This window comes from Mycobacterium sp. DBP42 (genome assembly GCF_005924235.1).
Classification (GTDB): Bacteria; Actinomycetota; Actinomycetes; order Mycobacteriales; family Mycobacteriaceae; genus Mycobacterium; species Mycobacterium syngnathidarum.
Genome location: NZ_VCMY01000024.1, coordinates 1 through 93942, shown reverse-complemented (window position 1 = coordinate 93942; position 93942 = coordinate 1). Strand labels below are relative to the sequence as shown.

Sequence of the window (93942 nt, the reverse complement as noted above, 5' to 3'; positions counted from 1 at the left end):
GCGGCTGATCCGCATCGCCGCCGAAATCTCGGCCCCCACCGCTTCAAACGGATCGGTGGTCCAGAAAATCGACTCGGCCAACTCCTGTTCGCGTAGCGTGTCCAGCGCCCCGATCGCGGCCAACCGGGCCGCGATCGCCACCGACTCGGCCCGCGCCGCAGCGCTGACCGCATCGATCAGGTCGGCAGCGGAACGTTCGAACATATGATCGAGTATGCCACCCCGGTACGACACGCATGGAGGAATCTGAGCGAGAAACCGGCCGCGGATCAGTGGCGGAACACCCGGACCCGCGTCAGACTCACGTCTCCGCTACCGGCGAACCTGCGGCACAATGAAGCCACACTGTCACCATGGGACTCTTCCGCGACGATGGCGAATCGAGCAACGACCTGCGGCGACGCGTCGAGGAACTTGAGCGACGGGTGGCGGCCCTGGAGCGGGCGGCCTCGGTCGCGGGACACCCGGTGTCGGTCTCGTCGGCGGTGCAGCCGATGCAGGGCAACAAGATCGCCGCGATCAAGCTGTTGCGCGATGAGACTGGGCTGCGGCTCAAGGAAGCCAAGGACATCGTCGACCGGCTGGCCTAACCGTCCAGTGCCGCCCGCCAGGCCGCCAGCTTGTCCTCGTAGCGCATCGTCTGTGCGGGGCTGGTCGACGGGGCCCGCACCCAGGGCACGGGAGGAGGGCCGACCAGCCGGCGATAGTTGGTTTCGGCGGCGGCGCCGTTGAAGACCAGCCGCTCCAGCGTGGGATGTCCGGTGAAGAACACCTCAAAGTCGTTGGGCACCATGCTGTCGCGCTCGACAGCCGAGTCGAGGCTGCCCACCCGTCGGCAGGACCGCAGCACGTCCCACACCGCGACGCGGTGGGTGCACAGCGCGGCCACCCGCTCCGGGTACGGCGCATCCGCTCCGAATCCGAAGAGCGAGCCGGTGATCCGCCAGAACGCGTTGCGTGGATTGCCGTAGTACTGGCCGGAATTCAGCGACATCACGCTCGGCATGTTTCCCAGGATCAGCACGCGTGGCGACGCTCCGACGATGGGGTCCAGCCCGTGCAATAGCTCGGTCATGGTGTGGCCAGTAGTTCGGACACGGTGACGAATCGGTAACCAGCCGAGCGTAATTCGCCGATGATCCGGGGCACGGCGGCACGCGAAGCGGTGCGACTGTCGTACATGGCATGCAACAGGATGATCGAGCCCGGTCGCACCTGCGCGCCTGTCTCGGCAACGATTGCGTCGGCATTCGTCTCGGTGGCGGAATCGGGTTCGACGTCCCAGGTGACCATCGTCCGGTCGTGGGTGGCCAGGTATCGCGGCAGGGTCCAGAGCTTCTTTCCGTAGGGCGGACGGAAGGTGATCGGGCCCTGGTAACCGGTGGCCCGGATCATGGCATCGGTGCGTTCGATCTCGTCGGCGACGGTGCCCGGCGACATCAGCACCATCCGCCGATGCGTGTAGCTGTGATTGCCGATCTCGTGGCCGGCGGCGGCGATCGCCGCCCCGTACTGGGGCGCGGCGCTCAATTCGGCGCCGGTGAGGTAGAAGGTTGCTTTGATTCCGGCGTCACCGAGCATCCGCAGCACCTCCGGGGTGTACCCGGTCGGGCCGTCGTCAAAGGTCAGTGCGACCACTTTGGCCGGGGTGTCGACTCGGTCGACCAGTTGTCCGGCAAGGGCGAAGCTGCGTGACTTCGACACCCAGTATCCGGCGGCGAGCACGGTCAGCAGGACGGTCAGCAGGACCGCGAGACTCCACCACCATCGACGCACCCTCGCATGTATACCGCGCACACGCGGGCGCCCCGAACGGCAGTGGGGGATTCACGTTCGGGGCGCCATGTGGTGGGTCTTCAGCTCAGGTGATGGACCTCCTGCAGTCCGTACACCGGCGTTGCCAGGCCCTCGAAGCGCGCCTTGAGCTGCAACGCCAGATACAACGAATAGTGCCGGGATTGATGCAGATTGCCGCCGTGCAGCCACAGGTTTGGTTGCTGGGTCGGCTTCCACATGTTGCGTTGCTCGCCTTCCCATGGCCCGGGATCTTTGGTGGTGCCCGAGCCCAGGCCCCACACCTTGCCGATCCGGTCGGCGACTTCCTGGCTGATCAGATCGGCCGCCCAGCCGTTCATGGACCCGAATCCGGTGGCGTACACGACTACGTCTGCGGGCAATTCGGTGCCGTCTGCCAGGACCACCGAGTCCTCGGTCAGCCGGTCCACCTCGCCGTGGGCGAGTTTGATGCTGCCGTCGGCGATCAGCTCACAGGCGCCGACGTCGATGTAGTAGCCCGAGCCGCGACGGAGGTACTTCATGAACAGGCCGGAGTCGTCGTCTCCGAAGTCCAGATCGAATCCGGCGGCTTCCAAACGCGCATAGAAGTCCTTGTCGCGCTGCCGGATTGCGTCGTAGACGGGTCGCTGGAAGTCGGCCATGATGCGGTACGGCAGGGATGCGAAGGTCAGATCGGCCTTCTCGGTGGTCATCCCCGCCGCGACGGCCCGCTCCGAGTACAGGTCCCCGAGGCCCAGCTCCATGAGCGATTCCGATCTCACGACGTGTGTCGAGGAGCGCTGCACCATGGTGACGTCGACGTAGTTCTCGTACAACGCTTTACAGATGTCGTGGGCCGAGTTGTTGGATCCGATCACCACCACACGTTTGCCTACATACTGATCGGGTCCGGGGTGGTGGCTGGAATGGTGCTGCTCGCCGCGGAAGATCTCCTGGCCCGGCAGCGTGGGGATGTTGGGCTTGCCCGACATCCCCGTCGCGAGGACCAGCTGAACTGGGCGCAGCGTCACCGGCTCGCCGTTGCGGTTCACCTGGACGGTCCATCGCTGTTCGTCTTCGTCGTAAGCCGCCGACAGGCAGGCCGTCGAACTCCAATACGGCACTTCCATGACCCGGGTGTAGAACTCCAGCCAGTCGCCGATCTTGTCTTTGGGCGCGAACACCGGCCAGTTGGCCGGGAACGGCAGATACGGCAGGTGGTCGTACCACACCGGGTCGTGCAGGCACAGCGACTTATAGCGGTTGCGCCACTGGTCGCCGGGGCGCTCGTGTTGGTCGACGACGATCGCGGGAACGCCGAGCTGGCGCAACCGGGCACCCAGTGCGATACCCCCCTGGCCACCGCCGATCACCACGATGTAGGGCTGCTCGGTGTAGCCGAGCGTGAGGTCCTCGTCGAGGCGCTTCTCGGCCCAGGACCGCCGGTCCGGATCGGAGCCGTGCACCGCGCCCAGTGGCCGGCTCGCGCCCTTGGGCTCTTCGTGGCCCTTGAGTTCCTGCAAGGTCGTCAGGAGGGTCCAGCCGAGCTCGTCGCGTAGCCGCAGGTGGCCCTTGCCTCGGCCCACCGCGGTCTCGAACTCGATGAATGCCGAGGTGACGACGTGTTCTCCGTCGAACTCCTCGGTGGGGGTCTCCGCCATGCGGAACCTGCAGGGGTCGGTGTCGTGCAACCGTGCGGTCAGCATGTCGGCGATGCCTTCGCGGCCCTCGACGGTCTTGAGGTTCCAGGTGAAGGCGACCAGGTCACGCCAGAAGCTGTCGATCGCGAACTTTCCGACGACGCGTGCGACGTCCCGGTCGGCAAGTGCGGATTCGAAATCGGCCAGCCAGGCGTCCACCCGTTCTTGTGGTGACAGTGTGGCCAGCGGTGCGGCGGTGGTCTGCGTCATGTGGCCCAGCCCACACCGTGTCAAACGCCGCAACAAGGGTTGCACGGGGTTGCAATCCACCCGACGTTTGCCTGTGCAAATTGCGGCCGCAACGTGTTGCAACCCTTACCGCGCACACCTTCGGGCGCCTAGAACATCCCTATGAAAGCTGCCGTGTACTACGGACCGAACAAGGTCGAGATCGCCGATGTCCCTGAGCCTGACCCCGCCCCGGGGACCGTCAAGATCAAGGTGGGATTCAATGGCATCTGCGGCACTGACCTGCATGAATACTATGCGGGTCCAATCTTCGTGCCGACCGGGCCGCACCCTTTGACCGGCCGGCAGCTGCCGCTGACCATGGGCCACGAATTCTCCGGAACCATCACCGAGACCGGCGCGGGCGTCACCGACTATGCCCCGGGCGACCGGGTCGCGATCGAGCCGATTTACCGGTGCGGAAAATGCGCACCCTGCCGCGCCGGCGCTTACAACATCTGTCAGCAGATCGGCTTCCACGGCCTGATGTCGGATGGAGGCATGGCCGAATACACCGTGGTGCCGGTGAATATGCTGCACCGCCTTCCAGACAACGTCTCCCTGGAGCTCGGTGCGCTGGTCGAGCCGATGTCGGTGGCCTACCACGCCGCAACGCTCGGTGAGGTAGGGCCGCTGCACACCGCCGTGATCTTCGGGGCCGGGCCGATCGGAATCGGGCTGTGGTTCGCGCTGCGAGGCAAGGGCCTCGATGACGTGTTTGTTGCCGAGCCCTCGCCCACCCGCAGGGCAGCGATCGAGTCACTTGGTGCCCGGACCCTGGATCCGACCACCATCGACGTCCCGGCCTTCATCGCAGATCACACCGCCGGACGCGGGGCCGACGCGGCGTTCGACGCCGCCGGGGTGGCCCCGGCGATCGCGGCGGCCACTGCGTGTGTCGGTGCGCGCAAACCGACGGTCAGCGTCGCGATATATGAAAAGCCGCTGGCGACACCGTTGCTCAATCTGGTGATGAACGAATCCAGGATCCAGGGTTCCCTGTGCTACACCTCGGCGGACTTCGAGGCGGTTATCGAACTCATGGCGGTGGGCAGGTACGAAACGAGGGGATGGGTCACCCCGATCGCGCTCGACGACGTGATCGAGGAGGGATTCGAGGCCCTGCACGCGGGCGAGAAGATGAAAGTGCTGGTCGACCCGAACGGGGTGCCGATTGGCGCCCAGATGTGATGTGGAGCACAATCGGCGGTGATGGCAGGTTCCTCAGTACCTGAGCCCGCGGTGTCACCTGGTGAGGACCCGCGGCAGTACGCCATGCTCTTGTCGGCGGTTTACGACGCCACGATGTCGGGTGATCGTGCGCCGGCCCGCCCCCGGGCAGTGATCGAAGATTCCTGGAACAGGCTGCGGGCCAAGGGGATTAACCCGGATCACCACATTTCGCCACAGGTCGAGACCACTGGGCTGGACTTGCTGCGGCAACAGTCCGGTCTGATCGCGGTGCTCGAGGACGTGTCGCAACTGCTGGATTCGGTGATCGAAGAGGGCGACAACATCCTGGTGGTGGCCGATGCTCGGGGCCGGGTGCTGTGGCGCTCGGGTTCGCCGCGTGTGCTCAGCCTCGCCGATCGCCTCGGGTTCGTCGAGGGCGCCACCTGGAGCGAGAACGCGGTGGGAACCAACGGGATCGGTACCGCGCTGGCGTCTCATCGTGCGGTGCAGATCTTCTCGGCCGAGCATTTCCTGCGCAGCCATCATCCGTGGACGTGTGCCGGGGCGCCGATCAAGGATCCCCGCACGGGTCAGGTCATCGGCATCGTGGATGTGTCCGGCCCGGCCTCCACTGTGCATCCGACGACGGTGGCGCTGGTGGATCTGGTGGCGCGTCTCGCCGAATCGCAACTGCGCGAGTCGCATGACAGAACTTTGAACCGGCTGCGCACGGTGGCGGCGCCCATCCTGGCCCGGGTGGGCAGCCCGGCGCTGGCTGTCGATGCCGAGGGATGGGTCGCTGCGGTGGACTCTTTACCGTTGCACAACCGGATCTTGTTGCCCGAGAACGGGTTACCCGGACGGGTTTGGATCCCTGCGTTGGGAATGTGTGATGTCGAGGCACTGCCGGGCGGGTGGCTGGTGCGGGTGGTCGATGACGCTGAGCCGACTGCGTCGCCGTCGCGGGTCATCCTCGATCTGCGTGACGGCGAGCCGTCGCTTCAGATGGCCGGCCAGTTCGGCAGCTGGCGTCGCAGCATCTCCAGCCGCCACGCCGAGATCCTGTTGGTCCTGGCCACCAACCAGCAGGGCCGGACCGCCCCGGAGCTGGCGGAGGATCTCTATGGGGATCGGTCCAGAGTGGTGACGGTGCGAGCCGAGATGTCGCGGCTGCGTAAGCAGTTCGGTGGCCTGGTGGTCGGCAAGCCGTACCGCTTCGGAGATTCGGTGATCGTGGACGTGCGTTATCCCCGGGACATGTCGGCGTTGTTGGCCGCCTCGACCGCTCCGGCCGTCCATGCGGCTCGTGGGTATACCTTGACCTGATGGTCGCGGACCCCACGCTCCTTGACGGGCTCGACGGCGAGGCCGCTGCCCAGCGTGCCGAGCTGGTCGAATGGCTTCTGTCCCGCGGCATCACGGCCGACCAGATCCGCCAGGCAGTCACCCCGATGTTGCTGGCCTCCCGCCGTGTGGCCGGGGACGACGGCACGTACGTTTCGACCCGCGACATCAGCGATGAGACCGGCCTGGACGTCGCGTTGGTGCAGAGGCTGCAACGCGCGATGGGGCTGGCGACCGTCGACGACCCCGACGCGGCGGTGCTGTTGCGGGCTGACGCGGAGGCGGTGGGCTTCGCCGAGCGGTTCCTGGAACTCGGTATCGCGCCTGACCAGATCGTGTTGATCACGCGAGTGCTCTCCGAAGGGCTGGGGCGTGCCGCGGAGGTGATGCGTTACGCGGCACTGGCGGCGGTGTTGACGCCCAGTGCCACGGAATTGGAGACCGCCCAGGCCAGTGAGGCGCTGGTGGCCGAGGCGGCGCCGCTGATCGGGCCGATGATTCGGGACATGCTGTTCGTGCAACTGCGCCACACGATGGAGACCGAGGCGGTCAACGCGTCCGAGCGGGCCGAGGGGGTTCTGCTGCCAGGTGCGCGATTGGTCACCATCGCGTTCGCCGACATTGTCGGGTTCACCCGGTTGGGCGAGGTGGTGCCGCCCGAAGACCTTGAGCGGCTGGCGAATCGGCTGGCCGACGCGGCCCGCGAGGTGGCTGTCGGCCCGGTCAGGCTGATAAAGACCATCGGCGACGCGGTGATGTTCGTCAGCGCTGATCCGGCGGCCCTGCTCGAGGCGGCCCTGCGGTTGGTTGCCGCCACCGAAACCGACGAGGACTTCCCGCGGTTGCGGGTCGGCTTGGCGACCGGGCCTGCGGTAAGCCGGGCCGGTGACTGGTTCGGAAGCTCGGTGAATCTGGCCAGCCGGGTTACCGGGGCGGCCCGGCCGGGCAGTGTGCTGGTGGCCGAGTCCACCCGGACGGCGATCGTCGAGGGGCAACGGGGCGGGGATCGCTTCGGCTGGTCGTTCGCCGGGGCCCGGCACCTCAAGGGCGTCAAGAGCGATGTGAAGCTCTTCCGCGCCCGGCCGGCATAGAGCTTTATCGAATCTTCATCGAACGACTAGGACAGCCACATCGAGTCCCGGGACGCTAGAGGCATGTCCAAACTGATGATGCTGAGTGCCGGCGCGGTCGTCGCGGCGGCCCTGGTGGCCGGCTGTAGCAGCCAATCCACCGATGCGGCGACGACGAACACCTCGACCACCTCGGCCGCAGCCAGTTCTCCGGCAGCCACCGAGGCCCACAACGATGCGGACGTGATGTTCGCCCAGCACATGATTCCGCACCACCAGCAGGCCGTGGAGATGAGTGACGTGCTGCTGCCCAAGCAGGGCATCGATGCGCGGGTGATCGATCTGGCCACCCAGATAAAGGGTGCCCAGGCCCCCGAGATCGAGCAGATGCAAGGCTGGCTGAAGCAGTGGGGCAACCCGCCGATGCCGCCGATGCCGCAGCAGGGTCACGGCGACATGGGCCACGGCATGCAGGGCATGCAAGGAATGGTGTCGGCGACCGACATGACCGCGCTGCGCAACGCCCAGGGCGCCGAGGCGGCCAAGCTGTACCTGACGCACATGATCGCTCACCATGAGGGCGCGATCACCATGGCTCAGGATGAGATCAACGACGGTCAGTATCCGGCTGCGGTCGAGATGGCCCATGCCATCGTGAAGACGCAACAGCAGGAGATCGACACCATGCGCCAGATCCTGGGTTCGCTCTAACCGGTCGGCAGGATGATCGTGAAGGTGGCGTCGGCGCCCGAGCTGCTGACGGTGATGCGGCCGCCGTGTGCCTCGACCAACGCCTTCACGATCGCCAGCCCGATGCCGGACCCGCCGTGGTCACGGTCGCGGGCCGCGTCGGCCCGGTAGAACCGTTCGAAGACGTGGGACAGATGCTCGGCAGGGATGCCTTCACCGGTATCGGTCACCGTGAGCGTGACGTTCCGGTCGGGGCCCGCGGTGGCGTCGATCGTCACTCGCCCCCCGGCCGGGGTGTGGCGCAGTGCGTTGTCGAGCAGGTTGCCCAGGATCTGAGCCAGCCGGTGCGGATCGGCCCACAGCGACGGGAGGCCCTCGTCCACTCGCCAGCTCAGTGTGACGCCCTTGTCGTCGAACCGGTCTTGAGCCGCGGCGGCTGCCGCGGCCACCACAGCTTTCGCTGCCAGCGGTGCCGGCGTGATCGTGGCCGGGCTTTCCTCGGCCTTGGCCAGGGCTGCGGCGTCCCCGGCGAACCGCACCAGCCGGTGGGTCTGTTGGCGCAGCATCGAGACGGTCTCGGGGTCAAGGGTTCTCACACCGTCCTCGATGGCTTCGAAGTAGGCCTCCAGAACCGAAACGGGAGTGCGGATCTCGTGAGCAAGGTCGCTGAACAGTCTGCGTCGGCTGGCGTCCACGTCTTCCAGACGTCCGGCCATCTGATTGAAAGAACTCGCCAGCGAGTCGAACTCGTCGCCGAGGTGGGCCGGTGGCACTCGCGAGTCGTAGTGGCCGTCGGCGATGGCCGTTGCGGCCTGCGAGACCTCGGTCAGCGATCGCTGCAGGCGTCTGCCGACATACCAGGTGACCACCAGGGCTGCCAGGATCGCGACGCACGAGGCCACCCCGATCGAGATCACCGTGGCGTAGACGTAGGCCTCCTCGGCGTGCATCTGCTCGGCCGAATCGCCGGATACCCCTGCGCGGTGCAGATGTTCACGGAACAAGGGCGGCCCCACGATGGCGGCCACGAGTCCGGTGGTGCCCGCTCCGGCGAGCAGTACCAGGGCCTGGGCGGAGAGAAGTCGGGTGCGCAGGCCGACGGTCATCGCTGGGCTTCCTGCCCGGTGCCCATCCGGTACCCGACCCCGCGCACCGTGATCACGTACAGCGGGTCGGCGGGGTCGTCGCCGAGCTTGCGGCGAAGGTGACCGATATGGACGTCGACGAGGTGTTCGTTGCCGACATAGGTGGTTTCCCAGACAGATTCGAGGATCTGTCGGCGGCTGAGCGCGACCCCGGGCCGGGCCGACAAGGCGGCGAGTACGTCGAATTCGGTGCGCGTCAGCATGATCGGCTCGTCGTGCAGGAATACCTGGCGTCCGTCGACGTCGATGCGCAGCGCGCCGAACACCCGGCCGTCGGTCGCGGTGGGGGAGGACACGCGTGGCCGGCGCAGCATGGCCCGGATCCTGGCCACCAGCTCGCGTGGGCTGAAGGGTTTGGTCATGTAGTCGTCGGCGCCCACCGACAAGCCGACGATGGTGTCCATCTCGGTGTCGCGGGCGGTCAGCATCACCACGTAGGCGTCGGAGAACGTGCGCAGCGATCGACAGACTTCCACGCCGTCGATGCCGGGAAGACCGAGGTCGAGGATCACCACGTCGGGGTCGACTTCGCGGGCCACCCGCAGGGCTTCGGGCCCGTCATGGGCCAGTGTCACCTCGAAGTGTTCGCGGGTGAGATAGCTGGCGACCACCTCGGCGAGCGGGGCTTCGTCATCGACCACCAGGGCTCGGTAGCCGCCCGGATTGTGCTCCATGAGCCCATAGTGCAGGAGTGGGCCGGGGCACATAGAGATTTAATACCCTAGGGGGGTATAGTATTGAATCGAGAACGAAGCCGATCGAGGAGGAACTTGCATGAGCACCCAGACTGTCACCGTCAGCGGCATGACCTGCGGACACTGCGCGGCGTCGGTGCGTGAAGAGGTGGGTGCCCTTCCTGGTGTGCGCACAGTCGAGGTCGATCTGGCGACCGGTCTGGTGACCATCGACAGCGACAGCCAGGTCGATGTCTCCGCCATCATTGACGCCGTCGCCGAGGCCGGCTACGCGGTCGCGAGCTGAGCGGCCTGAGTAGGAGCCGATCATGAGTGCACCGCGGAAACTCATCGGGTTCGTCTTCGGGCTCGCCTTGGTGTTCGCCGTATCCTTCGGGATCGGTGCTGCGGTCACGCCGAGCAGTGCCCCGGCCGAGGGGCACGCCTCCGGCCACGATGAGACGTACACGCTTCAACTCGACGAGACTGCGCTGCCCTCCGGCACCTCGGTGCCGCTGCGGTTCCACATCTTGGACGGCTCAGGCGCCCCGGTCGTCGACTATGTCGAGAGCCACGAAAAGCTGCTGCATCTCATCGTCGTGCGTCGCGATCTCGCCGACTATCAGCACGTGCATCCGGTGCTCGATGACTCCGGCACCTGGAGCGTGCCCCTGAACCTGGCCAAACCCGGTGAGTACCGGGTGTTCGCCGACTTTGCGCCTGCCAATGGCCACGCGGTCACCGTCGGTGCGGACCTGACGGTCGGCGGGAACTACCGGCCGCAGCCGCTGCCCGCACCGTCGGCCACAGCGATGGTCGACGGCTACACCGTCACGCTCGACGGAGTCGGGAAGGCAGGGCAACCATCCGAACTGACACTTTCGGTCAACCGGGCCGGCAAGCCCATCACGGACCTGCAGCCGTACCTGGGCGCCTATGGGCACCTGGTCGCCGTGCGCGCGTCGGATCTGGAATATCTGCACGTCCATCCGATGAGCGACGCGGCCGACCCGGACACCGCGTCGGGTCCGCAGATCGCGTTCCACACCACGCTTCCCAGTGCCGGCACCTACCGGCTGTTCCTGGATTTCAAGCACCGCGACGCGGTGCACACCGCCGAATTCACCGTTGAGGGGGCATCGTGAGTACCGCCACCGGCCACGTCGTACTCGAGATCGGTGGGATGACGTGTGCCTCGTGCGCCGGGCGCATCGAGCGCAAGCTCAACAACCTCGACGGCGTCACCGCGACGGTGAACTTCGCCACCGAGAAGGCCACCGTCGACGTCGCGGGTGAGGTGACACCCGAGGAGCTCATCGAGGCCGTCGAAACAGCCGGCTACACAGCGCAATTGCCTGCCGGCGAATCGGACGACCATCATGTCGAGGACGATCCGACCGCGGCATTGCGCACCCGGTTGCTCGTTTCGGCGGCGCTGACCGTCCCGGTGGTGGTCATGGCGATGGTCCCGGCACTGCAATTTACGTACTGGCAATGGCTCTCGCTGACCCTGGCCGCACCTGTCGTGGTGTGGGGCGCGCTTCCGTTTCACCGGGCGGCCTGGACGAATCTGCGGCATGGCGCCGCCACCATGGACACGCTCATTTCGATGGGCACCATCGCGGCGTTCGGCTGGTCGCTGTATGCACTGTTCTGGGGTACCGCCGGGACGCCGGGGATGACACACCCGTTCTCGCTGTCCATCTCGCACTCCGACGGCACCGGCAACATCTACCTGGAGGTCGCCGCGGGCGTCACCACGTTCATCCTGGCCGGCCGGTACTTCGAGGCCCGGTCCAAGCGGCGTGCCGGAGCCGCTCTGCGCGCGTTGCTCGAACTCGGCGCCAAAGACGTCGCCGTCCTGAGAAACGGTGTGGAACAACGCATTCCCATCGACTCGCTCTCGGTGGGGGATGAGTTCGTGGTCCGGCCCGGCGAGAAGATCGCCACCGACGGTGAAGTGGTCGAGGGCGCCTCAGCCGTGGACACCTCGATGCTGACCGGCGAATCGGTACCGGTCGAGATCGGCCCCGGTGATCAGGTCGTCGGCGCCACGGTCAACGTCGGCGGCCGGCTCGTGGTGCGGGCCAAGCGAATCGGTTCCGACACCCAGCTGGCCCAGATGGCCCGATTGGTCGAGGATGCCCAATCCGGCAAGGCCCAGGCGCAACGCCTGGCCGACAGGGTTTCCGCGGTTTTCGTGCCCATCGTCATCGCGCTTGCGGTCGGGACCCTCGGCTTCTGGCTGGGCACCGGGGGATCGGTGGCCGCGGCGTTCACCGCCGCAGTGGCGGTGCTGATCATCGCCTGCCCGTGTGCGCTGGGCCTGGCGACCCCGACGGCCCTGCTGGTCGGCACCGGGCGCGGGGCCCAACTCGGCATCCTGATCAAGGGGCCGGAGGTGCTGGAGTCCACCCGCCGCGTGGACACCGTGGTCCTGGACAAGACCGGGACGGTGACGACCGGTGCGATGACGCTGCTGGACGTGATCACCGCGGACGGTGAAGATGCCGCCGACGTGTTGCGATTGGCCGGCGCGGTCGAGGACGGCTCGGAGCATCCGATCGCACGGGCGATCGCCAAGGGCGCCCGTGACAAGGTCGGCAACCTGCCCGCGGTCGAGGATTTCGCCAATGTGGCCGGACTGGGGGTGCAGGGCGTCGTCGACGGCCATGCGCTGGTGGTGGGACGACGCCAGCTGCTGGCCGACTGGGGCCAGCAGTTGCCGTCCGGTCTCGATACCGCGATGCACGAGGCACAGACGCTGGGCCGCACGGCCATCGCGGTGGGGTGGGACGGACAGGCGCGCGCGGTGCTGGTCGTCGCGGACGCGGTCAAGCCGACCTCCAAGGAGGCGATCGAGCAGCTGCGCGGCCTCGGTCTGGAGCCGATCATGCTGACCGGGGACAACGAGGCGGCAGCGCATGCGATCGCCGAACAGGTTGGTGTGCAAGAGGTTTACGCCGAGGTGCTGCCGCAGGACAAGGTTGACGTGGTCAAGCGCCTACAGGACGAAGGCCGGGTGGTGGCCATGGTCGGCGACGGCGTCAACGACGCCGCTGCGCTGGCCCAGGCCGACCTGGGCCTCGCGATGGGGACCGGTACCGACGTGGCGATCGAGGCCAGTGACCTGACCTTGGTACGCGGCGATCTGCGGGCGGCCGCCGATGCCATCCGGCTGTCGCGGCGCACCCTGGCCACCATCAAGGGCAACCTGTTCTGGGCCTTCGCCTACAACGTCGCCGCGTTGCCACTGGCCGCCGCGGGGTTGCTCAACCCCATGCTGGCCGGCGCCGCCATGGCGTTTTCCTCGGTGTTCGTGGTCAGTAACAGCCTGCGCCTGAGGCGATTCCGATGAAGCGGCCGGCAGCCGTGATGGCGTTGTTCCTGTGGGCGACGGCGGTTCTCGGGCTGGTGCAGACGACGGATCGCGATCACCCGGTGCATCTGCCGCATCCGGTTGCCGCAGCGATCGGCGCTGACAGCGCTGAGCTGATGCTCGACCATCCACATGTCGGGGTTGATCCGGCAACGCATATGCCGGATGGATTCACCGCCGCCGTGTTGCCCAGGACGTCCCTGGCCCTGCCGGTTCTCTCGATGGTGGTGTTCATCGTCGGCTGCGCGGTGTTGTGCGCGTGCGCTGCGGTGCGTACACCGCGCGGTCCACCCGACCGCCGGATTCCACTCGCCGGACAGCAACTTCTGCTCCGGTTCTGTATCGCGCGCCGCTGATCTGACAGTGCCCCGACGCTGTCCAGATCAGTTGCCGTGCCCGGCGCGGCACCGAGATACAGAAACGACGATTCCATGAACCATGCACTGTCCTCCCGTTCGTTCCACGTGCTACGCCGAAACCGTGGGCCCAGCACCATGGTCGGGCACACACCCACCCTGTGGGTCACCACTCCGTTCGCCGATGCCGGCCGCGGATTCTGGGCGAAACTCGAAGGTTTCAACCCCGGCGGCATGAAGGATCGGCCTGCCATGCACATGGTGGAACAGGCCCGTGCCCGCGGTGACCTGAATCCTGGCGGGCGCATCATCGAGTCCACCAGTGGCACTTTGGGTCTGGGGCTCGCGTTCGCGGGCACGATGTACCACCACCCGGTGACCTTGGTGACCGACCCAGGCTTGGAACCCATCATCGAGCGGATGCTGACCGCTTACGGTGCCCAGGTTTCGATGGTCACCGAACCACATCCCGCCGGGGGCTGGCAGCAGGCACGGCGGGACCGCGTGTCCGAACTGCTCGCCGCTGACGAGACCGCCTGGTATCCGGACCAGTACAACAACCCCGACAATGTCGAGGCTTACCGGCCGCTGGCGCTGGAACTCAATGCTCAGATAGGCCGTGTCGATGTGCTGGTCTGCTCCGTGGGCACCGGCGGGCATTCGGCCGGAGTGGCCCGGGTACTGCGCGAGTTCAACCCGGAGATGCGGCTGATCGGGGTGGACACGATCGGCTCGACGATCTTCGGGCAACCGGCTGCGACGCGCGTCATGCGGGGTCTGGGCTCGAGCATCTATCCCCGCAACGTCGACTACGGCGCTTTCGACGAGGTGCACTGGGTTACGCCGGCCGATGCGGTGTGGGCCGCCCGGACGCTGGCGTCGACGTACTACTCGAGCGGCGGTTGGAGCGTCGGGGCGGCCGGTCTGGTCGCGGGTTGGGCGGCCCGAAACCATCCGGCCGGCACCACGATTGCCGCAGTGTTCCCCGACGGTCCGCAGCGCTATTTCGACACGGTGTACAACGACGACTATTGCCGTGAGCTCGGTCTGCTCGACCACCGACCGGCCGATGAACCGGAGACCATCGCCGATCCCGGTGACCGAGTGGTGCAATCGTGGACCCGATGTGAGACGGTCGCTGACCCGATGGGGTTGGCCGGATGATCGGGCTGATCAGACAGTTCCGCAGTTTCGACCTGCCCAGCCGGCTGTTGATGGTCAACCAGTTCGGCATCAACCTCGGCTTCTACATGCTGATGCCGTACCTGGCCGGCTATCTGGCCGGGCCGCTCGGTCTGGCGGCGTGGGCGGTGGGCCTGGTACTGGGTGTGCGCAACTTCTCTCAGCAGGGCATGTTCATCGTCGGCGGCACCCTGGCCGACCGCCTGGGTTACAAGCCGTTGATCGTCGCGGGGTGCCTGTTGCGCACTGCCGGATTCGGACTGCTCGTCGTCGCCGACTCCCTGCCTGCGATGCTGATCGCCTCGGCGGCAACCGGTTTCGCCGGAGCGCTGTTCAATCCTGCGGTGCGCGCCTATCTGGCCGCCGATGCCGGTGACCGGCGGGTCGAGGCCTTTGCCACGTTCAACGTGTTCTACCAGGCCGGCATACTGTTGGGCCCGCTGGCGGGAATGGCTTTGTTGGTCTTCGATTTCCGGGTGACCGCTGCCGCTGCGGCTGCTGTTTTCGCGGTGCTCACGGTGGCCCAGTTGCTGGCCCTCCCGCGACACCGTGCCGAGCCCGCGGCGCAGCCGAGTTCGGTGCTCGAGGACTGGCGCAGCGTCGTCGCCAACCGCGGGTTCGTGTTGTTCGCGGTGGCGATGATCGGCTCCTACGTGCTGTCGTTCCAGGTGTACCTGGCGCTACCACTTCAGGCCGCGGTGTTGCGTCCCGGGAACGAAACAGCTTTGGTAGCGGCCGTATTCGTGGTGTCCGGGCTGATCGCGGTGGGCGGTCAGCTGCGCATCACCAGGTGGTTCTCGGACCGCTGGGGGCCGCGTCGCAGTCTGGTGGTCGGCTTGCTGGTACTGGCCGCGGCCTTCGTCCCACTGGCTGTGGTTCCTGATGGGGACAGGTTCGGCACCACCGCCGCGGTGGCCGCGCTGCTCGGCTCATCGGCGCTGCTCGCTCTCGGATCGGCCGCGGTGTTCCCGTTCGAGATGGACACCGTCGTGGCGCTGTCGGGGGATCGGCTGGTCGCCACGCACTACGGCTTCTACAACACCGTCGTCGGGGTCGGGATCCTGGTGGGCAACCTGGCCACCGGCTCACTGATCGGCGCGGCGCGCGCCGCGGGCCTGCCCGAATTGGTGTGGCTGGGGCTCACGGCAATCGGGCTGGTGTCCGCGGCGGCGCTCTACCTGCTGGTGCGGGACGGTGGAAAGCTGGCGCCGAGTGCGCCGCTCACTGCATCGGAACCGTGACACCCTCCGACGGCTGCACGATCACAAAGCCGTTGCCGTGGAACGCAACCTGAAGGGCCTCTCCGGAGCCTCGCCCGATCAGCGCCCCTGCCTTGAAGCTGGTCTTCAGCTGGGTTTGCAGGTGTGCCGACCAGGCCACCACGGCGTTGGTGTCGGCGAAGGTGGGGGCCTCGGCGGCATCGAGCACCACGGGTGGGCCGTCGGTGGTCAGCGCTACCCACCCGGTGCCGCGCAGTGTGGTGTTGAACAGGCCGCCGGTGGCGATGCTGCCGCCGCGGACCCGTTCGATGTTCCAGTCCAGGCTCGATGAGAAGGCCAGCACGTTCTTGCCACTGATCGACAGACCCGAGTTGGACAGCTGGAGCAGGTGGACGTCGAAACCCTGATCTGCCAGGAACACATCGCCTGAGCCTTGGCAGCGCATCAGCGGCAGGCCTTCGCCCGTGAGGGCTTTCTTGATGAACTTCGACGCGCCGCCGCCTTCGAAGGCGAAGTCGACATTGCCCTGGTAGGCCACCATCGAGCCCTGCCGGGCCATGAACGGTTCGCCGAGGCGTACCCGCAGCATCTTCCTGTTCTGGTTGGCGATCGGGGTCGCCTCTTTCTCGCTGAACCGGCCGTCGACGAGATCTCCGCTGATGCCGTTGAAACCGTCACCGGTGGGCTGGGCCTGCGGCTGCGGCTGTTGCTGCTGCGGGGGCTGTTGCGGCTGTTGTGGCGCACCGCCGAGCGGCGCCCGGCCGGCCTGGCCCTGATGTGATACCTGATCAGTCCAGGATTGCCCGTCCCACCAGCGGTATTCGTAGCGGCCTTCGGGATCGGGCAGCCAGCCGGGTTGCCAGTTTCCGTTCACAGTCATTCCTCGGATCGTCGGGAGGGGGAAGTCGCCATCAGGCTACAAGTCGCCACTGCGCTACGAATGGGGCGAACCCCTGGCATTCTGATGCCATGGCAAAGGAAATCGACCCGCTCCGCGCCCAAGGTGCGTTGGCGGTCTTGAAGCAGCATCCCGGCATGGCGCTGTTCGCGGTGTCGCCGGCGATCATCCTGCTGGGTGCCGTGTGGTGGATCGCCGGTCCGGGGTGGGCGGGCCTGCTGCTGGTCGTGCTGGTGCTGGCCGGCGGCGCGGCGCTGCTGCTCAAGCGCAACTGACCGCGGCCGCCGAAAAGCGACGTTCGCCGGTGGTGAACGCCACCCCATCAGCGGTGTAACGGTGTAATCATGTAATCATGACTAAACATCAACACCATCGCCGGTCCGCGGACGAGGCCGCCGAATGGTTCGCGGGCAGGCTGCCCGATACGTGGTTCGCCGGCGATCCGACGGTGATCGTCGACCGCGAAGAGATCACCGTCATCGGCAGGCTGCCGGCTCTAGAAGACTCCGAGACCGCAGCCCGCGCCTCCGGTCGGGCCGCGCGATTCCGGGAGGAAACGCGTGGCGAGCGCATGCGCATCGCCGACGAGGCGCAGGGGCGATTCGATCGCAAGGTGTCCTGGGGCGTCGAGGTCAGCACGGGAGTCGACACCGACAATGACGTGGAGCGAATCCTGTTCACGCACATCGCCGTACCGGTGATGACCCGTCTCAAGCAGCCCGAGCGTCAGGTACTCGACACCTTGGTCGACGCGGGTGTGGCGCGGTCCCGCTCGGATGCGCTGGCCTGGTCGGTGCGCCTGGTGGGTCAGCACACCGACGAGTGGCTGGGCAAGCTGCGTGACGCCATGAAAGCCGTCGACGATCTGCGTGCTGAAGGGCCTGGCGTCTAGACCCGCTCGATCGCGACGTATACCGAGCCCAGCGTCGAGGTCTGTGACAGCGGATCGATGGCGGCGCGGTCAGCCAGCAGGTTGCGGTTGACCCCGTAGGACTCCGGTGTGCCACCGTGGCGCGGGTCGAACACCCGTGAGCCCCAGCCGTGGTCGAGCACCACGACCCCGCGGCGCGGTCGGTCGCTGAGGGTGGCTGTCACCTCCAACTGTCCTGTCGGGGAGAACAGTGGGACCCGGTCACCGGCCGCGATGCCCAGCGCCGCGGCGTCCTCGGGGTGCACCAGCACCTCGTTGCCCCTCCTGGCCGGGTGTAGGCCCGGCAATTCGTTGAGCCACGAATTCATCGAATGCCGACGGCGGCGGTTCCCGAGCAGGAACGGGAAACCCTCGGGCGCCGCAGGATCCGGTGCCGCGAGCAGTTCCCGGGCTCGCGTCACGAATTCGTCGGGCGCCGCACGCACCTTGTGGTCCGGCTGCGTCCAGCCAGGCATTCATGAACACCAGATTCGACGACGAGTAGCCGGCCGGATTTCCGTAGTAGGCCGCGACGGCGTCCGGTCCACCGGCGTCGATGATCCGGTTCATCCGCTCGGCGATGTCGCTGATCGCCTCGTCCCAGCTGGCCTCGACGTAGGTATCGCCGACGCGGCGCATCGGTGACAGGATCCGGCGGGGATGCTCCACCATCTGGCCGGCGGTGCGGCCCTTGGCGCAGAAATCGCCCCAGGTGTGGGGATTGAGCTTGTCGGCGGCGATCTTGCGCACCCGGTTGTCCTCGACCGTCACCTCGAGGCCACAGGAGGCCAGGCAGTACCGGCAGAAGGTGTGCACGGTCCTGGTCGTCATTACACCAACACTACAATTTGTAATGGTGTTGCGGGTACTAAACCCGGGTCATCTCCCAGTACCGGCCATGCCGCGACATGAGCTCTTCGTGCGTGCCGCGTTCGATGATCCGCCCGGCGTCCATCACCAGGATCAGGTCGGCATCGCGGATCGTCGAAAGCCGGTGCGCGATGATGAAACTCGTGCGGTCCCGACGCAACTCGGCCATCGCCTGCTGGATCAGCAGTTCGGTGCGGGTGTCCACCGCGCTGGTCGCCTCGTCGAGCACCAGCACCCGCGGCCGCGCCAGCACCGCCCGCGCGATCGTGATGAGCTGTTTCTCACCGGCACTGATGGCGCCGCCATCGTCGTCGACCCGGGTGGCATATCCGTCCGGCAGGGTGTGCACGAACCGGTCCACGTACGCCGCCCTGGCCGCCGCGAGCACCTCGTCCTCAGAGGGATCCGGGCGGCCGTAGGCGATGTTGTCGTAGATGGTGCCGCCGAACAGCCAGGTGTCCTGCAGCACCATCCCGATCGAGGACCGCAGCGATTGCCGGTTCACCGTCGAGATGTCCACGCCGTCGATCAGGATGCGCCCGGAGTCGACCTCGTAGAAGCGCATCAGCAGGTTCACACACGTGGTCTTGCCCGCACCGGTAGGGCCGACGATGGCCACGGTGCTGCCCGCCTCGGCCACCAGCGAAAGGTCTTCGATCACCGGCGTGTCCGGGAGGTAGCCGAAGTTGACCCGCTCGAACTGGACGCGGCCCGCGCCGATCGCCAGGGCGGTGTCCGGTTCAGCGGACTGCTCCTCGGCGTCGAGCAGGTCGAAAACGCGTTCGGCACTGGCGATCCCGGATTGCAGCGTGTTGTACATCCCGGCCACCTGGCCCAGCGGCTGGTTGAACTGGCGCACGTACTGGATGAACGCCTGGATGCTGCCCAGGGTGATCTGGCCGCCGGCCACCTGCAGACCGCCCACCACGGCGACGGCCACATAGCTGAGATTGCCGATGAACATCGTCGACGGGCCGACCAGGCCCGAGAAAAACTGTGCCCCGATGCTGGACTGGTAGACCTCGTCATTGAGTTCGTCGAAGCGACGCTGCGCGGCCTCGCGGTGCCCGAACGTTTTCACGATCGTGAAGCCGCTGTAGGTCTCCTCGATGTGGGCCGCCAAGCGGCCGGTGTTGCGCCATTGCGCGACGAACAACGGCTGGGAGCGACGGGTGATCCAGCGCGTCACCCACAGGGACAGTGGCACGGTGACGACCGTCAGCAGTGCCAGCAGGGGTGAGATTGTCAGCATCATCACCAGGACGGCGAATACCGTCAGCACCGAGGTCAGCAGCTGGCTGATGGTCATCGACACCGAGCCCTGGATGTTGTCGATGTCGTTGGTGACGCGGCTGAGCACCTCGCCGCGCTGACGGGAATCGAAGTAGGACAGCGGCAGCCGGTGCAGCTTGTCCTCCACCTCGGCGCGCAGCGCCACCATGGTGCGTTGCACCGTCACGTTGAGCAGCCGGGCCTGAAGCCAAACCAGCAGCGCGGCAAGCAGGTACAGTCCCAGCGCCAGGGCCAGGGTGCGGGCCACCGCCGCGAAGTCAACCCCCTGGCCGGGCACCACGTTCATCCCCGAAAGCAGGTCGGCGAACGCGTTGTCGCCGCGGGCCCGGGCTGCCTCGACGGCCTGCTCCTTGCTCAATCCCGCGGGCAGCTCCCGCCCGATCACACCGTTGAACAACAGGTCGGTCGCATGTCCGAGAATCCGCGGGCCGATTACTCCGAGCGCGATCCCGGCCACACCGAGCAGTATCACGGAGATCGCCAGGCCCCGTTGCGGTATCAGGCGTCTGAGCAGCCGCAGGGCCGAGCCACGGAAGTCCCGGGTGCGTTCGGCGGGTGCAACCGGGGTTCCACTGCGGCGCAGCGCGGGCCCGGTCATCGCGGCTCTCCGGCGGTGATGGCCTGCGAGGCGGCGAACTCGGCGTAGGTGGGACAGTCGGTGAGCAGCGACTCGTGGGTGCCGATGCCGACGATGCGGCCGTCTTCGACCACGACCACCTGATCGGCCTCGATCACCGTCGAGATCCGCTGCGACACGATCACCACGGTGGCGTCGGCCGACACTTCGCGCAGGGCGGCCCGCACCCGTGCATCGGTGTGCACGTCGAGTGCCGAGAACGCATCGTCGAACAGGTAGATGGCGGGTCTGCGGACCACGGCGCGGGCGATCGCGAGCCGTTGCCGCTGCCCGCCCGAGAAATTGATGCCGCCCTGGGCCACCGGACGGTTGAGGCCGTCGGGGTGGGCGGCCACGAAGTCGTCGGCCGCCGCGATCCGCAGCGCCTCCCACATCTGTTCGTCGGTGAGCTCCTGCCCCGGTACCGCGCCGTAGCGCAGGTTCTCGGCGATCGTCCCGGAGAACAGGTACCCGCGCTGGGGGACCAGGCCGATGGTCGCCCACAGCTGTTCGAGGTCGAGTTCGCGTACATCGATGCCGTCGACGCGCACCGCACCGGAGCTGACGTCGTAGAACCGGCAGACCATTGCGAGCAGGGTGGACTTGCCCGACCCGGTGGATCCTACGACCGCGGTGGTGGTGCCGCGCCGGGCGTGAAACGAAACCTGCTGCAGCACAGGTCGATCCGCGCCGGGGTAGCTGAACGATGCGTCTTCGAAGGTGATCTCGCCGTCCAGCGTCTGCGGTCGGACCGGATCGACCGGGGTGGTGATGCGGGGTCGAGTGGCCAGCACGCCGCTGACACGTTCGGCGCACACGGAAGCGCGCGGCAGCATGACCGCCAGAACCGCGGCCATCAGCACGGCCATCAGGATCTGCATGAAGTAGGCCAGGAACGCGATGAGAGAGCCGACCTGCATGTGGCCGGCATCGATGCGTAGCCCGCCGAACCAGATCAGCGCGACACTGGACACGTTGATCACCAGCGTGGTGGCCGGCAGCATCAGCGCCTGCCACCGCCCGGCTTCCAGTGCGGTCGCCGACAGGGCCTGGTTGGCATCGGCGAACCGGCGCCCTTCGACGGGTTCGCGGGCGAATGCCCGGATCACCCGGACGCCGGACAGCTGATCGCGCATCACGCGGTTGATCCCGTCGATCAACCGCTGCATGCGACGGTAGATCGGCATCAGGTGTCTGATGATCGCGTAGTTGGTCAGTGCCAGGACCGGCACGCTGACGACGAGCAGCCACGACAGCCCGGCATCCTGGTGCAGCGCCATCAGGATGCCGCCGACCGACATGATCGGGGCGGTGATCAGGATCGTGGCGGTCATCTGCAGCAGCTGCTGGATCTGACCGACGTCGTTGGTGGTACGGGTCAGCAGCGAGGGGGCGCCGAATCTGGCGGTCTCTTCGGCCGAGAAGGAGGTGACGTGGTGGAAGATCGCCGACCGCAGATCGCGACCGAAGCCCATGGCCGCACGTGACCCGAAGAACACCGCTCCGATGGCGCAGGCCACCTGCAGACCGGTCACGGCCAGCATCACCCCGCCGAGTTCGATGATCCGCTGGGTGTCGCCCTTGGCCACCCCGTCATCGATGATGGCCGCGTTGACCGTCGGCAAATACAGCGTGGCCAAGGTGCTGATCACCTGAAGTGTCGCGACGACCGCGAGCAGCCGCCGGTATGGCCGCGCGTACTGTCGCAGCAGCGCCCAGAGCATCTGGCTACTCTCGCACACCTGCCTGTGTGGTTCCGTGTCCCGCAGTCATCGTGTCCGTGTTGGAGAAAGGCCAGGTCAGTCAGCATGTCGGGATGGGGCGTAGGTGTTGCAGCTACAGTGCATGGCGTGACTGCCCGCACGTCCACCAAGCCACTACACCGCAATGCCAGAACCTTGGCGGTACTGGCTGCGGCGATGGTCCCGGTGTTCGCCGGGTGTTCGACCGACGAGCCCGCATCCCCCGAGGTTCCCCAGACCCAGACGCAGAGCGCAGGCGGTGCCGCCAAGCACGGCCCGCATTTTCCGCACTGCGGCGGCGTGACGGACCAGACGGTGACCGAGTTGACGCAGGTGCAGGGGCTGGTCAACACCGCGACCAATTCGTCGGGTTGCCAGTGGCTGCAAGGTGGCAGCATCTTGGGACCGCACTTCTCGTTCACCTGGTTCCGGGGCAGCCCGATCGGCCGCGAGCGCAAGACCGAGGAACTGTCGCGGACCAGCGTGGAGGACATCAACATCGAGGGCCACGGCGGTTTCATCGCGATCGGCGAGAACCCGCTCAAAGCCGGCGACGTGAATCTGTGTGAGATCGGTATCCAATTCGACGACGATTTCATCGAGTGGTCCGTGAGCTTCGACCAGAAGCCCTATCCCGATCCGTGCGAAGTCGCCAAGGAACTGACCCGCCAGTCGATTGTGAATTCCAAATGATGACGCGACGTGGGATCAGCGGACTGACGGCCGTGCTCGCCGGGCTGGCGGCTTTCGCCGGACTGACCGGTTGCACCACCACGGTCGACGGCACCGCCGCCAAGGAGGGGTCCATCAGCGGCCCCAGTAACAACAGGTCCGAGAAGACCTACCCCAACCTCCTCAAGGAGTGCGATGTCCTGACCACGGACATCCTCGCCAAGACGGTGGGTGCCGACCCGCTGGACATCCAGAGCACGTTCGTCGGCGCAGTGTGCCGCTGGCAGGCGGCCAACCCGGCCGGCCTGGTCGACATCACCCGGTTCTGGTACGAGCAGGGAAGCCTGGACAACGAACGTCAGACGGCCGAGCAGCTGCAGTACGGGATCGAGCAACGGCGGATCGCCGGTGTCGATTCGATCATCATGAGGCCCGACGGGCTCAACGGTGCGTGCGGCGTGGCCAGCGACGCGGCCGGTGTGGTGGGTTGGTGGGTCAATCCGCAGGCCCCGGGGATCGATGCCTGCCCCATGGCCATCAAGCTCATGGAACTGACGCTGGCCACCAACTCCTAACGGGGTACGTGGAAGCGCATCAGTGTCGCACCGCCGAGTGCCAGCTGGTCCCATGAGCTGTTGACGCGCACCACCGCGATCGCCGAGGTCGGGAACTTCAGCGAAATACTCTCCGCAGCAGATCGGTTCGAGCCGTCCGACAGCCCGAGAGCGACGGCGGACACGGCGGGCTCGTGCCCGATCACCAACAGCGTCGACGGATCGGTGCCGAAACGCGACGTGGCACCGTTGATCTCGTCGATGACGGTTCCCGGCCGGGCGTCGTAGATGCGCTGGGCGAACTGCACGGGCGCGTCGATGCCGGTGCGCTCCAACGTCTGCCGGGTGCGCGCTGCCGTAGAGCACAGCACCGCGTCCACGGCCGGGAGGTTGGCCCGGATCCAGTCTCCGGCCAGCGCCGCCTCCCTGATGCCGCGCGCGGCCAGGGGACGGTCGTGGTCGGCCACCCCGTCGGGATAGTCCGACTTGGCGTGGCGCATCAGCAGCAGGGTTCTGATCGGACTGTCGGGGGCGGCCATTCTCAACAGAGTAGGCAAGCCTGAGGCCATGCCGCTGCAGGTCCCGAGACTTGTCGGCCCGCGGTTTTACACTCGCCTTGCTTGGTGAGAGACACTGAAGGGACGGGGCCGATGCGTTTTCTGCACACCGCCGACTGGCAACTCGGCATGACCCGTCACTTCCTCAGCGGTGAGGCCCAGCCTCGTTACTCCGCGTCGCGCCGCGAAGCGGTGGCGGCGCTGGGCCCGGTGGCCGCGGCCTCGGGCGCGGAGTTCGTCGTGGTGTCCGGGGACGTGTTCGAGCACAACCAGTTGGCCCCGCGTGAGGTCAGCTTGTCGCTGGAGGCCATGCGCGCCATCGACGTACCGGTGTATCTGTTGCCGGGCAACCATGATCCGCTCGATGCCGCCTCGGTCTACACGAGCGCACTGTTCACCACCGAATGCCCGGACAACGTCGTGGTCCTCGACCGTGCGGGGGTGCACGAGGTGCGCCCGGGGTTGGAGATCGTGGCCGCGCCGTGGCGGTCCAAGGCGCCCACCTCGGATCTGGTCGGCGACGTGCTGGCCGGTCTGCCGGCCGACGGTGCCACCCGGGTGGTGGTCGGCCACGGTGGCGTCGACCTCCTCGATCCGGACAAGGGCAAGCCGTCGCTGATCCGGCTGGCCACTGTCGAGGATGCGTTGGCTCGCGGCGCGGTTCATTATGTGGCTTTGGGGGACAAGCACTCTCGCACCGAGGTCGGGTCGACCGGGCGGGTCTGGTACTCGGGCTCACCTGAGGTGACGAACTATGACGACATCGAATCCGACCCGGGTCACGTACTTGTGGTCGATATCGACGAGACCGATCCGCAGCGCGGCGTTCGGGTTGCGTCCGAGCGAGTGGGCCGGTGGCGGTTCATCACGCTGCGCCGTGAGGTGGACACCGATCGCGATGTGGCCGATCTGGATCTGAATCTGGATCTGTTGGAGGACAAGGAACGTACCGTCGTACGGCTGGCCTTGACTGGCTCGCTGACCGTGACGGACAAGGCCGCGCTGGACGCCTGCCTGGATCGTTATGCGCGGTTGTTCGCGGCGCTCACGCAGTGGGAGCGGCACACCGAGATCGCGGTCCTGCCTGCCGATGGCGAATTCGACGACCTGGGTATCGGTGGGTTCGCGGCGGCCGCGGTGGACGAGTTGGTGGCCACCGCTCGCACCGACGGCGCCGCGGCCGACGACGCACGCGCGGCACTGGGGCTGTTGCTGCGTCTGGTCGACCGGGGGAGTGCGGCATGAAACTGCATCGCCTGGTCCTGACCAACTACCGCGGCATCACCCACCGCGAGATCGAATTCCCGGATCACGGTGTGGTGGTCGTCAGCGGCGCCAACGAGATCGGCAAGTCCTCGATGATCGAGGCGCTGGATCTGCTGCTGGAAGCCAAGGACCGCTCGGGCAAGAAGGAAGTCAAGCAGGTCAAGCCGACCCATGCCGACGTCGGTGCCGAGGTTGCCGCCGAAATATCCACCGGCCCTTACCGTTTCATGTACCGCAAGCGTTTTCACAAGCGTGCCGAGACCCAGTTGACGGTGCTGGCGCCGGTCCGCGAGCAGCTCAGTGGCGATGAAGCGCACGAGCGGGTGCTGGCGATGCTCGCCGAGACGGTGGACACCAGCCTGTGGCAGGCCCAACGGGTGCTGCAGGCCGGCTCGACGGCTCCGGTCGACCTGTCGGGGTCGGATGCGCTGGCCCGGGCTCTGGACGTGGCCGCGGGCGAGGCGGTGGCACTCTCCGGGGACGAGCCGCTGCTGATCGAGCGGATCGATGCGGAGTACTTGCGTTACTTCACCGCCACCGGCCGGCCCACCGGCGAGTGGGCGGCAGTGACGAAGCGGCTCGCCGCCGCCGAGGAGCAGGTGGCGCAGTGTGCGGCCGCCGTGGCCGAAGTGGATGACGCGGTGCGCCGGCACGCCCAACTCAGCGTGGAGGCCGCGGATGCGGCCGCGCAACGCGAAGAGGCACGCGCAGGCCTGGCCGCCGCGCGCAAGGCCGCCGACGCGGTTGCCGCACTGGTCCAGCGGCTCAAAGAGGCCGAGGTGGTTGCCGAAGCCGCCCGGGTGGCGCAGGCCGCATCGACCGCGGCGCTCACCGAACGCCGCCGGCTGCGTGCCGAACTCGACGAGCGTGCCGCCACCATCGCCGAACTACAGTCCGCGCTTGCCGTGGCCGACAACGAAACCACCACGGCGCGTGAAGTTCACGAGGCCGCCGAGGAAGCGGCTGAACAGGCCCTGGTGGCCGTACAGGAGCACGAATCCCGGGTGGAGGCAGCGCGCACCACCCTGACCCGGATGACCGAACGTGACGAGGCTGACCGGCTGGCCACCCGGTTGAGCAAGATCGATACCGCTGTAGGCGACCTCGACCAGGTCACCCGCGAACTCGCTGAGATCGCGCTGGACGACGCCGGCATGCGGGCCGTCGAAGCGGCCGCGGTGGCGGTGGAACGTGCTGCCGGGCAGGCTGAACTGGCTTCGGCCCGAATCGAACTCGTGGCAGCCGCCGACCGTGACGTCCGGGTGGACCAGGCGCAGGTGCCCTTGGCGGCCGGGCGGCCATGGTCGGTCAACACCACCGCGGACACCGAGATCGACGTGCCCGGGGTGCTGACCGTTCGCGTGGTGCCCGGCGCTCCGGCAGCGCAGACCCGGGCGCGTCTGGACGAGGCGCAGAATGTGCTGACGGCCGCGCTGGCCGCGGCCGGGGCCGACGATGTGGACACCGCGCGCGCTCTCGACATCCGCCGCCGGGAACTGCTCGGAAGCCGGGATCGGTTGCGCGCCACCGTGGATGCTCTCACCGGGGACGATGACCTGACGGTGCTGCGGGCGCAGCTGACCCAGCTGCAAGCCGGTCAGCCCGATGAGGCGGGGCTGTTCGAGCTGTCTGGGCCCACCGATGTCACGAGTGCTCGCACCGACCTCGACACCGCGGTGGCGGCGCACCGTCAAGCGGTGGCTGACTGCGAGACCAACCGCAAGGTGGTGGTCGCGGCAGCCAAGAAGTTGTCGGAGAAGTCGACCCGCTGCAGCGTGTTGCGCGACAAGCTCACCACCGCCCAGGCCGAGCTGACGGTGGCCGGCGGTCGCCTGGAGCTCCAGCGCGCACAGACCAGTGACGACGAGCTTGCCGTGAAAGCCCAGGGCGCCGACGACGAGGCGACCGCCACCGCGGGACGGGTGACGGCGCTGCAGACCGAATTGTCGGCAACAGAACCTGATTCGGTGCGGTCTGCGCTCGACGAGGCAGCGCGCCGCGCCGAACACCTGGACAACCGGCACGAGATCGCGGTCGAGGGACTGCGCGAGGTGGCCGCCCAGCTCAAGGTGTACGGCACGCAGGGGCGCAAGGGGCTTCTCGATGCTGCCGAGACCGAACGCGAACACGCCCACGCCGAGTATCTCCGGGTGCACCGCCGGGCCCGCGCGGCCGAGACGCTGCGGTCGGTGATGGCGCGTCACCGCGACGCGACCCGGCAGCGCTATGCCGATCCGTTCCGCCTCGAGGTGCAGCGGTTGGGCCGGCTGGTGTTCGGTGAGGACTTCGAGGTCGACGTCGACAGTGATCTCAACATCCGCACCCGCACACTGTCCGGTCGGACCGTCCCGTACGAGTCGCTGTCCGGCGGCGCCAAGGAGCAGTTGGCCATCGTGGCGCGGCTGGCCGGGGCCACGATGGTGGCCAAGGAGGACAGCGTGCCCGTCATCATCGACGACGCGCTCGGTTTCACCGATCCGGACCGGTTGACCAAGATGGGCGCGGTGTTCGACGCCGTCGGCGGGGACGGGCAGGTCATCGTGTTGACCTGCAGTCCGGAGCGCTACTCGAGCGTCGGCGCGGCGCACCACATCGAATTGACCATATAGCCGCTCCGGCCGCATACACTCCGCCACGTGGAGGCTGATTACGTCGTGGTGGGGACCGGTTCGGCCGGTGCGGTACTGGCGAACCGGCTGAGCGCACACCCGAAGCTGATGGTGCTGGCGCTGGAGGCCGGACCGCGCGACCGCAACAAGTTCATCCACATCCCGGCGGCGTTCTCGAAATTGTTCCGCAGCGAGGTCGACTGGGATTATCTGACCGAGCCGCAACCCGAGCTCGACGGTCGCCAGATCTATTGGCCGCGCGGAAAGACCGTTGGCGGCTCGTCATCGATGAACGCAATGATGTGGGTGCCGGGCTTTCCCGCCGACTATGACGAATGGGGCGATCGGGCCGGGGCGGACTGGAACTACGCCGGCCTGGAGAAGTATCTGAAGCGGATCGAAGCCGGCCCGCTGGTGATCGAGGCGCAGCGCAGCCCACGCAGCTCGACGACCGCATGGCTGGCCGCGGCCGAGGAGTGCGGACACACCGGGTTCCGTGAGACCAGGGTGACCCAGCGTCGCGGCGCCCGATGGAGCACCGCCGACGCATACCTCAAACCGGCCTTGCGGCGGAACAATCTCGCCCTGATCACCGAGGCCACCGCCACGCGGGTGATCTTCGCGGGCAACCGGGCCGTCGGCGTCGAATTCGACAAGGGCGGAGTTCGGGATGTGGCCACCGCGCGCCGCGAGGTCATCCTGTGCGGAGGCGCGATCAACTCGCCCCAACTGCTGATGCTGTCCGGAGTTGGCGACGAGGGCCAATTGGCGCGCCATGGTATCGAGGTAACCCGGCACACGCCGAGCGTCGGCACCAATCTCCTTGACCACCTGGTCGTTCCGCTGGGCTTCGACGTCCGCAATGACAGCTTGTTCGCCGCCGAGAAGCCGGTCGAACTCGTCAACTATCTGGCCCGGCGGCGGGGCATGCTGACCTCGAACGTCGGAGAGGCGTACGGATTCGTCCGCAGCACACCGGATCTGGACCTGCCCGATCTCGAACTGATCTTCGCTCCGGCCCCGTTCTTCGAAGAAGGTATCGGCGATCCGTACGGCCATGCCGTCGTGATGGGCCCGATTCTGCTCAAGCCCCGCAGCCATGGCACCGTCACGCTGCGGTCCGCCGACCCGATGGACAAGCCGATCATCGACCCGCGCTACCTCAGCGATGCGGCCGACCGCACCGCGCTGATGGCCGGTCTGCGGATAACCGCCGAGATCGCCCGGTCCCCGGCCCTCGCGAACGTGGTCGGTAACGTGGCCCGGCCGCTCGACGCGTCCACGCTCGACGACGAGACGCTCACCCGTGCCCTGAATTCGTTGTCGCACACGCTGTATCACCCCGTCGGTACCTGCCGGATGGGAACTGACGAGGACAGCGTGGTCGACCCACAGCTGCGAGTCAGGGGGATCGAGGCGTTGCGGGTCGCCGACGCGTCCGTGATGCCCACGCTCATCCGTGGTCACACGCATGCGCCCAGCGTGCTGATCGGAGAGAAGGCCGCTGAGCTGATCACGGGTTGATCTTGGATCAGCTTGATCGCTTCGGTGTTCCAGCTCCACCAGGACATGCACCTTGGTGGGGAAGTGGAAGAAGAACGTGCCGTGCGCCACGTGTCTGCAGCCCCTTGCGGCTGCGTCGTCCGGCGGTACGAGACCGATGCTACGAAAATACGACTGACTGTACTCAGTACCCGAACTTTCATTTTTACTTTACTGCCGTTACGGTTCGGGTACAGGTAGTTCTGACTTGAGTCAGTTTATGGAGGTTGGCGTGCAGATCCTGGAGCAGGTGCAAGACCTGCCGAAAGCTGGGAACATCAAGGCCCAGTGGGTGAGCCTGTGGACCGGACCGGCCGTCGGCGCGGTCTTGCTGGTGGCGTTGCTGGCATTTCCGGGCTTCTGGCCGCCCATGTCGCCGACGTGGAACGCGCAACAGGTCGCCGAGTTCTACACAGACCACACCGCATGGATCCGCTTCAGTCAGGTGACGTTCAACCTGTGCGGGATCCTGATCCTGCCGTTCTTCATGGTGATCGTCGTCCAGATGAAGCGGATGAGGACCCAGAGCCAAGTGTTCGCCTACTGCTACCTCACCGCAGCGGTGAGCGGTGCCACGATCTTCGCGCTGTCCAATGTGTTCTTCCTGGTCGCCGCGTTTCGTCCGGACCGCAATCCCGAATTGGTCATGTTGCTCAACGATCTCGCGTGGATCGTATTGGTCGCGCCGGTGGGCATGGTGGTGTCGCAGTTCGCGCTGCTGGCAGTCGCGGTCTACTTCGACAACGGGCCCGCCCCGGTGTTCCCCCGGTGGGTCGGGCACTACTCGCTGGGCACCGCGGTGGCGATGATCCCGGCGGCGGGCGCGGCGGTGTTCCACACCGGACCCCTGGCCTGGGATGGCGTGCTGGCCTTCTGGGTGCGCAACGGCGCCTTCGCGGTCTTCGTCGTCGTGATGTTCTTCATGCTGCGCCGCGCAGTGCTCAACCAGGCCATCGAAGACGGCGTGGCAGCGGGCGCCATCGCATGACCGTGTTGACCGGAGCGCCTCCGGGCAAGCCCGATGTACGGTTGATGACCTGGTTCTTCCCCATTTGGTACGGCGCGTTCGGCGTGATCATCTGCATCTTGACCAGGGTGACACCGCCTCCGCGTCCCGATGTCACCGCGGCCGACAAGGTGGCGTTCTTCGCCGAGCATGGCCTGACCATCAAGGTCGGTTTCTGCCTGCTGCTGATCCTGTTGGGCGGCGCGGCGATGACCAACGGACTGGTGGCATACCAGATCAAGCGCATGTCGGTGGGCTCGGTGTTCGCCTACGGATATATCGGTGGCATGGGTGTGGGTGCGGTGCCCGGGTTCCTCTTGGTGTCGGTGTGCTTCCTGACCGCGGCGTTCCGGCCCGACCGTGACCCCGAACTGATCAGTCTGCTCTACGACCTCGGAATGCTTTCGTACAACGGTTCATTGGGCTGTTTCACAGCGGCGTACCTGGTACTGGCCATCGCCGTCCTCTACGACAAGAACGGCGTGTTCCCGGCATGGTTCGCCTACGTCACCATATGGCAGATCATCACCGAGGTGATCGCCACCCAGATGTTCGTGTTCCAGTCCGGGCCGTTCGCCTGGAACGGCTCGATCGCCTTCTGGTTGGCCGTGGTGGTGTTCTCGGTCTGGCTCTCAGCACTGATCGTGCTGTTGCGCCAGGCCCTCAATCGTCAGGAATCATCCAGTGACGCAGACTGATACACGGCCACAGCCCTCGTCGGAGCATGTGCCCGGTGACGGGCACATGTGGGTGATGGTGCTCGGTGATCTGGTCATCTTCGGTGGCTACTTCATCGTCTTCATGATCTACCGAACCATGCACCCAGACGAATTCCTGCGTGCTCAACAACATCTCGACATCACCGTCGGTGTCCTCAACACCGTGATCCTGCTGACCAGTTCCTGGTTGGTGGCCCGGGCGGTGCTGGCGGCCCGCGCCGGACGTCACGAGGCTGCGATCCGGCTCATCTGTGCCGGTGGTGTCGGCGGCCTGATGTTCATGGCCTGCAAGGGTTATGAGTGGGTGGTAAAGATCAACGCCGGCCACACCAACTCCGAGATGTTCTATTCGTTCTACTACGTCCTGACCGGCGTGCATCTGATCCACGTGCTGATCGGGCTCATCGTTCTGAGCGTGATAGTGCGGGAGCTGCGCAACCCGGCTCGCCGCCGCGCGTCGGTGGTGGAGGCAGGCGCGATCTACTGGCACATGGTCGACCTGCTCTGGGTGATCATCTTCGGCCTGCTGTACGTGATGAGGTGAGCATGACCGATAAGGCCGTAACCCAGACCTGGCTGCTGCTGATCGCCATCACCGTCGGATCCTGGTGGCTGGCGCCGGCCCAGTACTCGGAGACACTGCGGCCCAGCGTGCCGATCACCGCGCTGGTGTTGGCCCTGACGCTGGTCAAGTCCCGCTTGATCATCCGGCAGTTCATGGAGGTCCGGACCGCTCCGAGATGGCTGAAGCTCGCCACCGACGGGTGGCTGGCGGTGCTGTTTGTGTCGATCCTCACCATCTATCTGATCTGAGTGTTGCGCGGCACAATGGACCGCAATGACGATGAACGCCAAGCGCAGACGGGTGCACGACAAGCTCGCCGCGCTACCGGGGGTGCGGGCGGTGCGACGCCCGGTCATTCCCGGTTCCGACGAGCATTTCGACCTGTTCTACGTACGGGCCGGGCGTAAGTCTGCACATCCGGTGGTGATCATCCCGGGCGGTCCCGGTGTGGCTTCGATCCAGCCCTACCGGGCGCTGCGCCGGCGTGCGGCTGCCGCCGGATTCGACGTGATCATGATCGAGCACCGGGGAATCGGGATGTCGCGGCACACCGACGCGGGGGCCGATCTGCCTAGGGAGGCCATCACCGTCGAGCAGGTGGTCGACGATATCGCCGCGGTGCTCGACGACGCCGGCGTGCACGAGGCGGTGCTCTACGGCACGTCGTACGGCAGCTATGTCGCCGCCGGGTTCGGGGTGCGCCACCCCGACCGGATCGCGGCGATGGTGCTCGACTCGCCGCTGCTGTCCACCGCCGACATCGAGGCCATGCGCAGCGCCATCCGCGGTCTGCTGTGGGAAGGCACCGATCCCGAGACCGCGGACCTGGCCCCCAAGGTCCGGCGCCTGGTTGCCGACGGGGTACTGGCCCCCAGAGGGGGAGAGCTGGCCGGCCTGCTGTATGGGTTCGGCGGCCCCGCGCTGTTGGACCGTCAGCTCGATCTGCTGTTGGGCGGGCGCACCCTGGTGTGGTCGGCACTGGCGCGGCTGAGCCGGCTGTCGACGCGAAAAGCGCCGTACCACAACGAGGTCGACCTCGTCGGCCGGATCGCCTTTCGTGAGTTGAACTACGCCGGGTCCCCCGATGGGTTGCCACTGGACCCGGCTCTGGAGATGGCCGACATGATCGGCAACGCGAAGTTCTACGAGCCTTTCGAGTCCGAGCCCTTCGATCTCCCGGCGGAGTTGCCCGAGTTCCACTGGCCTACGGTCGTGGTCTCCGGCGGCCGGGATCTGACCACGCCGCCGGCCGTGGCCGAGCGGATCGCCGCACTGGTGCCCGGGGCCGTGTTGGTACGGATGCCGACCGTGGCGCACAGTGTGCTCGATACCAGGGAGCAGGCGGCGTTCGCGGTGATCCGGGCGGTGCGCGACGGTGCGGCGGAACAACTCTCGGCCACCGCCGACGAACTGGACGACCTGCCTTCGCGCGGTGTCATCCGGGTGGCGGTGTCGGCGATCGCGGTGGCGACTGCCTTGGAGGCGGCAATCAATCGTCCGTGGCGATGATGACGGTGGCCACGCCCCGGTTGCGGCAGACGGCGATGAACTCGTGGAACCCGTTGAGACCGACGACCCATCCGTCTGGATGTTCGTTGTCCTTCCGCGGCAAGCTGAGCCGGTAGATCTCGTCCGCGGTGCCCAGGATCGGCGACGTCCACGCCATGATCAACTCGCGCGACAACAGCAGGCTGCTGCTGACCCACGGGTTCAGGTTGGTCGCGGGCCATGACCACAGCGTCGCCACCGCATCGGCATGTGAACATCGCTGGAAGCCATCAACTTTGAGGGAATCCATCCGGTATGGACCATGCCTGGAGCCGGGTACGCCAGTCCACGGGGATGCGCAGTCGTGGTGGTAGCGTGGATGGGCCAGGACGCTGTTGATCAGATCGGTCCCCGACATCGCGGCCGGAAACGCGAACGTCAGCAGGGTGCACCAGCTGTACATCCCCGGAGCCATGTGCACGGTGGTGTCTTCGATCAGTTCGACGTGCACGGACGCGGCTACTTGAGGAAACCGACCTTGGTGTAGTCGGTGTCGGCCAGTCCGGGGGCTCCGAAGTTGGCCAGGCTGCTGCGCACCGCCACGTTGCCCGGTGACTGGAACAGCGGGAGGCTGAACACCTCCTCGAACAGCATCCGGTCCAGCTCGTTGGCCAGCACCAGCGCCTTGGCCGGATCCAGTTCTTCCAGCGTCTGCTCGATCTTCGCGTCGATCTCGGGGCTGCCGATCTTGCCGAAGTTACTGGCACCGTCCTGGGCGTAGATCTGGGTGAGCGAGCTCAGCGGGAAGGCGTCACCGAGGAAAGCGAACTGGGCGATGTCGAAGTCGCCCTTGATGATGTAGTTGCTGAAGAAGCCGGTCCCCGGCTTGGTGTCCAGCTGCAGGTTCACCCCGATCTGACCGAGCATGTTCTGCGCGATCTGGGCCACCTGGCGAGTGCTGCCCGCGTCGTAGAACACGTTGCGGATGACGAGTTCCTTACCGTCTTTCTCTCGGAATTGGCGTCCTTCAGGCACTTTCCATCCCAGCGCATCGAGTTCGGCCTTGGCTTTCTCAGGGTCGAAGGCCACTGACTCGGCGTTGTCCTGATAGCCCTGCTGACCCGCGACGAAGATGTGATTGTCCAGGGGCACCGGGTTGTCGGTGAGTCCCCGCTGGGTGATGTTGGCCAGTGCCTGACGGTCGATGCCCTTGGCGACCGCACGGCGCAGGGCCGGGTCGGCCAGGATCGAACCGGGTGCACCGTTGAAGGTCAGGTGGTACCAGCTGGCCGAGGGGGCGCGACGGATGCTGATACCCGGGGTCTTGCGAGCGATGGTCAGTTCGTCCAGCGAGCCGGTGCCGGTGGCGTCGATGGTGTTGTTCTGCAGCGCCGGGATGCGTGCGGAGTCATCGAGCACCAAGTAGGTGATGGTGTCCAACAGCGGCGGGGCACCCCACCATTTCGGGTTGCGGCTCAACGTGATCCGCTGCGCGCCCCGGTCGATGTTGGACACCAGGAACGGGCCCGCCGATGGCCCCGGCTGGTTCAGCTGAGCCTTGTTGAACGCCTCCGGGGTCGCGGTCATGCTCTTGGGCAGCAGCCGGCCGTTGCCGGCGAACATGCCCTTCCAGTCGGCGTACGGCTTGGCGAAGGTCATCACCGCCTGGCGGTCGTCGACCCCGCGGGTCACCGACGCCACCCGCTCACAGCCGTTGGGCGCGGCGATGACGAACGCCGGGTCTTTGCCGCTGTTGGCCTCGACCTGGGACTTGATGTCCTCCCAGGTGATCGGCGTGCCGTCGGACCACACCGCCTTGGGGTTGATCGTGTAGGTGACCACCTGGGGGTTGGTGCCCGTCAGCTCGACGTTGGTGAAGTAGTCGGTGTTCACCGTCGCCGATCCGTCGGCCGCGATCACGAAGGCGCGCGGCATGGTGGGCCTGGTGAGCGAGCCGACATCGCCGGTGTTGCCGTCGATGTGCAGCGGGTTGAAGTTCGACGGGAACTCGGTCAGGGCCAGGCGCAGGTTACCGCCGTGCCGCAGGTTCGCGACGTCCTGCGGATTGATGTCGTTGGTGGTGCCGATCTCGGCGGTACCGCCGGCCGAGGGGGTCTCCTGATCTCCGCCCGAACACCCGCTCAGGGCGAGTCCGGCAACAACGGTGGCGACAGCCAAACGGCGGATCTTCAATCCGTTCATCCCGCCGATGCTAGAGGTACCCGGGCCACTATGGGGTGAGGACTCGGACAGCGCCGGTGGGGACCGGGTTTTTCGACGCGGAGACCGCGACGTGCAGGATACTCACCTTGCCGGTCCGGGCTGTGGCACCGCAGCCAGCAACTTGCGGGTATAGGCGTGCTGTGGGTCGGCGAACACCGCATCCCCGGCCCCTTGTTCCACGACCGAGCCTTTGTACATCACCACGACGTCGTGGGCCAGGTGCTTGACCACCGACAGGTCGTGCGACACGAACAGATAGGCCAGGCCGAACCGGTCCTGCAGGTCGAGCAGCAGGTTGATGATCCCGGCCTGGATGGACACATCCAGCGCGGAGACCGGCTCGTCCAGAGCGATGATCTTCGGCTGCAACGCCAGTGCCCGGGCGATCCCGATGCGCTGCTTCTGACCGCCGGAGAACTCTGCCGGGTAGCGGCTGGCATCGGCGTGCCGCAGGCCCACCAATTCCAGTAGCTCGGCCACCCGGTCATTGACCCGTGATTTGTCGATTCCGTTGGCTGTCAACGGCTCTGCCAACACATCGAACACCGGCAGTCGCGGATCGAGTGAGGCCACCGGGTCCTGGAACACCACCTGGAGCTCGGTTCGCAAGGCGCGGCTGGTCTTCCGGTTCAACGTGGCCACGTCGGAGCCGAGCACTTCGATCGAACCCGATTGCGGCGCGGACAGATTCAGAATCTGGTGCAGGGTGGTGGACTTTCCGGAACCGGACTCGCCGACGATGCCGAGGGTTCGGCCGCTGCGCAGGTCGAAGCTGACGTTGTCGACCGCCCGGACCTCGCCGATCTGCCTGCGTAGCACCACGCCCTTGGTCAGCTTGTAGGTCTTGGTCAGCTCTCGCACCCGCAGCACCACATCGGGCTCGGCAGAAGGCCTTTCAACGTCGCCGCCGGTCCTGGGCACCTCGTATATCTCGGCAGCGCTGCGACCGGCCACATGATCTGTGCGGATGCAGGCTGCGTGGTGATCCGCCGCCAGTTCGATGAGTTCGGGTTCGGCGGCCTCACATCCATCGATGGCCAGCGGGCAGCGTGGGGCGAACGGGCAACCGGTCGGTGCCACGGTGAGCGAAGGCGGTGCACCCGGGATAGGCACCAGCCGGGTGCCCTGCGGGGCATCCAGTCGCGGCACCGAACCGAGCAGACCGACGGTGTAGGGCATCCGCGCGCGTTCGTAGAGCCCGGCCACCGGGGCGTCTTCGACGGCCCGCCCGGCGTACATCACCAGCGCCCGGTCGGCGAACTCGGCGACCACACCGAGGTCGTGGGTGATGATCAACACGCCGGCGCCGGTGACGTCGCGAGCGGTCTTGAGCACGTCGAGGATCTGAGCCTGCACCGTGACGTCCAGCGCGGTGGTGGGCTCGTCGCAGATCAGCAGATCGGGGTCGTTGGCGATGGCGATGGCGATCACCACCCGTTGGCGTTCGCCGCCGGACAACTCGTGCGGGAATGCTCGAGCGCGTTGTTCGGGTTGGGCGATACCGACCAACTCGAGCAATTCGACCGCACGGATCCGTGCCGCACGCCGACCCAGATCGCGATTGTGCACCGTGAGTGCCTCGGCGATCTGGTCGCCCACCGTATAGACAGGGGTCAGGGCGGACATCGGGTCCTGGAACACCGTCCCGATGGTGTTTCCCCGGATCCGGGACAGCTCTGCGTCGGACAATCCGAGCAGTTCCTCGCCGCGCAGCCGCACCGATCCGGAGATCTCGGCGAATTCGGGAAGCAATCCGACGACGGCCATGGCGCTGGCCGACTTTCCGGCCCCGGATTCACCGACGAGCGCGACCACCTCGCCGGAGTCGACGTGAAAGTTCACCCCCCGCACCGCATGTACGGCGCCGGTGTCGGTCGGGAAGTCCACTCTAAGACCGGACACTTCCAGCAGCCGGGTCATCGCGCCGCCCCCTTGCGGCGCCGGAGCCGGCCACTGCCAGGGTCGAAAGCATCCCGTAAGCCGTCGCCGGCGAGGTTGGCGCACAACACGATCAGAACCAGCATCCCGGCCGGGAACAGAAACACCCACGGGAACGTGGTGGTGGATTTGGTGCCGTCGGCGATCAGCGTGCCCAGCGAAACATCGGGAGCTTGGATGCCGAAACCCAGGAAGCTCAAACCTGTCTCGCCCAGAATCGCCAGACCGACGTTGAGCACGGTGTCGATGATCAACAGCGACGCCACGTTCGGCAGGATGTGACGTGCGATGATCCGCCAACTGCGCACGCCCATATACCTTGCCGCGACGACGAATTCGCGTTCCCGCAGGCTCAGCGTCATGCCTCGCACGATCCGCGAGCTGATCATCCAGCTGAACAGCGAGAACAGCACGATGAGCCAGAACACCCGGTCGGACTGGCCCAACCGCGGCGTGACGATCGCGATGAGAATGAAACTCGGCACCACCAGCAGCAGGTCCACGACCCACATCAGCGCGGTGTCGCGCCAGCCGCCGAAGTATCCGGCGACCGCGCCGACCGTGGCGGCGATAACGGTCGAGATGAACGCCACACAGACCCCGATCAGCATGGATTTCTGCATGCCCCGCAGGGTTTGGGCGAAGATGTCCTGTCCGAGTGCGTTGGTGCCGAACCAGTGGTCCGCCGAAGGTGGCTGCTGCAGCGCGTAGTAATCGAGATCGGTGTAGCTGTAGGGCAGCAGCGGCGGCAACGCATAACATCCGACGAACAGCACCACCAGCAGCACCAGTGACACCACCGCGGGTTTGTTGCGCAGGAATCGACGGAGCACCAGGACGCGCCGCGTGGCGAATTCCTCGGTGTGCACACCGGACTGGGCTGAGGTGGTCGTCGCGTCGCTCATCGCACCCGCACCCTCGGGTCGAGTGCCGCGTAGATGACATCGGACAGCAACCCGGCCAGCAGCACCACCGACCCGGAGAACACCGTGATCGCGGCGATGATGTTGGTGTCCTGGGTCGCGATGCCCTGTACCACCCACTCGCCCATACCGTGCCAGCCGAAGATCTTCTCGACGAACACCGCGCCGGTGACCAGACCGGCCACGCCATAGGCGAACAACGTGGCCATGGGGATCAGCGCGGTCCGCAGCCCGTGTTTGAACAGTGCCTGGCCGCGGGTCAGCCCCTTGGCCCGTGCCGTGCGGATGAAGTCCTGGCCCAATACATCGAGCATCGCGTTGCGCTGATAGCGGCTGTAGCCGGCGATGGCGCCGAGAGCGAGGGTGAAGGTCGGTAGTGCGAGGTGCTGAAGCCGGTCTACGAACTGGTCCCAGGCGCCGCCGACCGGCACTGGCGCGGTTTCCCCCGTGTACTCGAATATCTGCACGCCCAGGACCGAGTTCACATTGAGCGCGGCCAGGATCAGCAGATTGGCGATCACGAAGGTCGGTGCGCTGAGCACGAGCAACGAGAGCAGCGTGATGAATCGGTCAGAGAGCCGGTACTGCCGGATGGCGCCCCACGCGCCGAGCACGACACCGATCACGGTGCCCACAACCGAACCGAGGACCAGCAGTCGCAGGCTCACACCGATGCGTCGCCACAGTTCATCGGAAACTGGCTGTCCGGTGACGGTGGTACCGAAGTCGCCGCGGACCGCGCCGGTCGCCCAGTCGAGGTAACGCAGGGGAAGTGGCTTGTCGAGGCCGAGTTCTGCGGCCTTGGCGTCGATCGCGGACTGTGGTGGCCGCGGGTTGCGCTGCAGCAGGCTGTCGAGCGGCTCGAATGTCAGCGACGTCAGCGTGAAGGTGAGAAACGACGCCAGGGCCAACAACACGATGTAGTTGAGCAGCCGGCGCGCCAGAAAGCGCGTCATCCGGTCGGTCCTGGCCACGGCTGCATGCCAGACAGGGTAAAGCAGCCGGGAACGTGGGTAACTGACAGTTGGGCCACAGCCTCGACATAGAAATCGGGCGTTCACTGAGATTCATGAAGGTCAGCGGGCTCAAGAAGGTGAAAGTCATCGCCGCGGTGGCCGGCGGTGCGGCAATGGTGGGGCTGGGCGTGTTCGGCGCGGTCTCGGACCTGCACGCGGTTGCCGGGGCGGATTCTCGAGTCTTGGCGTCGGGGTCCCACATGAACCTCGGCCAGACCAGCACCGAGACCACGCCGCCCACCGCGCCCGCGGTGTCGATGGCGGTACCGGCGATGCGCGGCTACACGCCACCGTCGGGATTCGCCACCACACATTGATCGCAGGTGGTGGTTTCACCGCCGGCTGCCGGGGATATACGAGGCGGCGGGAGGTGAGACACATGGGTAGCGCGAAGGAAAACAATCGGCGAAATCTGAAATTGATCTCCGCCGGTGTCGGTGCGATCGGCGGGTTAGCCACAGCGGTGCTGGGGAAAGGCGCGGGCGGTAACCTCACCGGCGCCCCGCAGCGGGTCGAGCCGCCGGCGATCACCACTGGACAGACCGTCACCGAGACCACTGCGCCGTCGGCCCCGGACACGTCGGAGGCCACGCCCAGCGTCTCGGCAACGACGCCGTCGGGATTTGCTACGCCGCACTGATCGGGGCTGGTTCGGGCAGCGGGCCCGGAACGCGGCCGGTTTTCTCGCCGCTGGTTACGCGGTAGGCAGGTCGCTGTGACAGCAGACGAACGCAACAAGCGGACCAAGTACGTGATGGCCGGTGTCGGGGCGATCGCACTGGCAAGCATGGGAGCGCTCGGCGCGACGGTGGGGGAGGTGCCGATCAGCGGGGCGACGGTCGGCCCGATGCCGGCCGCCGGAGCGGGTGAAACCGTAACCGAGACAACGGCTCCGAGTGAGCCAGAAACCTCCTTCGCCAAACCGACGGTGAAGGCGAAACTGCCCGACGGGTACGGCAACTAGGGCAGCGGCTGCCGACTTTCACAGCTGGCACATAGACAGCGCTCAGTCCAGGCCTAGCGAGCGGGAGAATACTGAGCCGGTGGGCACGACGACCAATGGCACCGAATCCGAGTCTGGGCGTGCCGTCATGCGGCGGGCCGACGGAAACCCGATCCAGGTCCTGGTGGTCGATGATGAGCCCGTACTGGCCGAACTGGTCTCGATGGCGTTGCGTTACGAGGGCTGGGACATCACGACGGCCGGGGACGGCGCGAGTGCGATAGCCGCGGCCAGGGGTAACCCGCCGGATGTCGTGGTCCTCGACGTGATGTTGCCCGACATGAGCGGCCTGGACGTCCTGCGCAAACTGCGTGAGCAGATCCCCGGGCTGCCGTTGCTGTTGCTGACCGCGAAGGATTCGGTGGAAGACCGGATCGCCGGCCTCACGGCGGGCGGTGACGACTATGTCACCAAACCGTTCAGCCTGGAGGAAGTGGTGCTGCGGTTGCGCGCGCTGCTCCGGCGCACCGGGGTGACCAGTGAAGACGGCGGGGCCAAGATCGTCGTGGGCGATCTGGTACTCGATGAGGACAGTCACGAGGTCACCCGCGGTGGAGACCCGATCACCCTGACGGCCACCGAGTTCGAACTGCTGCGGTTCATGATGCGCAACGCCAAGCGGGTGTTGAGCAAGGCTCAGATCCTCGACCGGGTGTGGAGTTACGACTTCGGCGGCCGGTCCAACATCGTCGAGCTGTACGTCTCGTATCTGCGCAAGAAGATCGACAGCGGACGCGAACCGATGATCCACACACTGCGCGGTGCGGGTTATGTTCTCCGCCCCGCGCGCTGAGGTGACTGCGCCGACCGCAAGCGCCGGCCGGTGGTGGTCACCGCGAACCTGGTCCCTGCGCGCCCGGTTGGTGGTCACGCAAGTCGTCCTGCTGGCTGTGGTGTGTATCAGCATCGGCGTAGCCACAGAGTTTGCGCTACAACGGTTTCTGATGAATCAGCTCGACGATCAGCTGATCGAGGCCGGTCGTCGCTCGGCGGCGATCTTCGAATTGCCGCCCCCGCCCCCGGGGTCCCCGCCGCCCCCGGGTATGCGTCTACATCGTCACCGGGCACCGTTCGACCCCGAAGAGGGGCCCGGCCCCGGATTTCTCAACGCCCCGGGGCAGGCCGCGCGCACGGTCGGTGCCGTGGTGTCGCCGAACCGGCCGGTGGATGCCGGGGTGATCACCAGCGAAGGAGACCGAGTCCAGGTCAGCGCAGCTGCGGCTGAACAGCTTTCGCGGATTCCGGCGACGCGGGTACCAGAGACCGTCGACGTCGACGGGTTGGGCCGGTATCGGTTGATCGGCCTGCACCCACGCCACGGTGGGCCACAGACCATCGTCACCGGCCTGCCGACTGCCATCGTCGACGACACGCTGCTGTGGGTGCTCGGAATGTTCGGTGTGCTCGCCGCCGTCGCACTCATCGCCGCGACCGTGGCCGGAATCCTGATCATCCGGCACCAACTTGCGCCACTGTCAAGGGTTTCGGCAGCGGCACGTCGGGTCGCCGATCTCGAACTCGACCGTGGCGAGGTGCGGCTGCCCACGCCGATCGTCCCGGTCGACCCGGCAGGCGTGCACACCGAAGTCGGGCAGCTCGGCACCTCGCTGAACCGGATGCTCGACCGCATCGCCAGCGCGCTCTCGGCGCGCCACGCGAGTGAGACCCGGGTCCGCCAGTTCGTCGCCGATGCCAGCCACGAGTTGAGGACCCCGCTGGCGGCCATCCGGGGCTACACCGAACTCGCCCAGCGCAGACACGATGACCTGCCCGCCGACGTGGCCCACGCGATGAACCGGGTGGAGTCCGAGACGACGCGGATGACACAACTGGTCGAGGACATGCTGTTGCTGGCCCGCCTCGACGCCGGCCGGCCGCTGGAAAGCGACAGAGTCGACGTATCGCGGCTCGTGGTCGACTCGGTCAGTGACGCTCACGTCGCCGGCCCCGACCACCAGTGGTCACTCGATCTGCCCGAGGACCCCGTGGTCGTCGAGGGCGATGAGGCCCGCCTGCACCAAGTGCTGGCGAACCTGCTGGCCAATGCCCGCACCCACACTCCCGGGGGCACCTTGGTCACGGTGTCGCTGAAGTCCGACGACGAAGATGCGGGTGCGGTGCTGATCACCGTCGCCGACAACGGTCCCGGCATACCGCCGGCGCTGCTGCCCGACGTGTTCGAGCGGTTCGCCCGCGGCGACTCGTCGCGCTCACGACGCGAGGGCAGCACAGGGCTGGGCCTGGCGATCGTCGACGCGGTGGTCAAGGCACACGGGGGCGCCATCGAAGTGAGCAGCACGGTGGGTCGTACCGAGTTCGTGGTGCGGCTTCCCCGGCCGAGCTCACAGCGCACACACAGGACGGACCAATCGGAGACCTAGCGGCCACGACAAACATGAAGTGGTGACGCTCGCTCTCCCTGCCGAGCAGACACAGACTCGCACAAATCTCGCACCGGTAACGCGATTCTCTGTCTGCTCGCACCAGGTCGCCTTCGGTGTGCTGTTGGCCGCGACCGCCGTGCTCTACCTGTGGAACCTGTCGAGCAGTGGGTGGGCCAACGCGTTCTACTCGGCCGCAGCACAAGCCGGGGCGCAGAACGGGACCGCCATGCTGTTCGGGTCCAGCGACGCGGGCAACGCCATCACCGTCGACAAGACTCCCGCGGCGTTGTGGATCGTCGACATCACGGTGCGCTTGTTCGGGCTGAACTCCTGGAGCATTCTGGTTCCGCAGGCTCTGATGGGTGTCGCAGCGGTGGCGCTGCTCTATGCCGCGGTGCGGCGGGCCGCCGGGCCGTGGGCCGGGTTGCTGGCCGGCACGGTGCTGGCGCTGACGCCGGTGGCGGCGTTGATCTTCCGGTTCAACAATCCCGACGCGCTCTTGGTTCTGCTGCTCGTGACGGGCGCGTACTGCGTGCAGCGCGGAATCGAAAAAGACGCCAGCCGTTGGTGGTTCGTCGGCGCGGGGGCGGCAGTCGGGTTCGGTTTCCTGGCCAAGATGTTGCAGGCGTTCCTCGTCCTGCCGGCCTTCGTGGCGGCGGTGGTGGTCGCCGGAGACCGCTCGTTGGGCCGGCGGATGCTCGATGTGGTCACCGCCGGGGCAGTGATGCTTGTCAGCGGCGGCTGGTATCTGGTGCTGGTCGAGCTCTGGCCGACCTCGGCCCGGCCCTACATCGGCGGTTCGCAGAATGACAGCATCATCGAATTGGCTTTGGGCTACAACGGTTTGGGCCGGCTCACCGGAGATGAAACCGGCGGCCTGGGCAACCTCAACTTCGATGTCGGGCCGGGCCGGCTGTTCGGATGGCAGATGGGCGCCGACATTGCCTGGCTGCTGCCGGCGGCCCTGGTTTGCCTGGCGGCCGGCGTCTACCTGACTCGCCGCGCGGCCCGCACCGATCCGGCCCGTGCCGCCCTGATCCTTTGGGGTGGCTGGCTGCTGGTCACTGCGGTCGTCTTCAGCTTCATGAACGGCATCGTGCATCCCTACTACACCGTGGCGCTGGCACCGGCGATCGGCGCCGTGACCGGCATCGGCGCAACGTTGCTGTGGCGGCATCGCTCCGACATCCGTGTCGCGACGGCGATGTCGGGTGCCACGCTGGCGACTGCGATCCTGGCGGCAGTGCTACTGGGCCGCCACGACGATCCATATCCGTGGCTGCGGGTCGCGGTGTCGGTCGGCGGGGTCGGCGCGGCGGTGTTGCTGCTCTTGGTGGGGCGGTTGGACCGCCGGATGGTCCGGGCGACTGCGGTGCTGGCCGTCGTGGCCTGCCTGGCCGGCCCGGCTGCGTACTCGATCGCCACCGCGGCCAGCCCGCACCAGGGGGCCATACCGTCCGTCGGGCCGTCGCGCGGCGGCGGTTTCGGCGGGCTGTTCGCTGCCCCGGAACCCGGACCGGTGCTGACCGCGACCCTGGCGGAGGACGCCGTGCACTATCGCTGGGTTGCGGCCGTGGTGGGTTCATCGAACGCCGCGGGATACCAATTGGCCACGCGCGCACCGGTAATGGCCGTCGGTGGGTTCAACGGCACCGATCCGGCGCCGACGCTTCAGGAGTTCCGGGAACTGGTCGACGACGGGGCCATCCACTACTTCATCCGGTCTCGCATCATGGCCGGCCGATTCGGCGGACACATCCCCAGCGGCAGCCGGGCCGCCACCGAGATCGCCGAATGGGTGCAGGCCCACTACAACCCGATCAACGTCGACGACACCACCATCTACGACCTGACTCGACGTGCGACGAACACATAGCAGGCGCATAGCTTCGCCCCACTCAGATCACAAGCCGCCGGAGAACGATGAAGTCATGACAACCTTGGTCCACGATCCCGAGCAGCGGTTCCACTTCGCGTCACGGCCCAATGCCGCATTGGCTGCCCGCGAGGCCGGGGTCCCGGTGCTCGACGTCGTCGTGCCGGTGTACAACGAGCAGGCCGCGCTTGCCCATTCGATACGGCGGTTGCACCGCTACCTGGACGAGAACTTCGCCGTGCCCGTCCGCATCACCATCGCCGACAACGCCAGCACCGACCACACTCCGCGCATCGCGGCCGATCTGGCAGCCGAACTCGACGAGGTGCGGGTGGTGCGACTGGAGGAGAAGGGACGCGGACGCGCACTGCGCACCGTTTGGTCGGCCTCGGATGCACCGGTCCTGGTCTATATGGATGTGGACCTGTCCACCGATCTGGCCGCGCTCGCGCCGCTGGTGGCACCGTTGATCTCCGGTCATTCGGACCTGGCGATCGGCACCCGACTGGGCCGCGGCTCGCGGGTGGTGCGCGGGGCGAGGCGCGAGTTCATCTCACGCTGCTACAACTTGCTTCTGAAATCGACTCTGGCCGCGCGGTTCTCAGATGCCCAGTGCGGATTCAAGGCGATCCGCGCCGACGTCGCCCACCGGCTGCTGCCTCATGTTGCCGACACCGGATGGTTCTTCGACACCGAGCTGCTGGTGCTGGCCGAGCGCAGCGGTCTGCGTATACACGAGGTTCCGGTGGACTGGGTGGACGATCCGGACAGCCGGGTGGACATCGTCGCCACCGCCACCGCCGACCTCAAGGGGATCGGCCGATTGCTCCGTGGATTCGCCAACGGTTCGATCCCGGTGAACACCATCGCGGCCCAGCTCGGGTCGTCACGGAAATCGGCTGCACCCCAATCCTTGTTGCGCCAAGCGGTGCGATTCGCCGCCGTCGGCGTGGTCTCCACGCTGGCCTATCTGTTGCTCTTCACGGCACTGCGCGCCGGTGTCGGTGCCCAGGCGGCCAACCTGGTGGCCCTGTTGGTGACCGCGATCGGAAACACGGCCGCCAACCGGCGATTTACGTTCGGTATCGCGGGAGCGGGCAACATCACCCGCCATCATCTCGAGGGGCTGACGGTGTTCGCGATCGCGCTGACCATCACCAGTGGATCGTTGGGCCTCCTGCACATCGTCGCTCCGGTGCCGCACCGCGGCGTCGAACTCGCGGTATTGGTGGCGGCCAACCTGCTGGCCACCGTGGTGCGCTTCGTCCTGTTGCGGGGATGGGTCTTTCACCCTTCGCGGACGCGGCGCGCCATCGGGCCGAATCAGGAGACAGGACTATGACGACAACAATTGACCCGGCGCCGGCCTCCGCGGATCCGACCGCCGTACCCGCGAAGACCGTGACCCCGAGGTGGATCCGGCCCTCGTACTGGGCACTGCTGACCGGCACCGCGGTGCTCTACCTCTGGGCGCTCGGTTCGTCCGGGTGGGCCAACAGCTACTACGCCGCCGCGGCGCAGGCCGGTACGCAATCCTGGAAGGCCTGGCTGTTCGGCTCGCTGGACGCCGGCAACGCCATCACGGTCGACAAGCCACCGGCCGCGATGTGGGCGATGGGGCTGTCGGGCCGGCTGTTCGGCTTCGACGAGTTCACCATGCTGTTGCCGCAGGCTCTGATGGGCGTCGGCACGGTGGCACTGCTGTATGCCACCGTGAAGCGGACCAGCGGCCCGGTTGCCGGGCTGATCGCCGGAGCGGCGCTGGCTCTGACACCGGTCGCGGCCTCGATGTTCCGCTACAACAACCCCGACGCGCTTCTGGTGTTGCTGCTGGTGCTGGCGGCCTACCTCATGGTGCGGGCGGTCGGGCCGGTGTCGGCCAGAGCCAGCGCTGGTTGGGTGGCACTGGCCGGATGTGCACTGGGATTCGCCTTCCTGACCAAGATGTTGCAGGCCTTCCTGATCGTGCCGGGCCTGGCGCTGATGTTTGTGGTCGCGGCGCCTGCCGTCGGCATATGGAAACGATTGGGCACCTTGCTGATCGGCGCGGTCACGATGGCCATCTCGTCGGGCTGGTACATCGCGCTGGTCGCATTGTGGCCTGCCGATGCCCGGCCGTATATCGCCGGCTCGACCGACAACAGCCTGCTGCAACTGGCATTCGGCTACAACGGTCTGCAGCGCATCCTGGGGCAAGAGGGTCGAGGGCCCGGCCACGGCCCTGGACCTGGCCATGGTCCCGGCGGCGGTGCCAACCTGATGTTCGGCGGTGATCCGGGGATCGGCCGGATGTTCGGAATGTCCATGGGCACCGAGGCCTCGTGGTTGTTGCCTGCCGCGCTGGTCGGTCTCGTGGCGGCGCTGTGGTTGACGCGTCGCACCGCGCGGACCGCGAGCCTGCGGGCCGGCCTGCTGATGTGGGGTGGTTGGCTCCTGGTCACCGCCGTGGTGTTCAGCTTCATGGACGGGATCATCCACCCTTACTACACAGTGGCGCTGGCTCCGGCCGTGGCCGCGGTCGTGGGGATATCGGTGACCGAATTATGGTCGCTGCGAGAGCGATTTGCGGGACGGCTGATACTCGCGGTGATGCTGGCCGGCACCGGAGTGTGGGCGTTCGTACTGCTCGACCGGACCCCCGACTGGTTGCCGGCGCTGCGCTGGATCGTTCTGATCGGTTCTCTGTTGACCGCGGTGGCCCTGGTTGCGGTGGCCCACCGTCCGGGCAAGCTGCCTGCGGTGGCGGCGATGGCGGGAATCATCTTCGGACTGTCGGCAACCGCGGCCTACACCGTCGAGACGGTGGCGGCCGGACACAGCGGCGGGCCGATCGCCATGTCGGGTCCGAAGCGGGTTGCCGGCTTCGGCGGGCCAGGTGGACCTGGCGGACCACCGCCTGGCTTCGGGCGCGCCGACGATCCGGCCCTGGCCGAGCTCATCGCCGGTGCCGATGGTCGGTGGGCCGCCGCGAGCGTGGGGTCGATGATGGTCAGCGATCTCGAGCTCAAGACGGGGGAGTCGCTGATGGCGATCGGCGGGTTCACCGGTAGCGACGATTCGCCCACGCTGGCCCAGTTCCAGCAGTACGTCGCCGACGGCCAGGTCCGCTATTTCCTGGACCGGCCCGAGGGGGGTCGTGGTGGGCCGCCGCGCGAAGAGCACGGCAGTGCCGCGCAGATCACTGATTGGGTGAAGGCGACCTTCGCCAAGATCGTGGTCGGCAACACCCCGGTGTACGACCTCGCGTCGCCGCGTACCTGACCACGGGAATGACACCCCCGTGATTGACACCGCGGCGGCCCGGCGGATAGATTCCTGGTCATGCTTGCAATTCTGGCCATTCCTACCAACTTAACGGGGAAGCGATGACCACCGCACAAAAATCCGATCAGCAGGCGGTCCGCGCCGGCAATTACGAGCTGAGCCACCTGCGCGCGCTGGAGGCCGAGGCCATCCACATCATCCGCGAGGTCGCCGCGGAGTTCGAGAAGCCAGTGCTGCTGTTCTCCGGCGGCAAGGACTCGATCGTGATGCTGCACCTGGCGGTCAAGGCCTTCGCACCGGGCCGGTTGCCGTTCCCGGTCATGCACGTGGACACCGGCCACAACTTCGACGAGGTGTACGAAACCCGCGACGAGCTTGTCGAGCACTACGGCGCCCGCCTGGTCGTCGCCAAGGTGCAGGATGACATCGATGCGGGGCGGGTCGTGGAGACCATCCCGTCACGTAACCCGATCCAGACCATCACGCTGCTGCGCGGCATCCGGGAGAACAAGTTCGACGCGGCATTCGGTGGGGCACGGCGCGACGAGGAGAAGGCCCGCGCCAAGGAGCGCGTGTTCTCCTTCCGCGACGAGTTCGGCCAGTGGGACCCCAAGGCTCAGCGCCCCGAGCTGTGGAACCTGTACAACGGTCGCCACCACAAGGGTGAGCACATCCGGGCCTTTCCGATCTCCAACTGGACCGAGTTCGACATCTGGTCCTACATCGGCGCCGAGAAGATCAAGCTGCCCTCCATCTACTACGCGCACCAGCGCAAGGTGTTCGAGCGCGACGGCATGCTGCTGGCGGTGCACAAGTACATGCAGCCCCGCAAGGACGAACCGGTGATCGAGAAGACCGTGCGATTCCGCACCGTCGGTGACGTCACCTGCACCGGCTGTGTCGAGTCCACGGCCGCAACGGTTTCCGAGGTCATCGCCGAGACCGCGGTGTCCCGGCTCACCGAGCGTGGCGCCACCCGGGCCGATGACCGGATCTCCGAGGCCGGAATGGAAGATCGCAAGCGCGAGGGGTATTTCTGATGAGCACGTTGTTACGCATCGCCACCGCGGGATCCGTCGACGACGGCAAGTCCACGCTGATCGGCCGGTTGCTGTTCGACTCCAAGGCGGTGATGGAGGATCAGCTGGCCGCCGTCGAGCGGACCTCCAAGGAGCGCGGCCACGACTACACCGACCTGGCGTTGGTCACCGACGGTCTGCGGGCCGAGCGCGAGCAGGGCATCACGATCGACGTCGCCTACCGCTACTTCGCCACGGCCAAGCGCAAGTTCATCATCGCCGACACTCCGGGGCACATCCAGTACACCCGCAACATGGTGACCGGAGCCTCCACCGCACAGTTGGTCATCGTGCTGGTCGACGCGCGCCACGGACTGCTCGAGCAGTCCCGTAGACACGCGTTCCTGGCCTCACTGCTGGGCATCCAGCACATCGTGCTGGCCGTGAACAAGATGGACCTGATCGATTGGGACCAGGAGCGGTTCGAGGCGATCCGTGACGAGTTCCATGCGTTTGCCGCGCGGTTGGATGTGCACGATGTGACGACGATCCCGATGTCGGCACTCAACGGCGACAACGTGGTGACCAAATCCGATGTCACGCCTTGGTATGAGGGTCCGTCGCTGCTGAGCCACCTCGAGGACGTCTACATCGCCGGTGACCGCAACCTGGTCGACGTGCGCTTCCCGGTGCAGTACGTGATCCGCCCACAGACGCATGAGCACGCCGATCACCGTAGTTACGCCGGCACCGTGGCCAGCGGTGTGCTGCGCCCCGGGGACGATGTGATCGTGCTGCCGGCCGGAAAGCCCACTCGCATCACTCAGATCGACGGCCCCAGTGGCGTCGTCGAAGAGGCATTCCCTCCGATGGCGGTGTCGATCAGCTTGTCCGACGACATCGACATCTCCCGCGGCGACATGATCGCCCGGCCCAACAACCAGCCCCGGGTCACCCAGGAGTTCGACGCCACGGTGTGCTGGATGGCCGACGGATCGTCACTGGAGCCCGGTCGCGAATACCTGATCAAGCACACGACCCGCACCACCAGGGCCAAGATCACCGGGCTGGACTATCGCCTGGACGTCAACACCCTGCACCGGGACAAGTCCGCTACGGCGCTCAAACTCAATGAGCTGGGCCGTGTCTCGCTGCGTACCCAGTCGCCGCTGCTGCTGGACGAGTACAGCCGCAACGGCTCCACCGGATCGTTCATCCTGATCGACCCCAACACCAACGGCACCGTCGGCGCCGGCATGGTGTTGCGCGACGCCCGCAACGAGACCGCGAGCCCCAACACCGTCCGGCACGAGTCACTGTGCACCACCGAGGATCGGCTCTCGAAGGGCCGGACCGTGTGGTTCACCGGTCTGTCCGGCTCGGGGAAGTCCTCGGTGGCGATGCTCGTCGAGCAGAAACTGCTCGAAAAGGGCGTTCCGGCATACGTTCTGGACGGAGACAACCTGCGCCACGGGCTGAACGCGGACCTTGGCTTCTCGATGGCCGACCGCGCCGAGAACCAACGTCGGCTGGCCCACATCGCGGCGATTCTGGCCGACTCCGGCCAGGTTGTACTGGTGCCCGCGATCAGCCCGCTGGAGGAGCACCGGGCACTCGCGCGCAAGGTGGCCACGGACGCCGGTCTCGAATTCTTCGAGGTGTTCTGCGACACCCCGCTGGAGGACTGCGAACGCCGTGATCCCAAGGGTTTGTACGCCAAGGCGCGGGCCGGCGAGATCACCCATTTCACCGGCATCGACAGCCCGTACCAGCGGCCGAAGAACCCGGATCTGCGGCTGACACCGGAGCACAGCACCGCTGAACTGGCCGACATGGTGATCGAGCTGTTGGAACTGCCGTCGTGAACGATCACGAACTGGCGGCCCGGCTGGCCACCCGGGCCGGGGATCTGCTGCTCGACGTCCGCGCCGACTACGCCGATGCCCCGGCCGCCGAGCGGAAGGCCGCCGGGGACAAGCAGTCCCACGACTTCCTGATGGCTGAGTTGGCCAAGATGGTTCCCGCCGACTCGGTGCTGTCGGAGGAGGCCACGGCCGATGAGCGCGCCGACCCGGCCCGGTTGAGCGCCGAGCGGGTGTGGATCGTCGACCCGCTCGACGGCACCCGGGAGTTCTCCGAACTCGGCCGCGACGACTGGGCTGTGCACGTGGCGCTGTGGAGCGCAGGTGAACTCGTGGCCGGGGCGGTCGCGTTGCCCGCCCAGAACACCACGCTGTCCACCCCTGAGGTGGCTGCACCGCGTCCGTTCGACGGCCCGCCGCGAGTCGTGGTGTCGCGCACTCGGCCACCCGCGGTGGCGCTGGCGGTGCGCGAGGCGCTCGACGGAACATTGGTCGAAATGGGTTCGGCCGGAGCCAAAGTCGCAGCGGTCATCCGCGGGGTGGCCGATGTCTATGTGCATGCCGGTGGTCAGTACGAGTGGGATTCGGCTGCACCCGTCGCGGTGGCCCGCGCGGCCGGCCTGCACACCTCACGCATCGACGGTTCGCGGCTGGTCTACAACTCGGCCGACCCCACGCTGCCCGATCTGATCGTCTGCCGGCCCGAGCTGGCCGAACGGGTGCTGGCGGTCACTGCCGGATAGTCGGCACACCAACGGGGAGCTCGTCGGTTCCGACATTGGCGCAGGCGAGCTTTAGTTCGTAGAGTGCGCTGATCGAATTCTGGTACCCGCCCATGTAGTTCTTGTCGGGCCACCCGTTCGGCGGCGCACTGTGGTTGCCCTGGCCGAACTGGTGCAGCGCGTCGGCGAATGCCAGCGCTTTCCGCCTCAAGTCGGGGTCTTCGATCGAAGCCGCTTCATCGCGGGCCGCGACCGCCGCGGCGGCGGCTTCTCGGGGTGCGTTCGGATCGCCGGCACCGTCTTTTCCCGCCGAAACGCCTGGGATGACCAAGTGGTGGGCGACCTGATCGACGCGTTGGCAGTCAGCGCTGGGTTCGTCACTGTCCTCGGTGGCGTAACCGACCGCAACCATGATCAGCATCACCGGCGCCGCGACTGCCAACATGACCAGCCTGATCTTGGCCCCCGACCAATCCGGTAGTCCCATCATTGGAGCCTAAACGCGGCGACGGGTCACTACGCTCGTCAAAATGAGCCGCCCTACCTTGCGCGAATTGGCCAGTCTTCCCGCCGTGCCGGCCCGCCTCGCCGATTCCACCCTGGTCCTGATCGACTGCCAGAACACCTACACCCAGGGAATCATGGAACTCGAAGGGGTGCAGGCCGCCCTGGAGCAGGCGGCGCAACTGCTCGATCGGGCCCGCAGCGCGGGTATCCCGATCATCCACATCCAGCATTCCGACGGTCCGGGCTCGCTGTACGACGTCGAAGGGGAGAGCGGTGCAATCGTGGCATCGGTGGCGCCGCGCGCGGGAGAACCCGTGGTGGTCAAGCAGTTCCCCAATTCGTTCGTGCAGACCGACCTCGACGATCGACTGAAGGGCCTGGGTGCGTCGAACCTGGTGCTCGCCGGTTTCATGACGCATATGTGCGTCAACTCCACCGCGCGCGGCGCATTCAATCTCGGGTATGCCCCCACGGTGGTGGCCGCCGCCACCGCCACCCGCACGTTGGCGGGCCCCGACAGTGCACCTGTGCCTGCCGCGATCATGCAGTCGGCGAGCCTGGCCGCGATGTCGGACCTGTTCGCCGTCGTCGTGCCGGATGCACAGGCAGTCCCGGACTGAGGCCCGCGGTCACGGGTGCCGGCAGGTCTCGTACTCGTCCACCAGCGCCTGTTCGGCCGGAGGTGGCTGATACACCAGCAGGTCGCGGGCTGTGCACCCGCCGACGGTGACGGTGATGGGACCGGTGGCCTGCCCGCTGCCGGTGATGTGCCCTTGTATCTGGTCGCTGGCGGTGTAGAGCGTCGGCTCGCCAAGCGTTGCCACGAGCGGCAGGTGACGTTGCGCGAGTTCGGCGGCGTCTGCCGGGTCGCGGGAACGGGTCTGTTCTGCCAGCCATACCGGTGCTTGCACGCGGCCGTTGATCGTCAGCTTGTTGGTGTGCGGGACGGCCTGATCGGCGTTCAGCTGCTTCCAGACGTCGAGTTCACGCGCCGTCGGGAAGCGACGGGTGCTCTTGATGTCGGCTGGGTGGTCGTCACCCGCGCTGATCGTCCAGGTCAGGTTGGCCAGATCGGCGAATTTTTCGGACAGCGTGCTGACCGCTGCGGCGACGTCGCGGTAATCGGCGGCATCGGCCAGTCGAATCGAGCCGACATCGGAATGCCCCCATTCCGGCACCGGGAACCGGCCGTCGGGGTGGGTGACCGTGGCACGTAGACGTACTGTGGCCGCGGGGAATTCGCGTTGCAGGCCGACCCAGTTGCGTGCCTGCGAGAGGATCTGCTGGTCGTTGCCGAGGGGCAGCCTGCCGCTGTCGATTGCGAAGACGTTCGAGCCGTGGTGCGCGGTGAGCTCGGTGTGGTACCCGGTGTAATTGACCATCGTGAGGCCCTGGAGATACCGGGATACCATTGCGACGAACTGGTTTTCGGTGATCCCGGGCTCGGTCTCGACGTCAATGGTGAAGCGCACCAGGTCTTGGGCGGGGCGGTTGGTGACGGTGTGGTGGACCGTCTGAACTCCGGGCATCTGGCCGAGCAGTCGAGCCAAGCGTGCGACATCTGCGCTGCGGTCGGGCGGGCCGGCCTGGCATGCGGTCAGGACTGCGGTCAGGACCACGAGGCCGGCGGTGATCGCCCAGGAGCGCCAAGGATTCTGGTGCGTCACGCGGTGGATGACCGTTTGGCAAACCGCACGAACGGTATGCGTTCTCCTGCCGCCCGGAAATCGGCTTCGGAACCGTCGACCGAGAATCCCATCAGCCGTGGCAACAGATACTTGGCGGCCAACCGGTGCTGTGTCGCGTATCGCGCGAAAATGTCCGCGCCTTGAGCCTGGTCCACCGGGTGGGCGGTCACCGGCAAGGTCCGCCTGCCGACCTGGATCGTCACGTCGGGAGTGTGCAGAACATTGCGATACCACGCCGCGGTGGGGCCCCAGCCCGATGCGACGACGAAACTGTCGGTGGCCTTGTCGTGGTCGACAACTTCGAGGACCACCTCACGTTGCTTGCCGGTGACCCGCCCGATGTGGTGCAGCAGCAGGATGCGTTCGCCGAGAAGCCAGCCCAGTCTCCACCGATAGAGCTGGATGGGGGCGCGGTACAGGAGTCTGCTCAATCCACTGGGCGGACTGACGTTTTTGATGATCTTCATGACTGCCGTCCCTTCCTCGGAATTGCAAGCTAGTGCAATTATTGCATACTGCAATGGTGCTGAAACCAACCTGTCCGCACCTGGCGCCGGCTCAGATCCCCCTTGTGTGTGCTCGATGGCTGCGCGAGGGCTCGGCCGCGCTCGTCCCGATGGCCGTGGTGGTGGGCGCAGTCACGGGGCTGGCGGCCGTGGCGTTTCGTTGGCTCGTCACGACCTTCACCCGCATGTTCACCGGCTACGACGATTATTCGGCACTGGGGCGCGTGGCGAGCACGCATTGGCCGTGGCTGGGATTTTGGTTCTTGCTGCTGGCCCCGGTGATTGCCGGCGCCGTCTACGGGCCGATTGTCCATCGATTCGCGCCGGAGGCACGCGGCCACGGTGTCCCGGAAGTGATGAATGCGGTCAGTCGCCGTGGTGGCCGGATTGCGCCGCAGGTGACGTTGGTGAAGGCCCTGGCGTCGGCTCGACGCTCGCCCAGTTGCTTCGTCTGAACACGTCCCGGGTGCGATTGCTGGTGGCTTGCGGTGCCGCGGGCGGGATTTCGGCAACTTTCAACACCCCGCTGGCCGGACCGTTCTTCGCGATGGAACTCATTCTTCGTGATTTTGCCGCCGAATCATTCGGCGCGGTGGTGCTTTCCAGTGTCACCGCCAGTGTGGTGGGCCGCGCACTGCTCGGCGACGAACCGTTCCTCGAGCTGCCGACGTTCGCGGTGCACAGCCCCGTCGAGTATTCGCTCTACATCGCCCTCGGAGTCGTCGTCGGGATCGTCGGCGTCCTCTTCTCCAAATTGTTGTATCTCGTCGAGGACGTGTGCGACTGGGCTTGGCGCGGTCCAGAATGGGCGCGCCCCGCCGTCGGCGGGTTGTTCCTGGGCGGCATACTGATCGCCGTACCGCAGCTCTACGGAGTCGGATACCCGGTGTTGCAAGACGCGGTCGGGGGCCGGTACCTCCTCGGGATGCTGCTGTTGCTGATGGTCGGGAAGATGTTCGCGACCAGTCTGACGATCGGAATCGGCGGTTCAGGTGGCGTTTTCGCGCCGACGTTGTTCATCGGCGCCATGGCAGGCACCGCGTTCGGGACCCTGGTTCATGAGGCCTTTCCCAGCACCACCGAGGCGGCAGGGGCATACGGATTGATAGGCATGGGCGCGGCACTCGGCGGCGCCACACGAGCACCGATCACCGCGGTCATCATCCTCTTCGAGCTGACCGGACAGTATTCGATCATCCTCCCGCTGATGGTCGCGGTGGCCATCGCCGCCGGGACCGGCAGGCTCCTTTCCAAGGAGACGATCTACACGGCCAAACTGTGGCGCCGGGGCGTTGACCTGGATGCACCGCCTGCGGTGCCGGCAACGGTGCACGACCTGATAGGACCGGCCCCTGATCCGTTGCCGGAGAACACCTCCCTCAAGGCCGCTGTCGACCGCTTCGCTGCGGAGCCTGGTGACATGCTGCCGGTGGTCACAGCTGACGGCGCGTACCGCGGTTGCGTGTCAGCACGGGACCTCACCGCGGCACTGGGCCGCTCGAATCCACCCGAATCCATTACCGACCTCGTGTGGCATCCGCCATCGATCAACATCGCGGATACCACGGCACCGGTGACCACCTCCGGTGGGACCAACCTGATCGGCTGGATAACGGGTGAATCCGTGACAGGCCGTCGGCACTCCGAGACCAGGGGGCGCGCATGAACCGTCTCTGGTTCAGATCAATCGGAATTCTCACAGCGGCAGTTGGGGTTTCGGTCGTCGCAGGGTGTGGTGGTGTTACCGTCCCCGCTGCGAACAGCGCGCGGCCGCACCCAGCGTCGGGCTTCGGACAATCGATGAACACCCTCACCGCGCAGCAGTTGGTCAACGCGATTACAGATGCCGGCCTACCGGTGCCCGGCTCACACGACGTCAGTGGTCTGCGATGCCCGCAAGTAGGGTGCCTCGACGACATCGAATCAGACACCATCTCTGTGATGACGTTTCCCAGCACCGGTCGGGCCGAGCTCTACGCTGGTTCGATCCCGGATATGTTTCAGATCGCGAATGTCGTCGTCAGGTTCGATGCGTCCGTCCCGCCAGGCAACCGGCGAAGCTATGAGACCGTCCTGGGGCGCACGCTCGAATGACCTCAGAGGTCGCTGTGGGCCGGAGGTTCACCGCCGGCTGCGGTAAACGCCGTGAGCGCGGTGACCAGCCCGCGGCGTTCGCGCGCCGGCATGGTTTCGACCACACGGGCAATTTCTGCGCGGCGGCGGGCCGTCACGGTGTCCACCACTTCCCGCCCGCGCTGGCTCAATTCGGCAACCAGTTCGCGGCGCGAGCTCGGATTTGGCCTGCGGTCGATCAACCCCGCTGTGACCAGGCGCTCGACCATGCGGCCGACGGTCGAAGGTTGAACGTCGAGTAGGCCGGCCAGGGTCGCGAGGTTCGACGGACCGCGGCTGGAGAGGATCACCAACGCGCGAAACTGGGGGACGGTGATCGACTCGCCCAGTTCGGCGATCGAGCGTGCCGATATGGCGACCAACAGCCGCGACGCGGTGACCAAGGCGTCGGTGATCGCATCCACCGAATCGTCGACCGGTGTGTCATCCCGGACGTCCACAAGCGCTCCTCCCGATATCTACCCCGGTATACCAGTGTGGAACTCCGGCGCCCGAACCGATCGCCGAGTCGTAGCTCTGGCACGGCCTCCTGGCACAATCTGAGAGCATGCGGATGTCGGCGAAGGCGGAGTATGCCGTCCGAGCCATGGTTCAGCTCGCGACGGTCGCCGAGGGCGAGCTCGTCAAGACCGATGACCTGGCCAAGGCGCAGGGAATCCCGGCGCAGTTCCTCGTCGATATTCTCACCGCCCTGCGCACCGACAGGCTCGTCCGCAGCCATCGCGGTCGCGAAGGAGGCTACGAGCTGGCCCGTCCGGCCGGCGACATCAGCATCGCCGACGTGTTGCGCTGTATCGACGGACCCCTGGCGAGCGTGCGGGACATCGGGCTGGGGGATCTGCCCTATTCCGGGCCGACGGCGGCGCTGACCGATGTCTGGCGGGCCCTGCGGGCCAGCATGCGCTCGGTGCTCGAGGAGACCAGCCTGGCCGATGTGGCGGCCGGTTCGCTACCCGGGCACGTCGACAAGCTGGCCAACGCCTACCGCGATCAGGAGCATGAGCGCGGGCACCGCTGAACGGGGTCAGCCGCCGTACGGACGGGTGATGATTTCCAGGTAATGCCCTGACGGGTCCCGAAAGTAGACCCCGCGTCCGCCGTCGTTGTGGTTGATCTCGCCGGGGTGTTGGCCGTGTGGGTCGGCCCAGTGTTGCAGCCCGCGGTCGCGGATCTTGCCGTAGATCGAGTCGAACTCGTCCTCGGACACGAGGAACGCGTAGTGCTGTGGCCGGACTTCCTCGTCGGCACCGGCCTGGGCGTAGTCGAGACTGACCCCGTGATTGAGCGTCACGGCGAGAAACGGACCGAACTCCTGCGGGCCTGGCAGGCCGAACAACTCGGTGAAGAACTCGGCTGAGACCTGCCGATCCCTGGAGGCCACGATGGTGTGATTGAAGGTGATCGCCATATCCGTCCAGTAAACCGCTGGACGGGTGCCACCGGCAACGGTGCAGGATGGGACCATGCCCAACACCCCGATTCTGGCCGGGTCACAGGTGCGGCTGCGGCCACCGGCCGTCGAAGACGCCCATGCGTTGTACACCCGGATCGCCTCCGATCCTGAGGTGACGCGCTATCTGTCCTGGCGCCCGCACTCGGGGGTGGCCGAAACTCGCCGCGTGATCACCACGTTGTTCAACGTCGGTGATGAACAGACCTGGCTGGTTGAGGTCGAAGGCGAAGTGGCGGGGCTGTGTGCGCGAAGGCGCCCGCAGCCGTACGCGGTCGAGTTGGGTTACTGCTTGGCCCGGCCCTGGTGGGGGAGAGGCCTGATGTCGGAAGCGGTTTCGCTGATTCTGACTGACGTGGAGCCCGATCCCGCGGTGTACCGGGTAACGGCGTACTGCCACGTCGACAATGCCGGCTCGGCCGGGGTCATGCGGCGGTGCGGTCTGGCGCTGGAGGGAAGGCTGGCGCGCTACGCGGTGTTTCCCAACATCAGTGACGAACCGCAGGACGTGCTGCTGTTCGGGAAGGCGGTGCGGTGATGGACATATTCGATGTTCGGGGCCTGCGCCGTCCGGTGCTCGTGGCGCCGATGGCCGGTGGGCCCTCCACTCCGGAGCTGGCCGCGGCGGGCAGTAACGCCGGCGGGCTGGGATTCCTCGCCGCCGGCTATCTGACCGCCGACGCACTGGCCGAACGGATCGATGCGGCGCGTGGTTTGACCACAGAACCCCTCGGGGTGAATCTTTTTGTGCCGCAGCCAAGTGCGGGAACCTCCGAGCAGATCCGAGCGTACGCCGCCGAATTGGCCGGTGAGGCGCAGCGCTACAGGGTCGAACTCGGCACGCCCCGATTCGACGTCGATGCGTGGGCGGAGAAACTCGACGTGGTCAACGACCTGCGACCCGAGGTGGTGTCGTTCACCTTCGGATTGCCCAGCGCATCGGAACTCGCCCGGTTGCGCGGTGCCGGTATCACCACCGTCGGGACGGTGACGACGCCGGTCGAGGCGCAGGCGGCCGTGGCCCGTGGGGTGGACGCGCTCGTGGTCCAGGGGCCCGGGGCCGGTGGCCACCGCGGCACGTTCGATCCGGCCGCGACACCCGCATCTGAACCGCTGGACCAACTCTTGGTGGAAGTGGTGGCTGCCGTTGACGTCCCGGTCATCGCGGCGGGTGGGCTGGTCAGCGCCGAGGATGTGGCGGGCGTGCGGGCTGCCGGTGCGGTGGCCGCCCAACTCGGTACCGCGTTCCTGCTGGCCGACGAAGCCGGTAGCAGCCCGGTGCATCGTGCTGCTCTGCAGAATCCGGATTTCACCGAAACCGTTGTCACCCGGTCATTTTCCGGTCGCTACGCCCGCGGGTTACGCAACCGATTCATCACCGAGCATGATGCCCAGGCCCCGCTGGGCTATCCCGAGATCCATTACTTGACCAGCCCGGTTCGCAAGGCCTCGGTGGCCGCCGGTGATCCGCAGGCCACCAACGTGTGGGCCGGAACCGGGTGGCGCCAGGCCCGGACCGGTTCGGTGGCCGAGATCTTCGACCGGGTGACACCGGGCCGCTAGCCCCGTCCGCGGCCCCCCGTACGTTCGACGACGCGGTCTACGACGACATCGCCGTCGTCGGAGCGGGCCGTGACCTCGGCGGCCGCGCTGTCGGCGACGGTGGTCTCCGGTACCCGCACGGTCGTCGAGGATCCGGACTGGGCATGCACCAGATACGGTCCGCGCCCGGGCAATCCGATCACCACATCGCCGTTGCGGCTCGCCGCGTCGACGCGCCGCGGGGCGGTGTCGCGGAAATCGACGGTGATGTCGCCGTCTGACGTGGTGGCGCTGAACTCTTCGGTGACCGCGATCGGATCGCGCGAGACGACCTCGCCGTCGACCGCGTGGGCCTCGATGCGGCGGGCAGCACCACGCAGGATGATCGCCCCACTGGTGACGCGGGAGATCAACTGGTCTACGTCTGCCTGTGCGATCACGGTGCCGAGCTCCTGCTCGGTGCGCACCGTCAGCCGCCGGGCCTGCTCCGGCGGTACGGCGATCGTGATCTCACCGCCGCGGGCCCACTCGAGCATGCGGGAAGGTTTGCCCGCGATGACGATCCGGGTCTCGTCGCCGTCGGTGCTGAGCTCAAGACGGTGCGCACCGCTGCGGGAGGTGTTCACCAGACGCAGATCCGCGGCGGCTTCGCGGGTTTCGCGGTCCGCGGTGATGCGGATCGCGACCGGGATGTGCGCCGTGTCGATCACCAGCGACCGCATGGTGGCGGGCAGTCCTTGATGATCGGTGACGACGCGGACGGTGCTGACGGCCCAGGCCGTCACGCCGAGTGCGGCCACGGTGCCGGCCACCAGCAGGGTGGCCGCGGCGATCAGGACGAGGCGGAATGTGGTGCGCCCGCCGGGGGTCAACCGAGGAGGCGGATTGACCGGTGGCGGAGGGGCGATGGTGGTCACGATGACGTTCCTTCCCGGGGCGACGTTCGGTCTAGGTCTCGAGGTAACGCAGCACCGCCAGCACGCGGCGGTTCTCGCTCTCGTCGGGAGCGAGGTCGAATTTCGTGAAGATCGATGCGATGTGCTTCTCTGCCGATCCGACCGAGATGTGCAGGGCTGCAGCGATCGCCGAGTTGGTCTTGCCCTCCGCCATCAACTGCAGGACGTCGCGCTCGCGAGGGGTCAGCTGGTCGAGGGCACTGTGGCGGGCCGAACGCACCAAGATCTGTGACACCACCTCGGGGTCGAGCACGGTGCCCCCGCCGCCCACGACGGCCACGGCATCGAGAAACGCGGGGACATCAGCCACCCGGTCCTTCAACAGGTAGCCGAATCCTCTTGTGTCCGAGGCGATCAGATCGGCTGCGTAGCGCTCCTCGACGTAGTGGGACAGCACCAGGACCGGGGACTCCGGGTTCTGGCTGCGCAGCAGGGCCGCCGCGCGGATGCCCTCGTCGGTGAACGTCGGTGGCATCCGGACGTCCAGGATGGCCAGGTCGGGACGATGTTCGTTGACCAGGCGCAGCAGGTTGGTGGCGTCGGGCACGCCGGCGACGACCTCGTGCCCGGCGTCGGCCAGGATCCGTTCGATGCCCGCCCGCAGTAGTGCCGAGTCCTCGGCGATCACGATGCGCATGGCAGCACCGCCGTGACGATCGTGGGGCCGGTGGCGGGGCTGGACACCCCGAACGTCCCGCCTGCGGCGCGTACCCGCTCGTCCAGTCCACGCAGCCCTGTCGCGTGCTCGCCGCCATCGATGACCGCACCGCCCCGGCCGTCGTCGAACACCGAGACGTACAGCACGTTGGCGGCCTCATCCAACCGGACGGTGACAACCGCCTGCGACGCATCGGCGTGCTTGGCGACATTGGTCAATGCCTCGGCGACCACGAAATAGGCGACCGACTCCACCTCATCGGACAACCGGCGCGGGAGTTCGATGTGCAGTGTGGTCGGTACCCCGGAGGTCTCGGTACGTTGCACCACCGACGACAAGGCCGCGTCCAGGCCCCGATCCGACAGGATCGTCGGGGCGATACCGCGCACCACGTTGCGCAGTTCGACCAGTGCGTTCTTGGCGTCGTCGTGCGCCTCGGTGATCAGCGCCTTGGCGGCGGGCAGATCCGAATCCAGTTTGGTCTGGGCCAGTCCGATCGTCATCGCCAGTGACACCAGCCGGGGCTGCACGCTGTCGTGCAGATCGCGTTCGATGCGGTGACGCTCGGTGTGTGCCGAGGAGACCGCACCCTGCCGGGCATCGGCCAGGGCGTTGACCTGATACTCCAGGGCGGCCGTCGGCGAGGGCGGCAAGAGCCATCGATCGATCGCGGCATCCATGGCCGGGGCGAAGATCAGGATGGCGACCGCAGCGATCACCGCGACGATCGCCAGTAGCCAGGCGATCGGCGGCGACACGAAGACCAGGCCGGCGTCCTCGTCGCTCTGACGGATGGCAGCGGCCGCAGCCGGACCCACGAACGCGAATGTGAGCAACAAGAATGCCAGGCCGGTGGCCAGCATGTCGTAGGTCATCCGCAGGTAGTGATGGCAGAAACCTTTCCAGAACCGGGTACTGCTGATGTCCAGCCACAGCTGATGCGCCCACCCCTGGAAGCCGGTGTGCGGTGACAGCCGGCGCGGCGGGATCCCGATACCCAGGCCGAACACCGCTTCACTACGCGACCGCTCGACCCACTCGACGCCACGGATCAGGTAGACGAACACCACCGCGGCGAGCACGAATCCGATCACCGACGGAATCGAGGAGACTCCGATAACCAAGAGAGACAACGGTATCCAGAACCACACCAATGCCAGTGCGGCGCCGGTGATCATCGACGCGGTCGGCACGAAGCCGATGGTGGGGGCGCGGTGGGCGGTTTCGCTGATTGCGACCATGGCTTCAAACCTACGAAGTCCGGCGGTCTGGCGACACAGCGTTTTCCTCCGAATGCCGGTGGGGGATATCCCCCAGGCTTATTTGGGGGCGGTGAGCTCCAACGCGATGTTGTCGGGGTCGCGGAACTCCAGGATGTAGGACGGGCCGATGTCCTTGACCGGTTCATGCGCGATACCCAAGCCGTCGAGGTGGCCCGCGGCCTCGTTCAACTGGGAGATGTTCTTCAGCCGGAAGGCCAAGTGGTCCAGCCCGGTTCGGTTCTCGTCGAACATGTCACGCCCGACCGGACGCAGGCCGATCAGCGTTGCCCCGGCGTCGTAGATGACCCCGCCGAACAGAAAACCGAGACGGGCCCGGACCGCCGGACCGGCATCCTGCGGCAGCTCGATGAGGACCGGCCACCCGAAAACGCTCTCGTAGAACTGCCGTGACCGTTCGATGTCGGTGACCGTGAGCCGCACATGCGCGACCGACGACGTGGTGATGGCCATGGGTTCATGCTGCCACTCGACATGACAGAATTCGTGCGTGCGCGTGGGGATGACGATGCCGGTTATGGAACCTCAGTTGGATGCGACGACGCTGCGGTCCTGGGCGCACGTCATCGACGGGGGTCCGTTCTCGTCGCTGTGTTGGGGAGAGCGGATCGCCTTCGACAACCCGGACAGCCTGACCCTGCTCGGTGCCCTGGCGGCGTGGACCGATCGGGTGCGGCTGGTGACGACGGTGATCGTGCCGCAGCTGCACGATCCGGTGATGCTGGCGAAAGCCCTGTCGACCGGGGATCTGCTCAGCGGCGGGCGGTTGACCGTGGGTATCGGTGTGGGTGGTCGTCACGAGGATTACCACGCCGTCGGCGCCGATCCGGCGTCTCAGACGCGGCGTGCACTGGCCGAGCGCGTCGCGGTGATGAAGCGGGTGTGGGCCGGGGAGAAGGTCACCGAATCGGTGCTTCCGGTCGGACCGCCTCCGGTGCAGGCCGGCGGACCGCCCCTGCACATCGGCACCATCGGGCCCAAGACCATCCGTGATGCCGCGGCCTGGGCCGACGGCGTGGCAGGCACGACCCTGGACCTGGATCTGACCCGCCAGGCCGAATTGTTCGACATCGCCCGGACCGCCTGGGCCGAGGCCGGTAAACCCAAGCCCCACCTGGCCACCTCGTTCTGGTTCGCCCTCGGGAAACCCGAGGAGGCTCGCGCCCAGGTGCACCGGCACCTGCGCCGCTACATGAACTGGATCCCGGCCGAATACGTCGATGCCATGGCGCCCACGACCGGGTGGGCCGGTACCGAAGAGGAGCTGATCGAGATCCTCGGCAAGTTCGAGGACATCGGCACCGACGAGGTGCACCTGATCCCGACAAGTTCCGACATCGATCAGTTGCGTCGCGTCGCCGAGGTGGCACAAGGTTTCGCCTGAGCCTGCGCGCCGGGCCCCCACCAGCAAAACGTGAGCAAGATCATTTCGGCGGTCGCGCGTAGTCTGCATCTCGAAGCCGCGAGGAGTACCCGGGTGTTGCGGCTCTCCGCTGCCGCGGTGATCGACATTCTGGGACACCGCGAATATCCAGCATAAATGGGTCGGCGACGGCGGTGTTAACCCAGCGGTCACCTGGTGTTCGGTTTCGATGCAGCAAGCGCCGCGCGGTCGCAGGTCACGCGCCGACCCGCCCAGCGGGTTGCTCAGTTACAGCAAACTATCTCGGGAGCCGGTCACGGCGCGCGTTCTCGAGGTTCTGGGACTAGCGTTTCAAATTGGCGTCATCGTCAGACGGCGTCGAACGCGACAGTTGGGGACCCAGATGCACAAGAGTTTGATCGCCACGACCCTCGCCGCGGGGGCCGTCGGCGCCGCGGTCGCGCTCTCCGCACCGGCGTCGGCCGATTCCAAAGGCAACAGCACCGTGGGGTGCTCACCGTGTGACCGCGTGAACTCGTCGGTCACCGATGCCGTAACGGACGCCGCCAAGAGCGCGCTCACCGGCGGAGTGGACCTGCCCGAGAGCCCGATCGTGGAGAAGTGGACGAACTTCCCGGGCAAAACCGCCGAGAAGTGGGGTGGTTTCCCCGGCAGGACGGCCGAGAAGTGGGCGACGTTCCCGGGCAAGACCGCCGAGAAGTGGGGCGGCTTCCCCGGCAAGGTCCTCAAGAAGTGGACCGGACTGGGCTGAACCCAGACCGGTCAGGCGGTTGCGTCGTCCTGCGCCAAGTGGTCGGCCAGCAGCCTGCCGGCATTGCGGATGTGCCGGGCCATGGCGGCGCGGGCCTGGTCCGCGTCGTTCGTGCGGAGATGCTCGATGATCGCGCGGTGATCCTGGGCTGAGGCCTCCGGCCACCCTTCCACCGCCGCGAAGAACTTGCGCGGTGCGTACGCCAACGTCGTCTTGATCAGCCAGCGCATCTTGCGTGATCCGCTCAGCCGGTAGATCAGGGCGTGGAACTGATGATTGAGGCGCTCTTCTGCCTCGAAATCTTTTGCAGTAGCCGCCCTTTCGAGTTCATCTTGGATGCGTTCGAGCTCGTCGACCGTCGCCGGGGTGATCTTCACGGCGGCGCGGGCCGTGAGCTCACCGCCCAGCAGTGCCTGCGCGTCATAGATGTCGCGGATGTCGTCGCTCGACAGCGCAGTCACCATGAAGCCGCGCCGAGGCTCGACGGAAAGAAACCCCTCGGTCTGAAGCTGCAGCAGGCCCTCGCGCGCCGGCGTGGCACTGACCCCGAGCTCGTCGGCGACCGCCTCTGGGCGAATGAATTCTCCGGAATGCAGCTGTCCCGAAACGATCAGCTCCCGAACGTGGGCCGCGACCATGTCGGACAACCGCATCGGCGCCTGTCTCTTCGAATTCCCGGTCATGTCAGGGGGCCTCAGATGTCGAGTCCGCCGCGTTTGACCAACTGCTTGGCGATCACGCCACGCTGGATTTCGTTGGTGCCTTCGCCGACGATCATCAGCGGTGCATCTCGGAAGTAGCGCTCGACGTCGTACTCGGTGGAGTAGCCATAGCCGCCGTGGATCCGGACCGCGTTGAGCGCAATCTCCATCGCGGTCTCGGATGCGAACAGTTTTGCCATGCCGGCCTCCATGTCGCAGCGTCCGCCGGCATCGAGACGCTGCGCGGCATCGAGCAGGAGGCTGCGGGCGGCATAGAGCTTGGTGCCCATGTCGGCGAGCATGTTGCCGACCGACTGGTGCTGCCAGATCGGCACCCCGAAGCTCTCCCGGTCCTGCGCGTACTGCAGGGCGTCATCGAACGCCGCGCGAGCCACACCGGTAGCCCGGGCCGCCACCTGGATCCGTCCGACCTCTAGTCCCTTCATCATCTGCGCGAAGCCGCGCCCTTCAGTGCCGCCCAGCAGGGCATCCGAATCCAGATGGCAGTCAACGAAGTTGATCTCGCAGCTCTCGACGCCCTTGTAGCCCAGCTTCGGCAGGTCCTTCGAGACCGTGAAGCCGGGGACCTTCTCCACCAACAGGATCGACACGCCCTTGTGGGCGGGGGTGGCGGTGGGATCGGTCTTGCACAGCAGGGCGACGAGGCCGGCCTTGCGGGCATTGCTGATCCAGGTCTTCGACCCGTTGACCACATAGCCGGAGTCGTCCTTGGTCGCGACGGTCCGCATGGCCTGCAGATCGGAGCCGCCACCGGGCTCGGTCAGGGCCATCGTGGCGCGCAGCTCCCCGGTGGCCATTCGGGGCAGGTATTTCTGCTTCTGCTCCTCGGTGCCGAATTGCAACAGCAGCTTCGAGACCACGGTATGCCCACCCATCGCGCCGGCCAGGCTCATCCAGCCGCGGGCGAGTTCCTCGGTGACCTGGGCGTAGCAGGGCATCGAAACGGCGGCGAAGCCATACGGTTCCGGGATCGCCAGCCCGAAGATGCCCATCTCCTTCATCGTCTCGATGAGTTCTTCGGGGTAGGTGTTGGCGTGCTCGAGTTCGCGGACCACAGGCCGGACCTGCCTGTCCACGAAGTCGCGGACGGTTTCGACGATGGTCTGCTCTTCGGCGGACAAGGTGATCACTGCTGGCTGCCTTCCCTCAACTCTATGGAAAATATTCTATAGAGCTCTGTGTGCCGACTCGGATACTGTGTGCTCAACAGGGGAGGACCGGGGTGCATCGGCTAGTTCAAGGTCGCGGCGATGGTTGAGTGGAAGCGCACCCTGAGCGCGTTGCTGGCATCAGGGGTTGTCGTATCGTGTGCGCCCTCTGTGTCACCGGATGTGCGACAGTCGCCCAGCGCTGAGACGCCGAATACGGGTCAGCCGCCGAGCCGCCAGACACAAACCGTCAATTGGCCCGACAAGCTGAAGGATTTCCGCTTTCGATGGTCTGCTGAGCCGGGTATTGACCTGTACTCGGGTGCTGCTGTCCCACTGCGCGCGTATGCGGAGTCTTGGCGGGTTGCGCAGATGATGTCCGACATGAGCGCTGCCTACCCCGGATTCCAACGGGCAGTTCCTGCCAACCGTGAACTGACTGACCATTCTCCGCGGGATGCGCCCGCGTACATGTTGACCTTTGTCCGTCCGTCCATGGACGACGAACTCGACGAGATATATGCCGATAAACCGCGCTACGAATCAAAGCGGTTCTACGGCAACGAATATTTTCACATCCTGTCGTTGGATGAGGTCGACGGCGGCTGGCGGGCGTACCTGTGCGACGGGCTGTACGACATGTACCGCGATGGCAAGGACGGCTACAGCCCGGTAACCAGTTTGCGCGGTTGGACCGGACCTCCCAAGGAACCGATGAAGGGCATCCGGGTGTGGCACGTCGAATTGGCAGCCCCCGAGAATTCGGGAGCGAGCGCTCCTCAGAAAGGTGCCAACCCGGCTCCGATGGGCGACGTCTTCTCATCGTGGCGCATCCGAGGTGCGGCTCCCGACAGCAAGTGGGAATCGGCCCCGGGATTCGGCGGCAGCGACTATCACGAGACCTTTGCCGATTTCGAGCGCCGCCGGCAGCAATGTAGCGACCGGATGCCTGACACCCTTGATTCGCGGAATGCCGGCGACCAAACGATCAACAGGAAGCCGGATATGCAGCCCGCAGTGCCTGGCTGGCCGGACGTCACAACGTAGACACGGTTTCTGGATGGATACCGGAGCGGGCCATCGAATCTGACATTTCCGCAGTTCAGACGTGGTGCCCCCGGCAGGATTCGAACCTGCGGCCTTCTGCTCCGGAGGCAGACGCTCTATCCCCTGAGCTACGGGGGCGCGGGCTGAAGATCAGCTGCGCCGATTGGGCTTGCATAGCGTAGCGCATGGCAGCGTGAATACGGATTCGGGGCGCAGGGACCCCAGACCATAGGATGGACCCTCGTGACCCCCGCCGACCTTGCAGAGCTGCTCAAGGCTACTGCCGCCGCAGTGCTGACCGAACACGACCTGGACCCCGCCGCGTTGCCCGACACCGTCACGGTCGAGCGCCCGCGCAACCTTGAGCACGGCGACTACGCGACCAATCTCGCGTTGCAGCTCGGTAAGAAGGTCGGGGTCAATCCGCGCGAGCTGGCCGGCTGGCTGGCCACCGCGCTGGCCGCCGCCGATGGCATCTCCGCCGCCGAGGTCGCCGGACCCGGCTTCGTGAACCTGCGCATCGAGGCGTCGGCGCAGGGGGTCATCGTCACCAACGTGCTGACTGCCGGCGCAACCTACGGCAACTCGACCGAACTGGCCGAGAAGGTCAACCTGGAGTTCGTCTCGGCCAACCCGACCGGGCCCATCCACATCGGCGGCACCCGCTGGGCCGCGGTGGGCGACGCGCTGGGCCGGCTGCTGTCCACCCAGGGCGCCGACGTCACCCGCGAGTACTACTTCAACGACCACGGCGCCCAGATCGACCGGTTCGCCCGCTCACTGGTCGCCGCGGCCAAGGGGGAGCCGGCCCCGGAGGACGGCTACGCCGGCAGCTACATCAACGACATCGCCGCTTCCGTGCTGGCCAAGCGCCCGGATGTGATGAGCCTGCCCGACGATGCGCGGCAGGAAACCTTCCGCGAGATCGGCGTGGACCTGATGTTCGCCCACATCAAGGAATCGCTGCACGAGTTCGGTACCGACTTCGACGTGTACACCCACGAAGACTCGATGCACACCTCCGGTCGGGTCGACCAGGCCATCGCGAAGCTGCGCGAGACCGGCAACATCTACGAGAAGGACGGCGCAACCTGGTTGCGCACCACCGAATTCGGCGACGACAAGGACCGCGTCGTCATCAAGAGTGACGGCAACGCCGCCTACATCGCCGGCGACCTCGCCTACTACCTCGACAAGCGCAAGCGCGGATTCGACCTGTGCATCTACATGCTCGGCGCCGACCACCACGGTTACATCGCGCGTCTGAAGGCAGCCGCCGCGGCGCTCGGGGACAACCCGGACACCGTCGAGGTACTGATCGGCCAGATGGTCAACCTGGTCCGCGACGGCCAGCCGGTCCGGATGAGCAAGCGCGCCGGCACCGTGATCACACTCGACGATCTGGTCGAGGCCATCGGCGTCGACGCCGCGCGTTACTCCCTGATCCGGTCCTCGGTGGACACCCCGATCGACATCGATCTGGCGTTGTGGTCGAGCGCGTCCAACGAAAACCCGGTCTACTACGTGCAATACGCGCATGCGCGGTTGTCCGCGCTGGCCCGCAACGCCGCTGACCTCGGTGTCACCGCCGACACCGCACATCTAGATCTGCTGACCCACGAAAAAGAGGGCATCCTGATCCGCAACCTGGGCGAGTTCCCCCGGGTGCTCAAGGCCGCCGCTGCGCTGCGGGAACCGCACCGGGTGTGCCGGTACCTCGAAGACCTGGCCGGCGACTACCACCGGTTCTACGATGCCTGCCGCGTGCTGCCGCAGGGCGACGAAGACCCAGGGGAGCTCAACTCCGCACGCCTTGCGCTGTGTGAGGCCACCCGCCAGGTGATCGCCAACGGCCTGGCCATCCTGGGTGTCACCGCTCCGGAGCGCATGTGAACGCGCACCCCGCCGGGCCCCGGCACGCTGACGAGCTACACCATGCCGGTGCTCCGGAGAAGCCGCAGAGTCCAGAAGAAGTGATGCTGCTGGCCCCGAATGTGTGGCCACGCAACCTGGTTCGAGGCGATGATGGTGTGGTGTCGATCGCCGGGGTGCCGGTCACCGAATTGGCGGCCGAGTACGGCACCCCGCTGTTCGTGATCGACGAGGACGACTTCCGGTCCCGCTGCCGTGGCATCGCCACGGCTTTCGGCGGTGGTGACTACGTGCACTACGCAGCCAAGGCATTCCTGTGCAGCGAGATCGCCCGCTGGGTCAACGAGGAAGGCCTCTCGCTGGACGTGGCCACCGGGGGAGAGCTGGCGGTGGCCCTGCACGCCGGCTTCCCGCCCGAGCGAATCACTCTGCACGGCAACAACAAATCAGTCACCGAGCTGAGCACCGCGGTCAAGGCCGGAGTCGGGCACGTGGTGGTCGACTCCCTGATCGAGATCGAGCGTTTGAACGACGTCGCCGGGGCGGCGGGCATCCTGCAGGACGTGCTCGTGCGGGTGACCCCGGGCGTTGAGGCCCATACCCACGAGTTCATCTCCACCGCACACGAGGACCAGAAGTTCGGGCTGTCACTGGCCAGCGGCGCGGCGATGGAAGCGGTGCGCAAGGTGTTCGCCACCGACAACTTGCGCCTGGTCGGGTTGCACTGCCATGTCGGCAGCCAAATCTTCGATGTGGCCGGCTTCGAGGTGGCCGCCCACCGGGTGATCGGCCTGCTACGTGACGTGGTGTCGGAGTTCGGTGTCGACAAGACCTCCCAGATGTCGATCATCGACCTCGGTGGTGGTCTCGGCATTTCATATGTGCCACAAGATGATCCACCGCCGATGCAGGAGCTGGCAGACAAGCTCAAAGCCATCGTGCGCAGCGAGTCCGAGGCCGTCGGACTGCCCACACCGAAGCTGGTGGTCGAGCCGGGGCGGGCCATCGCCGGACCGGGCACCATCACCCTCTACGAGGTCGGCACCGTCAAAGATGTGGCGGTCAGCGCCACCGCGCAGCGACGCTACGTCAGCGTGGACGGCGGCATGAGCGACAACATCCGTCCCGCCCTGTACGGCGCCGAGTACGACGCGCGTCTGGTCTCGAGGTTCAGCGATTCGCCGGCAACCCTGGCCCGAATCGTCGGAAAACACTGCGAGACCGGGGACATCATCGTCCGTGACACCTGGGTCTGCGATGACATCGCGCCGGGGGACCTGATGGCAGTCGCCGCGACCGGTGCCTACTGCTACTCGATGTCGAGCCGGTACAACATGCTGTGCCGCCCCGCCGTGGTTGCCGTGAAAGACGGCAAGACGCGGCTGGTGCTCCGTCGGGAAACCGTCGACGATCTCTTGAGCTTGGAGGTAAGTGGTCAATGAGTGAGAAGCCCATCGGCGTAGCGGTATTGGGGCTGGGCAACGTCGGCAGCGAAGTGGTGCGCATCATCAACGAGAGCGCCGCCGATCTCGCGGCCCGCATCGGCGCCCCGCTCGAGGTGCGCGGCATCGGCGTGCGCAAGGTCTCCGGTGACCGCGGCGTGCCCAAGGAGTTGCTCACCGACGACATCGTCGAACTGGTGTCACGCGACGACGTCGACATCGTGGTCGAGTTGATGGGCCCGGTGAAGCCGGCCCGCAAGGCCATCCTGGCCGCCCTCGAGCAGGGCAAGTCGGTGGTCACCGCCAACAAGGCGCTGCTGGCCCAATCCACCGGCGAACTGGCGCAAGCCGCCGAAAAGGCGCGCGTCGACCTGTATTTCGAGGCTGCTGTGGCCGGCGCCATCCCGGTCATCCGCCCACTGACCCAGTCGATGGCCGGTGACACCGTGCTGCGCGTGGCCGGCATCGTCAACGGCACCACCAACTACATCCTGTCCGAGATGGACAGCACCGGAGCCGATTACAGCTCTGCGCTGGCCGATGCCGGCGCACTGGGCTACGCCGAGGCTGATCCCACCGCCGATGTCGAGGGCTATGACGCCGCAGCCAAGGCCGCGATCCTGGCGTCGATCGCCTTCCACACCCGAGTCACCGCCGACGACGTCTACCGCGAAGGCATCACCAAGGTGAGCGCCGCCGACTTCGATTCGGCCCGCGCCCTGGGCTGCACCATCAAACTGCTCGCCATCTGCGAGCGGCTGACCACTGACGAAGGCAAGCAACGGGTTTCAGCCCGTGTCTATCCGGCGCTGGTGCCGTTGACGCACCCGCTGGCTGCGGTCAACGGTGCTTTCAACGCGGTGGTGGTCGAGGCCGAGGCAGCCGGCCGGCTGATGTTCTACGGCCAGGGTGCCGGGGGAGCGCCGACCGCGTCGGCGGTGATGGGCGACGTCGTGATGGCCGCGCGCAACCGGGTCCAGGGTGGCCGTGGTCCGCGCGAATCCAAGTACGCCAAGCTGCCGATCGCACCCATCGGATTCATCCCGACCCGTTACTACGTCAACATGAACGTCTCCGATCGGCCGGGTGTGTTGTCCGCCGTGGCAGCCGAATTCGCCAAGCGCGAGGTCAGCATCGCCGAGGTTCGCCAGGAAGGCATGGTCGACGAAGAGGGGCAGCCGTGTGGCGCCCGCATCGTCGTGGTCACCCACCAGGCCACCGACGCCGCGCTCTCGGAAACCGTCGAGGCGCTGGCCGACCTCGACGTGGTCCAGACCATCAACAGCGTGCTGCGTATGGAAGGAACGAACGCATGAACCCCGGGACGCAAGGAAAGACCAGTGCAGGGCCGGTGCACCGGCCCTGGCCGGGATTGATCGAGGCTTACCGCGATCGGCTGCCGGTCGGCGACAACTGGACGCCGATCACCCTGCTCGAGGGGGGCACGCCGCTCATCCATGCCAAGCGTCTGAGCGAACTCACCGGCTGCACAGTGCATCTCAAGGTCGAGGGCCTCAACCCGACCGGCTCGTTCAAGGACCGTGGCATGACCGTGGCGGTCACCGAGTCACTGGCGCGTGGTCAGCAGGCGGTGCTGTGCGCCTCTACCGGCAACACCTCGGCATCGGCAGCGGCCTACGCCGCCCAGGCCGGTATCACCTGTGCGGTGTTGATCCCGCAGGGCAAGATCGCGATGGGCAAGCTGGCGCAGGCGGTCATGTACGGCGCCAAGATCATTCAGGTCGACGGCAACTTCGACGACTGCCTGGAGCTGGCCCGCAAGATCACCGCCGATTTCCCGACCATCGCGCTGGTGAACTCGGTCAACCCGTACCGCATCGAGGGGCAGAAGACCGCCGCATTCGAGATCGTCGACGCGCTGGGTACCGCCCCCGACGTGCATTCCCTACCGGTGGGCAACGCGGGCAACATCACCGCCTACTGGAAGGGCTACAGCGAGTATCACCGCGACGGCATGTCTGATCGACTGCCGCGCATGCTCGGCACTCAGGCTGCCGGAGCCGCCCCGTTGGTGCTGGGCGAGCCGGTCAAGGAGCCCGAGACCATCGCCACCGCAATCCGGATCGGTTCGCCGGCGTCGTGGTCCGGCGCGGTGGAGGCGCAGCAGCAGTCCAAGGGCCGGTTCCTGGCAGCAACCGACGACGAGATCCTCGCCGCGTATCACCTGATCGCCCGCAGCGAAGGCGTGTTCGTCGAGCCCGCGTCGGCAGCCAGCGTCGCAGGATTGCTCAAGTCGATCGAGGACGGTTGGGTCAAGCGGGGATCGACGGTGGTCTGTACCGTCACCGGCAACGGTCTCAAGGACCCCGACACCGCGCTCAAGGACATGCCCGCTGTCACCGCGGTACCGGTCGATCCGGTTGCCGTCGTCGCGAAGCTCGGACTGGTCTGAGCCTGGTGAACACCACCCTGCCCGCCGGACTCACCGCCACCGCTGTCGTCGCAGCGTCCAGCGCCAACCTCGGCCCAGGTTTCGACAGCCTCGGGCTGGCGTTGAGCCTCTACGACGAGATCATCGTCGAGACAACTGAATCCGGCCTTCGGCTGGAGGTCGAGGGTGAGGGCGCAGGTCAGGTGCCGTTGGATGACACGCACCTGGTCGTGCGAGCCATCGAGGCAGGGTTGGCAGCCACCGGACACCGCGCTGCGGGCCTGATCGTGCGGTGCCGCAACGAAATTCCGCACTCGCGCGGGCTCGGATCCTCGGCCGCGGCGGTTGTCGGTGGGCTCGCAGTGGTCAATGGCCTTGTGGTGCAAGTTGGTTCGGACCCGATGCCCACCGAACAGCTGATTCAACTGTCCAGTGAGTTCGAGGGGCATCCCGACAATGCCGCGGCGGCAGTGCTCGGGGGTGCGGTGGTGTCCTGGACTGAAGCCGACGACGACGGGCGGCCGCACTATCGGGCGGCGTCGGTACGGATACATCCGGACATCCGGCTGTTCCCTGCCGTCCCGCAGCAACGGTCGTCCACCGCCGAGACCCGTGCCGTGTTGCCCGACCAAGTCAGCCACTTCGACGCGCGGTTCAACCTCAGCCGCGCCGCGCTGCTCGTCGTCGCGCTCAGTGAGCGCCCGGATCTGCTGATGTCGGCCACCCAGGACGTGTTGCATCAGCCACAGCGCGCCGCAGCCATGCCGGCCTCGGCGGAATACCTGCAGCTGCTGCGGCGTTATGGGGTGGCAGCGGTGTTGTCCGGGGCCGGGCCTACGGTTCTTGGACTGAGCTCACAGGCGGGACTGCCTGGTGAGGCTGTGGATTACGGCACCGCCAACGGGTTCACCGTCAAGGAAATGTCGGTCGGAGCCGGCGTCCGCTGGACGTCGGGTGTGGCCGCCAGGAGCTGACGATTGAGCAGCGCAGGAAGAAGCAGACACCACACGCCCAACGTTGACGTTGCTTGATTACTTCACCAAAGCGAGTTATTCTCGCTCTCGTCCAGCACTCGCAGGGTCTCTGCCTGCGTCGACACCAGGACGACCACCCAATCTTCTTGTGTTCTACTCGTGGACTGACGGTTCGCCGTATTTCGGCGAATCCTGGCGATCGCCGTTGCGCAGGCGACGGTGTGAGCTACGCGCTCAGCGGTTCAGCTGATCGCGCATCGACCTTTGGGGAACCCTCGCACTACCTGATGAGCGGGGGAAAGAAAGGAACTCCGTGACAGATACGGACCTCTTCACGGCTGACAGCGCCAATGGCGCTGGGGATATACCGCAAGCCGTGACATCTGAAAGCACCGCGACCGCTGACACCGCGGCACCGGCTGCTGCCTCTGCGCCCGGATCGGACACCGCGCGGCGCGCTTCGAGCGCCCGGCCCGCGTCGCTGTCGACCATGGTGCTGCCCGAGCTGCGAGCGCTGGCCAAGGAAATCGGTGTTGAAGGCGCGTCCGGTTTGCGCAAGAGTGAGTTGATCGCAGCTATTCGCGCCCATCGTGGCGAATCCAACGGTGCCACCGAGGCTCCCAAGAACGCTCCCGCCGACGCCCAGCCGGACGCCGGCGCCGAAGCCGCTGAGCAGCCCGCGACCCGTCGTCGTGAGCGACGCGGATCCTCGCGTCAGGCCGGTGCCCCGGCAGCCGACGGCGCCGACGCCGCCAAGAACGACACCGCCGGCGCTGCCGACGAGGCTGTCAAAGCGGAGGCGAAGACCGAGGCCGCCGCCGATGCCGGCACGAAGGACGCGCAGTCTGCCGAGCCGCAGGACAAGCAGGACCGGCCTGCCAAGCAGGACAAGCGCGACCGCCAGGAACGGCGTGAGAAGCGCGAGCAGTCCGAGGGCGACAACAAGGGCGACAACAAAGACAACAAGGGCGACCGCGACCAGAAGCAGGACAAGGGCCAAGGTCGTGAGCAGTCCGACCAGTCCGACGACCAGCAGAATCGCGGCGGCAACTCGTCGTCCGGCGACGACGACGGTGAAGGCCGTCAGGGGCGTCGCGGCCGTCGGTTCCGCGACCGTGACCGTCGCCGCCGCGGCGAGCGTGGTGGCGACGGCGGTAACGAGACCGAGTTGCGCGAGGACGACGTCGTCCAGCCCGTCGCCGGCATCCTCGATGTCCTGGACAACTACGCATTCGTCCGCACGTCGGGCTACCTGGCCGGGCCGAACGACGTCTATGTGTCGATGAACATGGTCCGCAAGAACGGTCTGCGTCGTGGTGACGCGGTCACCGGTGCGGTCCGGGTGCCCCGCGAGGGCGAGGGCGGCGGCAACAACCCGCGGCAGAAGTTCAACCCGCTGGTGCGTCTGGACAGCGTCAACGGTGGTCCGGTCGAGGCGGCCAAGAACCGGCCCGATTTCACCAAGCTGACCCCGCTGTACCCGAACCAGCGGCTGCGCCTGGAGACCACGCCCGAGCGGCTGACCACTCGCGTCATCGACCTGATCATGCCGATCGGTAAGGGACAGCGTGCCCTGATCGTGTCGCCGCCGAAGGCCGGCAAGACCACGATCATGCAGGACATTGCCAACGCGATCACCAAGAACAACCCGGAATGCCACCTGATGGTGGTGCTCGTCGACGAGCGTCCCGAAGAGGTCACCGACATGCAGCGTTCGGTGAAGGGTGAGGTCATCGCCTCGACCTTCGACCGGCCGCCGTCAGACCACACCCAGGCCGCCGAGTTGGCGATCGAGCGGGCCAAGCGCCTGGTCGAGCAGGGCAAGGACGTCGTGGTGCTGTTGGACTCGATCACCCGTCTGGGACGCGCGTACAACAACGCGTCGCCGGCCTCGGGCCGCATCCTGTCCGGTGGTGTGGATTCCACCGCGCTGTACCCGCCGAAGCGGTTCCTCGGCGCCGCCCGCAACATCGAACACGGCGGCTCGCTGACCATCATCGCCACGGCGATGGTCGAGACCGGCTCCACCGGCGACACCGTGATCTTCGAGGAGTTCAAGGGCACGGGCAACGCCGAGCTCAAGCTCGACCGCAAGATCGCCGAGCGCCGGGTGTTCCCCGCGGTCGACGTGAACCCGTCCGGTACCCGCAAGGACGAGCTGCTGCTGTCCCCGGACGAGTTCGCGATCGTGCACAAGCTGCGCCGGGTTCTTTCGGGCCTCGACAGCCACCAGGCCATCGACCTGCTGATGAGCCAGCTGCGCAAGACCAAGAACAACTACGAGTTCCTGGTGCAGGTCTCCAAGACCGCCCCGGGCTCAATGGACGTCGACTAGGCGGCCGCGCGAGCAGACGCGAATGTCCCCATTTCTCTCGGGAAATGGGGACATTCGCGTCTGCTCGGCAGTTAAGCGCGTAGGCCGGGCATGAGGTAGCGCCGAACCTGGGCCAGTACCGCGTCCAGATCACTGGGGTCCAGTGTGTTGCCGGGCACGGTGGCCAGCGAGATCAATACTCGCGCAACCCATTCCGATGCCTCGGAAATGTCGATGTCGGCCCGGACCTCGCCGCGGTCGCGGGCGGCGGCCAGGTACGGCGACCAGAATTCGGCCAGGTCGGGGATCATGCCCTGCACGCCGGCACCGGCACAGGCGGCGAATTCCTCGGGTTCGTCGGTGCGGAGCTTCATCAACACCGCGCCTGGATCGTCGTACGCCCTCAGGCCGTTGCCGACGCCCCAGGCGATCTGGCGGTCCAGGCCGTCGATCTGCTCAAGCATGGCCTGGGCTTCCGACCAGAACGTGTCATTGAGCCGGACGATCACCGCGCCCAGCAACGTCACCTTGTCCGGGAAGTGCCGGTACAGCCAACCGCGGGACACCCCTGCGGCCTCGGCCACCTCCGATACGGTGGTCGCGCGAATCCCCTTGGTCCGCAAGCATTCTTCGGCAGCGTCTATCAGTCGATCTCGCACGCTGCGGGGTGCCGTGGTGCTGGTCAACTGCGGCGTCTCCTGGTCTTTGGATCGGGTCAGGTACATGATTGTGCCAAGGGCGTACCCGTGGCGCCACAACCATGGTAGACAGTTTCGTAATTCTGTTCACCAATCCTTGGGGAATCATCGGATGGCCGAAACGCTGCAGCAGTTGCTCCGCGAGCGCGAAGAAGGGGACACGGTTGCCGTCAAATACGGCGCACGTACCTGGACCTGGCGTGAGCACGTTGCGCAGGCAAAGGCGCAGGCGGCCGCGTTGATCGCGATGGCCGACCCGCAGCGTCCCCTACATGTCGGCACTCTCCTGGGCAACACCCCCGACATGCTGACCGCGCTGGCCGCCGCGGCGCTCGGCGGCTACGTGCTGTGCGGCATCAACAACACCCGTCGCGGCGATGCGCTGGCCCGCGACATCGCCCGCGTCGAATGTCAGGTCGTCCTGGTCGACAACCAGCATCGCGAACTGCTCGACGGCGTCGACCTGCCGGGTGTCACCGTCATCGACGTGTCGGATACTGCCTGGTCGCCGCAGGAACTCACTCCGCACCGCGAGGTCGGGCCCGACGACACCTTCATGATGATCTTCACGTCGGGCACCAGCGGCGAGCCCAAGGCCGTCGAGGTGGCCCATTCCATCGTGCTGTTCTCGGCTGCGGCGCTGGTGCAGCGTTACGACCTCACCGAGGCCGACACCTGTTACCTGGCCATGCCGCTGTTCCACTCGAACGGGGTGTACGCGGGGTGGGGCGTTGCGCTCAGTTCGGGCGCAGCCATGGCACCGGCACAGTTCTCTGCGTCCGGCTTCCTGCCGGACATCCGAAGTTACGGCGCCACCTACATGAACTACGTCGGCAAGCCGCTCGCCTACATCCTGGCCACCGCCGAGCAGTCGGACGATCACGACAACCCGCTGCGAGTGGCGTTCGGCAACGAGGCGGCCGACCGCGACATCGACGAGTTCAGCCGCCGGTTCGGCTGCAGCGTGTGGGACGGCTTCGGTTCCACGGAACTGGCGATCATCATCACCCGCTCCGAGGGAACCCCGCCCGGCAGCGTCGGTCAGGGTTTCCCCGGGGTGGCCATCTACGATCCCGAGACCGTCGAAGAGTGCGCGGTCGCAGAATTTGACGAGACCGGGGCCCTGATCAACGCCGAGGCCGCCACTGGCGAACTGGTCAACACCAACGGCAGCGGGATGTTCCGCGGTTACCACAACGACAAGGGCGCGACCGACGAACGGTTGCGGCACGGCATGTACTGGTCGGGCGACCTGGCCTACCGGGACGCCGACGGCTGGATCTATCTGGCCGGGCGTACGGCGGACTGGATGCGGGTGGACGGTGAGAACATCACCGCGGCACCCATCGAGCGAGTCCTGTTGCGGCAGCCGTTGATCAGCCGGGTGGCGGTCTACCCGGTGCCCGACGAGTTCGTCGGCGATCAGGTCATGGCGGCCATCGTGCTGCGCGACGGCCAGCAGCTCAGGCCCGACGAGTTCGGCGCATTCCTGGCGCAGCAGCAGGACCTGTCACCGAAATCCTGGCCCCGTTACGTCTGGATCGCCGATGACCTGCCCAGCACCGCCACCAACAAGATCCTCAAGCGTGAGCTCGTCGCACTGGGTGCCGATCCGGCCGGGCGGGTGCTCTGGAAGCGCGACGGCACGGCGTACGCGACGCTCTGAGGCGGGAATAGGCCCCGGTCATCGCGCGTTTAGGAGGTTGGCGGTTGACCTGGCATAATGGACCGCCGACCCTCGGTCCCGGTTCACGTCCGCGCACGTGAGCGCTGAACGAGCTCAGAACGATCTACGGGCGACCCGGGCCAACGAATGAAGAGGAACCCATGAAAACAGGCATTCACCCTGAGTATGTCGAGACCACGGTGCACTGTGGTTGCGGCAATACCTTCCAGACCCGCAGCACCAAGCAGACCGGCCAGATCGTGGTCGAGGTCTGCTCGCAGTGCCACCCGTTCTACACCGGCAAGCAGAAGATCCTCGACAGCGGCGGCCGCGTGGCCCGCTTCGAGAAGCGGTACGGCAAGCGCAAGCCTGCCGGTGATCAGGCTGCCGCAGCCGACAAGTAGCTACGTCAACGGCGCCCGATCTGACGCATATGCGTCAGATCTGGGCGCTGTTCTCGTTTGCGGACAGGGTGGGAAGAGGAGGCTGACGTGACAGATACCGCACCCGCGATCGAGGCGCTGCTCGCTGAGCACGCCGACCTGGAGCGCCAGCTCGCCGACCCCAACCTGCACGCCGACGCCGCGGCCGCCCGCAAGGTGGGTCGCCGTTTCGCCCAGATCTCACCCGTCGTCGGTACTTTCCGCAAACTCGAGGCCGCTCGCGGTGACCTGGAAGCCGCCCGCGAGCTCGCGGCCGACGATTCCAGCTTCGCCGACGAGGTGGACGAGCTGACCGCCAAGGTCGCCGAACTCGACGCGCTGCTGACCGACCAGCTGGCTCCGCGTGACCCCCACGACGCCGACGACATCGTGCTGGAGGTCAAATCCGGCGAAGGCGGGGAGGAGTCGGCGCTGTTCGCCGCCGACTTGGCCCGCATGTACATCCGGTACGCCGAGCGGCACGGCTGGACGGTCACCGTCCTGGACGAGACGTGGTCTGACCTCGGCGGCTACAAGGACGCCACCATCACCATCGCCGGCAAGGGCGATTCGGCAGACGGCGTGTGGTCGCGGATGAAATTCGAAGGTGGCGTTCACCGGGTTCAGCGGGTGCCCGTCACCGAATCGCAGGGACGCGTGCACACCTCGGCGGCCGGCGTCCTGGTGTACCCGGAGCCCGACGAGGTCGAACAGGTCCAGATCGACGAGTCGGACCTGCGCATCGACGTCTACCGGTCCTCGGGTAAAGGCGGCCAGGGGGTGAACACCACCGACTCGGCGGTGCGCATCACCCACCTGCCTACCGGGATCGTCGTCACCTGCCAGAACGAGCGATCACAGCTGCAGAACAAGGCCCGTGCCATGCAGGTGCTGGCCGCCCGGCTGCAGGCACTCGCCGAGGAACAGGCGTCCGCCGATGCCTCCGCGGACCGGGCCAGCCAGATCCGCACCGTCGACCGCAGCGAGCGGATCAGGACGTACAACTTCCCCGAGAACCGCATCGCCGACCACCGCATCAATTTCAAGGCGCACAACCTCGACCAGGTTCTCGACGGCGACATGGACGCGCTGCTCGACGCGCTGGGCGCCGCCGACAAGCAGGCTCGGCTGCAGCAGGAGTCATGACACCGCTGCGGCAGGCGATCGAGGCCGCAGCAGCACGCCTGGCCGCCGCCGGCGTCGCCTCCCCGCGCATCGATGCCGAACTGCTGGCCGCGCACGTCGCGGGCGTCGAGCGCAGCAGGCTCATGTTCCTCGACGAGCCCGACGAACAATTCCAGCAGTCCTACGACGAACTCGTGGGTGCCCGGTCCCGCCGGATTCCCCTGCAACACCTTCTCGGCACCGCACCGTTCGGTCCGTTGACGCTCACAGTCGGTCCCGGTGTGTTCATTCCCCGGCCGGAGACCGAAGCCCTGTTGGAATGGGCTTGCGCGCAACAACTTCCGGAGAAGCCGCTGATCGTCGACTTGTGCACCGGGTCGGGTGCCTTGGCGTTGGGGCTGGCCGCGCGGTGGCCCGCTGCCCGCGTACTGGCAGTCGAGAACTCGCCTGCGGCGCTGGATTTTGCGCGGCGCAACGCCGCCGGGACGCACGTGGAGGTACTGGACGCCGACGTCACCACCGCAGGTCTGCTGCCCGAACTCGATGCCCGGGTGGACCTGCTGGTATCGAACCCGCCCTACATCCCCGAGGCTGCGGATCTGGAACCCGAAGTAGCCGAACACGATCCCGCGTCCGCGTTGTTCGGCGGCCCCGACGGCATGGCGGTGATCCGCCCGATCGTCACGTTGGCTGCCCGGTGGTTGCGTGACGGCGCGCCCTGCGCCGTCGAGCACGACGACACCACATCCGATCTGACCGTCGCGACCTTCGCCCGGGACGGACATTTCGGCGGGATCACCGCGCGCCGTGACCTGGCCGGGCGACCCCGCTTTGTCACCGCCACCCGTGTTGGGCGAAGCTGAATTGATGCGCGAACCGACGGGGGAGCCGACATGACGATTTTCGATTGCAGCGACGCCGACCAGCGTGCGACCGGTATCGCCTCGGCGGTCAGCGCCGTCAAGGGCGGCCGCCTCGTGGTGATGCCGACCGACACGGTCTACGGCATCGGTGCCGACGCGTTCGACTCGGAGGCGGTTGGTGCCCTGCTGGCCGCCAAGGGGCGGGGCCGCAACATGCCGGTCGGTGTGTTCGTCGGTTCGTGGAACACCATCGACGGGCTGGTCTACTCGGTGCCGCCGGCTGCCCGCGAACTGATCCGGGCGTTCTGGCCCGGCGCCCTGAGCCTGGTGGTCACACAAGCACCGTCGTTGCAGTGGGATCTCGGCGACGCCAACGGCAGCGTCATGTTGCGGATGCCGTTGCACCCGGTAGCCATCGAGCTGCTGCGAGAAGTCGGCCCCATGGCCCAGTCCAGTGCCAACGTCTCGGGCCAGCCCGCCGCGGTGACCGCAGCCCAAGCGCACGAGCAACTCGGCGACAAGGTCGAGGTGTATCTCGACGGCGGCCCTGCCGAGCAACAGTCCGCGTCCACCATCGTCGACCTCACCGGCGCCCAGCCCCGCATCCTGCGGACCGGCCCGATCAGCGCGGCGGACATCGCCAGGGTCGTCGGCGTGGAAACGTCCACGCTCACAACAACACCTACGGAGTGATCTCAGCGTGCTGCAGTACGGTTCATCGGTGATGTCGGCCGGTGACGCAGTGATCCCCGCGGTCAATACCGGCCTGCTCGCACTGTCTGACCGGGGTGCCGGTGTGCCGCTGCGTGAGCTGGCGCTGGTGGGCCTGACCGCCGCGATCATCACGTACTTCGCCACCGGCTGGGTACGCGCGCTGGCCATCAGGATCGGCGCCGTGGCCTACCCGCGGGAACGCGATGTCCACGTACAGCCCATCCCGCGGATGGGCGGACTGGCCATGTACATCGGGGTGGCCGCGGCGGTGCTGCTGGCCTCCCAACTGCCGGCACTGACCCGAGGTTTCGTCTACTCGACCGGCATGCCCGCCGTGGTGGTGGCAGGCGGGCTGATCATGGCGATCGGGTTGATCGACGACCGGTGGGGGCTGGACGCGCTGACGAAGTTCGCCGGCCAGATCACCGCGGCCAGCGTGCTGGTCACCATGGGTGTGGCCTGGAGTGTGCTCTACATCCCGATCGGGGGAGTGGGCACCATCGTGCTCGACCAGGTGTCGTCGATCCTGTTGACGCTGGCGCTCACGGTTTCGATCGTCAACGCGATGAACTTCGTCGACGGGCTGGACGGGCTGGCCGCCGGGCTCGGGCTGATCACCGCCCTGGCCATCTGCATCTTTTCGGTCGGGCTGTTGCGCGATCACGGCGGCGACGTCCTGTTCTACCCGCCCGCGGTGATCTCGGTGGTGCTGGCCGGGGCCTGTCTGGGCTTCCTGCCGCACAACTTCCACCGGGCCAAGATCTTCATGGGTGACTCGGGGTCGATGCTGATCGGTCTCATGCTGGGCGCGGCGTCGACGACGGCCGCCGGGCCGATCTCGCAGAACGCTTACGGTGCCCGCGACGTCTTCGCGCTGATGTCGCCGTTCCTCCTGGTGATCGCCGTGATGCTGGTGCCTGCGCTCGACACCTTGCTGGCCATCGTGCGGCGCACCCGAGCCGGCCGCAGCCCGCTCAGTCCCGACAAGATGCATCTGCATCACCGGTTGCTGCAGATCGGACATTCGCATCGGCGCGCCGTGCTGCTGATCTACCTGTGGGTGGGCATCATCGCCTTCGGTGCCGCGGCGACGATCTTCTTCGATCCGCGCTACACAGGAGCAGTCGTCGTAGCGGCGATTCTGGTGGCGATCGTGGTGACGCTGATTCCGTTGTTGCAACGCGGGGGCGAGGCGTCAGAGGACTAGGACCGGGCGAAGTACGACGAAAAGTAGTAGGCCTCGTTTAGGGGTGCCTACCATGTGTTAGGGTGCTGCCAGAACCCGAAAAACCTCGCGGGTTGCCGGCCCGGCCCGTCGGTTCGACGAACCGTTAGGTGCCGATCAACGACCGACAAAGGGAGCTACCCCGTGGGTGATTCGAGCCCGCCCGCCGCCCTCCGATATTCTCGGCGGGCACGCACAGGGTTTTGCCAGGGGGTAGCAACCGTTGGCATCACCGAGGGTGCAGCTTTTCGTGACAGCGGGATTGGGGTGAAGCGGTGACGACACCAGCGCAAGACGCGCCGTTGGTGTTCCCGTCAGTGGCGTTCCGGCCGCTGCGTCTCCTGATCGTTTGCCTCGCACTGACCGCGCTGGCAGTGGTGGCTGCCGCATTCACCGGAAACATTCTCTTCGGCGTCTTCTTCGGTGTCGGCCTGGCTCTCGGCTTGGTCAACGCCCTGCTGGTGCGCCGCGCCGTCGAAGCGATCACGGCCGAAGACCACCCGCTCAAGAAGAAGATGGCCGTCAACTCCGCTACACGGCTGCTGATCATCACCGCGATCGCTCTCGGCATCGCATTTGTCTTCAAAACCTCGGGCGGCATCGCGGTGCTGTTCGGGCTGGCGATTTTCCAGGCTCTGCTGGTGATGAGCACCAGCATCCCCGTGCTGCGGAAGATCCGCTCGAACGGCCTGGATGTCTTGGATACGGAATCGAAGGGTTGAGCTGACCTAAATGACTCAGACGACGACCGTGCTCGCCGCCGAAGAGGGTGGCGCCGCCATCCACGTCGGCCACCACACGATGGTGTTCGAGCTGTTCGGGATGACGTTCAACGGTGACACCATCCTGGCCACCGCGATCACCGCGGTGATCGTGATCGCGCTGGCATTCGTCCTTCGCGCCAAGGTCACCTCGACCGGCGTGCCGGGCGGCGTGCAGCTGTTCTGGGAGGCCCTGACCATCCAGATGCGCGGCCAGATCGAGAGTTCGATCGGCATGAAGGTCGCGCCGTTCGTGCTGCCGCTGGCGGTGGCGCTGTTCTCGTTCATCCTCATCTCCAACTGGCTTGCCGTTCTACCCCTGCAGTACGGCGGGGCCGACGGCGCAGCCGCGGAGTGGTACAAGCCGCCGGCCTCCGACATCAACTTCGTGCTGGCCCTGGCGTTGTTCGTGTTCGTCTGCTACCACGCGGCCGGCATCTGGCGCCGCGGTATCCTCGGCCACCCGAAGCAGCTGCTCAAGGGGCACGTCACCGCGCTGATGCCGATCAACATCGTCGAGGAACTCGCCAAGCCGATCTCGCTGGCCCTCCGTCTTTTCGGCAACATCTTCGCCGGCGGCATCCTGGTCGCGCTGATCGCGATGTTCCCCTGGTACATCCAGTGGGCACCCAACGCCATCTGGAAGACCTTCGACCTGTTCGTCGGCCTGATCCAGGCCTTCATCTTCTCGCTGCTGACGATCCTGTACTTCAGCCAGTCGATGGAGCTCGAGCACGATGATCATTAAGCCCACTGATCCGCATATCTGACCCCTACAACCGCATCACACGAACCTCTGGCGGCAACATTTTTTGGGCCACCAGTTATCAAGGAGGATAAAAGGAATGGAACTCGACCCCAACGCCCTCATCACGGCCGGCGCGCTGATCGGTGGCGGTTTGATCATGGGCGGCGGCGCCATCGGCGCCGGTATCGGTGACGGTATCGCGGGTAACGCGCTGATCTCGGGCATCGCCCGTCAGCCCGAGGCCCAGGGCCGGCTGTTCACCCCGTTCTTCATCACCGTCGGTCTGGTGGAGGCCGCGTACTTCATCAACCTGGCCTTCATGGCGCTGTTCGTCTTCGCCACGCCGGGCCTGCAGTAGTCCGTCAGCATGGGTGAACTGACACTCCTCGCAGCGGAGGAAGGCGGTGGGGGCCAGAGCAACTTCCTGGTCCCCAACGGCACCTTCTTCGCGGTGCTGATCATCTTCTTGATCACGCTGGCCGTGATCTGGAAATGGGTTGTGCCACCGGTCGGCAAGGTGCTGGCAGAGCGCGAAGCGATGCTGGCGAAGACCGCCGCCGACAATCGGAAGTCGGCCGAGCAGGTGGCCGCGGCGCAGGCCGACTATGACGAGGCGATGGCCGGGGCACGTGCCGAGGCGTCGGCCATCCGCGACGAGGCCCGTGCCGCGGGCCGCGAGGTGGTCGATGCCAAGCGAGCCGAGGCCGGGTCCGTAGTGGCCGAGCAAGTGCGCCAGGCCGATGAGCAGCTCGCTGCCCAGAGTGCCGAGGTGCGGTCGGGTCTGGAGTCGTCGGTGGACGGGCTCTCGCAGACCTTGGCCAACCGAATTTTGGGCGTCGACGTGAAATCAGGTGGGACGCAGTAGATGTCGATATTTATCGGGCAGCTGATCGGCTTTGCCGTCATCGCTTTCATCATCATCAAGTGGGTGGTGCCTCCGGTGCGGAACCTGATGCAGAAGCAACAGGAAGCCGTGCGGGTGGCCCTCGCAGAGAGCGCTGAGGCGGCGAAGAGACTCGCCGAGGCCGATGACATGCACGCCAAGGCACTCGCCGACGCCAAGGCCGAATCGGCCAAGGTGACCGACGAGGCCACGCAGGACTCTGAGCGGATCACCGCTCAGCTGGCCGAGCAGGCGGGCACGGAGGCCGAGCGGATCAAGACGCAGGGTGCTCAGCAGGTTCAGCTGATGCGCCAGCAGCTCATCCGCCAGCTGCGGACCGGTCTGGGATCGGAGTCGGTCGCCAAGGCCGACGCCTTGGTGCGCGCACATGTCGCCGATCCGGCCGCGCAGGCGGCCACCGTCGACCGGTTCCTGGCCGAGCTGGACCAGATGGCTCCGTCGGCCGCGGTGATCGACACCGCCGCGACGGCCAAGCTGCGCGCGGCCAGCCGTGAGTCGCTGGCGATCGTGGTCGACAAGTTCGACTCGGTCGCGGGCGGCCTGGACGCGTCCGGGCTGACCACGCTCGCCGATGATCTGAGCTCGGTGGCCAAGCTGCTGGTGTCGGAGTCGGCGCTCGCCAAGCACCTGGCCGAGCCGGCTGACGACACCGCCCCCAAGGTGCAGCTGCTGGAGCGTCTGCTGTCCGGCAAGGTCGGCGACACCGCGCTGGACGTGCTGCGGACTGCCGTCTCGCAGCGTTGGTCGATCGAATCGAACCTGGTCGACGCCATTGAACATGCCGCACGCCTGGCGCTGCTCAAGCGCGCCGAGACCGCAGGTGAAGTCGACGAGGTGGAGGACCAGCTGTTCCGGTTCGGCCGTCTGCTCGACACCGAGCCCAAGCTCTCGGCCCTGCTGAGTGACTACACCACACCGGCTGAGGGCCGAGTTGCCTTGCTGGACAAGGTGCTTGGCGGCAACACGGGTGTGAACGGAACCGCAGCGGCACTGCTGACCCAGACTGTGGGCCTGCTGCGCGGGGAGCGCGCCGACGAGGCGGTCATCGACCTCGCCGAGCTCGCGGTGGCCCGCCGTGGCGAGGTGGTCGCGCACGTGACCGCCGCGGCCGACCTCTCCGATGCCCAGCGGACCCGGCTGTCGGAGGTGCTCACCCGCATCTACGGCCAACCGGTTTCGGTGCAGTTGCACGTCGACCCGGAACTGCTCGGTGGTCTGTCGATCACCGTCGGTGACGAAGTGATCGACGGCTCCATCGCATCCCGTCTGACCGCCGCTGCGACACAGCTGCCGGACTGATAACCCCCACGAACCACCCCAAGAACAAGGTAGGAAGACGAAAAACCATGGCAGAGTTGACAATCTCGGCTGCTGATATCGAAGGTGCCATCGAGGATTACGTATCCTCGTTTTCCGCCGACACCGAGCGTGAAGAGATCGGCACCGTCGTCGACGCCGGTGACGGCATCGCTCACGTCGAGGGCCTGCCCTCGGTCATGACCCAGGAACTCCTTGAGTTCCCGGGCGGTGTGTTGGGTGTGGCGCTCAACCTCGACGAGCACAGCGTCGGCGCGGTGATCCTGGGTGAGTTCGAGAAGATCGAAGAGGGCCAGCAGGTCAAGCGCACCGGCGAGGTGCTCTCGGTGCCCGTCGGTGACGCCTTCCTCGGCCGCGTCGTCAACCCGCTGGGCCAGCCGATCGACGGCCAGGGCGACATCGAGGCCGAGGAGCGCCGTGCGCTCGAGCTGCAGGCCCCCTCGGTGGTGCAGCGCCAGAGCGTGTCCGAGCCGCTGCAGACCGGTGTCAAGGCGGTCGACGCCATGACCCCGATCGGTCGCGGTCAGCGTCAGCTGATCATCGGTGACCGCAAGACCGGCAAGACCGCGCTCTGCGTCGACACCATCCTCAACCAGCGTGAGGCCTGGGAGACCGGCGACCCCAAGCAGCAGGTGCGCTGCGTGTACGTCGCCGTCGGCCAGAAGGGTTCCACCATCGCCAGCGTGAAGCGCGCGCTGGAAGAGGGTGGCGCCATGGAGTACACCACCATCGTCGCGGCCCCGGCTTCGGACGCGGCCGGCTTCAAATGGCTGGCTCCCTACACCGGTTCGGCCATCGGCCAGCACTGGATGTACAACGGCAAGCACGTGCTGATCGTCTTCGACGACCTGACCAAGCAGGCCGAGGCCTACCGCGCCATCTCGCTGCTGCTGCGCCGCCCGCCGGGCCGCGAGGCTTACCCGGGTGACGTCTTCTACCTGCACTCGCGTCTGCTGGAACGTTGCGCGAAGCTGTCCGACGAGCTCGGCGGTGGTTCGATGACCGGCCTGCCGATCATCGAGACCAAGGCCAACGACATCTCGGCCTACATCCCGACCAACGTCATCTCCATCACCGACGGTCAGTGCTTCCTGGAGTCCGACCTGTTCAACCAGGGTGTGCGCCCGGCCGTCAACGTCGGTGTGTCGGTGTCCCGCGTCGGTGGTGCCGCTCAGATCAAGGCGATGAAAGAGGTTGCCGGCTCGCTGCGTCTGGACCTGTCGCAGTACCGCGAGTTGGAGGCCTTCGCGGCCTTCGCCTCGGATCTGGACGCCGCGTCGAAGGCTCAGCTGGACCGCGGTGTGCGTCTGGTCGAGCTGCTCAAGCAGCCGCAGTACAGCCCGCTGGCCGTCGAGGATCAGGTTGTCGCGATCTTCCTCGGTACCCAGGGCCACCTCGACTCCGTTCCGGCCGAGGACGTGACCCGCTTCGTCGACGAACTGCTGGAGCACGTGAAGGCCAGCCACGCCGACATCCTCAAGGGCATCAAGGAGTCCAAGAAGCTCTCCGAGGAGAACGAGGAGAAGCTGGTCTCGGTCATCAACGATTTCAAGAAGGGCTTCGCCGCCTCTGACGGCAGCTCCGTTGTGGTCAACGAAGCTGACGCCGAGGCGCTGGATCCCGAGGACCTTGAGAAGGAATCGGTCAAGGTCCGCAAGCCGGCACCCAAGAAGGCCTAGGTAACCAATGGCAGCCACACTTCGCGAGCTACGCGGGCGTATCCGCTCCGCCTCGTCGATCAAGAAGATCACGAAGGCGCAGGAGCTGATCGCCACGTCGCGGATCGCCAAGGCGCAGGCCCGAGTCGATGCGGCTCGGCCCTACTCCACCGAGATCACCAACATGCTCACCGAGCTGGCCGGGGCCAGCGCGCTGGATCACCCGTTGCTCGTCGAGCGGGAGAACGCCAAGCGGGCCGGTGTGCTGGTGGTGTCCTCGGACCGCGGTCTCTGCGGCGGTTACAACGCCAACGTGCTGCGCCGGGCAGAAGAACTCTTCTCGCTGCTGCGGGAAGAGGGCAAGAACCCGGTGCTCTACGTCGTCGGCCGGAAAGCTCTGGGCTACTACAGCTTCCGGCAGCGCACGGTGACCGAGTCGTGGACCGGTTTCTCCGAGCGGCCCACCTACGAGGACGCCAAGGCGATCGCCGAAACCCTGGTGACGGCGTTCATGTCCGGCGCCGACGACGACGGCGACGACGTGGGAGCCGACGGCATCCTCGGAGTCGACGAACTGCACATCGTCTCCACCGAGTTCCGGTCCATGCTTTCGCAGACCGCCAACGCGCTGCGCATCGCACCGATGGTGGTCGAGTACGTCGGGGAGGCCGAAACCGGTCCGCACACGCTGTATTCGTTCGAGCCGGGCGCCGAGACCCTGTTCGACGCGCTGCTGCCGCGCTACATCGCCACCCGCGTGTACGCGGCGCTGCTGGAGGCAGCGGCCTCGGAGTCGGCTTCGCGCCGGCGCGCCATGAAGTCGGCCACCGACAACGCCGACGAACTGATCAAGGGACTCACGCTCGCGGCCAACCGCGAACGTCAGGCACAGATCACCCAGGAAATCAGCGAGATCGTGGGCGGCGCCAACGCGCTGGCCGACGCGCGCTAGCCGGACCAAAGACGAAAGCCTCGTAGGAAAGCGAAGAGAGAATGACTGCTACTGCAGAGAAGACGGCGGGCCGCGTAGTCCGCATCACCGGCCCGGTGGTGGACGTGGAGTTCCCGCGCGGCGCGGTGCCCGAACTGTTCAACGCGCTGCACGCCGAGATCACGTTCGGTGCCCTGGCCAAGACCCTGACGCTTGAGGTTGCCCAGCACCTCGGCGACAACCTGGTGCGCTGCGTCTCCATGCAGCCCACCGACGGCCTGGTCCGTGGCGTCGAGGTGTCCGACACCGGCGCCTCGATCTCGGTCCCGGTCGGCGACGGCGTCAAGGGCCACGTGTTCAACGCCCTCGGTGACTGCCTCGACAATCCGGGCTACGGCAAGGACTTCGAGCACTGGTCGATCCACCGCAAGCCGCCGGCCTTCGCCGACCTGGAGCCCCGCACCGAGATGCTGGAGACCGGTCTGAAGGTCGTCGACCTGCTCACCCCGTACGTGCGCGGCGGCAAGATCGCCCTGTTCGGTGGTGCCGGTGTGGGTAAGACGGTTCTGATCCAGGAGATGATCAACCGCATCGCCCGCAACTTCGGTGGTACTTCGGTGTTCGCCGGCGTGGGTGAGCGCACCCGTGAGGGTAACGACCTGTGGGTCGAGCTCGCCGACGCGAACGTGCTGAAGGACACCGCGCTGGTGTTCGGTCAGATGGACGAGCCGCCAGGCACCCGTATGCGCGTCGCGCTGTCGGCCCTGACCATGGCCGAGTTCTTCCGCGACGAGCAGGGCCAGGACGTGCTGCTGTTCATCGACAACATCTTCCGGTTCACCCAGGCCGGTTCCGAGGTTTCGACCCTGCTGGGTCGTATGCCTTCGGCCGTGGGTTACCAGCCGACGCTGGCCGACGAGATGGGCGAGCTGCAGGAGCGCATCACCTCGACCCGAGGCCGCTCCATCACCTCGATGCAGGCCGTCTACGTGCCCGCCGACGACTACACCGACCCGGCGCCGGCCACCACGTTCGCCCACCTGGACGCCACCACGGAGCTCTCGCGTGCGGTGTTCTCCAAGGGCATCTTCCCCGCGGTGGACCCGCTGGCGTCGTCCTCGACGATCCTGCACCCCAGCATCGTCGGCGACGAGCACTACCGCGTCGCCCAGGAAGTCATCCGAATCCTGCAGCGCTACAAGGATCTCCAGGACATCATCGCCATCCTCGGTATCGACGAGCTGTCGGAAGAGGACAAGGTTCTGGTGTACCGCGCCCGCAAGATCGAGCGCTTCCTGAGCCAGAACATGATGGCGGCCGAGCAGTTCACCGGCCAGCCGGGTTCGACCGTGCCGCTCAAGGAGACCATCGAGGCCTTCGACAAGCTGGCCAAGGGCGAGTTCGATCACCTGCCCGAGCAGGCGTTCTTCCTCATCGGTGGTCTGGACGACCTGGCGAAGAAGGCCGAGAGCCTCGGCGCGAAGCTGTGACGGTAGTTCTCCGGCGAGAGGTGGTGTGGAATGGCTGATTTGAACGTTGAGATCGTCGCCGTCGAGCGTGAGCTCTGGTCCGGCACCGCTACGTTCGTCTTCACCCGGACCACCGCTGGTGAGATTGGCATCCTGCCGCGCCACATTCCGTTGGTGGCACAGCTCGTCGACGATGCCATGGTGCGGGTCGAGCGGGAAGGCGAGGACGATCTGCGCATCGCCGTTGACGGCGGGTTCCTGTCGGTGACCGAGGAGACGGTCCGGATCCTGGTGGAGAACGCTCAGTTCGAATCCGAGATCAACGCCGACTCGGCCAAGCAGGACGCGGAGTCCGACGACGAGCAGACAGCGGCATGGGGCCGGGCGCGTCTGCGCGCTCTGGGCCAGATCGACTGACGACAGAGACGACAGATGAGCGCGCCCATGATCGGCATGGTCGCGCTCATCTGCGTTCTGCTACTGGCTGTCGGTGCCCTGAGCTACCGATTGTGGAAGTTGCGTCAGGTCGGCGGAACCGCGGGCATCCTGCGAGACTTTCCGGCCGAAGGCGGCCACGGCTGGCGTCACGGCGTGATGCGCTACCGCGGCGGGGAGGCAGGCTTCTACCGGCTGTCCAGCATGCGGTGGTGGCCCGACCGGCGACTGAGTCGCCGGGGACTGGAAGTGGTGTCGCGCCGCGCCCCGCGTGGCGACGAGTTCGACATCATGACCGATGCAACGGTCGTTCTCGAACTCCGCGACAACAGCCCCGAACGCCGGCGAGGCTACGAGATCGCCTTGGATCGGGGCGCCTTGACCGCATTCACGTCTTGGCTTGAGTCCCGGCCGTCGCCGCGGGCCCGGCGACGGAATTACTGACCCGTACCGGGTTTCCAGAGCACGTCCCCATCCGGGTTCGCCACCCGCGACAGGATGAACAGCAGATCCGACAGCCGGTTGAGGTACTTCGCCGGCAGGACACTGACCGAATCCCCGTGTTCCTGTACGGCGATCCATGCCGACCGCTCAGCTCTGCGGGCCACGGTCCGTGCGACGTGCAACAGGGCCGAGAGCGAACTGCCGCCGGGAAGGATGAACGAACTCAGCGCGGGGAGGGCCTCGTTGAACTCGTCGCACCACTTCTCGAGTCGGTCGATGTAGGTCTGAGAAATTCGCAGCGGTGGGTGCTCGGGGTTTTCCACGACGGGCGTGGACAGATCTGCACCGGCGTCGAACAGGTCGTTTTGAATCTGCCTGAGCACTGCCAGGATTTGCTGATCGGGCTCGCCGAGGGCTACTGCAACCCCGATCGCGGCGTTGACTTCGTCACAGTCGGCGTAGGCCGCCAATCTCGAATCATTCTTCGAAACCCTGCTGAAGTCGCTCAGTCCTGTCGTGCCGTCGTCGCCGGTGCGGGTATAGATACGGGTGAGATGAACCGCCATAGCTGAACCGTACCGGGCTTGCGGACGCGGCGGCCGGGCCCGCCGGATCTGTCCGAGCAGGCGGAAAGTCGACGGCGGGCTGTTTACACTGACCGGCGTGAGCGAGCGTTTCTTGGTGACCGGAGGGAACCGGTTATCAGGCGAAGTTGCTGTCGGTGGCGCGAAGAACAGTGTGCTGAAACTGATGGCAGCCTCGTTGCTGGCCGAGGGCACCAGCACCATCACCAACTGCCCCGACATCCTTGATGTGCCGCTGATGGCCGAGGTATTGCGAGGGCTGGGGGCCACCGTCGAGTTGGACGGTGACACGGTGCGCATCACGTCACCCGACGAACCCAAGTACGACGCAGATTTCGCGGCGGTCCGGCAGTTCCGTGCCTCGGTGTGTGTACTCGGCCCACTGGTCGGCCGGTGCAAGAAGGCGAAAGTCGCGCTTCCCGGCGGCGACGCCATCGGGTCGCGGCCGCTGGACATGCACCAGGCTGGGCTCCGCCAACTGGGAGCCACCTGCAATATCGAGCACGGCTGTGTGGTGGCCGAAGCTGATCACCTGCGGGGTGCCGAGATCCAACTGGAGTTCCCGTCAGTGGGGGCGACCGAGAACATCCTGATGGCCGCGGTGCTGGCCGAGGGCGTCACCACCATCCACAACGCGGCACGCGAGCCCGACATCGTCGACATCTGCGCGATGCTCAATCAGATGGGCGCCAAGGTCAGCGGCGCTGGGACGTCGACCCTGACGATCACCGGCGTCGACCGGCTCTATCCCACCGAGCATCGAGTGATCGGTGACCGGATCGTCGCGGCAACCTGGGGGATCGCCGCGGCGATGACGCGCGGCGACATTTCGGTGACCGGCGTAGACCCGCAGCACCTACAGCTGGTTCTCCACAAGCTGCATGACGCAGGCGCGACAGTGACCCAGAACGACGACGGTTTCCGGGTGGTGCAGTACGAGCGACCCAAGGCGGTGAACGTCGCGACGCTGCCCTTCCCCGGGTTTCCGACCGACCTGCAGCCGATGGCGATCGGTCTGGCCTCGGTGGCTGACGGCACGTCGATGATCACCGAGAACGTGTTCGAAGCTCGCTTCCGGTTCGTCGAGGAGATGATCCGGCTGGGTGCTGATGCGCGAACCGACGGGCACCACGCTGTGGTGCGGGGGATCCCGCAGCTTTCGAGTGCCCCGGTGTGGTCCTCGGATATCCGTGCCGGCGCCGGCCTGGTGCTCGCCGGGCTGGTCGCCGACGGTGAGACCGAGGTGCACGACGTATTCCACATCGATCGCGGATATCCGTTGTTCGTGGAAAACCTGTTGAGCCTCGGAGCGGAGATCGAGAGGGTAGGCTCCTAGGCAGCACGTTCGAGTCTCGCTTTAAGCCTCGAAATCGCGCTGACCAGCTGATTTGACCTCAAAGGCTGGCGCGCGCTAATCTTTTGAAGTCGCCGCGGAGCGGGGAAAACCCCCGGGGCCAGAGCGACTTGACAAGCCAGCCGAGAACGTACTAAGCTGGCGAGGTTGCCTCAGACCGGATGAAATAAGCCAGGATGAAGCAACTTGACTTGCCGGCAAAGTTCCAATTAAGCTGGTGGGGTTGCCCCAAAACAGGGTGACAAAGCGGAAAAGTCTGTTGTTTGAGAACTCAATAGTGTGTTTGGTGGTTTTTGTTTGTTGTTTTTTGCCATTCATCTTGGGGGACTCCCCGTCTTCCGTTCTTGGTGGGTGGTTTTGTTTTTTTGATGCCAGTTTGTTTGG

Annotated in this window: 94 protein-coding genes, 1 tRNA gene and 3 pseudogenes; 66 read left to right on the top strand and 32 right to left on the bottom strand. The window is 66.5% G+C overall.

All coding sequences use genetic code 11. The annotated features are described in order from the left end of the window. Positions 1-204: DUF222 domain-containing protein (locus E0T84_RS20560; RefSeq protein ID WP_138745353.1), on the bottom strand; the 204-nt coding region annotated here is incomplete at its 3' end. Positions 205-353: 149 nt separating this feature from the next. Between E0T84_RS20560 and E0T84_RS20555 the strand changes: the two genes are divergently transcribed. Continuing rightward, positions 354-590 (top strand): ribosomal protein L7/L12, encoded by a 237-nt coding sequence (locus E0T84_RS20555; protein ID WP_070188646.1) that lies wholly within the window; start codon positions 354-356, stop codon positions 588-590. On the opposite strand, the gene E0T84_RS20550 is transcribed toward E0T84_RS20555, so the two are convergent. The 3 genes from E0T84_RS20550 to E0T84_RS20540 all read right to left on the bottom strand — a co-directional run bounded on the left by E0T84_RS20550 (position 587) and on the right by E0T84_RS20540 (position 3686). Continuing rightward, complete coding sequence (locus E0T84_RS20550) at positions 587-1075, bottom strand: DNA-deoxyinosine glycosylase (RefSeq protein ID WP_070946962.1); 489 nt, start codon at positions 1073-1075, stop codon at positions 587-589. The two genes, E0T84_RS20555 and E0T84_RS20550, sit on opposite strands and share 4 nt — an antisense overlap. Beyond that, positions 1072-1776, bottom strand: coding sequence for a polysaccharide deacetylase family protein (locus tag E0T84_RS20545; protein WP_138745352.1), 705 nt, complete (start codon positions 1774-1776; stop codon positions 1072-1074). Before E0T84_RS20545 ends, E0T84_RS20550 begins: the two co-directional genes overlap by 4 nt. An 80-nt stretch (positions 1777-1856) precedes the next feature. Continuing rightward, positions 1857-3686: an NAD(P)/FAD-dependent oxidoreductase gene (locus E0T84_RS20540; protein WP_138745351.1), complete on the bottom strand. Its 1830-nt coding sequence runs from the start codon at positions 3684-3686 to the stop codon at positions 1857-1859. A 141-nt stretch (positions 3687-3827) separates the two neighbouring features. Between E0T84_RS20540 and E0T84_RS20535 the strand changes: the two genes are divergently transcribed. From E0T84_RS20535 to E0T84_RS20520, 4 genes are all read left to right on the top strand, one after another. Continuing rightward, the gene (locus tag E0T84_RS20535) at positions 3828-4895 is read left to right on the top strand and encodes a 2,3-butanediol dehydrogenase (RefSeq protein ID WP_070188650.1); all 1068 of its coding nucleotides are present in this window, start codon (positions 3828-3830) and stop codon (positions 4893-4895) included. Between the two features lie 21 nt (positions 4896-4916). After that, the gene (locus E0T84_RS20530) at positions 4917-6203 is read left to right on the top strand and encodes a GAF domain-containing protein (protein WP_171055109.1); all 1287 of its coding nucleotides are present in this window, start codon (positions 4917-4919) and stop codon (positions 6201-6203) included. Further along, a complete protein-coding gene (locus tag E0T84_RS20525) occupies positions 6203-7312 on the top strand; it encodes an adenylate/guanylate cyclase domain-containing protein (RefSeq protein ID WP_070188652.1) in 1110 nt (369 codons plus the stop codon). Before E0T84_RS20530 ends, E0T84_RS20525 begins: the two co-directional genes overlap by 1 nt. Before the next feature lie 63 nt (positions 7313-7375). Next, the gene (locus E0T84_RS20520; protein ID WP_138745349.1) at positions 7376-8002 is read left to right on the top strand and encodes a DUF305 domain-containing protein; all 627 of its coding nucleotides are present in this window, start codon (positions 7376-7378) and stop codon (positions 8000-8002) included. Here the strand turns inward: E0T84_RS20520 and E0T84_RS20515 are convergent. Next, on the bottom strand, positions 7999-9087 hold the full coding sequence (locus E0T84_RS20515) for an ATP-binding protein (RefSeq protein ID WP_138745348.1): 1089 nt from the start codon (positions 9085-9087) through the stop codon (positions 7999-8001). The genes E0T84_RS20520 and E0T84_RS20515 overlap by 4 nt on opposite strands. Further along, on the bottom strand, positions 9084-9800 hold the full coding sequence (locus E0T84_RS20510) for a response regulator transcription factor (protein ID WP_070188681.1): 717 nt from the start codon (positions 9798-9800) through the stop codon (positions 9084-9086). The genes E0T84_RS20515 and E0T84_RS20510 overlap by 4 nt, the downstream gene beginning before the upstream one ends. 100 nt (positions 9801-9900) lie before the next feature. Here E0T84_RS20510 and E0T84_RS20505 point away from each other — a divergent pair, with 100 nt between their 5' ends. The 6 genes from E0T84_RS20505 (at position 9901) to E0T84_RS20480 (ending at position 15958) form a co-directional block, all read left to right on the top strand. Next, entirely contained in the window at positions 9901-10107 is a 207-nt protein-coding gene (locus E0T84_RS20505; RefSeq protein WP_138745347.1) for a heavy-metal-associated domain-containing protein, read from the top strand. Between the two features lie 22 nt (positions 10108-10129). After that, entirely contained in the window at positions 10130-10945 is an 816-nt protein-coding gene (locus tag E0T84_RS20500) for a hypothetical protein (protein WP_138745346.1), read from the top strand. After that, positions 10942-13158: a cation-translocating P-type ATPase gene (locus E0T84_RS20495; protein WP_138745345.1), complete on the top strand. Its 2217-nt coding sequence runs from the start codon at positions 10942-10944 to the stop codon at positions 13156-13158. Before E0T84_RS20500 ends, E0T84_RS20495 begins: the two co-directional genes overlap by 4 nt. Beyond that, entirely contained in the window at positions 13155-13535 is a 381-nt protein-coding gene (locus E0T84_RS20490) for a hypothetical protein (RefSeq protein ID WP_138745344.1), read from the top strand. Before E0T84_RS20495 ends, E0T84_RS20490 begins: the two co-directional genes overlap by 4 nt. 75 nt (positions 13536-13610) lie before the next feature. Further along, positions 13611-14699: a PLP-dependent cysteine synthase family protein gene (locus tag E0T84_RS20485; RefSeq protein ID WP_138745343.1), complete on the top strand. Its 1089-nt coding sequence runs from the start codon at positions 13611-13613 to the stop codon at positions 14697-14699. Continuing rightward, positions 14696-15958: an MFS transporter gene (locus E0T84_RS20480; protein ID WP_138745342.1), complete on the top strand. Its 1263-nt coding sequence runs from the start codon at positions 14696-14698 to the stop codon at positions 15956-15958. Before E0T84_RS20485 ends, E0T84_RS20480 begins: the two co-directional genes overlap by 4 nt. On the opposite strand, the gene E0T84_RS20475 is transcribed toward E0T84_RS20480, so the two are convergent. Further along, positions 15939-16817, bottom strand: a complete 879-nt coding sequence (locus E0T84_RS20475; protein WP_138745341.1) for an AIM24 family protein — start codon at positions 16815-16817, stop codon at positions 15939-15941. The two genes, E0T84_RS20480 and E0T84_RS20475, sit on opposite strands and share 20 nt — an antisense overlap. Before the next feature lie 89 nt (positions 16818-16906). Between E0T84_RS20475 and E0T84_RS20470 the strand changes: the two genes are divergently transcribed. Together E0T84_RS20470 and E0T84_RS20465 are read left to right on the top strand one after the other, a co-directional pair. Continuing rightward, positions 16907-17110 (top strand): hypothetical protein, encoded by a 204-nt coding sequence (locus tag E0T84_RS20470; protein ID WP_070188662.1) that lies wholly within the window; start codon positions 16907-16909, stop codon positions 17108-17110. Between the two features lie 77 nt (positions 17111-17187). After that, entirely contained in the window at positions 17188-17727 is a 540-nt protein-coding gene (locus E0T84_RS20465) for a hypothetical protein (protein ID WP_138745340.1), read from the top strand. Here E0T84_RS20465 and E0T84_RS20460 read toward each other — a convergent pair. The 3 genes and pseudogenes from E0T84_RS20460 to E0T84_RS20450 all read right to left on the bottom strand — a co-directional run bounded on the left by E0T84_RS20460 (position 17724) and on the right by E0T84_RS20450 (position 22248). After that, positions 17724-18576 (bottom strand): annotated as a pseudogene (locus E0T84_RS20460) (molybdopterin dinucleotide binding domain-containing protein). The gene E0T84_RS20465 and the pseudogene E0T84_RS20460 overlap by 4 nt on opposite strands. 37 nt (positions 18577-18613) lie before the next feature. Beyond that, positions 18614-20506, bottom strand: coding sequence for an ABC transporter ATP-binding protein (locus tag E0T84_RS20455; RefSeq protein WP_171055108.1), 1893 nt, complete (start codon positions 20504-20506; stop codon positions 18614-18616). Then, positions 20503-22248, bottom strand: a complete 1746-nt coding sequence (locus E0T84_RS20450; protein ID WP_070188666.1) for an ABC transporter ATP-binding protein — start codon at positions 22246-22248, stop codon at positions 20503-20505. The genes E0T84_RS20455 and E0T84_RS20450 overlap by 4 nt, the downstream gene beginning before the upstream one ends. A 117-nt stretch (positions 22249-22365) precedes the next feature. On the opposite strand from E0T84_RS20450, the gene E0T84_RS20445 reads away from it, so the two are divergent. After that, positions 22366-22959, top strand: a complete 594-nt coding sequence (locus tag E0T84_RS20445; RefSeq protein WP_070946978.1) for a DUF3558 domain-containing protein — start codon at positions 22366-22368, stop codon at positions 22957-22959. After that, complete coding sequence (locus tag E0T84_RS20440; RefSeq protein WP_070188682.1) at positions 22959-23513, top strand: DUF3558 domain-containing protein; 555 nt, start codon at positions 22959-22961, stop codon at positions 23511-23513. Before E0T84_RS20445 ends, E0T84_RS20440 begins: the two co-directional genes overlap by 1 nt. Here the strand turns inward: E0T84_RS20440 and E0T84_RS20435 are convergent. Next, positions 23510-24031 carry a histidine phosphatase family protein gene (locus E0T84_RS20435; protein ID WP_200806176.1) on the bottom strand — a complete coding sequence of 174 codons (522 nt, stop codon included), beginning with the start codon at positions 24029-24031 and terminating at the stop codon, positions 23510-23512. The genes E0T84_RS20440 and E0T84_RS20435 overlap by 4 nt on opposite strands. A 111-nt stretch (positions 24032-24142) precedes the next feature. Between E0T84_RS20435 and E0T84_RS20430 the strand changes: the two genes are divergently transcribed. From E0T84_RS20430 to E0T84_RS20420, 3 genes are read left to right on the top strand one after another with little or no spacing between them, the layout of a single operon-like run. After that, positions 24143-25294 carry an exonuclease SbcCD subunit D gene (locus E0T84_RS20430; protein ID WP_070188668.1) on the top strand — a complete coding sequence of 384 codons (1152 nt, stop codon included), beginning with the start codon at positions 24143-24145 and terminating at the stop codon, positions 25292-25294. Next, on the top strand, positions 25291-27924 hold the full coding sequence (locus E0T84_RS20425; protein ID WP_070188669.1) for an ATP-binding protein: 2634 nt from the start codon (positions 25291-25293) through the stop codon (positions 27922-27924). Before E0T84_RS20430 ends, E0T84_RS20425 begins: the two co-directional genes overlap by 4 nt. A gap of 27 nt (positions 27925-27951) precedes the next feature. Further along, on the top strand, positions 27952-29448 hold the full coding sequence (locus E0T84_RS20420) for a GMC family oxidoreductase (RefSeq protein WP_138745339.1): 1497 nt from the start codon (positions 27952-27954) through the stop codon (positions 29446-29448). Between the two features lie 15 nt (positions 29449-29463). Here E0T84_RS20420 and E0T84_RS32380 read toward each other — a convergent pair. Beyond that, a pseudogene (locus E0T84_RS32380) lies at positions 29464-29541 on the bottom strand (TetR/AcrR family transcriptional regulator); the annotation flags it as partial. Positions 29542-29698: 157 nt separating this feature from the next. On the opposite strand from E0T84_RS32380, the gene E0T84_RS20410 reads away from it, so the two are divergent. From E0T84_RS20410 to E0T84_RS20390, 5 genes are read left to right on the top strand one after another with little or no spacing between them, the layout of a single operon-like run. Next, positions 29699-30454 carry a hypothetical protein gene (locus E0T84_RS20410; RefSeq protein ID WP_138745338.1) on the top strand — a complete coding sequence of 252 codons (756 nt, stop codon included), beginning with the start codon at positions 29699-29701 and terminating at the stop codon, positions 30452-30454. Beyond that, on the top strand, positions 30451-31170 hold the full coding sequence (locus tag E0T84_RS20405; protein WP_070188671.1) for a hypothetical protein: 720 nt from the start codon (positions 30451-30453) through the stop codon (positions 31168-31170). Before E0T84_RS20410 ends, E0T84_RS20405 begins: the two co-directional genes overlap by 4 nt. Positions 31171-31216: 46 nt before the next feature. After that, positions 31217-31735, top strand: coding sequence for a cytochrome c oxidase subunit 3 (locus E0T84_RS20400; RefSeq protein WP_234998559.1), 519 nt, complete (start codon positions 31217-31219; stop codon positions 31733-31735). Positions 31736-31737: 2 nt separating this feature from the next. Beyond that, entirely contained in the window at positions 31738-32004 is a 267-nt protein-coding gene (locus E0T84_RS20395) for a cytochrome C oxidase subunit IV family protein (protein WP_070188673.1), read from the top strand. Between the two features lie 25 nt (positions 32005-32029). Continuing rightward, positions 32030-33265 (top strand): alpha/beta fold hydrolase, encoded by a 1236-nt coding sequence (locus E0T84_RS20390; RefSeq protein WP_138745337.1) that lies wholly within the window; start codon positions 32030-32032, stop codon positions 33263-33265. Here E0T84_RS20390 and E0T84_RS20385 read toward each other — a convergent pair. From E0T84_RS20385 to E0T84_RS20365, 5 genes are all read right to left on the bottom strand, one after another. Next, positions 33246-33755, bottom strand: coding sequence for a hypothetical protein (locus E0T84_RS20385; protein WP_070946984.1), 510 nt, complete (start codon positions 33753-33755; stop codon positions 33246-33248). The genes E0T84_RS20390 and E0T84_RS20385 overlap by 20 nt on opposite strands. 8 nt (positions 33756-33763) lie before the next feature. Further along, positions 33764-35446 carry an ABC transporter family substrate-binding protein gene (locus E0T84_RS20380; RefSeq protein WP_239252908.1) on the bottom strand — a complete coding sequence of 561 codons (1683 nt, stop codon included), beginning with the start codon at positions 35444-35446 and terminating at the stop codon, positions 33764-33766. A gap of 102 nt (positions 35447-35548) precedes the next feature. Then, a complete protein-coding gene (locus tag E0T84_RS20375; RefSeq protein ID WP_070946985.1) occupies positions 35549-37387 on the bottom strand; it encodes an ABC transporter ATP-binding protein in 1839 nt (612 codons plus the stop codon). Beyond that, positions 37384-38310, bottom strand: coding sequence for an ABC transporter permease (locus E0T84_RS20370; RefSeq protein ID WP_070946986.1), 927 nt, complete (start codon positions 38308-38310; stop codon positions 37384-37386). Before E0T84_RS20370 ends, E0T84_RS20375 begins: the two co-directional genes overlap by 4 nt. Continuing rightward, positions 38307-39284: an ABC transporter permease gene (locus E0T84_RS20365; protein WP_070188678.1), complete on the bottom strand. Its 978-nt coding sequence runs from the start codon at positions 39282-39284 to the stop codon at positions 38307-38309. Before E0T84_RS20365 ends, E0T84_RS20370 begins: the two co-directional genes overlap by 4 nt. 113 nt (positions 39285-39397) lie before the next feature. On the opposite strand from E0T84_RS20365, the gene E0T84_RS20360 reads away from it, so the two are divergent. From E0T84_RS20360 to E0T84_RS20310, 11 genes are all read left to right on the top strand, one after another. Then, positions 39398-39661, top strand: a complete 264-nt coding sequence (locus E0T84_RS20360) for a hypothetical protein (protein WP_070188679.1) — start codon at positions 39398-39400, stop codon at positions 39659-39661. Between the two features lie 62 nt (positions 39662-39723). Continuing rightward, complete coding sequence (locus E0T84_RS20355; protein WP_234998555.1) at positions 39724-39984, top strand: hypothetical protein; 261 nt, start codon at positions 39724-39726, stop codon at positions 39982-39984. 75 nt (positions 39985-40059) lie between these two features. After that, positions 40060-40308 (top strand): hypothetical protein, encoded by a 249-nt coding sequence (locus E0T84_RS20350; RefSeq protein ID WP_234998556.1) that lies wholly within the window; start codon positions 40060-40062, stop codon positions 40306-40308. A 127-nt stretch (positions 40309-40435) separates the two neighbouring features. Next, positions 40436-41140: a response regulator transcription factor gene (locus tag E0T84_RS20345; protein WP_070188687.1), complete on the top strand. Its 705-nt coding sequence runs from the start codon at positions 40436-40438 to the stop codon at positions 41138-41140. Beyond that, entirely contained in the window at positions 41118-42728 is a 1611-nt protein-coding gene (locus tag E0T84_RS20340) for a cell wall metabolism sensor histidine kinase WalK (protein WP_138745336.1), read from the top strand. Before E0T84_RS20345 ends, E0T84_RS20340 begins: the two co-directional genes overlap by 23 nt. A 22-nt stretch (positions 42729-42750) precedes the next feature. After that, on the top strand, positions 42751-44607 hold the full coding sequence (locus E0T84_RS20335; protein WP_249383695.1) for a glycosyltransferase family 39 protein: 1857 nt from the start codon (positions 42751-42753) through the stop codon (positions 44605-44607). A 55-nt stretch (positions 44608-44662) separates the two neighbouring features. Then, positions 44663-45949, top strand: a complete 1287-nt coding sequence (locus tag E0T84_RS20330; RefSeq protein ID WP_138745334.1) for a bifunctional glycosyltransferase family 2/GtrA family protein — start codon at positions 44663-44665, stop codon at positions 45947-45949. Then, positions 45946-47868 carry a glycosyltransferase family 39 protein gene (locus E0T84_RS20325; protein WP_138745333.1) on the top strand — a complete coding sequence of 641 codons (1923 nt, stop codon included), beginning with the start codon at positions 45946-45948 and terminating at the stop codon, positions 47866-47868. The genes E0T84_RS20330 and E0T84_RS20325 overlap by 4 nt, the downstream gene beginning before the upstream one ends. Before the next feature lie 104 nt (positions 47869-47972). After that, positions 47973-48911 (top strand): sulfate adenylyltransferase subunit CysD, encoded by a 939-nt coding sequence (cysD, locus tag E0T84_RS20320; protein ID WP_138745332.1) that lies wholly within the window; start codon positions 47973-47975, stop codon positions 48909-48911. After that, positions 48911-50755, top strand: a complete 1845-nt coding sequence (gene cysC / locus E0T84_RS20315; RefSeq protein ID WP_070946822.1) for an adenylyl-sulfate kinase — start codon at positions 48911-48913, stop codon at positions 50753-50755. Before cysD ends, cysC begins: the two co-directional genes overlap by 1 nt. Beyond that, positions 50752-51495, top strand: coding sequence for a 3'(2'),5'-bisphosphate nucleotidase CysQ (locus E0T84_RS20310; RefSeq protein ID WP_070946821.1), 744 nt, complete (start codon positions 50752-50754; stop codon positions 51493-51495). The genes cysC and E0T84_RS20310 overlap by 4 nt, the downstream gene beginning before the upstream one ends. On the opposite strand, the gene E0T84_RS20305 is transcribed toward E0T84_RS20310, so the two are convergent. Beyond that, complete coding sequence (locus E0T84_RS20305; protein ID WP_131823444.1) at positions 51482-51961, bottom strand: hypothetical protein; 480 nt, start codon at positions 51959-51961, stop codon at positions 51482-51484. The two genes, E0T84_RS20310 and E0T84_RS20305, sit on opposite strands and share 14 nt — an antisense overlap. Positions 51962-52004: 43 nt before the next feature. On the opposite strand from E0T84_RS20305, the gene E0T84_RS20300 reads away from it, so the two are divergent. After that, a complete protein-coding gene (locus E0T84_RS20300) occupies positions 52005-52601 on the top strand; it encodes a cysteine hydrolase family protein (protein ID WP_070946819.1) in 597 nt (198 codons plus the stop codon). Positions 52602-52610: 9 nt separating this feature from the next. Here the strand turns inward: E0T84_RS20300 and E0T84_RS20295 are convergent, their stop codons facing one another. Further along, positions 52611-53648 carry a hypothetical protein gene (locus E0T84_RS20295; protein WP_138745331.1) on the bottom strand — a complete coding sequence of 346 codons (1038 nt, stop codon included), beginning with the start codon at positions 53646-53648 and terminating at the stop codon, positions 52611-52613. Beyond that, entirely contained in the window at positions 53645-54136 is a 492-nt protein-coding gene (locus E0T84_RS20290) for a nitroreductase family deazaflavin-dependent oxidoreductase (protein ID WP_138745330.1), read from the bottom strand. Before E0T84_RS20290 ends, E0T84_RS20295 begins: the two co-directional genes overlap by 4 nt. A gap of 53 nt (positions 54137-54189) precedes the next feature. Between E0T84_RS20290 and E0T84_RS20285 the strand changes: the two are divergent. After that, positions 54190-55841: pseudogene (locus E0T84_RS20285) on the top strand (chloride channel protein). Positions 55842-55975: 134 nt separating this feature from the next. Then, on the top strand, positions 55976-56269 hold the full coding sequence (locus E0T84_RS20280; RefSeq protein ID WP_138745329.1) for a hypothetical protein: 294 nt from the start codon (positions 55976-55978) through the stop codon (positions 56267-56269). 2 nt (positions 56270-56271) lie between these two features. Here E0T84_RS20280 and E0T84_RS20275 read toward each other — a convergent pair whose 3' ends face one another. After that, positions 56272-56748, bottom strand: a complete 477-nt coding sequence (locus E0T84_RS20275) for a MarR family winged helix-turn-helix transcriptional regulator (protein ID WP_249383692.1) — start codon at positions 56746-56748, stop codon at positions 56272-56274. A 107-nt stretch (positions 56749-56855) separates the two neighbouring features. Here E0T84_RS20275 and E0T84_RS20270 point away from each other — a divergent pair, with 107 nt between their 5' ends. Continuing rightward, the gene (locus E0T84_RS20270; protein WP_070185681.1) at positions 56856-57326 is read left to right on the top strand and encodes an RrF2 family transcriptional regulator; all 471 of its coding nucleotides are present in this window, start codon (positions 56856-56858) and stop codon (positions 57324-57326) included. Between the two features lie 6 nt (positions 57327-57332). Here E0T84_RS20270 and E0T84_RS20265 read toward each other — a convergent pair whose 3' ends face one another. Further along, a complete protein-coding gene (locus tag E0T84_RS20265) occupies positions 57333-57716 on the bottom strand; it encodes a VOC family protein (RefSeq protein ID WP_070946816.1) in 384 nt (127 codons plus the stop codon). Between the two features lie 55 nt (positions 57717-57771). On the opposite strand from E0T84_RS20265, the gene E0T84_RS20260 reads away from it, so the two are divergent. Both E0T84_RS20260 and E0T84_RS20255 read left to right on the top strand, forming a co-directional pair. After that, positions 57772-58296, top strand: a complete 525-nt coding sequence (locus E0T84_RS20260; protein ID WP_138745328.1) for a GNAT family N-acetyltransferase — start codon at positions 57772-57774, stop codon at positions 58294-58296. Further along, positions 58296-59321, top strand: a complete 1026-nt coding sequence (locus tag E0T84_RS20255; RefSeq protein ID WP_171055107.1) for a nitronate monooxygenase — start codon at positions 58296-58298, stop codon at positions 59319-59321. Before E0T84_RS20260 ends, E0T84_RS20255 begins: the two co-directional genes overlap by 1 nt. On the opposite strand, the gene E0T84_RS20250 is transcribed toward E0T84_RS20255, so the two are convergent. From E0T84_RS20250 to E0T84_RS20235, 4 genes are all read right to left on the bottom strand, one after another. Next, positions 59318-60217 carry a DUF4097 family beta strand repeat-containing protein gene (locus tag E0T84_RS20250; RefSeq protein ID WP_070946813.1) on the bottom strand — a complete coding sequence of 300 codons (900 nt, stop codon included), beginning with the start codon at positions 60215-60217 and terminating at the stop codon, positions 59318-59320. The two genes, E0T84_RS20255 and E0T84_RS20250, sit on opposite strands and share 4 nt — an antisense overlap. A 31-nt stretch (positions 60218-60248) precedes the next feature. After that, complete coding sequence (locus tag E0T84_RS20245) at positions 60249-60893, bottom strand: response regulator transcription factor (RefSeq protein WP_070946812.1); 645 nt, start codon at positions 60891-60893, stop codon at positions 60249-60251. Further along, entirely contained in the window at positions 60881-62155 is a 1275-nt protein-coding gene (locus E0T84_RS20240; protein WP_171055106.1) for a sensor histidine kinase, read from the bottom strand. The genes E0T84_RS20245 and E0T84_RS20240 overlap by 13 nt, the downstream gene beginning before the upstream one ends. A 78-nt stretch (positions 62156-62233) precedes the next feature. Continuing rightward, entirely contained in the window at positions 62234-62647 is a 414-nt protein-coding gene (locus E0T84_RS20235) for a VOC family protein (RefSeq protein ID WP_138745326.1), read from the bottom strand. A 49-nt stretch (positions 62648-62696) separates the two neighbouring features. Between E0T84_RS20235 and E0T84_RS20230 the strand changes: the two genes are divergently transcribed. Beyond that, positions 62697-63578: an LLM class flavin-dependent oxidoreductase gene (locus tag E0T84_RS20230; protein WP_138745357.1), complete on the top strand. Its 882-nt coding sequence runs from the start codon at positions 62697-62699 to the stop codon at positions 63576-63578. A 382-nt stretch (positions 63579-63960) separates the two neighbouring features. Next, positions 63961-64329, top strand: coding sequence for a hypothetical protein (locus tag E0T84_RS20225; protein ID WP_070185689.1), 369 nt, complete (start codon positions 63961-63963; stop codon positions 64327-64329). Between the two features lie 11 nt (positions 64330-64340). Here E0T84_RS20225 and E0T84_RS20220 read toward each other — a convergent pair whose 3' ends face one another. Next, entirely contained in the window at positions 64341-65012 is a 672-nt protein-coding gene (locus E0T84_RS20220; RefSeq protein ID WP_070185690.1) for a GntR family transcriptional regulator, read from the bottom strand. A gap of 11 nt (positions 65013-65023) precedes the next feature. Continuing rightward, on the bottom strand, positions 65024-66181 hold the full coding sequence (locus tag E0T84_RS20215; protein ID WP_171055105.1) for an acyl-CoA dehydrogenase family protein: 1158 nt from the start codon (positions 66179-66181) through the stop codon (positions 65024-65026). A gap of 402 nt (positions 66182-66583) precedes the next feature. On the opposite strand from E0T84_RS20215, the gene E0T84_RS20210 reads away from it, so the two are divergent. After that, positions 66584-67246, top strand: coding sequence for a hypothetical protein (locus tag E0T84_RS20210; RefSeq protein WP_249383691.1), 663 nt, complete (start codon positions 66584-66586; stop codon positions 67244-67246). Between the two features lie 62 nt (positions 67247-67308). On the opposite strand, the gene E0T84_RS20205 is transcribed toward E0T84_RS20210, so the two are convergent. Further along, positions 67309-67384: transfer RNA gene (locus tag E0T84_RS20205), tRNA-Arg, on the bottom strand. Between the two features lie 105 nt (positions 67385-67489). Here E0T84_RS20205 and argS point away from each other — a divergent pair. From argS to rho, 6 genes are all read left to right on the top strand, one after another. Continuing rightward, positions 67490-69139 carry an arginine--tRNA ligase gene (gene argS / locus E0T84_RS20200; protein WP_070946807.1) on the top strand — a complete coding sequence of 550 codons (1650 nt, stop codon included), beginning with the start codon at positions 67490-67492 and terminating at the stop codon, positions 69137-69139. 83 nt (positions 69140-69222) lie between these two features. After that, positions 69223-70560: a diaminopimelate decarboxylase gene (gene lysA / locus E0T84_RS20195; RefSeq protein ID WP_171055111.1), complete on the top strand. Its 1338-nt coding sequence runs from the start codon at positions 69223-69225 to the stop codon at positions 70558-70560. Continuing rightward, positions 70557-71876 (top strand): homoserine dehydrogenase, encoded by a 1320-nt coding sequence (locus E0T84_RS20190; RefSeq protein ID WP_070185694.1) that lies wholly within the window; start codon positions 70557-70559, stop codon positions 71874-71876. The genes lysA and E0T84_RS20190 overlap by 4 nt, the downstream gene beginning before the upstream one ends. Then, entirely contained in the window at positions 71873-72973 is a 1101-nt protein-coding gene (thrC, locus tag E0T84_RS20185) for a threonine synthase (RefSeq protein WP_138745324.1), read from the top strand. The genes E0T84_RS20190 and thrC overlap by 4 nt, the downstream gene beginning before the upstream one ends. A 5-nt stretch (positions 72974-72978) precedes the next feature. Then, positions 72979-73926 carry a homoserine kinase gene (gene thrB / locus E0T84_RS20180; RefSeq protein WP_138745323.1) on the top strand — a complete coding sequence of 316 codons (948 nt, stop codon included), beginning with the start codon at positions 72979-72981 and terminating at the stop codon, positions 73924-73926. 313 nt (positions 73927-74239) lie between these two features. Then, positions 74240-76261, top strand: coding sequence for a transcription termination factor Rho (gene rho / locus E0T84_RS20175; RefSeq protein WP_138745322.1), 2022 nt, complete (start codon positions 74240-74242; stop codon positions 76259-76261). A gap of 71 nt (positions 76262-76332) precedes the next feature. On the opposite strand, the gene E0T84_RS20170 is transcribed toward rho, so the two are convergent. Next, positions 76333-76965 (bottom strand): TetR/AcrR family transcriptional regulator, encoded by a 633-nt coding sequence (locus tag E0T84_RS20170; protein WP_171055104.1) that lies wholly within the window; start codon positions 76963-76965, stop codon positions 76333-76335. 85 nt (positions 76966-77050) lie between these two features. Here E0T84_RS20170 and fadD1 point away from each other — a divergent pair, with 85 nt between their 5' ends. The 16 genes from fadD1 to E0T84_RS20090 all read left to right on the top strand — a co-directional run bounded on the left by fadD1 (position 77051) and on the right by E0T84_RS20090 (position 91620). Continuing rightward, entirely contained in the window at positions 77051-78604 is a 1554-nt protein-coding gene (fadD1, locus tag E0T84_RS20165) for a fatty-acid--CoA ligase FadD1 (RefSeq protein WP_138745321.1), read from the top strand. Positions 78605-78765: 161 nt separating this feature from the next. Continuing rightward, on the top strand, positions 78766-79008 hold the full coding sequence (gene rpmE / locus E0T84_RS20160; protein ID WP_070185700.1) for a 50S ribosomal protein L31: 243 nt from the start codon (positions 78766-78768) through the stop codon (positions 79006-79008). 87 nt (positions 79009-79095) lie between these two features. Beyond that, a complete protein-coding gene (gene prfA, locus E0T84_RS20155; protein WP_070185701.1) occupies positions 79096-80172 on the top strand; it encodes a peptide chain release factor 1 in 1077 nt (358 codons plus the stop codon). Continuing rightward, positions 80169-81014, top strand: coding sequence for a peptide chain release factor N(5)-glutamine methyltransferase (gene prmC, locus E0T84_RS20150; protein ID WP_138745320.1), 846 nt, complete (start codon positions 80169-80171; stop codon positions 81012-81014). Before prfA ends, prmC begins: the two co-directional genes overlap by 4 nt. A gap of 30 nt (positions 81015-81044) precedes the next feature. After that, complete coding sequence (locus tag E0T84_RS20145) at positions 81045-81707, top strand: L-threonylcarbamoyladenylate synthase (RefSeq protein ID WP_070946798.1); 663 nt, start codon at positions 81045-81047, stop codon at positions 81705-81707. 10 nt (positions 81708-81717) lie between these two features. Continuing rightward, positions 81718-82935 carry a glycosyltransferase family 4 protein gene (locus E0T84_RS20140; protein WP_371726157.1) on the top strand — a complete coding sequence of 406 codons (1218 nt, stop codon included), beginning with the start codon at positions 81718-81720 and terminating at the stop codon, positions 82933-82935. 293 nt (positions 82936-83228) lie between these two features. Further along, positions 83229-83675: an ATP synthase subunit I gene (locus E0T84_RS20135; RefSeq protein WP_138745319.1), complete on the top strand. Its 447-nt coding sequence runs from the start codon at positions 83229-83231 to the stop codon at positions 83673-83675. 10 nt (positions 83676-83685) lie between these two features. After that, the gene (gene atpB, locus E0T84_RS20130) at positions 83686-84462 is read left to right on the top strand and encodes a F0F1 ATP synthase subunit A (protein ID WP_070185705.1); all 777 of its coding nucleotides are present in this window, start codon (positions 83686-83688) and stop codon (positions 84460-84462) included. Positions 84463-84559: 97 nt separating this feature from the next. Then, on the top strand, positions 84560-84820 hold the full coding sequence (locus tag E0T84_RS20125; RefSeq protein ID WP_003888102.1) for a F0F1 ATP synthase subunit C: 261 nt from the start codon (positions 84560-84562) through the stop codon (positions 84818-84820). A gap of 9 nt (positions 84821-84829) precedes the next feature. Next, positions 84830-85327, top strand: a complete 498-nt coding sequence (locus E0T84_RS20120; RefSeq protein ID WP_070946797.1) for a F0F1 ATP synthase subunit B — start codon at positions 84830-84832, stop codon at positions 85325-85327. Then, complete coding sequence (locus E0T84_RS20115; protein WP_138745318.1) at positions 85328-86665, top strand: F0F1 ATP synthase subunit B/delta; 1338 nt, start codon at positions 85328-85330, stop codon at positions 86663-86665. It begins immediately after the preceding gene. A 47-nt stretch (positions 86666-86712) separates the two neighbouring features. Continuing rightward, positions 86713-88362 (top strand): F0F1 ATP synthase subunit alpha, encoded by a 1650-nt coding sequence (gene atpA / locus E0T84_RS20110; protein ID WP_138745317.1) that lies wholly within the window; start codon positions 86713-86715, stop codon positions 88360-88362. A gap of 7 nt (positions 88363-88369) precedes the next feature. After that, positions 88370-89293 carry a F0F1 ATP synthase subunit gamma gene (locus tag E0T84_RS20105; protein ID WP_138745316.1) on the top strand — a complete coding sequence of 308 codons (924 nt, stop codon included), beginning with the start codon at positions 88370-88372 and terminating at the stop codon, positions 89291-89293. Between the two features lie 41 nt (positions 89294-89334). Continuing rightward, on the top strand, positions 89335-90762 hold the full coding sequence (gene atpD, locus E0T84_RS20100; RefSeq protein ID WP_070185710.1) for a F0F1 ATP synthase subunit beta: 1428 nt from the start codon (positions 89335-89337) through the stop codon (positions 90760-90762). Positions 90763-90792: 30 nt separating this feature from the next. Beyond that, complete coding sequence (locus E0T84_RS20095; protein ID WP_070185711.1) at positions 90793-91158, top strand: F0F1 ATP synthase subunit epsilon; 366 nt, start codon at positions 90793-90795, stop codon at positions 91156-91158. A 15-nt stretch (positions 91159-91173) separates the two neighbouring features. Then, positions 91174-91620 carry a DUF2550 domain-containing protein gene (locus E0T84_RS20090; protein ID WP_070185712.1) on the top strand — a complete coding sequence of 149 codons (447 nt, stop codon included), beginning with the start codon at positions 91174-91176 and terminating at the stop codon, positions 91618-91620. On the opposite strand, the gene E0T84_RS20085 is transcribed toward E0T84_RS20090, so the two are convergent. After that, the gene (locus tag E0T84_RS20085) at positions 91614-92186 is read right to left on the bottom strand and encodes a cob(I)yrinic acid a,c-diamide adenosyltransferase (protein ID WP_070185713.1); all 573 of its coding nucleotides are present in this window, start codon (positions 92184-92186) and stop codon (positions 91614-91616) included. The genes E0T84_RS20090 and E0T84_RS20085 overlap by 7 nt on opposite strands. 97 nt (positions 92187-92283) lie before the next feature. Here E0T84_RS20085 and murA point away from each other — a divergent pair, with 97 nt between their 5' ends. Then, positions 92284-93540, top strand: coding sequence for a UDP-N-acetylglucosamine 1-carboxyvinyltransferase (gene murA / locus E0T84_RS20080; RefSeq protein ID WP_070185714.1), 1257 nt, complete (start codon positions 92284-92286; stop codon positions 93538-93540). Between the two features lie 75 nt (positions 93541-93615). Here the strand turns inward: murA and E0T84_RS32085 are convergent. After that, positions 93616-93942 (bottom strand): hypothetical protein (locus E0T84_RS32085; protein ID WP_212757721.1); only part of this gene is annotated, 327 nt, incomplete at its 5' end.

Bases quoted from the DNA above. Each gene is read 5' to 3' on its own strand.
- E0T84_RS20555 (WP_070188646.1), top strand. From the start codon at position 354: ATGGGACTCTTCCGCGACGATGGCGAATCGAGCAACGACCTGCGGCGA.
- E0T84_RS20550 (WP_070946962.1), bottom strand. From the start codon at position 1,075: ATGACCGAGCTATTGCACGGGCTGGACCCCATCGTCGGAGCGTCGCCA.
- E0T84_RS20540 (WP_138745351.1), bottom strand. From the start codon at position 3,686: ATGACGCAGACCACCGCCGCACCGCTGGCCACACTGTCACCACAAGAA.
- E0T84_RS20535 (WP_070188650.1), top strand. From the start codon at position 3,828: ATGAAAGCTGCCGTGTACTACGGACCGAACAAGGTCGAGATCGCCGAT.
- E0T84_RS20530 (WP_171055109.1), top strand. From the start codon at position 4,917: ATGGCAGGTTCCTCAGTACCTGAGCCCGCGGTGTCACCTGGTGAGGAC.
- E0T84_RS20525 (WP_070188652.1), top strand. From the start codon at position 6,203: ATGGTCGCGGACCCCACGCTCCTTGACGGGCTCGACGGCGAGGCCGCT.
- E0T84_RS20520 (WP_138745349.1), top strand. From the start codon at position 7,376: ATGTCCAAACTGATGATGCTGAGTGCCGGCGCGGTCGTCGCGGCGGCC.
- E0T84_RS20515 (WP_138745348.1), bottom strand. From the start codon at position 9,087: ATGACCGTCGGCCTGCGCACCCGACTTCTCTCCGCCCAGGCCCTGGTA.
- E0T84_RS20510 (WP_070188681.1), bottom strand. From the start codon at position 9,800: ATGGAGCACAATCCGGGCGGCTACCGAGCCCTGGTGGTCGATGACGAA.
- E0T84_RS20505 (WP_138745347.1), top strand. From the start codon at position 9,901: ATGAGCACCCAGACTGTCACCGTCAGCGGCATGACCTGCGGACACTGC.
- E0T84_RS20500 (WP_138745346.1), top strand. From the start codon at position 10,130: ATGAGTGCACCGCGGAAACTCATCGGGTTCGTCTTCGGGCTCGCCTTG.
- E0T84_RS20490 (WP_138745344.1), top strand. From the start codon at position 13,155: ATGAAGCGGCCGGCAGCCGTGATGGCGTTGTTCCTGTGGGCGACGGCG.
- E0T84_RS20485 (WP_138745343.1), top strand. From the start codon at position 13,611: ATGAACCATGCACTGTCCTCCCGTTCGTTCCACGTGCTACGCCGAAAC.
- E0T84_RS20480 (WP_138745342.1), top strand. From the start codon at position 14,696: ATGATCGGGCTGATCAGACAGTTCCGCAGTTTCGACCTGCCCAGCCGG.
- E0T84_RS20475 (WP_138745341.1), bottom strand. From the start codon at position 16,817: ATGACTGTGAACGGAAACTGGCAACCCGGCTGGCTGCCCGATCCCGAA.
- E0T84_RS20470 (WP_070188662.1), top strand. From the start codon at position 16,907: ATGGCAAAGGAAATCGACCCGCTCCGCGCCCAAGGTGCGTTGGCGGTC.
- E0T84_RS20465 (WP_138745340.1), top strand. From the start codon at position 17,188: ATGACTAAACATCAACACCATCGCCGGTCCGCGGACGAGGCCGCCGAA.
- E0T84_RS20455 (WP_171055108.1), bottom strand. From the start codon at position 20,506: ATGACCGGGCCCGCGCTGCGCCGCAGTGGAACCCCGGTTGCACCCGCC.
- E0T84_RS20450 (WP_070188666.1), bottom strand. From the start codon at position 22,248: ATGCTCTGGGCGCTGCTGCGACAGTACGCGCGGCCATACCGGCGGCTG.
- E0T84_RS20440 (WP_070188682.1), top strand. From the start codon at position 22,959: ATGACGCGACGTGGGATCAGCGGACTGACGGCCGTGCTCGCCGGGCTG.
- E0T84_RS20435 (WP_200806176.1), bottom strand. From the start codon at position 24,031: ATGGCCGCCCCCGACAGTCCGATCAGAACCCTGCTGCTGATGCGCCAC.
- E0T84_RS20430 (WP_070188668.1), top strand. From the start codon at position 24,143: ATGCGTTTTCTGCACACCGCCGACTGGCAACTCGGCATGACCCGTCAC.
- E0T84_RS20425 (WP_070188669.1), top strand. From the start codon at position 25,291: ATGAAACTGCATCGCCTGGTCCTGACCAACTACCGCGGCATCACCCAC.
- E0T84_RS20405 (WP_070188671.1), top strand. From the start codon at position 30,451: ATGACCGTGTTGACCGGAGCGCCTCCGGGCAAGCCCGATGTACGGTTG.
- E0T84_RS20400 (WP_234998559.1), top strand. From the start codon at position 31,217: ATGTGGGTGATGGTGCTCGGTGATCTGGTCATCTTCGGTGGCTACTTC.
- E0T84_RS20395 (WP_070188673.1), top strand. From the start codon at position 31,738: ATGACCGATAAGGCCGTAACCCAGACCTGGCTGCTGCTGATCGCCATC.
- E0T84_RS20390 (WP_138745337.1), top strand. From the start codon at position 32,030: ATGACGATGAACGCCAAGCGCAGACGGGTGCACGACAAGCTCGCCGCG.
- E0T84_RS20380 (WP_239252908.1), bottom strand. From the start codon at position 35,446: ATGAACGGATTGAAGATCCGCCGTTTGGCTGTCGCCACCGTTGTTGCC.
- E0T84_RS20375 (WP_070946985.1), bottom strand. From the start codon at position 37,387: ATGACCCGGCTGCTGGAAGTGTCCGGTCTTAGAGTGGACTTCCCGACC.
- E0T84_RS20370 (WP_070946986.1), bottom strand. From the start codon at position 38,310: ATGAGCGACGCGACGACCACCTCAGCCCAGTCCGGTGTGCACACCGAG.
- E0T84_RS20365 (WP_070188678.1), bottom strand. From the start codon at position 39,284: ATGACGCGCTTTCTGGCGCGCCGGCTGCTCAACTACATCGTGTTGTTG.
- E0T84_RS20360 (WP_070188679.1), top strand. From the start codon at position 39,398: ATGAAGGTCAGCGGGCTCAAGAAGGTGAAAGTCATCGCCGCGGTGGCC.
- E0T84_RS20355 (WP_234998555.1), top strand. From the start codon at position 39,724: ATGGGTAGCGCGAAGGAAAACAATCGGCGAAATCTGAAATTGATCTCC.
- E0T84_RS20345 (WP_070188687.1), top strand. From the start codon at position 40,436: ATGCGGCGGGCCGACGGAAACCCGATCCAGGTCCTGGTGGTCGATGAT.
- E0T84_RS20340 (WP_138745336.1), top strand. From the start codon at position 41,118: ATGTTCTCCGCCCCGCGCGCTGAGGTGACTGCGCCGACCGCAAGCGCC.
- E0T84_RS20330 (WP_138745334.1), top strand. From the start codon at position 44,663: ATGACAACCTTGGTCCACGATCCCGAGCAGCGGTTCCACTTCGCGTCA.
- E0T84_RS20325 (WP_138745333.1), top strand. From the start codon at position 45,946: ATGACGACAACAATTGACCCGGCGCCGGCCTCCGCGGATCCGACCGCC.
- cysD (WP_138745332.1), top strand. From the start codon at position 47,973: ATGACCACCGCACAAAAATCCGATCAGCAGGCGGTCCGCGCCGGCAAT.
- cysC (WP_070946822.1), top strand. From the start codon at position 48,911: ATGAGCACGTTGTTACGCATCGCCACCGCGGGATCCGTCGACGACGGC.
- E0T84_RS20305 (WP_131823444.1), bottom strand. From the start codon at position 51,961: ATGGGACTACCGGATTGGTCGGGGGCCAAGATCAGGCTGGTCATGTTG.
- E0T84_RS20300 (WP_070946819.1), top strand. From the start codon at position 52,005: ATGAGCCGCCCTACCTTGCGCGAATTGGCCAGTCTTCCCGCCGTGCCG.
- E0T84_RS20290 (WP_138745330.1), bottom strand. From the start codon at position 54,136: ATGAAGATCATCAAAAACGTCAGTCCGCCCAGTGGATTGAGCAGACTC.
- E0T84_RS20280 (WP_138745329.1), top strand. From the start codon at position 55,976: ATGAACACCCTCACCGCGCAGCAGTTGGTCAACGCGATTACAGATGCC.
- E0T84_RS20270 (WP_070185681.1), top strand. From the start codon at position 56,856: ATGCGGATGTCGGCGAAGGCGGAGTATGCCGTCCGAGCCATGGTTCAG.
- E0T84_RS20265 (WP_070946816.1), bottom strand. From the start codon at position 57,716: ATGGCGATCACCTTCAATCACACCATCGTGGCCTCCAGGGATCGGCAG.
- E0T84_RS20260 (WP_138745328.1), top strand. From the start codon at position 57,772: ATGCCCAACACCCCGATTCTGGCCGGGTCACAGGTGCGGCTGCGGCCA.
- E0T84_RS20255 (WP_171055107.1), top strand. From the start codon at position 58,296: ATGGACATATTCGATGTTCGGGGCCTGCGCCGTCCGGTGCTCGTGGCG.
- E0T84_RS20245 (WP_070946812.1), bottom strand. From the start codon at position 60,893: ATGCGCATCGTGATCGCCGAGGACTCGGCACTACTGCGGGCGGGCATC.
- E0T84_RS20240 (WP_171055106.1), bottom strand. From the start codon at position 62,155: ATGGTCGCAATCAGCGAAACCGCCCACCGCGCCCCCACCATCGGCTTC.
- E0T84_RS20235 (WP_138745326.1), bottom strand. From the start codon at position 62,647: ATGGCCATCACCACGTCGTCGGTCGCGCATGTGCGGCTCACGGTCACC.
- E0T84_RS20230 (WP_138745357.1), top strand. From the start codon at position 62,697: ATGACGATGCCGGTTATGGAACCTCAGTTGGATGCGACGACGCTGCGG.
- E0T84_RS20225 (WP_070185689.1), top strand. From the start codon at position 63,961: ATGCACAAGAGTTTGATCGCCACGACCCTCGCCGCGGGGGCCGTCGGC.
- E0T84_RS20220 (WP_070185690.1), bottom strand. From the start codon at position 65,012: ATGACCGGGAATTCGAAGAGACAGGCGCCGATGCGGTTGTCCGACATG.
- E0T84_RS20210 (WP_249383691.1), top strand. From the start codon at position 66,584: ATGAGCGCTGCCTACCCCGGATTCCAACGGGCAGTTCCTGCCAACCGT.
- lysA (WP_171055111.1), top strand. From the start codon at position 69,223: ATGCTGCTGGCCCCGAATGTGTGGCCACGCAACCTGGTTCGAGGCGAT.
- E0T84_RS20190 (WP_070185694.1), top strand. From the start codon at position 70,557: ATGAGTGAGAAGCCCATCGGCGTAGCGGTATTGGGGCTGGGCAACGTC.
- thrC (WP_138745324.1), top strand. From the start codon at position 71,873: ATGAACCCCGGGACGCAAGGAAAGACCAGTGCAGGGCCGGTGCACCGG.
- E0T84_RS20170 (WP_171055104.1), bottom strand. From the start codon at position 76,965: ATGTACCTGACCCGATCCAAAGACCAGGAGACGCCGCAGTTGACCAGC.
- fadD1 (WP_138745321.1), top strand. From the start codon at position 77,051: ATGGCCGAAACGCTGCAGCAGTTGCTCCGCGAGCGCGAAGAAGGGGAC.
- rpmE (WP_070185700.1), top strand. From the start codon at position 78,766: ATGAAAACAGGCATTCACCCTGAGTATGTCGAGACCACGGTGCACTGT.
- prmC (WP_138745320.1), top strand. From the start codon at position 80,169: ATGACACCGCTGCGGCAGGCGATCGAGGCCGCAGCAGCACGCCTGGCC.
- E0T84_RS20145 (WP_070946798.1), top strand. From the start codon at position 81,045: ATGACGATTTTCGATTGCAGCGACGCCGACCAGCGTGCGACCGGTATC.
- atpB (WP_070185705.1), top strand. From the start codon at position 83,686: ATGACTCAGACGACGACCGTGCTCGCCGCCGAAGAGGGTGGCGCCGCC.
- E0T84_RS20125 (WP_003888102.1), top strand. From the start codon at position 84,560: ATGGAACTCGACCCCAACGCCCTCATCACGGCCGGCGCGCTGATCGGT.
- E0T84_RS20120 (WP_070946797.1), top strand. From the start codon at position 84,830: ATGGGTGAACTGACACTCCTCGCAGCGGAGGAAGGCGGTGGGGGCCAG.
- E0T84_RS20115 (WP_138745318.1), top strand. From the start codon at position 85,328: ATGTCGATATTTATCGGGCAGCTGATCGGCTTTGCCGTCATCGCTTTC.
- atpA (WP_138745317.1), top strand. From the start codon at position 86,713: ATGGCAGAGTTGACAATCTCGGCTGCTGATATCGAAGGTGCCATCGAG.
- E0T84_RS20105 (WP_138745316.1), top strand. From the start codon at position 88,370: ATGGCAGCCACACTTCGCGAGCTACGCGGGCGTATCCGCTCCGCCTCG.
- atpD (WP_070185710.1), top strand. From the start codon at position 89,335: ATGACTGCTACTGCAGAGAAGACGGCGGGCCGCGTAGTCCGCATCACC.
- E0T84_RS20095 (WP_070185711.1), top strand. From the start codon at position 90,793: ATGGCTGATTTGAACGTTGAGATCGTCGCCGTCGAGCGTGAGCTCTGG.
- E0T84_RS20090 (WP_070185712.1), top strand. From the start codon at position 91,174: ATGAGCGCGCCCATGATCGGCATGGTCGCGCTCATCTGCGTTCTGCTA.
- E0T84_RS20085 (WP_070185713.1), bottom strand. From the start codon at position 92,186: ATGGCGGTTCATCTCACCCGTATCTATACCCGCACCGGCGACGACGGC.